Genomic DNA, 115,343 nt, shown 5'->3' with positions numbered 1-115,343 from the left:
AGCGCGGTCACCTGCCGATGCGCTCGCACGGCGTCGCGCAGCGCGGCACGCTCCCGTTCGCGGCCGACGAACGAGGTCAGCGGCACGGGCAGGGCGGCAGCCTGCGCGCCGCCGTCCTCGATGGGCCCGAACTCCGCCGCCCGCCCGGCCAGCGCCCGCCGGTCGGCGACCCCGACCTTGCGCAGCAGCGCGGAGACATGGGTCTCGACGGTGCGCACGGAAATGAACAGCTGTGCGGCGATCTCGGCATTGCTGCGATGTTGCCCCACCAGGGCGAGCACCTCGGCCTCACGATCCGAGATCCCCAGCTTCGACTTCGACACGCCCACATTCTCACGTACGACCGCGGGGGGCGCGCGGGAGCATCTCCGTGGCGCGCTCCGTGGTCACCACGGATGTCCCGGCGCCCCGCCGGACATACCGTTTTCTCATACCGAACAGCACCGAACACGAAGACTCAGGAGCAGCCATGAGCACCACCGCAGCCAAGGGCATCAAGACCGTGCTGCACCCCGTGTCCGACCTGGCCACGGCCACGGCGGTGTACACCGCCCTACTCGGCGTGCCGCCGCAGATCGAGGGCACCTACTACGTGGGTTTCGAGCTCGACGGCCACCACATCGGCCTCGTCCCCGACGGGGGCCCACAGGCCATCACCACCCCGGTCATCTACTGGGAGGTGTCCGATATCGAGGCCAAGCTGGCCGAGCTGACCGCGGCAGGAGCCACGGTGAAGCAGGCCCTGCGCGATGTCGGCGAGGGCCGCCGGGTCGCCGAGGTCCTCGATCCCGACGGCAACGTCGTCGGTCTGCTCCAAGATCGCTGACGCGTTCGCCCATCGAAACCAACCCGCACAAGCACACGAAGGAAACCGCAATGACCACTCGCACCGCCAAGAACACGCCCTCCGTCGGCTTCTCCGCCGAGGAACGCGCGGCCATGAAGGCCCACGCCCAGGAGCTGGGGACCGCGGCTCGCCGCGGCGCCCGCGCCACCAAGGCCGACGGCACCGCGGACGTCCTGGCCAAGATCGCCGAGATGAACGACTCCGACCGCGCGCTGGCCGAGCGCATTCACGCCATCGTCACCGAGCACGCCCCGCACCTGACCCCCAAGACCTGGTACGGCATGCCCGCCTACGCCAAGGACGGCAAGATCGTCTGCTTCTTCAAATCCGCCGAGAAGTTCAAATCCCGGTACGCCACCCTCGGTTTCGAGGACAAGGCCGCCCTCGACGAGGGGACCCTCTGGCCCACCTCCTTCGCCCTCACCGGCCTCACGCCCGCCGACGAGCAGATGATCGGCGCACTGGTCGCGAAGGCGGCGAACTGATCCCCGCCGGTGCGCCGGCCACCCAGAGAGGAGAACAAGCATGAAGTTCCGGACCCTCGTCGAACCCCCCGAGCCCATGCGCGGCCTGGAGGTTCCACCGGAGGTGGTGGCTGCGCTCGGCGAGGGCGCGCGACCGCCGGTGACGATCACCCTCAACGGGCATTCGTGGAAGAGCCGGGTCGCCCTCATGCGCGGCCGTTATCTGCTCGGCCTCAGCAATGCCAACCGGAAGGCCGCGGGTGTCGCGGTCGGCGACACCGTCGAGGTGGAGCTCGAACTCGACACCGAGCCGCGGGTCATCGTCGAGCCGCCGGACTTCGCCCGCGCCCTGGACGATGATCCCGCCGCTCGCGCCGCGTACGACAGGCTCGCCTACAGCCGTAAGCGCGAGCATGTCCACGCCATCGAAAGCGCGAAGAAGCCCGAGACGCGTCAACGGCGCATCGAGAAGGCCATCGCCACGCTCACAGCGTGATGACGATCTTGCCGTGCACGTGGCGGCCGGCCTGCTGGATCACGGCATCCCGGATCTGCTCGATCGGGAAGGTCGCCGCTACCGGCACGGTGATCGCGCCGGCGCCGATCGCGGCGCAGAGGTGGGCCATGGCATCCGGGCTCGCGTCGAATCCGCCCGTCGCGCGCACGCCGCCGGGCGGGTTGGGACCCGCGGCGACGGTGGAGATCCGCTCGGGCGGTACGCCGAGCGCGAGCGCGGCCTCGGCGGTTTCGGTGCCGAACAGATCGGTCGCCGCGGTCACGCCCAGCGTGCGCACCCGGTCCGCCAATCCGGGACCGTAGGCCACGGGCTCGACGCCGAGCTCGCGCAGGAACTCGAAGGTGCTCGCCGATGCCGTCCCGATCACCGTGGCACCGGCCAGTTTCGCGAGCTGTACGGCGAAGACGCCCACCCCGCCCGCGGCGCCGCCGATCAGCACGGTGTCGCCGGGCCGCACCTCGATCGCCGCCAGCGCGGCGGCGGCGGTCATCCCGGCCACCGGAAGCGTGGCCGCCACCTCGTCGCCGATGCCGTCCGGCGTGTGCCACACCATCTCGGTCGCCGACGGCGGTGTTTCGACCAGCAGGAAATCGGCGACGGCCCTACCCATCGCGCCGCCGTGGACCCGGTCCCCCACCGCGAAACCCGTTGCGCCGGTGCCGACCTCGTCGACGATTCCGGCGAAGTCGTACCCGAAGCCGGCGGGAACGGTGACGCCGAACTGGGCCGCCAGCTCAGGTCGCGCGGCGATCCCCCAGTCCATGGGATTCAGACCGGCGGCCATGACCCGGACCCGGATCGCACCGGGCCCGGCATGCGGTTCCGGAACCTCTCGCACCTCCAGGACCTCGGGACCTCCGAACGTCTCGTAGACGACGGCTCGGCTCATGATTACCTCCAGCAGGGTGATGAGACTTTGTCCCATCACCGTACACCTGCGACGAGACCAAGTCCCGTACTGTCCTTTCCCCGGTGATACCTAGCGTCAGCGCTCGCTACGTGGCCCCATGGGATCGGCCGCCGCCGTGGGCATCTCCGCGCGGCTCGCCAGGGTCATGGCCGAGGGCTGGCACTACGCCCCGACCCGGGGTCATCGCCTTCGCCGCGCTAGCCGGATGACCGCCCCGGCTGCGCGGAGTCCGAATAGCCGACCGCATGAAATATCAAGGGGCACAAGCCAAGACACCACGTCAACCGTGTTCGCATGGAAGGCGTCCCGCCGCATGGGCTGGTAATCGCTTGCCGCTACACCGTAATCGCCTGGCTGCCAAGCACTCTCAGCAAGCAGGGCATGGGCACCCGTGCTCACCCGGTTGCACGGGCATGACGCTGCCGCTGGCCGCCCGACGCGCTACGACCAGCGCTGCGCCGATCGTCGCCGCGATCCCACTCTCGCTTCCCGGCTTCGCCAGCGTGGCGCGCACGCTGCCCCGGGTCGGGCGCGTGCCTGTCGCGTGCTCGCGCTGACCTTCCGGAACCAACGCGCCACCGGTCCCAGCGAAACCACCACCCTGGCCGGCCTGGCCCAGTCCATCCGGATACCTCGTGACGGCACCCGGGCCGCCCCTGCTCGACATCCTGCATGACGCCACCGAAAGTTGGACGGGCGCTCTAGTACTGCCCACCGCATTGAGCGTGCCGATGGCCGCTGCCGAGCATGGCGCCGGACGTGATCGGCACGTCCTTACCGAGCAGTAACGCCGATTCGGCCGCCGGAGCGACTGCGGCCGAGGAGGATTCGGCACTCAGCCAGCTCGGTTCAGTACGGGTAGTTCTGTGCACCCGGACTGGCAAACCTGCGCAGAGCGCCGGGAACGCCACGTTCCGGTGACGGTCGATGTGCGAGACTGACGCTGTGCAGCCTCAGCGCAGGATTCACTTCGTGGGCAGCTTGCCCCCGGAGTTGGACAGTCCGGAAAAGGCAATGGCATTCGCCGTCGACAACGCGGGCGAATTCCTGGACGGCCTGGTACCGGGCGGCGAAGCGGAGCCCTATCGCGCCCAGTGGTACGTCAGACCCATCATCGACCGGCTCGGCACGATTCCGGCGCTGGCGCCCGTGCGCAGCGGTGACTGGTCGACGCTGCGGTCCCGCGACACGTTTCGGCTCCGGCCGGGCCGGTCGCTGGCCGAGGCCGATGTCGATGCCGCGCTCGGCTATGCGGCGGAGGCCGCGCGGACCATGGACGCGCTGGCCGACGTGCGCCGCACCGATCCCGGACTTCGCCTGCAAGTAGGCATTCCGACGCCGTTCGTCATCGGATTCATCGCCTTCGAGGCGCGGATGCTGGTGCGACATCGGCGCTCGACCGGCCACGGCGACCGCGGCTTCCCCTACTACCGCCCGCTACTCGACGCCACGGTCCGGGAGATCGTCCGCATCCATGAAGCGTTGCGGGACAAGGTCGTATTCCAACTCGAACTGCCGGCGGAGACGCTCATCTGCACGGGGACACCCGCCGGCCTGCGGCAGGGTCCGGCCACCGCGGCGGGTCGAGCGATCGCACGCCTCGTCGCGCGCGCACCTCATGATTCCCGCTTCGGTATACACCTGTGTTACGGGAGCCTCGAGGGCAAGCCGGTCGTATCGCCGCGGTCGGCGGCGCCGGTCGTCGCGCTGGCCAACGCGATCGCGCGATACTGGCCCGCGGGAAGGCATCTCGATTTCGTGCACCTCCCCATCGGCGACGGTAAGCAGGCGCCGGTCCGGCCGCGGTACTACGCGCCGTTGGCGCGCCTCGAACTGCCTGCCCCGACGCGGGTCGTCGCCGGGCTCGCCCATCCGGCGCAGCCGCTCGCGCAAGCACGGCGGGCGCTGGCGGCGGCGGAGTCGGCCTACGGCGGCCGGTTGGATGTCGCGTCCCCCTGCGGCCTCGGCCGCTATGCGACCGTCGACCGGGCGCGCTCCGCGGTAGCACACGCAGTCGCCCTGGCGGAAACAGAGGCGTAAAACATTGTGTCGGAACATCGTTCGGCGAAGGTCCGAACCGAGGGGCCGGTTCGGACCAGCAGAGCAGCGCGTCAGTCGGGCAATCGACCACATCCGAGCAGCAGATCCGCGAAGGAGTACCCACCCACGGTAGCGATCGGCTACGGTTACACCTGTGGTCGAAGGAACCGAAGGGGCGGTGTCGGCAAACGACCGAACACCGAAACCGTTCAAAGCCGATCAGGCTAATTCTGCCCGGGTGTACGACTACCTGTTAGGCGGAAAGGACAATCGCGACACCGACCGGGACATTGCCGACCAAATGCTCTCCGAGGCACCCGAAGTCAAGACCGTGGCCTGGTTCGCCCGGAGCTTCGCGCTCAAAGCGGTCCAGATGGCCGCGGACGCGGGCATCCGTCAGTTCATCGATCTCGGCTCGGGCATCCCGAACTCGCCCAACGTGCACGAGGCGGCCTGGGAGATCGCCCCGACCGCGCGGGTGGTGTACGTGGACTACGACCCGGTGGTGCACGTCCATTGCGAGGCGCTGCTGGCCGACCCCCGTGGTGTCACAGCACTACTCGGCGACATCCGTCATCCGCACGACATCATCGATCAGCTGAAGACCAAATCCCTGATCGACTTCAGCGAGCCCGTGGCGATCCTGCTCATCGGCGTGCTGCATTACGTCATGGACGTCGAGGATCCCGCCGCGATCCTCGCCACCTTCCGCGATCAGATGGCACCGGGCAGCTACCTGGCAATCACCCACGGCTCCCTCGACTCCTCCCCGGAGATACTCCAGGTACTGGAGGGCACCAAGAACACTTCGGCCCAAGTCGAATTCCGATCCGCGAAACAAACAGAGGCATTCCTCGCCGGGTTCGAGTTGTTCGAACCCGGCGTGGTGCCGGTACAGCAGTGGCTCCGTCCCGACCTGCCGCGGACTCGAATGGTGATGGACGGCGCAATCGGCCGCAAACCCTGAGAAAACGGCCGAAACAGGAGTAATCTCGTACACGCGAATATTCTTGGCCGCCTGAACATTCGATGATGCGTCAGGCATTTTCTCAGTCAAATCAGAGGATGAAAGATGAAGACCCTCAAAATTGTCGCCGGTATCGTGCCGGCGATCGTAGCGGTCGCCGTCACCGGCACTTCGGTTGCCAATGCCCCTGACGCCGCCGCAGCTCCCGGCGAGTTCCTCATCACCAAAGAGGTGCCCACCCTGGACGATCTCGATGCCCAGGTCGCGTTCCTGATCGAACAGCCCGCCTCCGACGAGGCCAAGGCCGCCAACATGGAAGGCGGCATGCGGGCGGTCGTGGTGGCACGCACCCTCTACAACTCCGGCCTGTTCCGCGCCCCGATCGGGTCGAACGACATCACCGGTCCCGAAACCCACAACGGCGACGTGCACACCGCGATGCTGCGCAGCAAATCGGCGGGACGACCGGATCTGGTCGCGCGCGTGGTCTGGAAGCGGATCGACGGTGTCTGGAAGCTGTCCAACAGCTCCGTGTGCGAGGGCATCAAGGCCGTCGGACTGGCGATCGCCTGCGACTTCTGACCGGCTGCGGGCGCCGTGATCGAGATCCGTGACCTCACGCTGAGCTATCCGGGCGTGACGGTGCTCGAGGTCCCCGAACTGACCGTCGCGGACGGGGCACTCACCTACCTGATCGGTCTCAACGGCACCGGCAAGACCACCCTGCTGCGGTGCATCTGCGGCATCATCGCGCCCGCCCTCGGCACCGTCCGGGTCGACGGCACCCTCGTCCGGGCCCACCACACCACACCGGCGACGCTCGGCATGCACCTCAACTACCGTGCCTTCGACCCACGCCATACCGCGCGCAGGCACCTCCGCTGGATCGCCCGCGCCCGTGGGGTTCCCAGCGGCCGGGTCGGCGACGTCCTCGACATCGTCGACCTCGCCTCGGTCGCCGATCGCCGGCTCGGGCACTATTCGCTCGGCATGCTCCAGCGGGTCGGCATCGCCGCCGCGTTGCTCTCCGAGCCGCGAACCCTGCTGCTCGACGAACCGCTCAACGGCCTCGACATCGCGGGTATCCGCTGGATCCGCGAGTTGCTGCGCGACCTCGCCGATGCCGGAACCTGTGTCCTGGTCGCCTCCCACCTGCTCGACGAGGTCGAACGCAACGCCGACCAGATCGTGATCCTCGGCAACCAGCGCATTCTGACCGACCAGCCGTTCACCGACCTCATGAACACGCTCGGTCCCGGCGAGACCAGCCTCGAAGACGCCTACCTGCGCATCGCCGGCCTGCCCACCCAGCGCGCGTTCGGCATGGCCCCGTGAACGGCCCCGGCCCGGCCACCCTGATCCGCCGCGGCATCGCCGCCGAATGGACCCGCACCACTGGACGCAGCTTCCTGTGGACCGCTGCGGTACCCCTGACCTTCCTGCTCCCGCTGATCGTCACCTTCGGCATCGCCGCCGTCGCGGAACGACTCGCCAGTGTCCCCGGACAGAGTTACGTGGCCGCGGTCTCCACCACGAATTCCGTGTACTGGGTGATCACCCTGTCCGTGTCGGTCATGATGGTCACCGCCGCCTACGCCCACGCGACCCAATGGCGCGGTCAGACAAGCGATCTCAATGGCTTCCTGTTTCCCCGATCCTGGACGGCCGCGCTGGCCCGCTGGATCTACTACGGCGCCATCGCGGCGATCTCGACCGCTGTTCTGCTGGTCGTCGTCATGGTCACGCTGCCACTCCAGTTTCCCCAGATCTACGGGGACGTGGACATCACCGACTCCGCCGGTATCCGGTTCCTCTGGACCGTCCCGATCTACGCGTTCGCCGCGTGTGGGGCGGGCGTCGCGGTCGGGTCATTGATCCGCACCCCGTCCGCCGCGGTCGCCGTCCTGCTGTTCTGGGTCTACGTGGCGGAGAACTCCCTCAATCTGCTCCCCCACGGGTTCACCCTGCAGGCCTACGCGCCGTTCCTCAACGCCGTCGCCGCAACCGGCCAGCAAGTCGCCTTCCTGCCTCGCTTCGGCCGCAACGGATCGCTGCTCTACTTCATCGCGGTCGCCGCGGCGCTCTTCGTCGCCACGGCCGTCGTGCCCATCCTCGTTCGCCGGATGTCCGGGCGGCGCGGAACGACGCTCACCAAATCCTGAGCCGAGTTTCGCCGGGCGTGGCTAGTGGTTATTCGGCGACCGCACGAACCTCGAGCGGAAGTCGCCTCGGCCCGGGAATGGGTCCCATGGCCTGCTGGATCTTCTCGGTCGTGACCGGATGGAACTCCCACTTGGACACCAGACTGTGCACGGTCGTCTGCAGCAGCACCCACGCCACATTGTTGCCGATACACATCTGGCTGCCCATGCTGAACGGAACGAAGTTCCTGCATTTCGCCCCGGAGTCCGCGGTCGGCCACCGATCGGGGTCGAAGGTGTCCGGGTCGGCGAAGATATTCGGATTGCGATGAATAGCGGCAATGCTGTAGCCGATATCGATCCCCGCGGGGAAGGTGAAACCGCCGAGCTCGACCGTGGTGACCGTGCGCCGGGTCTGCAGTATCGGCGAATGCAGGCGGGTGACCTCGTTCAGGAACCGGTTCAGGTAGTCGAGTTTGTCGAGGCTCCGCGGACTGAAATCGTCGACGGTGGACAGCTCTTTCCGCAGTTGCGCGGCCACCTCCGGGCGCTGCGCCAGCTCGTACAGAACCCAGGTCAGCATGGCGGTCGAGGCGTCGATCCCGCCGAACAGGATGGTCACGGCCTGCTCTGCCAGGAACTTGTCACTACGGGGTTCGTCACCGAACGAATTCAGCAGGAGATCGATCAGGTCGTTCCTGCGCTCACCGCCGGCTCGGCGCGCGACGAGCAGCTGCTGGCAGTATTCCCGCAGTCGCGTGCCTGCCGGCACGAAGTTGCGGTTCACCGCCAACGGCAGTTTCGCCGCTCGCTTCGGCAGCACACTGCCCACGATGGCACCGGCCGCGATGTCCTCGATCAGGCTGGAGATGAGCTGCACTTCGTCGTCGCCGGGCTCGTGGGAGAACATGGATCCGAGCAGGTTGGCGATCACGAACCCCAGCAGTTCGGATCGGACCTCGACAATGCGGCCCGGCTGCCATGAACTCGCCAGCACATCCGCATTACGCTTTATCGTGTGCGCGTAGTTCTCCAGCATTGTCCGATGGAATGCCGGTTGCAGCAGACGACGAAGATCCCGGTGTTGCTGACCATCCGCGACGATGAACGAATCACCGAATATGAGGCGAATGCGTTCGAAGAGAAGTCCCCGCTCGTAGCCGTCGGAGTCCTCCAGTAATACTTTGTGGAGCAGTTCGAAGTCGGTGATGACATAGACAACGCGGCTGCCGATATCAACACGTACTATTTTCCCGACATCGACCAGATCGACCATGAACTGGACCGGATCCTGCCGCAATCGCCAACCGTGTCCGAGAATCGGCAAACGTCCGGGCGCGCGCGGTACGTCACGGAGATCCACTGCCGGTTGCCTTTCGGTCGGCCGATTCGAGGCCGGAGACTTTTGCGCAGACCGTATTTCAGACAAGGGCGATCCCGTTCCTTCCGTGCTGTCCGTCGGCGAGGTCGCTGAACAACCGGGCCACGCTGTCGGCGGTACGACACCGGATGCCCTGGCTACGCGAAGCGGTCCATACGACTAGATCAGTCATAGCCAACTCCTGGATCAGCGGTCGAACAGCAATCTCCACACAACTTTCGACAAACCCGCCTCGGTCTTCAGACTTCCGCGATCGACCACACAGGGGTTCCTATGTGAAGACGTGTCAACCATGCTGGATCGCTGAGGCCTGTTGCCCATCAACACGTTACATTAGCCGGGATCATGACCCCGAGCCGGTTGTTTGCCGAACCGCCCACGGCCGGAGCGTCATTCATCATTTCCGGTTGGTAATTAGTCGCTGTTGGGTAGCTGGTGAAGGTTTCCGCGCGACTTACATATAGCGTCCAGTTCTCTCGCGACGCAGACTCGATCATCGCCGCCGGACACGACCTAGGCCAGGATGGAATCTTCCGTCCACTTAGCCTCGAGAGCGCCGATGTAGCCGGGGAGTTACCCGATGCGTTCACGGGTGGACGAGGGTTTCGGTGTCGTCACCGTCGGCGTTTTGCGCACGTTCATGCCGACTCGTCCCCTACGGAGCTTCGGTGCCGAACGCGACGGAACAGCGTTGTGCTGCTTCGGTTTCCGCTACCTCGAGCACGCCGGACGTCCTGGGCGTCCCGAGACGGGAGCGCGCATCCGCGCATCGCTACCCGAAATCAACCGACCTTGACTGGTCGCATGGCCAGGTTCTGCCTGCCCGGCAGGTCGACTGGCGATCGGCCGGCAGAGACCCTCTCGGGCAGACTTCCCCGCATGAGCACCGACGGCATAGACGTGGCATCCGTACTCGACAACCTGTGCGTCGAACTGGGCTTCTGCCTACCACCGGACGAACAGAGCAGGTTGTGCGCATCGCCACCCCCGGACGTAGAAGCGTTCACCGATGCCGTCTTCAGCGCCGAGGGGATGAACCCGAATCAGAACAAGCACCTTCGTGAGTCGGTCCGCCAGAGGGTGATTCGCGCGTTCCAGCAAAAGTAAGGCTCATGACGCATCACGCATAGAAGAGGGTTCTCGCCGCCTAAGGCACCCACGATGGCACACTCCATCAGAATTGAGCGACGCCCGAGAAGATCACCACACCGGGCCCGCTTCCGCCAATAGGTCTCAGAACCGGTTGGCACACAACAACTTCGATCCCGCTAACCGGACCGTCCAGCAACCGTCACCCGCATTGACTGCCGACCTGGAACCACATCGCCTACGACTCGCCTCGAGCTAGCCAAGCCAGGGATCCGACACCTCGCCCGAACCCACACGGAGAGGAGGGCCCGAGGACATCTTCATAGACGGCTACCACGGCTGGAATCCCGCAGACCCGGCTCTAAGAAAGCAAACCCCGGGGGGAGTCCAGAGCGCCGCGTCCGGACAGGTGACCATGGACGGGGTCCGGGGGCGAAGCCCGCCGGGTGGGGCTTGGGGGCCGCGCCCCCAAAAAGACACGCGAAACGAGAAAGGCCCATGCTCTCCACGAGCATGAGCCTTCTACGAGTGGAGCTGACGGACCAGCATACGAACCGGGCGATGCTGGTCGACGGGCCGGACATCGTGACCAGGGCGGTCGACGCGCGGCGAACGGTCCGCGGTGATGCCCAATGAACGGCCATGGAGACAACCCGGTCGCGGATGGGGCGGCGTTTGGTGGCGCGGATGGGGCGGCGGATGCTCGGCGTCCTATAGCCGCCACCCCAAACGCCGAACACGCCAAAGGCAAACGGGCCGGTCGGGCGCACATCCGAGGTGCGGGGGCGAAATCCAGAATGAATATCAATACTCATACATATTCACCCGTAGGGCCGCGCAGCGCACGCAGCGTCCACCGGGGCGGACACCCCGATGTCGGTCCATGGTTCCGCCTCCTCGACCGCGACCGACGACTTCTCTCCCTCCTTGCCGAACACAAGGTCCTCACCACCGACCAGATCGCCTCACTCGAATTCGCCTCCGTCCGCCGAGCACAGGACCGCCTGCGCAAACTCCGCGAGATGGGCATGCTCTTCGCCTTCCGCGAATCCCTCTTCGGCGGTGGCACCAGCCAAACCCGCCATGCTCTCGGATATCTCGGCGCACGCCTGATCGCCGCTCAACACGCCGAGAAACCACCAGCCCCTGGCGCGCACGCCCTGATGCTTGAGCGCCTGGCCTTCTCACGGATCCTCGAACATCGTCTGGGCGTAAACGACTTCTTCTGCGCTTTGGCTGCCCACCGCAACCCCACGCGCCAGCACGACACCCCGCCGCCGGAACAAGCCGAGGGATTGACACGGTGGTGGTCGGAGCGGCAGTGCAGTGACTTCTTCCAGCTCGACAAATACTCCGGAGAGCGAGTCCGGCTGTGCCCGGACGGGTACGGCTGCTGGCAACAGCAGGACTGCATCGTGCGGTTCTTCCTCGAATTCGACACCGGCACAGAACCGTTGACCACGATCACCCGCAAACTCCACGCCTACTACAACTTCCCGACCGATGACTTCGGCATTCTGCTGTTCTCCCTGCATTCGTCCCGCCGCGAAGCCGCGGTTCGGGTCGTGCTGTACCGGGCACTGCGCGGCTACGAGCCAGGCCTTGTGATCGCTACCACCGCCCGCGACCACACATCCGGACGGCCCTGCAGGCCCGGTCTGGGCGATACTCACGCCCCTGCTCGGCAGCGCCGTATCCGAGCGATGCCGACTAGCAGACCTGCCTGGACGCGGACCTCGCATCACTCACTAAACTGGCACCGCCCAGCCTTGAAGCGAAGCCGCCTTCGGCCCCCACGACCCTAATATCACCCGGATCCTCACACTGGACCACAACCGGCGAACCGCACGAGCTACAGCCAGCCCTATCGGCTCTGGCAAGGAGTCCGAGGACCCGACGCTCACTGACGATGATGGGATCGAGACCCCGCTAGCTGATAGCGACTGACATCGATCAGCTCGGCTAACCAGCAACCCCTTTCGGTAATACGACCCATCAGGTCCGCCTCACGACCAGCGATCAAAGGGCGGCGCGAAAGTGCTCTGAAAGCTGTCAGACCTATCACTTAGCATCAACGCCCAACATGCTTCGCGGACACCGCAAAGAAGTTGGAGCGCACACTCAAATGGCCCGAAAGACAACGGAAGCTGAGGCCGTGGCTGACATGAGGGCTGTCGGCCTTGAGCCCGTGGAACGGTACCCAGGTCGAACAATCGACTCGTGGCTCTCTTGCTGCTTGACCTGCAAACGGAAGATCACGCGAAGCCTCCATAGCATCCGGCGGAGCAAGGTCGGATGTCCGCCGTGTGCTCGTGCTACCAGGATCGACACTAGCCGGATCCCAAGCGCGGAGGCCGTCGCCAATATGATCAACGCTGGGTTGAAACCGTTGGTGCCGTACCCCGGGGTGAACCAGCCTTGGCCCAGTTTGTGCCTGACCTGTAACAAAGAGGTCAGCCCAACATTGAGCAGGATTCGCAGCAGCAACGGAGGCTGCCGCTACTGCCGTGTTGCTTCACGCACCATGGCCAGGCAGCTTCCTGAAGCGGAAGCCGTCACCAGCATGGTTCAAGCTGGACTCGACCCCCTGGAACCCTATCCCGGTAGAGTCGGCGACTTGTGGCGATGCCGATGTATGAAGTGCGGCAACGTCGTTACGCCACGTCTCAACACCATCCGCAACGGAGGGGGCGGATGCTGGAATTGCGGACAGAAGGCTCGCACTGACGCTCGACGCATACCGGAGGCAGAAGCAATATCCAATATGGTCGCTGCCGGGCTAAGGCCATTGGAGCCTTACCCTGGCAGCATGAATCCTTGGCGGTGCGAGTGCTTCACTTGCGGCGCAGTGGTCACCCCGCTGCTCAACACTATTCGCCAAGGCAGCGGATGCATTCAATGCGGCCACGCAAAAAGTGGCAATTCCCGAAGAACCCCCGAGGCTGACGCTATAGCAGAAATGCTAGCGGCAGGGATCAGACCGCTGGAGTCATACCCCGGCCTGATACACAAGCCATGGAAATGCGAGTGCATATCATGCAATAACGAGATTGTTACAGACTTGAAAAGGGTTCGCAACGGAACCGGGTGCCGACATTGTGGTCGCAAGGCTAGCGCTATAACTCGGAGAATTCCCAACGAAAAAGCGGTGTCGATAATGAGAGCGGCAGGCTTGGAACCGTTAACCCCTTACCCTGGAGGACATATACCTTGGAGGTCTAGATGCCTTTCCTGCAACAAGGAGAGCCTTCCACTTTTTAGCAACGTCCAGAGGGGTACTGGCTGCTCACACTGCGCCGGAAATACTCCACTAGACCCAAATGAGGCCGTCGAAACGATGCGGGTAGCCAACCTGGAGCCACTGACACCTTACCCAGGACTAATGGAGCCGTGGCACTGCCGCTGCAGTACATGCGGTAACGAGGTAAGTCCAAGCCTGAACAACGTCCGACGCCGAGGCGGGGGGTGCGGACACTGCGCTAAGAATATTCCGCTCGATCCAGAACTAGCAGCCCAAGAAATGCGCAAATCGAAATTGGAGCCGATTGAACGGTATCGCGGCTGCGACGAACCATGGAGATGTATATGTACCGCATGCGGCAACGAAGTTAGACCGACCCTGAGCAACGTGCGCCGATGGGGCCGGGGCTGCAAATTCTGTAACGAAGTTGGATTTGACTACACCGCTCCTGCGGTAATATATCTTGTAACTCACGCCAGTTTAGGTGCCCACAAAGTTGGAATTGCCGGAATTGGCATTCAAACCGATCGAATAAATGTGCATCGCCAGTACGGATGGAAACTATTCGATACACTTCGGTTTCAAAAAGGAATCGATGCCCATTGCGTAGAACAGGAAGTTATTCGGCGATTGCGCAAAGAATACAAACTTCCACAGTACTTATCGCGCGAGGACATGCCACAGCGAGGCGAAACGGAGACCGTCGACGCCGATGAGATCTCCTTGCCGAAGCTGTGGAGCATGGTGCGCGCGGAAGCGTCCAAGTTGTGGTCAGGAGGCGGTCGATCTTAAGCCAGACGCTAACAAAGCCAGGGCAGTAAAACGGTGAGACTGGTTGCGACACAAGGTTATCTACCCGAGCGAAGGTAGCGCGTAGCCTGCCACCCACGGCTAAATGACTCGACTTGAATGGGAAGTAGCAAGGAGGATGCGCGCATGACAGAGCAGCAGCACGACCTGATATTCACAGGTCTACTCCACCCGCAGGCCGGAAACTGGCATCTGGATCGCTCTATCCAGATGGCTCAAGGCGATCGTCGGATAGAGGTGTTCTTCGTCAACTCGGCGTTCAACGTGCGGGTGACCTTCCGTGATGATTACCAACTTGGGCACAACGGCGAGGAGGATGCCGCTTGGTTAAACCCGATCTGGTACGAAACCGAGGCAGCGGTTCAGTCGGTAGTTGATTCGCTGGGATTCGTCTTGGCCGCATCTCTCGAACTTGAGATGACAGCAGGACGCGCGGACTCCAGTGCGCTAGTCGGTGGGCTTACCTCGATGCCGGCGTTCGCCCGCGTTGAGGGAGATCGAGTAGAGCCCGAACTGCTCGGCATGTACCTAGCGGTCGCGAGCAAGAGCGCCAACGTGCGCCATGCGCTTGCTGACATGCGAATGGCTCTTCGGCTAACGATCGATACCGCTTTCTACTGCTTTCGTGCGATTGAATGCCTGCGGCACGAATTCGTTCTCGCCGAAGATGGTGGCAAGATATCGCGATCATGGGAACGCATGAATACCGCACTCGGCATCTCTAGGACCGAAATGGAGCCCTTGACGCGACTTGCGACGGCGCGACGACACGGTGAAGCTTTGCCACTTTCTCACGATGATCGGGTGCACTGGCTCCGATGGACACGCGGGGTCGTTGCGCGCTACATCGAGGAATACTACCCACACCAACAATCGCCCTCGTAGTGACATTTCATATTTCCACGTCGGGCGTTGGAAGGCGATTAGGACTATAGATTACCGTGAGTTCGGTGCGATTTCTTCCGCTACTGCCCTTGTGATCTGAAGGCAGTATTAAAGCATTGGTTGACCGGCCCGGCGCAGCGCCTCTTCAAGGTTGGTTCGCGCTACGCGGGTTTCTAGGTGATTGACACCCAAGGTGCGCTCCCTACGCTCCATTACATCATGCAATCTGGCGATGGCTTCAGGGAACCTTCCCTGATGCGCTACCGCCATCGCCAAATTGTGATTCATCCGCAGGGTTTCCGGGTGATCGATACCAAAACTCTTTGGGCATCGCTCGATCGCATCTCGGTACTCGCTCTCGGACTCATCGTATCGCCGGTGAGCGGCCAAAAAGTATGCGAGATTTCCCTGAACATACAAGGAATGTGGGTTATCCGCTCCCATGATGCGGAGGTGGATGGACCTGATATCTCGATACTCAGCTTCGACTACCGCCGTGGCCCCACGGTCGTCAAGCACGCGTGCAAGCGACTTGCGGGTAGTAAGTGTTTCGAGGTCCTCCGGTCCATACTGACGTTCTTGAATCTTTAGGGCCGTGACGAGCTCCTTCTCGGCTTCGCCCAGCAGCCCCAGTAGACGGAGGGTCACGGCAAGGTTGCGCCTCAGAGTCAGGGTGAAGGACTCGTCATTGACATGCTGACTGTTTGCCGCTTCCAGCGCGGTGCGGTACATGGTGGCGGCCTGACCGAGTTCGCCAAACTCCTTCAGCGCGACTCCAAGATTGTTGCGGACAACCAGCACTTCGAGATGTGCAGGGCCATAACGTCGGTCGCATTCCAGAAGGAGACTGTGCAGCCAGTCGATCGACTCAGGCAATCGACCGCGGCCAATGAGACCCATAACTCGATCGAATTTGTCATTGCGGTGACCTTGTTCGAAAATGGCGTTGGGGATGCACCGACTGGTGTCGTCTGGTTCGGTCGACAGTCCTGGTTCGATCAGCATCGAGCTCAACAGATCCCGTGTGGCGGCAGCCTTGCCGTGCACATCGAGGTGTGGCGACCTGCAGTCGTAGGCAGAGTTGATATTTGGATCTTGGCTCGCCTGCCAGCTTTGTTGCCATGCCGGGTAGGTCGAAGTGTGCCGGCGCGATCATGATGGCGTCTTGCACGGCCACTCGTTGGCAGGCGGTTACGAATTGAATTACCGTCGCCAGCGCGGGGAGCCACTCTCCGATCGCTGCGTTCCGCAACGTGTTGGCACTGACCGGACTGGGGAAGTCTCGCACAGCCTTGCACATACGCATATGGCTAGGACCACCAACCAAATCCCGCAATGCAGCGAGATCACGAGCGAACTGCCTGACTTGTTGCCTATCTCTGCCTGTCATGGACATCCTCATGGTTAGCTCTCACAACCCGCTGGCGTGAAGTATTGCGACAGCGGCCGCAGCTAGCGCGACGACGCACACCACCAGTCGGAAGCCATCCCCCAGTCCCCAAGCGCAGTTCGCACAGTCATGCCGATCTCCTGCCACATTCTCTTCCTCCGATCGCGACTGACGGTCGAGAATCAGTAGATCGTGTCGACCTGCGGGAGTCATCGGCTCTGCACATACATGTGGAGATCTGCTCGACACTGATGGGAGTTGATCGGTTTTGCGCGGCCCTCGACATGTTCGTTCAAGACGTCGTCGCTATGGAGGTGCGGCAACCTAGCCACGGGCCTCAGCGGGCCTCCGGCCGGAAACGATACTCGCCAGTGCAGCCACCAAAGCCACTCAGTCTCTAGCCTTCCCATTCGGCGCTGCTTCCGTTGGGTAGATCTAGACGCGAATTCCCACTCGCTAGCTCAGGTCGAGGACATCGGTGCGCATGCCCGTCGGCGGCCTCTTTAACAGGTCGCGAACCGTGTCGCGGGCGAACCCGTTGTAGCGGATCGTCTCGGGCGCAGTCTGTTCCGACTTCACCAGCATCGTGAGGGCCGCGGTGTCCTCGTCGCGTTGCATGTAGGCGCGAGCGACCTCAATGAGGTGACGGCCGCGGCGCGGCACGGACACGATGTGGTCGGCGTCGATGGAGCGGGCCGCACACAAAGCTTCCCCGGGTTGGCGCAGTTCCACGCCGAGAGTTGTTGCGTGTGCGGCCATCACCGGCTGGGAGAAGCTGGTCTGCACGTGCCGATAGGTCGGGCCGAGCTGCTGGGCGATGCGTTCGGCCTGTTCGAGGCCGCGCCAGGCGTCGCCCGAGCGGCCACGTCGGCCATGGACGTAGGCGATCTCGAATTCCAGGGCTCCGGCGATGCCGTGCCAAGCGTCGGGGGTTTTGGCTCGGTCGATGTAAGGGGTGACTTGGTCGATCGCGTTGCGGGCCAGTGCTATTGCTTCCTCCCATCGCCCGGAATCCCGCAAGGCTTGCACCATCGCCCAGGCGCTGCACGCGATAACGTACGGGTCGTCGGCCTCGTAGCCTTCGCTAACCGCCCGGTCGGCGACCATCCACACCAGCTCGGGTGCGGGCTGATACGCCACATAGAAATCGGCCAGCTGATAGACACCGGCCAGCGTCCGGCGCGCAGCGCGACGATCCTCGGCGATACGTGCGGCGGTCTGGGCGTCGCGGATCAGCCCCGGCAGCAGCGCACCCAGCCGCGAGCGATGGTCGGGGCTGGAATGGCGGATCCGCCAGGCTTTGCGCAGCCGCTCAGCGACATGGTCAACACTAACCGGCCGGTTGTTGGGAGTAATGCGGTAGTCGGTCAGTGCGGCTTGCACCTCGGAGAGAGCGGCGTGGCGCTCACCCGCGAATATCGTCACCGGGACCGCGTGATCGTCTCCGCGCTAGTGCTGGTTTTCCTCGCTGCTCACGCGCTGCCGAACGCCGAACGCACGCAGCGGCTGACCGTCGCCGACATTCAAGCGCACCTGGCTGCCGACCACCACGCGCATACATACCGATCAGCAGGGGGTGGTAAGCAATGGCGTTCACCGAGCCCGAGGCGAAAGTCCTTGGCGCACGCTGACCGTGCGGCAACTCTGCCGCGCGACCCTACTGCCGGAGACCTCGGCCCATCGGGCGCTGCTGCGATTGCCGACATCATCACCAATGGCACCCGTACCCAGGCCAAGGCGCTGATCGAGCCCCTCGTCGCTCAGGTCGCCATCACCGGCCCGACCGCTTGGTCCCCACCTTCCGCATCCCCCAACCCGGAAACGACATTGGGGCTGGTACCGCTTCTGCGGTACCAGCCCCAATGGAGTCGGTTCGTGCAATGACACGATTGGTGGAGCTAAGGGGACTCGAACCCCTGACCCCCACTCGGGGGTTCAAGGGCGCGCGGGACATCTCAACAGTTCTCAAAACGTCCTGTCAACTGGGAGAATGGCAATCTGGCACGTCCTGACGTGACCCAATATTTCCCAGCATCTCCCATCCGAACCATGGGGGAAACCCTGGGGTACGTCGAATCTATGTGCCACGCGCAGCAACGTGCGTGTGGGTGATTAGGAATCCGAGCTGGTGGCCGGGCCGGCTCAGATCCGGCGGGCGCCATCTCTCCAGACCGGCGGGGGCGCCCTTGTCCAGGCCTGGCCCTCGGGAGGTTGGGTCGTGATCAGCGACTCGGGCGACCAGCCAGCTCTAAGGCGCTGCGGCCCGAATTCGGCCCGCACGCAGCCTCACGATCGAGTAGCTTCCCAGAATCCGCCCACTCCGGCCCCGAGGATGACAATGATGGACCGTATAAAGGATGTGCAGTCGCGAAAGTTCTCCTCGTATCGGGATATCCCCGAGGACGTCAACCTGGTCAGCGATAACGGCGGTGACACGTGGGGGCGCAACGGCCGGATCGCGGACGTGGATGGCTGGCCGGAAAACAACTACTTCGCACCGTTCACCGAGGCCTCCACCCCGCCGACCAGGTAGACGACCATCGCACGAAGGAGCAGAACACATGATCAGCGGCCGTCAGTCGGATTCGAGGTCGATCGTATTGTGAGGTGGGGTGCATAGTAGCTGTCGTGTCCAGGTTCTCCGAGCTTCCCGACGCCGTCGATGCTGCGGCAAATGACGAGTTGCTGGCGCCCGCGCCACGTCCGTGCGAGTCATGCCCTTATCGGCGCGATGCGCCCAGCGCGGTGTGGGACGCGCAGGAGTATGAGAAGTTGCGTGCCTACGACCGCGACATGGCCGACCAGCCACCCGGTTTGTTCCAGTGTCATCAGACCGACGCCGACAGCGATCTGCGCCGGCTATGTGCAGGATGGGTCGGCTGCCACGGTGACAACCTGCTGGGCTTGCGGTTTGCTCTGGTGCAGCGCCGCATCAGTGGCGCCACGTTCCAAGCAGCGATCGACTATCGGTCACCGGTTCCGCTGTTCGGCTCCGGCGCTGAAGCGGCCGATCACGGGCAGTCCGATATTCACCGGCCGAGCCCGGAGGCGGTTCGCGCGATCGCCAAGATCGGTCGGCACCGATCCGACCTCAGCTGAAGTGGCCCAGCAACAGCCTTCCGCATCGGGTGTTCAGGTCAGCGGAGTCACTCCCCTCCCCGGCGAATGCTTCGGCCAGCCGGTGTAAATCCTCCTTGCTCCATGATCCGTTGCTGTCGTGCGGCCGAGCGCACACCGCGTGATCCATGTCGAACTGATGGCCTCTAGTGGCATGACCATCACGGTTCTAGCTCAGAGTCCAACCACCTTCGGGAGCGAAGGTTACCTACCATAGGAGTGACTGTGATGGCGCATCTGGGTAGGTGAGCGGTAGATCTCTTCGACGTGGGCGCGAAGGTCTATCCGATTTCCAATCAGGTCGGTGGCGTGATGACCGGGATCGTGATAGAAGAGATTGCGCCATTGTCCGAGCTCATCGACGGCAAGCAGCCGTTCCATTGGGTAAATGCCCAGTATGGGCGGGTGTTCGAAACCTTTGCCGGCGTGGTTCAGAGTGGCGAGGAGCTGATGTGTTTCGTTCAGAATTCGCCACTCACCGTAGTTCTCGATTTGCAGTACCAGATCTGGTGTGGAGCTGCGTGTTCCGCAGCTAGATTGCAACTGGTTGACCACGTAGCTTGCTCTGGCCAAAGCGGAGGCAGTTTGCGGAGAGTGTGTCGTAAGCAGTCGACGCCACATCGGATCACCTGACTCGATTAAGATCGCGGACAGCGAATCCACACCGGGAGCGACCTGCTCGGCCACTGCATCACGCATGGGGCCTGCAAGTGCAGCCAGCGGATCGGAGTGCGTAAGCGTGAATTCGACACCGACATCAGATAATACGTGAGTCAGCAATTCTGCATAGAGCTCAACCACTTTGCGAGATCTCCGATCCACTAGGTCGAACCACTCAAGCACCAGGGTCGAGTCGATCATCCCGTCGGTGAATGCGTCGAGCAGAGAGCAGTAGTACTGCACGTGTGGAACATCAATGATGATATCGGCGATGATATCGTTTCCAGCCGCTGCGACGATGTCTGCGACAACCCTGCATAGCCGTTCCGCCGACTCGAGTTCATATACAGATAGATCGTCATCGGCACCGACGAGAACTATCGGATGATGCTGACGGATCTCACGGGTTCCGAGCATCTCTACCCGTTGCCCGGTGTCGTTGATGAACCAGTGGGTTTGATTGCTGAAGAGGCAACTGCCCGTAAGCACGGTTATTCGTCGAGGCTTGACGGTATCGGTCGGTGCGCGAAATCCGCGAACGTGCAGGAAGTGACGCTCTCGATCGAACTGTGCGCATGCGAAGGGAATCGGCTGTTTTGCTCCGGTGTCGATCAGCAGACAGCTCGGAGAAACGATCCGTTCGCCTCCACCGAGCATCCTGTCTACGCTGACAACACGCTGCATGGCGCGCTCGGCTGCCCTTCTAGCGGAGGATGCGAGCGCAGAGGGGCCGGGAGCCCAGATCTCAGTGGCAGCAAGACTCACGACTGGACCGCTTTCCTCCGTAGAGATCGCGCATGAGGCCAGAAGCGGTAGTTGGCCGGGCTCACGCGGTGGATGGACTACGGTAAAAGCGGCCGACGACGAGACGTCGGCAATGGGCGCATCGAACAACACGAATTCCTTCCGGCGCGGGACACGTCTATACCGAATCTCCAGCATTAGATGGCTACCCTGCATCCGGTGGCGCCTAGGCCTATCGCCGACCAGCTACCTAAGGCGTTGCGATAGAGAGACAGTGGACAGGATCCGCCCCGATTACGCCACTATTATCCGCGGCCCTACGCTCCCATCGCGACAATTCGTCCAATGCAAGCCCAGGTCTCCCATGTCCGCCGACAAGACGTTTTGCTCAAACAGCAAACCCGGATGCATGGGACATCTTGATCGAACTCGGAGATTTCGTGTATCCCTTCGATCGCGATAGAGCACTAGGCCGTACGCACGACGAAGTATGACACTCTCGACCCATGTAGATCCCCTGACGGAGGGTAGAGCTATTGCACGCGAGCTTACATCTTCCCGTCATTGGGAGCGAACGACCCAGACACGGCGATTAGGGCATACAGTCGATCTTGTAGTGGCTGCCTCAGACAGTACTCGTGCCATGACATTCGGTCAGATCGAGCTCGAATCGGGTATACGAGCCATCCGAGTCTGGCAGACCGCGCACAGCCCAGCAAAGGAGTTGCCGATTGAGTGGTGGCATCATCCGAACAATGCGAGATGTCGTTTACCGCGCGGTAAGCGCTGTTCGTCGCGTCGAGATTCTACACGACGAGACGCACACCTTTGCAGCAGAGACGAAGAATGCTGTCGGTCGCGCGACGGGTATCGACCATTCGGTGAAAATCGACATCGAACAGGCGTCCGGCGCAACTCATCATAGGTCTGACGAATACCAGCATCTAGGTATTGCCACCGAACCTGGAGCCATCTACCCACCCTATGGAATAGACCTAATCGAAGACTTGGGTGCAAAAGTTGACTACCTCGTGCGTAGTTATTATCATATACTGCGCGGCAGATCGTCGAATTAAGAGAAAACGGTTGGGAGATTCGGTACGGCCCGGAAAGCGGGAAGGACAGTTGGACTCGACATAAAGATGGTGTCATCGAAATCGATGCTAGGCACCGCCGCGATCCACTGATGACCATTAGAGTGCTCGCACACGAAGTCAATCACGCACACCCCTCCGGATACCATCCAAGAGAAGTGCCATTTGACGGTCTGACTAAGAATGAATGGGTTGTAGAAAAGATTTTCGAAAGCTTCCGGTCCGAAGGTGACGCAGATATTGCGGCACGAAACTGCCGCCGCAGAATACTCGCCAAAGGCGGGCCTGATATCGGCATTTCGACTGATGACGCCTCCGTGAATGCCATCTACGAAGACTACATTTCGAAAAAGATCACTCGCGAAGAAGCCCGCTGGGAAATCGGCTATATCTATGGAACCGCGAAGGTAACGAACGGAGTCGATGATAGGACGTTCACTCTCGGCGATATTTACGGCAGAGAATATGCCGCCGAGTGGGATGACTTCTTCGGCAAAGGTTGAGAATCCCGCCCCGGCCCGGAGAGGCTCTCATACTTGCCGGAATTCCCCGGCGGATGAGCAGCATGGAAAGCTGCCGAGCACGTTCATCGCAAAGGCTCCGGTCATCGGCAACTTCTATGGCAGTGCTGGCATGCGGTCTTGCCCGACACCACGACAACGCCTCCCGGCTGGCGGTCGTGCAGCAATACGACCGATCGGATAATCGAATACCTCTGTTCGCGAAATTCTCGACATCGCGAAACCACGACTCAATTACTGTAGTCCCGACAGGGGAGGCGGACGAGTCGGCGAAAATCAGCTCAAGCTCTGTCGATCAATACCCGCTGCCGGATCCGCTCCCGGTAGGCGGCATCCCCGACCATCTACCCCAACCGCCGTATCCCGGAGGGTTCGGATAGCGTGGCCGGTTCCAGTGCGGATGAACATATTGGTCATTGGTCACATCGACTTCGCTTGGTAGTCCTGTGTTTTCGGCGAATGTCGCAGTGACTGGTTCAGCGTGGGCCGCGGCGGTGCAGGCAATTGGCAGCAATGCGATCGCACATACTGCCGCAAATCGGGCGGCAGCGATTACCGACCAAGCAAGACTGGCGCGGACGGGGCTCTTCATCGGGACTTCCTCATTTCGTGAACAGGTGGCCGGTCGGCCACGATCTGCGGCCTCGCCGCAGTGGAATCGTCGCGGTGCACCGCAACTGCTGGATACCACGGCCCACCTTGGGCACTACAAGCCCCAAGGTGGGACGACCACGACACGGCGGCCGATATTGCGACGCCTCGCGTCCTTACAGGACACATCGACCATTGCTGGGGTGCAGAATTCGCGCTGTCGTAAGCGTCTGCGACTCCACCGTGAACGTCCGATCGACCGATATCTGGCAACTGGTGAGGTTGATCGGATCCGTGGAGATCGTGGCAACCCTCCGGGGATCCAACGGCTGCTGCCACGATCTCGATGGCAAGCGTATTGCAGTGTCGCGCAATATGCTTCGATGCTCGTCCCAGTCCTGGGAAGTTCTGAGACCTATCCGACCAGGCGAAGCAGCACCGATCCGCAAGCGCCTCCAATGCCTGGCACCGCCCATATACGGGAATGCATCGATCGCCTCGTAGCGTGTGGGTCTCGCAGCGAGTGGTGCTGAAACCCCTGGTCCCGCAAGTGATCCCCAGATCGGTGACATGGGCATAGGCCGAAAGACCATGGTCAGGCAGCACACAAGCGGTACTGTGCAGACGTTGTCGATCTACCCACATGGCGGGAAACCGCTGTGCGTCACTGAAATAAATACTCCCACTGAGGCAAGAAGCCACAGTGCCAACGCATTTTGCGGAACAACGCGCGCAATCCGTCGACAGATTCCGCGCTAGAAATATTCTATATCATCACGAGTCATCGCTTCAAATCCCGGAATTCATTACCGCCACACACGATCCGAGCACACCCGCTGCTCGAGATAGGGGCGTCACATGGAGATCGACCTCTCGTGTCCGCGCTGTAACCACGATAACTGCGTCCAGAGTGTTCCCGCAGCGCACGCCGAAGGGGTGTCGACCAGCAGCGTAACCAACTTCACGACCGGCATGGGTGCCACGTCGGCCGGTTTCGTGCCGATCGTGGGGACTACAACTGTCGAACGCACACAGGCGACGGCGCTGGCACAGAGTCTGGCTCTCGGCCCCTGCTTACGGCCAGCGGGCCGGCTCATTGCGGTCGGATCGGTGCTTCTGTTGCCGGATATTGTCGCGGTACCTGTGTTGGTACTTGCGATGCAGCAAACCCGATCAGGTCGGATGGCTGGCAAGGCTATTCGGCGCAGCCTTCTTTCTCGGCGGGGCAGCGATACCGTCGGCCATCGCGTTCTGTCTAGCGATCGGCAGGATTCGCTTCAATAGCGGAGTCTCCCGCGGACGCCCGGCAGCCCATGCTGTATGGCGCTCAGCGTTCTATTGCCACCGGTGCGGTGCCGCGTTCTGGCCGGTTTCACCGGCACCGAACATCCCCGCCCGGCGAGCCTACTTGCCAGAGCATTTCCGCTGGTTCGTCTGGAATGCCGGGGGCTACGTCAATGCATGAACGGCTTGTCCACCACCACACGAGCCCTAGGCAAGCCGTACCGTTCGTTAGAATTCTGGTCTAGTGAGCTGCAGACCTTCTGGCGTCGACTAGGTGTCCCTTCCTGATCGCGCAGCTGCCTCGACAGTCCTTCAACTCAGGTCCCGCTCGTCGGATTCAACCTTGTCGCGGCTGTCGGATGGGCCACTCTCGTTGGGCGTAGCACGCCCGGCCGACATCAGTTGCCGTGCTTGCCGTGGTGTGATCTCGAGCAGCTCGGCGACGTCGTCCTCGCTTTGACCTTCCTCGCGAAGGGCAACGGCGGCCGTGGCTTGCTCAGCGCGATATCCGGCAATTTCCTCGTCTGCGCGGGTTTTCAGCTGCTGCATCTGCTGGCGGTACGTCTCGAGGTCGCGGTCGCGTTTGCTCTCGCACTCATCAATAGCGACCCAGGCGGCGACGTATCGCTTCACCGCTGCGGTTATCGCTTTTTCGCGTTGTCGAGCGCGAGCCCGACGCTGTTCCAGCCGGTCGCGGTTTCGCTTCAGGCGTTCGAACACTTCGCCGTCGCGGGGCGGACGCGACGACGGCCTCGATCCTGGATTCGGCATGGCGGGACTCCTCGTCGACCCGTCCACCTGATTCTCTGTTCTCCAGCGTACCGCCCCATCGGCCGCCGCCCTCCCCAATCAGTGGACCGAACGAGATGGAGCTTCACCGTGCTGGTCGGCCGGTGAGAGAACCCATCCAGTCTCGCACGGCTGATTGGTATTCCGGCGCACCTAGGGAGAGGTTGATCATGTCTCCGCCCTCTTCGAGGACGTAGGTGCGCAGTTGGGCGGCAGGGCTGTAGAACGGGGATTCCGCGGCATAGAGAGTGTCTGCGTCGCGGCATATCGCACCACAGCCCAGCCGATCTTGGCTGCGCGCCGCCTGCAGAACAGGCGCGCTGATGTGCGAGCTGGCTCCAGGCAAGGTAGCGATGAGCCCATCAGGCCATTCAGTCAGAGAGAATCGGTCCTTGGTCTACTCGGAGGTCTCGATAACGGCGGGGTCGTCATGCGGGCCGAAATAGTTGCGGGCTGCCTCCGGTGTGCCGAATGCCATTGTCAGCGAACCGGGTTCGGATCCCTGGAACGCGGGATCGTCGGGCGCGTGGGGAAATGTTTTCGCCGAGTCAAGCGCGACGAGCGGATCGATTGCGTGGGAGTAGCCGGTGAGTAGTACGCCGTCGACATCGTGGTAGGTGGCTGCTTCGAGCACGCTGACTCCGGATCCGAGAGCGTTGCCGCCAAGGACGACCCCTTCGAACGGGTCGATGCCAGCCAGCCCGTGGCGAAGTGCTTGCACCGCGGTGTGGACTCCTGCGGCGTCGGTGGAAGCGGTGACCGTCCAGAACGGTGGTGTCGAGGATTGCCCGTTGCCGGGGCGGTCCAATGCAAGCGTCGCATAGCCGGCGGCGTTCATGGCGCGGGCGAACGAGTAGACCTCGGGTTGGTACGGGAAGTCCCAGTAGACGCTGTTGGCCGCAGAGCCCGAGGTGAGCACCATGACCGTCGTGGATTCGCCCGCGGGCAAGCACAGAGATCCGGCGAGGGTGCCGCCGGCCACCGGGAATGACACGGTCCTACAGTCCCGCAGAGGTCCGGCGTTGGCTGTTCCATCGAACGCGGCGAGGCTCGCTGTCGAGGCCAGCAGCAGTGCTGCCGGCAGCAGACTCCACCGACGGCGGCGGGCACTGACCGCGGCGGCAATTCTCCTGCATCGTTGAGGTCGACGCCGATTCGTCTGTCCTCGTTGGCGTTTCGCGTCTGAGCGGTGATCAGCACCGGACTGGCACTGCGTACATGGTGAAGGTTTCGACGTGAGGGTCGGCATGGCGAGGCTCCTGATCGAGCCCGTCTACCTGATTCGCCCGCTCGCCAGCCTACCGCGCTGACGTGAGGTCGCAACGCCCCGTGAGGCGACCCAGCCATGGTCTGCCCCTGGCCTGTTCAGTCGTCATGGCGGCGCCGACGATTCCCTCCACCTCTGCACGATCTCCTCCGCAATTCAGCTGTCGGCCGCTTCCGAGCCCTGCAGTTCGAACGCCCATGATCGCGGGTCTTGTCCAAAAACACCCAAAAGGAAACGCTCCCACGGGTACCGAAAAGCCATCGACGTGCGGAGTTATGCCGCGGCGCTATAGACACCGATCTCGCCCACTAGCTGCCATTCGCCAGTAGCGCTGGTGTCATAGCATGCGCAACTTCGAGCGAGGAAAATCTGACCGAAAGAGATTCCGTAACGGTTCCGGGTACCGGTTCGAAACATGATCGGACGCGACGTACGACACATGGAGGAGTTCTTGAACGAGTTCGATTCGGCCGCAATGGCTTTCGTAGCCGTGTGCTTCGAGAGGCTGCGAGCAGAAGGGGCGATTCCAACATCGACTTCCCATAGGCACCTCCAGGCCGGCCTCGACTTCGAGCTCTTGCCGATCAAGACACTCCCAGAATATGCGCGGCTCGAAGAAGCAATCATTGACGCGACGCCCAACATCAGCCGCGCCGACGGAGCGGGCTCCGCGGCCTTGATATTGCTGACCAGCTTGCTGGAGTGGTGTGTGCGGACATGCTCTTCTGCGGGTTCCTACGACCCAAATGGTCCGGAAGTGTCCGCTGCCGTCGTCCAGTTGGCCCAGGTAGTGTCCGAACAACCCTATGAGATTGTTCTGGCGCGCCACGTCTCCCATCTCGTCTCAACTTCGGCTGCCGAGATCGAGATCGACGGCATCACCCTTGTCCCCGAAGGCCGAGCCTCGGATATTTCGCTCCGGATCTTGAAGGAGATTCCTGACGCCGACCACGCTTGGAAGCGCTACATGAAGAAGCCGTATAGGCCCCCGCACGCGTTGCTGATCGTACGAAAGCAGGTCTGCGGTCTCGAGTACTTCGGTGACAGTGATCTGGCGCAGAGGTTGGACCAGTTCCAACTCGGCGTCTGCCTACTGACCGGCGCCAATGTGCAGGGCTCGTATCAGGTGTTCGGACCGAACAGAAAAATTGCCGCTCAATCTGCTTCTCTCAAGATGCTGGCCAGGGACACCGATATCACCACCACGCGCCGGACAGCGCGACTCGACGGCACCGAGGGGCCAGCGATCGCCGCACTCGTCAGTTTGGTCGAGGAGGCCCGATCGAAGACCGGGGGCGAGGGTATTTGGCTCAGCTCTTTCAGAGAAGCGCTTGATAGGTTCGCTGAATTCGATGACACCACGCCGTACACGGAACAGCTCGTCAGCCTCGCTACCTCATTGGAAGGTGTGATGCTCGGGACAAACGAGGGAGAAGGCCTGACGCTTCGACTGTACACCCGTGTCACCGCCCTGCTGGCGAACGACGACGACCCCGCTGGTGAGCTTTTCGAGGACCTGAAGCAGCTTTATAACCTCAGATCGAACATCGTTCACGGCGGCGAGGTCCTGGAATCCACCCTTAACAAGAATCTCAAAACAATCAAATGTGTACCCGCCATCGAGCAAGAAGAGAACACCCTCATCCGGCTCGGCTACGCAGTGGACCGTCTGCGGGATATCGTGCGGCGCAGCATCCTTGCCCGTACCTGTTTGGCCAGTGGTAAAGAACCGCCGTGGCCGTTCAAAGAGAAGGGCAAGCCCAGCAAGGTCAAGGTCGACGCTGAACTATCCGATGACGCCACGCGAGCGATCTGGCGGACGTACTGGCGCGAGATGCTCGACTCGCTAGGCGTAGGCGAAGCAGCCGCACGGTCGCGCCCTCCGGTCTTCTCCCTTACCTCACAAGACCGCTGAAACCGGACAACCCACTCTCGGCGGGGACTTGCCCGTCTAGCTCGATGACGTCAGAGTTGGCACCCGGTACGGTTTATAGGCGCGTATACGCTGCAGGATATTCCAACCGGTAACGACGGTTTGCCATTTCCCACTGACGGGAACGAGACGTCGGTCGAGTTACGGTCGGCGATGATCGCCTGTGCCGAGTCTCGCTGTCGTGATGCAAGTATCGAGACTCTCGTGTCATGTAAGGACCCCGATGCACCCAACGCCGGATACCCCACAGCTGCATGATTCAGTCCTCGACCTCGCTGGCGCCGCATTGCGACGGACCCAGCAGATCATTGACGCGTTGAGTGCGGCCGACGACAAGTTGCTCGACGCACCCTCGGACCTTCCGGACTGGAGTCGACTCAACATCATCTGTCATCTCCGGTACGGTGCTGTCGCGTTGGCTCGGCTTACGTCCGCAGCGTTGGCCGGGGTTGAGACCGCCTATTATCCTGGCCGCCGTGATCGCCAGCGCGAGGCCACCCTACGGCTCGAGCCGGGCGAAGACGCTATGCAGGCCGTCCTCTCACTCGCGCACGAAAGCGCTCGGCTCCATGAGCTGTGGTCGACCGTCCCTAATGCCGCCTGGCAGCTGGGACTTCCCGAACCCGCCGATAATCAGCACTTCGGCACTCTTCGACTCGGTCACCTGCCAATTTTGCGCTTGACCGAGATCGAGGTGCATAGCGTCGATCTAGGACTAGGGCTTGACGACTGGGGAGAGCTCTTTGTGCGCGCCGCACTGCCGTTTCGACTTCAGTGGATCAATACCCGCCGCTCCAATCACAAGCAATTTGACGACCGCGTGACGGGATCGTGGCTGCTACGTGCCACAGATGGGCCCGCGTACCTCGTCACAGCAAACGGATCGGAGGCGCACGCATTCCCGAGCGAGCGATCTGTTCCCGCCACGGCGACCATTGAGGCATCCAGCCGTGACTTGCTGGCCTTTCTGATCGGGCGCCCTTGCCATCACGGACCGCTGTTCTCAGGCGATGTGGCCTTTGCAAAAGCATTCACCCGCGCTTTTCCCGTCCCGTGATCAGCATGAGGCCTCTCGTTGTCACCACGCCTGCCGTTGTTCTGGGCTAGCTAGTGTGGCGGTGCGGGTGTCCGCGTGACTCAGTGCTGATGCGGGTCGGTCTGTTGATCGGGTGATGCCAATGCGAGTAGGCCTTCGCGCCCCTGATAGCGAGATTGCGCAGGATCGCCGTCACCTGGGCATCCACGGTGCGATGGGAACTCCGGCGGCGGTCGGCCAGCTCACTGTTGGTCCGGCCGCTGCGGCGAGCACCGCCACATCCTGTTCCGAGGCGGACAGCTCAGCCACCGAGAGGGTCGTGTCGCCGGACAAGGTGGTCGACCGGTTGTCTTTCGATCGTCAACGTACCGACCGCCGAACTGGCGACCTCGCCGATCTCGGGTCGCAGTAGTTCTCCTTCGTGCCGCGCGGTCGCGAACGCCTCTCGCCCGGGAACATTATTGCGACACCGCCGCAACCGGTCGCCGAGCCTGACGTGGTGTGAGTGTCGGGGCAGCGCCGCCAACCTGGGCGTCTGGGTAGCGAGCCGGTCGCGATCCCGGTCGAGCCCTTCCCGGTCACCGCGCCGGGGGTGTGGCCCGAGGAGGTCTGCAACCAGGTCCGCGTCTTCGTCGAGGCCCGCGCCTACTTCGCGTCCGTGAAGTCCGCCAAGTGCCGCCAGACACCGCCGCGCGGGCGGCAGCCACTCGTTTTCCGGGATCCGGGATCGAACACATCATCGTCAACGGCGTAACACCGGCGTCGGGATGGAACATGCGGTTTTGATCGCGAAGCTGGGCGGCGTTTGACCGCGAATCTCGACACCACCCGGTGGGGGATGTTCGTAGTCACGAAATTTGACGTCAGTAGCAAAGTTGTGGCGGAGTGTGAGGACCTGCAATGCTGGCCGCCGCTCAGAGTGACTGAGGCAGAATCGTGGCCAGAGGCAGTCCCTGGCCGCGCGGTATCAGAGCCCGGCAGCTGGCAAGGTGGCTTCCTCGGACTGTGGGTCCCAGACAACCAGCCGGTGCTCGGCGGCTAGCTCGAGAATCACTTCGATCGCCGGCGTGCTGCTGGGTGAATAGCTCAAAGACATACTCAAGTGATCGATACCTACGTCGAGCGGCATCGACGTCCACGGGCTGCCCGCGGGATACGGTGGGAAGTCCGGAAACCGGCTCTGCAGCGATTCGTAGAACCGCAGAATCCGTTGATCCGGGTGGCCTTCCAGGTGGTCCCCGAGGGAGCCGCAACGTTTGGCCAACGTCCGTGCGGCCTCCTGGTCAGCCGAATCACCCATTGCAAGTACTAGAAGATCGAAACTCATCAGCTCATCGTTGATGAGCCCAGCGGACTAGCGCCTTACCAGTCGCGGGAACATCTGCTGACATGACATTCGATTACCCTGCCGGGGCTTACCTGATCGTGAATTTCGGCACCGCTTCAGATAGGGAATCCGATGGCGTCGTCGACGCGGGCGGAGTTGTTCGCTGCGATACGGCGTGATGCCCGGGATGGGTTGTCGGGCAGGCAGATCCAGCGCAAGCACGACGTCAGCTACCTTCAGCCGACGGTCATCACGGAGGATTCGTATGGCCCCTGCCTGAACTCAGTCCTTCGTGCCCACCGAGATCGCCCGTCGCGACACGGACCAGCCGTGAGTACCGGCTCGTTCAACTGATCGTACTCGCTCGACTGGGAATTCGCTCGTCAACAACCATTTCCATCGATTATGTCGAAAGGACATCTCCGTCATGGACCAGTTCAAGCTTATGGCTCGCGTACGCCGGCTCTTCCAGCATGAACTCTTGGGATCTGACTGGTCCGCGCCGCGTGCTGAGCACGACGGCACCGTCACCCTCGCTGGACCTGGCCGCCACCTCCTGGTTTTCGAGGTCGAGACCGATCTTCGCCCTGGATACGCCGAGCGCATCAGAATCCGCGGCAGTTTCGGCAGCATGGCCGTGCCTGAGGGCGTGCGAGATGACCCGAGCATCTACGTCGCGACCGGACAATCTGACCGCCAGTGGGCCAAGCACATACGCGTGAGGTTGCTCGGGGGCGGTTCCCGTGGCAAGAACTACACCGCCGCTCTTACCGCGATCACCGCGCTCCACGAAAGGTCGTCCGCGCGGTCCACAGCCACGAAGCCGGAGCCACCTAAAACGAAGACACGGTACCCAGATCCTGCGTCCCAACCCGCGGAATGCATTGTGCGCGTGCAAAAACCCGAGGAACTGATCATCGGGATTCCGGCCATGATCGGATTCGTCCCGCACCGTTCCCTCGTCGTGCTCATCTTGCGCTACGTGCCGGGGCACAAGGACCGCACTCTCGTCGACGCCGTGCTGCGACTGGATCTCGATCAGGACGACGAACGCATCCCCTTGAGAGCGGAAACCGTAGTCTCCTGCATGACACAGATATCGGCGACACCCGACGCCGTCGCCGGGGTGCTGGCCGTCGTCGTCGACGACCGAGCCACCAAACCGGCACCGAAACCCGGCGACGACAGCGACCAGTACCGAACGCAACGATCCACCTCGTTGGTCGACGAGTTGGACCGGCTGCTCACTGATCAGGACATACCGCTGGCGGGCGCTTGGATGGTTCGGGCCATCGAACCCCAGCAGAGCTGGTGGAGCATTCTCGGCACCGAACAGCGTGGGACGCTGCCGGATCCGGCTACCTCGGCGCTGACACTGGCACACGTACTCGACGGCAGGCCCATTCTCGGTTCTCGAGCCGATTGGGTAGCTATGGTGACCGAGGACGTCGAGCTTCAACAGCAAGTGGCCGCCCTTATCGACAGCGCGGTGGCCATCGGCCGCGACCGGCATGTCAACGCCGCGCGATGCGCCGATTTCCACACCTACAGTCGGCAGACCCTGGAATACGTGCTGTCGCAGCTCGGCAACGTCGAAGCAGGCCACCACCTGACGGTCCTGGAACTGGCCGAACTCGCTGTCGCACTGCGTGATCGAACTGTCCGTGATGCCATGCTCGCCGTTGCAGCCGGTGCCCACGCCACGGCCGCGGAAACTCTGTTCAGCAGTCTGGCTCGGGCATGCTCCGGTCGCGAACGCGCCGACGCGGCCGCGTTGCTCGCTTACAGCGCCTATACCCGCGGTAGCGGCCCGCTCACCGGCATCGCGCTCGAGGCGGCGCTGCAAGCCGATGCCGAGCACCCCTTGGCTCAGTTGCTCCAGCATTCCCGGGCCCTCGGTGTGCGCCCGGAAACGATCCGCCGTTTGGCCCGTAGCGGCTACGAGGGCGCCGCAAGACTCGGTATCGACCTGCACGACTCAACTCCGTGCGGTCCAGACAGGACTGCTGACCGTAACGGCAGGATTCACCCAAGGATGTCAGCGAAGCGGTAATTCGTTGCAGCCCAGGAAATTACCTGACTCGAATGGAGCTTCATACAGTACTGGTGTGACACCGAATTCCTCGAGAACGGCAGCACGATAGAGCTGAATCGTCACTGAAGACGGACGTGAGTACTACGCGGTCAACGCCGACGCGTTATGGGTCGGATCGCGGAACACCCAAGGCTGACCTACAACGTCATGCCCCGTCTCGGGATCACCGCACGCCACGCGGTCTCATCCGAACCCAGGCGGAGCGCTTCCTGCGCTCAGAGGGCGCGGGAGTGATATTCCGGATTTGCGGAGTGGAAGCCCGCCTACGACCACTGCATTTCGAAGGCGGTTACGTCGGTCGGATCGAAACCAGCCCTCTCGCTGAGCAACTCAGCATTGCCACCACACTCACCGAGGAAGAGGTCGGCGCTCTCAAAACCGGCTCCAACAGCTCCGTTGCCTTCCCTGAGCAGCGCATCGCGCCCTGAGTATCGTCACCCACCGCCCATCTCTACGCACGAACGAATGACGCGTCGAAACCTTCACGGCAGCAACAACTCCCGAACCTGACGCACACCACCACGGGGCGCAAGACCGCTCTGAACATCCTGCACCCACCCTGTTCGCTTGTAGCCATGCCGCACCCACGGACCCGTCCGCCGCCTGCGAGCCGATCGCTCTCGTCCGTGTCCCCACTCATCAACGCCAGGCCCGCGTATTCGCGCCGGCCTGGAGTTGTTTCATTTCTGGAAGGTGATCCCGCCATGCCTGCTCCCATTCTGTCGCCGCCGTTGTGTGTCTTGTGTGCCTCCGCTGATTTGGACAACGGGCATGTGGTCGAGGCGCAGCCGGTCTGCGCGCGGTGCTTGCCTCGAGTGGCGCGTTGCGATAGCTGTTTGGCGTCTGCCCTGTCTCTTCGCACTACCGCAGAAGGGCATCTGCTGTGCGGGTGCTGCACGAGCGGTTGGAGTGGCTGCTCGTCGTGTCGACTCTTGACCAGTCCGCACTTGCGCACCGACACCGATGAGTCGCTGTGCGGGCGGTGCGCCGGGGTGTTCTTCGATCTGTGCGGGCGGTGCAGCCGGTTCAGCGCCAACAGCCGCTACGTCTCCGGCGGAATGCGCGTGTGCGCCCGCTGCGCGCAGAACTATGCCAGCTGCATCGACTGCGACACTCTCGTGCGCGACGGCGGTCACTGCGATACCTGCGATCGGCCAGTTCATGTGTGGAACTACAGCTACAAACCTGATCCTCGGTTCCATGGCGAGGGTCCGCTGTATCTGGGTATGGAACTCGAAGTCGTTGTCCCCGACTATTGCTACCACCGGTGCGTGCGTCTGGCCTGTGACCAGCTCGGCACGCTGGGCTATCTGAAGCAGGATTCCTCGATCCAGCCCAACGGGTTCGAGATCGTCACCCATCCCATGTCGTATCGGCACGCCCGCGAGGAGTTCCCGTGGCGGTTGCTGGGCGACCTCGACGAGCTCGGGTGTGAGACCGATACCAGCGTCGGGTTGCATGTGCACGTCAGTCGCGACGGCTTCGACTCGCCGGCCCATGTTTATCGGTGGATGAAGTTGCTCTATCGCAACGAGTCCGCGGTCTCGATCCTCGCGCGCCGCCGCTCGCATTTCGCGCCGTTCGACCGGGTCGCAAGGGCCCGGGTCAAAGACACCGCCAAGGGCCACCTCTACGCGCTCGGGCTGGATCGGTATCAGGCGATCAACCCCTACCCCCGCAAAACTCTCGAATTGCGGGTGTTCGCCAGCTCGCTGGACGTCCAGCAGGTCCAGGCGGCGTTGGCGTTCACCGCTGCCTCCGTCGACTACACCCGCGGCCTGGATGTGGCCGCTGTGCGGGCGGGCGCGTGGGAATGGCCGCTCTTCGCCGAGTGGGTGCGCATTCAGCCCGACTATCAGCCGCTGTGGGCGGAGATGGAGGAACTTGCATGTGCCTGCTGACCTATGTCCCCGCCGGCATCGCCCCCGACCCACAGGCCCTGTTGATCGGCGCCGCCACCAACCCGCACGGCCACGGCTTCGCCGTCCTCGCCGAGGGCCACATCATCGTCGGGCACAGCATGAATGCCGAGATAGCCATCGATCAGTTCACCGCAGTCCGGGCCCGGCATCCGGAGCGAGCGGCGCTGTTTCATTCCCGCTTCGCCACCCACGGGGTCCGCAGTCTACAGAACTGCCACCCCTTCACCCTCGGCGGCGATCGGCGAACAGTGTTGGCGCACAACGGTGTCCTGCCCAAACGGGTCCATCCGGGCCCCTACGACCCGCGCTCGGATACCCGCATCGCCGCCGAGGATTATCTGCCGGGGGCGCCGTTCGGGTCGATCGACACCCGCCGCGGCGCACGCGGGCTCGCTTCGTGGTTGGGCACCAGCAAACTCGTCATCCTCACGGTTGATCCGGCCTACCGGCACAGCGCTTATCTCTTCGGTGAACACGCCGGTCGATGGGACAACGGCGTCTGGTACTCCAACACCAGCTACCGCCCGCTTGCCGCGCGGTGGCCGCAACGCCTGCGCCCGCTCATGTGCTGGTACTGCGAAGACCTCAACGCGGATCGCACGAGCCGTTACTGCGACAAATGCGGGTGGTGCTTCGACTGCGAAGGTGTCTTCCCCGACTGTGAATGCCCCGATCGTTCCTCCATCGCGCGTGCTCTGCTCCGTGATGGCCAGCCGGTGTAGCCACATCGCGGCCTCACCTCGGTGACCCATCACCTCTCCCGCTCTCGAGCCAGCACTACCTGAACCCGCTCATTCGTCCACAGAACCCCCTGTGCAGCCGCGCACGGGGTTCTTTCGTTCTGTCGAAAGGCGTTGTGTCATGCCCACATCCACCGTGGTCGACCTGTTGTGCTCGCGCTGTTCGCACCCCGCTACCGGCACCACCGTGACCGCGACGGCCGCCGGCGAGTGGTTGTGCCCGGACTGCGCCTCCACCATCGCGGTCTGCGCTGAGTGCGAGGAGATCACCCGTGAGGTTCATCGCACGACCGACTCCACCGTGCTGTGTGCGCGGTGCGTCCCTGGATGGACCCAGTGCACCGACTGCACGGGCTACACCCGCGATAGCCGCGTCCTTGTCGATGACCGCCACGCACGCCATGACCGCAGCATCTGCGGCGCCTGCGCCGATGCCTATGCCAGCTGCGACGAGTGCGGCCATTCCACCACGGAGACGTTCCGCGTCGAGGGCGGCAACGACGTGTGCCGCATCTGCCTCGATGACAACTATCACGAGTGCGCCGAGTGCTTCACCCTCATCGCCTACGACGAGACCTACTGCGAAGGCTGTTCTCCCGTCGAACATGACGCGGTTCACCGCTATGACTACAAACCCTGTCCTCGATTCCATGGCGAGGGTCCGTTGTTCCTGGGGTTGGAACTGGAAATCAAAACCCCGGAACGTCAATTCGGGGACGCGATCGATACCGCGGTAAACCACCTCGGCGATCTGGCTTATCTCAAAGAAGACGGCTCGATCCGTCCGTGCGGATTCGAGTTGGTGACTCACCCGATGAGCCACGAGTACGCGCGTACCCGGTTCCCGTGGCCGCTGCTGCGCCGGTTGCGGCTCTTGGGTTGCTACACCGACACCGACGTCGGTATCCATGTCCACCTCTCCCGCGACGGATTCAGCTCCCCCGCCCACATCTATCGGTGGTTGAAGTTCATCTACCGCAACGAAATTCCCGTCACGACGTTGGCGCGGCGGTCCTCGACCTGGGCGGTGTTCTCCCCTGACGCGCGCTCGAGTGTGATCCATTACGCCAACGGTGACCGGCACGCCAATCGTTACGAGGCCGTCAATGTGCGACCGCCCGACACCTTCGAGCTGCGGATCTTCGCCAGTTCCCTGCAACCCCAACAGGTCCAAGCCGCGCTGGCCTTCGCCGCGGGGTCGGTCGAATACACCCGCGACCTCACCCCTGCCGACATCGCACGCAACCGCGGCTGGGAATGGACGGCGTTCACCACCTGGCTGCGCGGGCGCCCGGAATTTTCACCGCTTCTCGCCGAACTGGAGGACCTCGCATGTGCATCCTGACCTTCGTCAAACCCGGCGTCGACCCCGACCTCGACGCCCTGCACGGCGGCGCGGTCGCCAACCCGCACGGGCACGGCTACGCCATCATCACCGGCGACACCATCACCGTCGGCCGGGACATGGACCCTGACGCGGTCATCGCCGAATTCGCTGCTGTGCGTGAGCGATTCCCCGACGGCCCGGCACTGTTTCATTCGCGCCTGGCCACCCACGGCGTGGCGGCGGTGGAGAACTGTCACCCCTTCCTCGTCGGCGGGGACGCCCGAACAGTCCTCGCGCACAACGGGATCCTGCCCGCCGAGGTACACCCCGGGCCGGCCGATCCACGCTCGGACACCCGCATCGCCGCCGAAGACTTGCTGCCACGCCGGCCCTTCGGATCCCTGGACTCGTGGGCCGGCCGGGACCACTTGGAACGCTGGCTGCGCACCGACAAAATGGTGCTACTCACCGTCGACCCCTCCTACCGCCACCAGGCCTACATCTTCAACGAACGCCACGGCCACTGGGAGCAGGGGAGCTGGTACTCCAACCACTCCTATCTGCACGCGATGTGGGCCAGCGGTGGCGAGTGGGATTTCTGCGAACACTGCGGCACCGTCAACGAGGACGCCCTCGGCCCGCACTGCCGTTTCTGCGGCTACTGCGCCGACTGCTCGGCCATCTATCCCCACTGCGATTGCCCCGCCCTGCACGGCCAGGAGCGCTACGCCGACCTGTTCGACCTCGAAACCGCCTGACCCCCTCCACCCACCACGAACACCGCATCGCGGTGGCCGGCTCGTCCCGGCCGATGGAAGGCATTGCACGGCAATGACACAGAACCTGAACCTCCCCAGCATCCTGGCCCGGCTTCGCGATATCCATGACCAGCCGGTCATCCTCAGCACCGACGGCCGCCAGATCCGGCTGCTCATCCACGAACATGACAGCGCACACAGTGGCCGGCACTACACCGACCTGGCCCCGGATGCTGCCGATGAACTCGCCGCAGCGTTGACCGGGCGCTCGCGCCCCCGGCCGGCCCGTGGCCGAACCCGCTGGCTTCCCCAGTTGAGGGCACGGCGATGACCGGCTCGTGGGTGCCCCCACATGCCGTGCTCGAATCCGAATCCGAGTTCCTGCGCCGCGTCCTCAAAGGCATCGATCATTGGTTCGTCGGTGGCGCTACCGGTCCGGACCCAGGCGAGCCACGCAAACTGCTCGCCAGCCGCCTGGCCGCCATCGACCAGGCAGACCATCCGGACGACGAGGACGCCGAGACAGATCCGGTGCTCGAACTTCTCGGTGCCGAACTGCACCGGCTCCAGCACTGCCACGCCCGCGCCGCCGTCCTCACCCGCGGTGGGTTCCGCCACGACGGCGTGCGCGTCAAAGCCGTCCACCGCCACCACACCGTCCTGCACTACGGCAACGACGAGTTCGGATTCCTGCTCCCGCTGTCGTTCATCGAATCCGTGCAGCAACTGCCCCGATCCATCTCCGAAAGGGCCTGACTTGCGCACTGCACCACCCATCACACCCGTATCGGAGGAGCCAGCGGTGAACACTGATTGGACCTGCTATTCGGCGAGGTTACGTCTGGATCCCCGCTACGAGCGCGACCTGCTCGAGGACACCCGCGCCGTCGCACACGTCGTGATCGCCGGATATCACGCGGCCTTCGCCGCGGAGCCCCGGCCGGGCACCGTCCTCGCACCGTTCCCCGGGGTCGACCTGGCCAGGCCTACGCCGAGCACGGTGCCGTGATGGCGCTGGTGCGTGTGGAGCACGCGACCCAAGTCGTCATCACCGACGCCGACGGAACTAGGTCATGTCTCCCAATCGGATTTTGTGGTTTGAGCTCCTGTAGGCCGCCAGGTCGGACATCATGTTCGCCGTGGTGACGGCGGTTGGTGATCGGTATCGGGTTCTGACGGATAGGAGTGCCCCGAGTTCGGTTGACTCGCTGACCTGCCCCACGTTTCGTTACCTGCCCGGATGCGAATCTCAGGCGGTGATGGACTGGCGTTCGTAGCGCAACTCGTGCTCGTTCAGCGATAGATAGTCGAGCTGGGAGTGGCGCCGTTGCCGGCTGTAGAAGATCTTGATGTAGTCGAAGATCGCGTTCCCCAGATCGACTCGTGTTCGCCACTTCTTCCAGTTCAGCAGCTCGATCTGCAGGCTCGACCAGAACGATTCCATCATCGCGTTGTCGTAGCCGTCACCTATGGTCCCGAACGACGGCATCAGGCCGGTGGCGCGGATCCTTTTGGCGAACGCCCAAGAGGTGAACTGGACACCATGATCTGCATGAACAATCCCGCCCGGCAACGGTTTTCGGTTCCTAGCGGTGCAGGGCTCTGTCGCCGACGCAGTCGTTGCTAAATACCCCACCCACTCAAGCATATAGCTCAAAGCACTGACTGGCACTGGGACAATGTTGAGAACGAAGGCCGTGGTCAAACTGGACTCGAGCGGCCGACTGCCCTGCGACTCGGTTACTCTTCTATAAGATGTCCATGTCCGGTAACGATCAGTCCAATATTATGCAAGGACCGATTGCCGGAACCGAAATAGACTTTTGCGTCGTGATCGCTCGGGTTCCATCCTCCTCGGTATTCGCTCCGAGTGGAATCGGTACCGAAAACAGTGGCCCCAAAACTGCGAGCCACCGGGCTGACACCGTGAGTGTCCGGCATAAGTTGTACTGAGTCGTGCCGCGCCATGGTAGCGAATACATGATTGCCGATATCTTCGGGCGAAACTCCCGTCAGGCGCAGATCAGCGACGCCCTGCACTCCGGCGCCGGAGCTACCTATAAAGACCAGATTATCGGTGTCGAGAATGTTCCCACCTCCGGCTGAGTGTCCAGCAAGAACGCCGCCGTAAGAGTGGCCGATCGTCGTGTTACGCGACGACTGGCCCTGATGAGTGACCCGCAATCCTTCATGATATTGCCGTACTCTTTCGGCGCCATTCTCAGCCATATGCGGATATATTGCCTCCGGCATCGAGCGCGGCTGATTGTAATTGCCCCACAACACGACCGATGTCTCGTTCTGCGGGTCAACCGAAAGCGCTGCCTGTCTTATCTGCTTCAACGTTAGACCGGCATACCTCACACCATCTCTTACGCGCGCGGCAGGCCAGAGCACAATCGCGATATTGTCAGCTGTATCCGGGTTGCCGAACGCGTACGCGAAACGGAGCTCGTCATCGATATACGACAAGTAATAGGGCGGAAGTCCCTCACCGGAGGAACCGATCATGTCTGCTATTTTGTTATAAATATTCAACCCCTCGAGATCACCGCACATCTCGGCCCGAGTTCGCAGCGCCCGCAGATTTTGTCGATTATACCTGTCGCGATCAATTTGAGGAATTCCGTCACGGTTCCCGATGAACGGGTCAGCGTGAAACAGATCTTTCTTTTCAGGCTCAGACAAGGTCGACCAGAACTCGTGAAGCCGTCTCGGATCTTCGGAGACAACTAGATTTGGGCGCCGATTCGAGCCACAGTCAACGTATTCGGCGAGCCCTGGAAACCTGATCGGCCGCGCGGATTCGATATCAATGCGGTGAGGCTCCGCAACTGCGTGCCGCAGCCCATCCGCGACACCACCGAAATATTGCTCACCAATAGCGGTTCCCACATCGCGCATACTGGACTCTAGTTTCCGCCTCAGATGCGCCAGCATGATTTTTTGGTGAAAGGTATAGGAAAGAAAGCTTTCTACATCTGCTTTCATATCGAACTCATGCAAATAAAATCGCCCCCCGAACGAGTTCGTTCCACGAGAAAGCCTGCAAAGAATACATCGATGACCTTCCATCCAAACCTGCAAACAGGGTTTTGCTGTCGCGACCGCCATCATAAACAATATAAAGCCGAACCAGCTTGTCCAGATGCGATTTTCGCCGAGATTGAGGTCCGCGTCCACTGCGTGGGACCCCAGACGGTGCCGCCAGCATCATCTTGTCGACCGCACCCCACACCGACCCATCTGTTCGCGCCAATACCCCGAACCTGCTTCGCCCCAACATAATCCGAGGTGAGCATGACCGACCCCTTACTCCCTCCGATGGGCGCCGCGCGCCCTCCCATCCCTGTCCGCCTGGCCGACGCACCCCGCTCGGGCGGCCTGGTCGTCCCCTACATCACGCTGACCCACCGCGACCGGACCCGCCCGGTCTGGGGCAAGGTCCACGCCCCGGCCCAGCGGCGGGTCTGGCGTCAGAAGCTATGTCAGATCTGCGGGCAGCCATTGCTCGATTGGGCCGTCGTGTATCTGCGGCCGGCCGACTACACGCGAGGTATCGCCGTAGAACCCGGGATGCACCCCGAATGCGCGCACTATTCCGCTTCGGCTTGCCCCGTCCTGGCCGGCCGTATCAACCGCTACCACCCTGACCCCGACCGCCACCTCAGCCCCTGCGGCGACACACGCTGTGCGTGCCGGATCTGGACGCGCGTCACCGAAGTACCGCCCCATCTCGCGGGCCAGCCTGCCGAAGCCTGGTACGAGGGATGGCTTCCGTTGTCGGACTACACCGTCGTCACCGACCACGGCAACGACACGACTCCACCGATCACCGGAGTCGACCTCCGTGAGGTGCGGTTGCGAAGGCTGCGCCGAATCCGTTCCGGCGGGCCCGGCGGTGAACAGCCCACGGATCCACTCGCCGTGATCATCGCCGTACGAAAGATCTTCGGCTACGGCGAGGACCTCCAGTGACCGCCAGCAGCCACCTCGCCCTAGGTGCACCAGCGTGACTCGCGTGGCGCGGCGCGACATTCACCGCAGCCGGGTATATCGCGCTGAACAGCGGCTGTGGAACCTGCTCGATGACGCCGACCGCACTGGCGAGCGCATCGTCGAGCTATCCGGCGCGCCGATATGCCTGCCGGTGGAAAAGCGTCTGCCCGACATCGAGGCGGTTGCCGCTTATCTCGATGGCGTCCTGGCTTTGCGTGCGGTACGCCGCTGCTACGGCCGAGCAGAACTTCCGCTCACCGTCCGTGCCCGCCGCGGCGCCCGCGCTCACGGCCATTACGAGCCCGCCACCGCGACCATCGCGATATCCATGCACGACCCGCGCGCCGTGCGGGAACTGCTGTTGCTGCACGAGCTGGCGCACCATCTGCAGCCGCCCCGCTCCTCTGGGCACGGACCCGAATTCTGCCGTGTCTACAGCGATCTCATCCATCACGCGATGAGTCCTCAAACCGCGGGCCTGCTGCGCGCTTACCTCGCGGATACGGGCGTGCGCTGCCGCTAGCCGGCGACATCTGACTCATTTAGAGAGGAGAGTGATGACGATACTGCTCGAGACGGCCCATCGGATCGCCGAGGAACTCGGAGCCGGCTGGCGCGCCGAGCGTGGCTACATGGTCCGCGCACATGTGCTGCTGCACGGCCCCGACACCGAGACCCTCACCATCCTCGACGGCGACGACTCGCACCGGCGCACCGAGCACGGCCGATTACACATCAGCGCCGACTACGGCGAACTACGCCCTCACCTCAATTCCGGTGAAGGTCGTGACCGCATCACCGTCGCGTCACACAGATCGGCCGCCGAGATCGCTGCCGAGATCACTCGACGACTGCTGCCCGACTACACGACCACTCTCGGCTTGTGCCGAACCCGCGCGCGAGCCCACGCCCGCCAGCAGGCCCGATATCAAGCGACTCGCAATGTCTTGTGCGAGGCACTGGCACCGGCGCAGCTGGTGCGAGACGACCGGATCTCCTTCGATGACTACGGCGACGACATTCGCGGTGAGGTTCGCGTGCTGTCGTGCGGGACAGCCGAATTCACACTCTCGGTGTCGACCGCGCATGCGCTGGAGCTCGCTCATTCCATTGCCGCCCGTCGTGCCCACGGCAGCGGACCGCAATGACGATCGCTCCCGCGGTATCCGAGCCGGATTTGCTCGAGGCCGCAATCACCAACGCAGAGCGCGGCTTTCACGTCTTTCCGCTCGGCCCGCACACCAAGGTCCCCGTGTTCAAGCAGTGGGAAGACAACGCCACCTGCGACGTGGACCGCATCCGCCGGTGGTGGCGCAGACGACCCACCGACAATATCGCCGTCGCGTGCGGGCCAACGGGCCTGCACGTACTCGATCTGGATACAAGCCACGACCACCGCAACTCACGGTCGCCCTCAGTCGATCCCGACGGCCGTCACGTCCTGGCCCAGCTCGCCGCCCGCAACCACCAACCCCTGCCCGTACCCACCTACACGGTGCAGACCCCGTCGATTATCAACGGGTTGGTCCGGGTTCTCTTAAACGTCATCGAAGACTGGAGCAAACGGGTCTTTGCTTCGTTGATTCATTGTTATCAGCGGGTGTGCAACAACACATCCCGAATGCATCGCGCCGCCGGATTGGAGGATCGATGATCAGGAATTCCGCTCTGCTCCGCGCGGCTTTGGCTGCAGCCGACCGTGGCTGGAGCGTTATCCCGTTGGTCCCGCTCGGGAAAACTCCCGCGGTGCGTGGTTGGGAAGATCGGGCCACCACCGATCCCGATCGCATCCACAGGTACTGGTCTGGCGGTGCGCGCAACAACATCGGCGTCGTGACCGGAAAGTCGGGCCTGGTTGTCATCGACCTCGATGACAGCCACGGCGGCCACGCGCCGAAGAGGTTCACGGGTGCACGCCACGGCCGAGATGTGTTGGCGCTGTTGACTTCTCGCGCTGGCGAAGAATTGCCGACCGACACCTACACTGTGGCCACGCCGACGGGTTTTCACCTGTATTTCCGGGCACCGACCGGGCTTGCGCTACGCAATACGACGGCCAAGCTGGGTTGGCGGATAGACACTCGCGCGCACGGCGGCTACGTGGTCGCGGCCGGTTCGATCGTCCGCAACGGCAACTACCGAGTCGTTCGCACACAGCCTGCCGCTGAGCTGCCCGAGTGGCTTGCCCAGGCGCTGATACCGCCCGCACCGCCCGATCCCGGGCCGCCACTGTGGCTGCCCGTCACCCGGGCCGCTGCCTATCTCAGCGCGATCGTCGACAGCGAAGCACGAGCCGTGACGACAGCCGAAGTCGGCACCCGCCACATCGCCCTACTGAAAGCGGCCCGCACCCTCGGCCGATTAGTGGGCGGCGGGGAGTTGACCGAGTACGACGCCAGGAACGCACTGATCGCGGCTTCGGCACCGCATGTCGGCACCGCCGGCTACACCACCGGTGAGGTGGTCCGCACGATCGATGACGCCATCGCCTATGGCAAGCGGCTTCCGCGAAGCATCAGCGACGCCGCGCGGCGCTGAACGCGACTCGCCGCCCGCTCGGGGGCTGACGTGGACGCTGATCGTGATCGTTAATGTTTCGCATCAGTTTGACCGATCCTGACCAGCAATTTTCGATGAGACGGGGAATCGCGCGTGGCGCATGCGTTGGCGGTGCTGCCCTCGTCCGGGCGGCGCACCTGGATAGTGATCGACTCTTCGCACCACACGGTCGGGCCGGTCGAGCAATGGCTGGAGGCGCACCGGCACCTGTGGTCGCCGAACACCGTCCGCGGCTATTGCACGGCACTGTCGCCAACTCTTGAATACTGGATCTGGCACACGTTTCGTGATTGACCCAGGTCGAGATCTGCTGGGGCACTGGGTGGTTGAAGAAGGGGTGGTGCTCTCATCTCGAAGTGCTGACGATCTTGTTTCCGCATCTCGACGGGCTGGAGATCGGTGCGGTTCGTGCCGCCGGTTCCACGGTCCGGATCGACGCGGCCACCGCCGACGAACACGCACCGTGCCCCGGTTGTACGGCACCGTCGCGGCGGGTCCACTCCCGATACCGGCGCAGGTTGTCCGACACTTCGATCACCGGCCGGGAGGTCGTGATCGTGCTGCGGGTCCGTCGGTTCTGCGACAACATCGACTGCGGGAAACGGACTTTCGCTGAGCAGGTGCCGCAGCTGGCCGCCCGCTACGGACGGCGCACACTGCTGCTGCAGCGGGTGTTGTGCGCGGTAGCGCTCGCATTGGGCGGCCGCGCCGGCGCGAGGCTGACCGGGCACCTGGCGGCGAGGGTGAGCCGGATGACCCTGCTGCGGCAGATCCGTGCGTTGCCCGACCCTGAACAGGTCACACCCACCGTGCTCGGGGTGGACGATTTCGCGCTGCGCCGCGGCCACGTCTACGGGACGATCCTGGTCGACATGAACACCAGGCGGCCGGTCGACGTGCTCACCGACCGCACCGCCGACACCCTCACAGCCTGGTTGAAGGCCCATCCTGGTGTCGAGATCGTCTGCCGCGATCGCGCTGGCGCCTACGCTGACGCCGCCGCGAAAGGCGCACCACAGGCGATCCAAGTCGCAGATCGCTGGCACATCTGGCATAACTTCGGCGAAGCCGTCGAACGCACCGTCGCGCGTCATCGCAGCCTTTTGACCGCCACGGCCGACCCGGACCACTCGACCGGGCTGCCCGATATCGCCGACGTCGCGACCAGTTTGCATCGTGGCCCGGTCGAACCAGCACTGCGTCAGGACCGCACCGCGCTCCGCACCCGTCAGCGCTACACCGAAGTCCACGGGTTGCTGGCCGAGGGAGAGACCATCCGCGGCATCGGCATCCGGCTTGGTCTGGCCCGCGGCACGGTTCGCCGGTTCGCCCGAGCCCAGTCCCCGGAGGAATTGCTGGTCAACAACCGCACCGGCTACCGGACCGGTCTGCTCGACGAATTCAAGCCCTACCTGCATCAACGCTGGAACGAAGGCTGCACCAACGCCACCAGACTGTTCGAAGAGATCCGATCACGAGGCTACCGAGGCCAGGCCAGCATGGTCCGCGCTTACCTGCAGCCGTTCCGCGCGACCGCCCACATTCCAGCACCTCCTCCGAAGCCGCCAACGGTCCGCAAGGTCACCGCCTGGCTCATGACCCATCCAGCCAACATCGACCCCGACGACCAGCGTCGGCTCGACGCGATCCTGCAGACCAGCCCCGAACTGAAATCGCTTGCGGGCCATGTCCGCGCGTTCGCGACGATCATGACCGAACGTCGCGGCCGGGAACTCGAACAATGGATGACCGGCGTCGTTGCCGACAACCACCCCGCCTTGCACTCGTTCGTCCGCGGCCTGCGCAGCGATCAGGACGCGGTCACTGCCGGCCTCACTACTCGGTGGAGCAGCGGGACAGTCGAAGGCCACGTCAACCGGATCAAAATGTTGAAGCGGCAGATGTTCGGACGCGCGAACCCAGACCTGCTTCGGAAGCGAATCCTGCTGAGCAACTGACGAATACGATCCGGGCTTCACGGAAATTGGGCCAGATCCAGGATTCAGGAGTTGTTGACAGGCACTCGCTCAGTGGTGGACCTTCCTCGAACAGCGTGGTGAGACCAACCGGTGGACCGAGGCCGGTGTGGCGACCGTGACGGGGTTTTTGTCGTGGCTACGCAACGGTCGCACCGTCGAGCACAGTCTCATCGCCCCTGATTGGAGTCCGTCGCCGCAGACTCTGGAGGCGAGGCTCGCGGCGTTGATCTCGTTCTACCGGTGGCAGGAAGCAGTTTTCGGGGTGCCCGTTGCCGGGCGACTGCTCCGTGGAGCTCCGCGCCGGAGCCCGGCACGCGGGCTGCTGGCCCATCTTGCTGCGCGCTCCGCGCCTCAACCGTCGTCGCTGGTGCGGGTCCGCTACCACCGTCACCACGATCGGCCACCGCTGCTGCTACCTGACCAGATCCAGCGGATCCTCGACGGCTGCGCGGTCGCCGACCCTGTCACCGAGCAGTGGGTAGGCAACCTTCGCGACCGGTTCTTGTTCGCATTGCTGGCCGAAACCGGATGCCGCCTCGGTGAGGTATTAGGTCTGCGGATCAGCGACTTCGTGATGGGCCGCGGCGGCACCGCCTACATCGAGATCGTCCCCCGTGAGGACAACGCCAACGACGCCCGAGTCAAGATGATGCGCCCACGGCGAGTCTATGTCGGCGCGGACCTCGAACGATTATTTGCCGATTACGTCACCCACTTGGCTTGCCGGGCCACGGATTTGGGATTCACCGTCACCTCGGACTCGGCATTGCTGGTCAACCTGGACCGCCCTCCGTTCCTCGCGCCGATGCGAGAGGGCACCGTCCGGGACAAGACGACGGCGTTACGGCGCAAGGGCATCGGCGCCGACGGGTGGACGCCGCGCTGGTTTCGGCACAGCCACGCCACCGCGCTGCTGCTGGCGGGCACCCCCGAGTGGGTGGTGTCACGCAGATTAGGCCACGCGCACGTGCAGACCACACTCGATCTCTACGGATGGGTCCGCGAAGACGAAGCACTCCGGGCCGCCGCGAACTGGCGCGCCTACACCGCCGCCTGGCAGGTGAACGATGGCCGATGACCACCCCACCGGCCTTCGACTGGCCACCCAACTCGACCGGTTGCGCGCGGACCTGCCACCCGCCTGGCGCGGCCCGGTCATCGGACCCGCGATCCCCGGCTGGCTCGACGCTCCCGGCGCACACATCGACAACCTCCATCTCACCGACCTGCCCGAGCCGTTGCACACCGAGTTGGCGTGGATCGCTCACTGGCAGGAAATCATCGACGGCACACCAACATCGGTGCAGACCATCAACCAGTTCGGCCTCGCCTACCGCCTAGGGACCGCCCGGGGCCGTGACCTGCCCACCTCGATCCTCGACATCGACTGGCAAGCCGCGGAAGCACTGCTCGGCTGATATTACGCCACCCGCTGGAAACGGCCATGCCCGCAGCCTGTCGCGGCAGGCTACGTGGGTTGTTCAGGATCCCGCACCTGGCCTTGATCGTGGCCTGCCACGACGGACCCTGGTGGGAACTCGACACGTGGCTTCCACGCTGCGACCCCCGTATCCCGATCGGTGACCGCGAACCTCACGCCGGGCGGATCACGCCCGCAAACCTCACCCAGCCCTGGCTGCGCGCCGCCGTAAATGGCACTTGGGTACCCAACTCGAAGCTGGGGTGCTGCGCTGGGGGACCATCTGCCAAGCCCGTCAACTGACCCGCTTCGATCGATGGATCACCACCGCCTTCGACGATCCACGCGACGTGCTCACCGACCCCGCCGCGGCCTCGGCTCACGCCGCGGCGTTCCGCCGATGGGCCGCCGACCCGCTCAACCGTATGAACCGGCCCAGCGACATGCACCGATCCGGCAAGCCCGTTCATCCCCGCCAGGTCAACGACGATCTGCGGGCGATCGCCGAACTCTTCGATTTCGTCGCCGCCAATCCCGTCGAAGCCCGCACCGTCCTGGGCCCTTCACCCTGGCCAGCGATCACCGCGACCCATGGCGACGCCTGGCGACGCCAGCTCATCCGCACCCGCCACACCACCGAACTCAATGACGACCACTACGTCGATGATCACGCACTCGCCCAGATCATCGCGGCACTGCCGCTGCTCGGGCTGCCCCGAGGCGAGCACATGCTCATAACCCGCGGGGACGGCACCACGAAAACCGCGCAGGGATACGGTGATCCGCAGGTCATGCGAATGATCCTGCTGCAGATCCTCACCGGCCGCCGCTCGAGTGAGATCCGCCTCTGCGAATTCGACTGTCTCGCACCCGCTTCCGCCGCAGCAACCGACTCCGTCGACGGCGCCGGGCTCAGCCGGCTCCGCTACGCCCAAAGCAAGATCGCTACGGCCCCGGACACCATCCTGGTCGACGATGACGTTGCCGCCGTCATCGAAGACCAGCATCAGTGGGTCCGCGACCGGTTCCCCGGTGTCGTCCTGCCTTACCTGTTCACTCAACGATTTAGCAATCTCGCAGGGATAAAACCGTATGCCGCCGGGACCTACAACCGGACATTGAACAAATTCAGCGATGTCGTCCAGATCAGCGACAGCAAGGGCAGACCCGTCCGCCTCGGTCACACCCACAGATTCCGGCACACCAAACTCACCCGCCTGGCCGAACTCGGGCTCCCCATCAAAGTCCTGCAGCGCTACGCCGGACACGCCACACCGACGATGTCGATGCACTACATCGCCCAACGCGAGGAACACGCCGAACAGGCGTTTCTGGCCACCGCCAAGTTCAAAGCCGACGGCACCCAGGTCAGCTTCTCCCGCGAGGACCACGACGGCATGCGCCTGTTCGACCGCGCCGACCGCATCCTCCCCCACGGGTGGTGCCTACTACCGCCCCTGCAGACCTGCGACAAGGGCAACGCGTGCTTGACCTGCTCGGTCTTCGTCACCGACCACAGCCACCAGACCACGCTGCAGCAGCAACTCACCGATACCAACGCACTCATCGACCGCACTGTTACCGCGTTCCAGGATCGCCACGGCAAGCCCATGCCCGACGACAACGTCTGGCTCGCCCAGCGTCGAGCCGAACAGGCCGCGCTGACACAGTTGCTCGCCAAGCTGCCCGACCAACCCGGACGCGCGCTCGAAGGTGGCGGATGCGCCGCGGCTCCCGCTGCCGCGCACGGCCCGACTCGCATCGAGCTCGACCTCACTCACCACCGCAGGACACGACCGTGACCGACTCCCGCGACCGGCGCATCGCCGTGCTCACCACGGCCGCGAAAAACAAGTCCCACAACAAGACCCGCGCCGCCGAACAAGCCATCCGGACATTGGTCAAACGCCAAGAACCGATCACCTTCCAGGCCGTCGGACGCGAGGCGGGCGTATCGCACGCCTTCCTCTACAACCACCCCGAACTCCGCAGTCGGATCGAAACGCTGCGTGCCCAATCTCAGCCCGCCCGCACGGCCCCGACCCCGACCCCGAATACCGAAGCTCCCTCGTCCTAGCCCTCACCAACCAGATCACACAGCTAAAAAAGCAATATCGCCGTCAACTCGATGAACTACGCGATGCACTCGCACAAGCCCACGGCGAGAACCTCGACCTTCGCCGCCAACTCGCTCTCCGTGGAGGCGACCCCCAACGCCCCTAACTCGGGCCCCTATTGCCGTGCCGTGTTCCTCCGCCTGCCCATAACACTCGCCACAAACCCGGCGGACCTCAAATATCCGGACTCGGCTTCGCCATAAAGTCGCCCATAAAAAGGCCGACGCAAACTCCAAACAACCTACGAAAAACGGCCGCTAAAGAAATTATGAGATGAAGAAATGCGACGCACAGTCCTGAAGAAACGTTCCCTGATATGCCACCAACAGTCAACAATGGCCAGATGCCATCAGCCTGGCCCCGACCCACCCACGCTCCTCCGCACGGATTGTGACCCATGAACGACGGTGGGTGCTCCCGCAGCCAGCCTTTCGACGCTCAAGCTCCGACATCCACGAGCCCGTCGCCGCCCCCGAATCCTCACTCCGACAAAGTAGCCAACCACAATTGCGACAGCTCACACCTCGTTTCCGCAGTTCAGCGGACATTACGAAAGACAAATCGTCCGGTCACCGACAGCCGAGTCCTCATTGCTCGGTGCGACGCAGAGCGCTATTGGCGAGCCGGAACTGACGATCCCCATCCGGGTTGACCAAGATATCGGCTTCTAGCGGCACGATCTCGGGCAACATCTTGCCGACGACCGGCCACCAGCGCGGGACGGACAAGCGCCGCTTGTGAATCTCGGCAGTGATCACCAGAGCACACGACACTCCATCAGGAGCGGAGCCGATCACCGGCTGATCACTGTCGTCGCAGGCTATCTGCACCACCTGGTTCTGCAGTGCCGGGATGATCTCACCAGCGCGGTCCTCGCCACGAGCGATAAGCTGAAGGATTGCGTCGACAGGATCGCTAGGCGTGGAATCGGTCAGCGGCATGTACTGGGGATTGGGGTGAAAAGGGCCGAGCGCATCGTCGGTGTCGAGCATCCAACCACCGACCATCACTTCCGGTGGAGGACTGTCCCCGGCGGTATCAGCATGCCAGTTCGGGTCGACCAGCACGAACCAGTTGTCCTGGCGGATCGCTCCCTGCATGGGCTCCATGACCTTGGCTCCTCACTCAGTGGTGGACTGAATAATCCGACTGCCATGGGCTAGCCGTCACCGGGTCCTGGGAAGACTTCGAAGCCGGGTGCAGTGCCGTCACCGCGAAGCCTCAGCAGCGTGACGTACATATCGGAAACACCCACATCGGAGATATTGTTGTTGACGGACGCGGCGATCAGCCCTTTAGGAGCATAGACGTCGCCTGTCGTGACCCCTGTGCGGTGCAGGTAGTCCGCCGTCGATCGTGCGACCATCGCCTCGTCACCGACTTGACACGACACCAGCACCACAGGGGCGTCGGGGCTTGCCCCGGCCGCCCGCGTGAAGTGTTCATTCGTCGCCAAGATCTTGCCGTATGTCTCACCATCCACAGTGACGGTTGTCCACCGCGGCAGCAACCGAGATCCGAGTTTGGCCTTTACCATGAAAACATCGGTTTCGCCATGCGCTTCGGCATAGACTGGCCGCTTCGGCGTCAGGCCCTGCGCCCATGGGGCTGTCTCCGGTTTTTCGGCGCTGAAGCTGGGGTTGTTGGTGGCTCGTGTCTCCTCAAGGTCGACGAAGGCACGAGTCACTGTGGTGTCGGAATTTCTCGTCGGAGCGCTCGCCCATTTCCCGGATGTGTCGTCACCCGGTCTGCTCGGGAACATCACTCCGATGGTTTCCCCATCGGCGTCCTTGAGCGGAACGTTCTTCACATCCTCGGGCTGGAACGATACCGGCTTTCCCTTGGCCGTCGTACCGGACAACGACAGATCCGAGTGCGTCGCGTCAGCCGATCGCGCACCGCCGTCAGGCATTGACCGAAAGAATTTTCCGCCCTCGGCGTCGGCCGTCGTGGCCTGCCGCACAGCCAGCAGAATTCCGTCCGCGGTCTCACCACTGCGCCTGACATACACCTCCGCAGCTTTATCTGCGGCGATACCGATTCGTTGGGCAGCCCGCACCAGCAGAGCGGAAAGGCTGAACATCAGCAACCGCCGACGCGCATAGAAAGGGCCGATCTTGAGCAGGGATCCCGAATGACGACGACTTCACCCTTACAGCACACGGTTCAAGATGATGTCAACGCTACCGATCACACTGCGGTAACACCTTCTCACCACTGGGAGGGGTTCAGCGGGCGACCACCGACCCGACACCCCCATGTTTGCGCAAATCAGCAGCTCCCACTAAGTGACAGGCGCACACAACGACCTTTCTACCGGGGTGCAGCTCTCCGCTGGGCGGGACTGTTGATCAAGCAGCGAGCTGGTAGTCGCCAGGGTGGACGCGTTGATGTTCATAGGTGAGGTGGTAGTTCCAGTAGGCGGGGAAGTCCCCGATCCCCATCAGGGCTCATAGGCGCAGGACGGCTTCGGCGCCCTCGAGTCCCCATCTACTGCCGGTGATTTCGAGGCGATCGGCGGTGGGGCGGCGGGCAGCTTGGCGATCGGCAGTTTGTCCCACCACGCTCCCAGCGATGGTGCGGACTACGAGCGTCGCCCACCGAGCCACCGAACGTCAAGTTCCCTCCCACCCAGGTAGCAACAACTTCAATTCGAACATATGTGCGATATGTCGGTCAAGGGTGTCGCCACCCGGACCTCTACCGCCCCACATCCAAAAGCCGTTCCAGCGATCGAAACAGCACCACCACCTGGCAAAAGCCCCAGACAGCACGCCCAACCAAGCGATAACGCACGGGGGCCTGCATCTGTATTACCGCGCACCACGAACACCATCGCTGCGCAATACGATCGCCCGGCTCGGACCTCACATCGACAGCCGGGGTAACGGCGGTTACGTCGTCGCCGCCGGATCGGCCCTACTCCACGGCGACTACCAGCTCCTCGACCACCGCCCGCCTATTCCCCTACCAGCGTGGCTCACCGAATTGCTCAACCCACCGCCCCCGCTTCGGCCACACACCGACGCCGCGGTCCATCATCGCGGTGCCTACGTCGAGGCCGCGATATCGAATCAATGCGCCCGTATCCGATACGCCCACACCGGCACCCGCCATCGCGCGGTTCTGCTGGCCGCCAACAGCCTCGGCCGCCTCGTCGGCGCGGGACTGCTCGACTACACCCACGCCCAGTCCGTCCTGTTCCAGGCCGCCGCCGTGCATGTCGGGATCGACGACTTCACCACCGATGAAGCCACACGCACCATCACCGACGGCCTGACCTATGCCGCCCAGCGCACCGTACCTACATTAGGAGGAATTGCATTTGATGCAACATAGTGCCGCTTTGTGGCACGGCTGTTTCCGCTGCTCACAGCGGATTCTAAGGTGGTGTCGAAATCCGCGATCAGATCCGCGCCGGGACAGTAATCGCGGTCTCGGCGGCCAGGTTACCAAGGTTGGCAATTAGATACTGCGCGAAGCGATAACTGCACGTCAACGCAATCGCTCCATGAGCTTGCTCCCTGGCGCATCTGCTCACCCGAACTTCCGAGCGACCCTCGGCTGAATTCGACCTCGATCGCGCGGTAGCCAATCAAGGGTTCAAGCCGATTCACTACCGGTGGGACCGTCGGTCTGCACAGTCACGGTCAGCGCGACCTCCGATACTTTCAAGATCGGCTCCGGTGCGGCAGCCAACTGCTCACCTATCTCGGTCAACCGCGTAGTCACGCGCTCATGCAGAGACGACAGCTCCTGGGTCGCCTGGCTTGCGTTACGCCAGCAAACCGCATCGCGCCACCACGGATTGTCGATCGACCAGGCCCAGATGACCTCGCCCACCAGGAGGCGGTCAGAGGTATGTACTTGGAAATGCTGTTCTGCCGATCCCGCACGATACTCCAGTTCATAGGTACCTTCGGAGTACACGCAGGTCTGAACGTAGTGTTGCGCTTCACGTTCCACGACGAGGAACGGATTATCCGGATCGGCAAAATCAGCGAGCAGCTCCTCGAGTAAGTGCTTGGTCAGATACGGCATGATAGTTCCGTCGCCGACCGTGACGAGGACATCAGCACGCCCTCGTGGATCGTAGAGGCGCCGGACTTGGGGTCCTAAACGGCTAGGCCGCGTGCTTTCGTCAGTTCCAATACCGAACGGAGATTGCGGGTAAAGCTCGGCCACCAAGTCGACACGACGGCACCCCGAGTGTCCGCGGTGGTCTCGACCAACAGAAACCCATCCTCCGCGCCGCCATATCGATGATTGATCTCGGCGACGAAATCGCACACGGCAGGCCATGGTGCCGTCTCGTCCGGAGACGTACACATCGCAACGTAGAGCTCAACAGCTTGTTCGACCGACGCCACCCGAGCGGCCGGTATCACAGCAAAGTCATAACTCACCACACCACTTACGACCGGTTGCATCCTTCGCAGCGCACATCCAGTCAAGCCATCGACCACATCGAGTCACCTGAGCATGCCGCCTTCCCAAAGATGGCTGAGGCGGGGCAAGCCATACACAGCGATGTCAACCTCTCCGGTGGTGTAGAAATTCGCGACCACAACCCTCGCTCCCCGATGGGCGGTGTCCGAATTCACGATCAGATGACGTCCACGTTGGCGATCAGAACCAGCCAGCGATACCGCCATCCTGCTGGTGCCCGCCAAACTCCGGGTGGCACACTATGCACGACACGTTGAGCGATAGGCAGGCGGAGGCAAGGTGACAACGCACGACCCTGATCTGGATGGCGAGATCGAGAACGCCGTCGTCGACTACATTCGAATGATCGCCGACGTCACCACCCAAGCCGGCCCCGGCCGCCCCGAGGAACGTAAGCTAACCGCTCGCCGACTCCACGATCTTGGCATAGAGATGTAAACTCCGCCCTTCTTGCTTTACGCTGGTAAACTCATATGCGAGCCCCCGTTGTAAGATTATCTCGCGCTGATCGGGAAACACGCTTGCCCGGCCGACATACAATCCCTTAGTTCCTTCCGGAACAGTAAGATGCAGATGAGCACCGGCTTTAATTATCGGAGGACCCGTGGGGTTCCTTCCCAGAGATCCGGACGTATATCCTGGTTCACGCCATGTTGTTCCGACCAGCTCGAACGGGCTTGCACCTTTCTGCATAAAATTCGAGTCTGCCAGACTTCGTAAGATCTCCAACCCCTCGGGAATCGGACTATTCAATGCCTCGTCCATAAGATTAATTCGCTCTTCGACCTCCTGCCATGTGGGCCATCGTCCAAATGCGTAGGTGAACTTCCCGCGCATGCCAGAGCGCATCCTGATCGTTGACTGCAGCTCGCGATACGGGTCTGGTGATTCACATATACTTCGCACGAGACTGCGCTGGATCGGATTCAAATCCTTACGCTCCGCCGCCTGCCATATGTCCGACAGCTCGGGAATCGTGCCCTTTACCAGCTTGTATAATTCCCATCCGCTTCCAATATCTCCATAGAATTGCGCAAGCTTCCGCTCTAGCGCAAAACGGTCAATAATTCCATCCGGCCGCAAGATTAGATTGAATGGATGAGAGAGATTCGTATACCTGAGTACCTGATTCCTACATGCCGGCGAAAGATTACGGAATCTGTTCAGCAAAAACCTATCGCCATACTCCTCACCTTCCCGATCGGATGCAAATCTCCGAATTCCATTAGACTTCAGCCCGGGTCGTCGATCCATTCCGCCGCTTGCGCCAGGGAATCTTCTGACGATTCCAATTCTTAAATCATCCAGTTCAGAAAGGTCCATAAAAGGTGTTACAAAGTGTCCATCAAGCCGCTTTGTTTCGCCGACGAACTGTTGAATATCAGAGGAGCACCCATGTATTACGTTCCGATTCGTCCGCGCATACATCTCAATAGTGTCTCCCAATCTCAAAGATATTTGCCTAAATTCTCTGATCCATGAACGATCCATTGAATTTATAGTCCGACACGAGGGTCTTTTATCACTGCCACGTTGCCAGCCAGGGAAAGCGGCTCGAGTATTGCTGCGGTAATCCCGAGCAAGAATTGGCCCGCGACCTCCCGACCGTGACAGACCGCGATTGGGAACGTCGGCCTAGATTCGGCCGCGCCGCCGATACAAGACCTAGACCAGAGATTCGCGAGCGCATTCGTGGCGCGATTCCAGGCATATGAAGAACTGATGGCAGGCAACAACCCCCGGATCTGGCAGCTTGCACAGGTGTGCTCGGGTAGCAGCAAGCCAGCATCACCAACTGGATGTCATACAAGGCACAGCCGTTCGTCGAGGACAGAAATTTTCACACGCAAACGTACGAGCACGATCGGGAGAGCCTTTCTTCAGATTCGTCCTCAATGCTACCGCTACCAAGATCTGGGTTCGCGACGAGTCCGCCAAACGAGCGTGGTCACGACTCGGTCGAAATCTCCTGGCGCGGTATCTCACACACCGCGGTCCGGCCTTTTACGGCCGACGGGTTTCTGCTCGCGACCAACGCGTGCGATGGAAACGATTTGGCGAATGCGACCCGCACGCGGGAGCCGTGGTTGCTGTGCCGGTACCGTGTGCCGACGGCAACGCGCCGATGATCCTCGGTCAGGGCAGCAGTGTCGATTTCACGCTCGCCTACCGGCGGGCGATGGCCTTGTGACCCGCCCGAACTTCGGCGATCTCCGCCGCCACGACCCACGACACCCGACCCTACCCTGGCTCGTGGTGCACCGCGTGTGTGCGGTTGGTATGGCCGGAGGTCGGCGTTTACCTCAATCCTATTCTGGCCCAGGAGGCTTCATGCCCTCGATCGAGAACCCCGACACCTTCATCGCTACGCTCGTCGCCGCGGTTCCCCGGCCGCGCGCACGGTCGGTGGTGTTGGCGGGGATTCACCTGCTCGGGTGTTGGCCCGACACCTACATTCGCTGCGGGATGGCGATCGACCCCGACCTCTACCTGACCGATAGTGACCGGCTGGCCGACGACTACCTCGCGACCACACCGATCCTGGCCCAGGCGCTGCGATTCTGCCAGCACTACCACCCCGACTTGATCGCGGTCGTCATCATCGACGACCCTCGCCTGAACCGGCCGGTGCCGCGCGAATCCCACCGCGAGCTGGTACGCGCGCTCGGTGACCGGTTACGTGAGGTCGGCACCGGACTGCTCGACGCTTGGATCCTCAGCGACATCACCGCTGGGCAGCCGTGGGCCAGCCTGCTCGACGGTGACACCGGAACTCTGCCCGCCGGCACCACCGCCAGCCCTGATCCGCTTGCCACGCAACCCCTCCCGCCCATCAGGGCGCTGCCCGACTGCCTCGAACCCGACCCTGACCTCACCGGCCAGGTCCGAACACAGCTGGCCGATATCCGCGCCGACGGCACCGAAATCCCTGCCGCCGACAGCGAGCAGCGCAGCGACTCGATCGCTCGTCACCGTGAGCAGCTGCGATTCGTTCTCACCCGGATCCATGTCGCCGGCACGGATTCGGCGTTGGCGGCTCAGGATCTGGCTCGCGTAGCGATCATCCTGGGTGAGGAGAGGATTCGCGCCTGCTTGTACGCGCTGGCGACCGGTCCGCGCGGCGCCGCATGCCTGCCGATGTGGACCCAACTGGTCCGGGCACTGCCCGCACCCGAACGCACGCAGGCCGCGATGCTGCTCGCGGTCACCGCCTACACCCACGGCGACACCGCACTGGCCACCACCGCCATCGCCATCGCACGCACCGACGAGCCCACCAATTCCGCCGCGGTCACACTCTCCACCGCCCTCACCTGCTCCGTGCCGCCGGAAAACATCCGCGCCCTGTTCCAGCGTGGATATGACACTGCCACCGAACTCGGTATCGACCTCGACTGACCACGCGCACCGTCGGCCGCAGAGATCCGATTTTCGCAGATCCGCGCCGACACGGTACTTGCCCATGCCGCCTACCGACCGAGGAGCTTCCATGAATACATCTGTACCCCTGCGTCATTCGGTTGCCCTTCACGCCGCGGTGGTGAGGCGGTGATCTCGGATGAGCGGCAACTGATGTGGGCCGCCCTTGCCCGCGCAGCGTTGACCGCCCCGTCCCAGGTCCGGTCGTTGATCAGCCAGGTCGGGCCCGAGCAGGCCGCGCACACGCTCACCACCCGCGGCACCCTCATCGAAATACGCGGAGATCTGCGCGATGCCGCCCGCCGCGACCTCGACCGCAGCGCGGCGAACGACGGCTACCTGATGACCCCGGACGATCCTTGCTGGCCCGTACGTCGCCTTGCCGACCTCGACGCCGAACACCTCGACACCACCGCACCGATAGCGCTGTGGACCCAGGGCACCAACCGGAGGGCACTGTCCACCCACAACACCATCGGCATCGTCGGTGCTCGCGCCGCCACCGACTACGGCCGCCGAGTGAGCGCCGACATCGCCGGCGACCTCGCCGACCGCGGATGGACCGTCATCAGCGGCGGAGCCTTCGGTGTCGACGCCGAGGCCCATCGCGCCGTCCTGGCCCACGGCGGCACCACGATCGCGGTCCTGCCGAGCGGACTCGATCACCTCTATCCGCACGCGCACACGAACTTGTTCGCCGAAATCGCCACCACCGGATTGCTGCTCAGCCAATACCCGCCCGGAACACCGGCCGCACGCAATCAATTCCTCGCCCGCAATCGCCTGGTCGCTGCGCTCTCGCGCGCTGTGGTCATCCCCGAGTCCGGGATACACGGCGGAACACGAAACACCGTGCGATGGGCGATGAAACTCGCCCGCCCCGTGTTCGCCGTACCGGGCCCGCGCCGCTCCCCGGCCTCCGCGGGCTGCCACACGATGATCCGCGACGGCGAAGCCGAACCGGTCACCAGCACCGCCCAGATCCTCGCCAGCCTCACCCCGCCTGCTGACCTCACCGGCGGGTCCTCTACTTGATCGGGCCGTCCGCGGATGCCGAGCCGACCGTGGCCACGACGACATCGGATTCGCGCTTGTGTGCATCATCGATGAAAGGAGTTCTCGGTCATGGGGCAGTACTTCGAGGCGATGTTCCTCGCACCGGACTGCGACGAGATCCTCGGCACGATGTTCAGCGGAGTCCTCAAGATGAGCGAGTCCGGGATGTTCGGCTACCACTACGCCCGGCCGGTCGAAATGGTCGAGCGGTTACTCACCCAACCGGTCCGCGTGGTCTGGGCCGGCGAGACCGCCGACCCGGAACCCGATCACCTCGACCCGACCAACCTGCACTGGCGGGCAATGGATGCTCCCCGTCTGCCCCACCTCGATCAGGGACCGGTCGGCCGCTATCTGCTCAATCATGACCAACGCCGCTACGTCGACAAGAACGCGGCCAGCAACCACGACTGGCACGTCCATCCCCTCGTCGTCCTGACCGCCGAAGGCTGGTACGACAACGCCGACCCTATCGGCGACTGGGCGCGCGAGCACATATCCGTCGCCGACACCGTCCCCGGCGGCTTCGAAGAACTGCTCTTCACCTACACCCACCCACCCTCGTCGTAGCTCGGGCGAATCGCCTCGCACGAACCCGCCGAGAACGACGGCCCACCGGCCCCGGTCGGTGACTCACTCACGATCCGAGCGGCTCGATCGCTGCCCGGACCCCGAGGGCCGCCATGGCGCAGGTTCGGGCGTGCCGCGCAGTCCATCAACACATCCAGGAAAGGAATCCCGAGGTCATGGGCCAGTATTTCAATCCAGTATTTCTCGCCACCGGATCCGACACCATCACCGGATACGTCCACAGCAGGGGTACGAAGATGTGCGAACAGGGATGGATCGGCGTCGCCCTCGTCACCGGCGTCGAGCGTTTGCTCATCGAACCGACCCGCGTCGTGTGGGCCGGTGACTACGCCGACCCGGAGCCGAATTCCAGCGACAACCTCTACTTCTTGGCCTGCCGCAAGGCACCGCAACTCTTCGACCCAGACCACTGCCAGCCGACGACTCCGGTCGGCCGCTACATCCTCAACCACGACCAACGCCGCTATGTCGACAAGGCCACGGTCCCGGGCAACGACCGCGGCGACCGGGTTCATCCCCTCGTCGTGCTGACTGCCGAAGGCTGCGGTCTCGGCATGGGTGACTTCGGTGAGTGCGACGACGTGGTCGGTATATGGGCTCGCGACCACATCAGTGTTGCCGACACCGTCCCCGCAGGCTTCGACGAGCTTGCCTTCACCTGCATCGAGAGTTCATGACCCCCGCCGACCGTAGGAGGACCTAGCCATGTCTGAGATCGCTGCTGTCGAGACCCTCACCCGCGAGCAGTACCTGCAACGGCAGTACCACGCCACCGCCGGGCCGAGCACCGACCTCGAGGACACCGCCGTGCTGGAACGCTGGCGCACACAACGGCCGGACTGGCGTGGCAAGTACTGGACGCTGTCCCCCGACGAGGGCGAGGTGTTGCGGCTGCGCCCGATCAACGTCGCCGCACGACGCGCCACCACCCCAGCGGCCTGACATCAAACCCGGGGCGCGATCCCGGGTCGTATTCGTCACTGCCATTTTCGGCGGGGCAGCCCACCTTCATCGGCGGGCTGCCCCGCCGTCTGTCTTCCAAGGAGTAGCAATGTCTGACACCGAAACCGGCACCGCCACAGCAGTACTCGACCGAGATACCGCCACAGATGTCGGCACCGGGCCCGTCAGTGATCCGGACGAAGCCAATGATCCGCCCGCTGATCTGCCCGTGATCGAGGCGGCGTGGATGGAGCCGGCCGAGCTGGTGATCGATGAGAACGTCCGCGAGAGCTTCCGGATCGAGGACCATCCTCTCCAGGTCGCCTCGATCAAGGAACGCGGGGTGAAGGACCCGATCAACGCGATCCGTGAGGCCGACGGCTCGGTGCACGCCGTGGACGGCCAGGTCCGCCTGCTCATCGCGCTCGCGCTCGAGATGAAGAGGGTTCCGGTGTTCATCGTCGCCGCGCCGGTCGGGCTCAGCGAGAACGAGCGTCGTATCGAGCGGGTTTTCGATCAGATCAACTTCAACGAGCGCCGGATCCCGCTGACCGATGCTGACTATGCCGGCGGCATCGCGCTGGCCCTCGACCTCGGCGCGAGCGTGCCCCGTGTCGCGAAGGCGTTGCAAACCTCCCGCGAGACCGTGAAGGCCAACGCGAAAATCGGGGCGTCTCCGACCGCGAAGGCGTTGCTGGAGACCGATCAGTTCAGCTTCGATCAACTCGCGGTGATCGGTCACTACGAAGCCCTCGGCGATACCGAGGCCGTGGAACGGCTCAACAAGAGCACCCGTTCGAAGTTCGCGCACGAGGTCGAACTCATCCTGGCCGAGCGCGCCGCCGAACGCGCCTATCTGGAAGCCGCTCTGCCCTATGGCGCGTATGGGTTTGGCATCCTCACGACCGAGCCCGACACGAGCAGTCCTGACGCACAGTTCGTTCCGGCCGAACTCCTGGTGACCGCCGACGGCGAACCGGTCACCGCGGAGCTGGTCAACACCGAACCCGCCCGGTGGGTGGTGTATCTGCACCGCGAGGAGAACCGGCAACTGGTCGAGAAGAACACCGGCGCGATCGTGGAGCCCGACGCGGTGGACTGGGACACCCAGGACAACCCCGACGCCGCCGCGGCTCCGGGTCTGCTCCACGCCGATCTGGTCGAGCATCGTGACCGGTGGGTGCCGTTCTGCTACCTGCCCGCCGATCAGCTGCCCGACAGCGGTTTCCGGGTCCTGGCGGTCACCGCCGCCCCAGTCGATCCTTCCGATGACGAGGATGCCGCGCAGGCCCGCGCCGAAGCGAACGCCGAAGCTGCCAGGCAGGCCGCGGCCGCTCGTGCGGAGGCCCGTCAGATGCGGGCGCGCGTCGAACAACTCAACATCCGAGGAGTCGCGGCCGCCGAACGGCGCGACGGCGTGCTGCTCAACTTCCTCAGCCGCCGCACCCCGCACACCGCGGCCTCCCGATATGTTGCCGAGTCGATGGCGAACCGCCTCGGCATGAACGATCTGGGCAAGACCCTGCACCTGCTCGGAGTGGGCGGCACCCGTGACGCGTTGATCAAGGCCATCCGGGCCGCGACGCCGGCACGCGCGTGGGTCATCGTCACCGCGATGATCGTCGCCAAGCACGAGAACGGCCTCGATAAGTCGTTGTGGCGCAACCACACCGCCGACACCGAACGGTATCTGCACTTCCTGGCCGAGGCCGCCGCCGGACTCGACTACACCCTCTCCGATGTCGAGCAGGCCGCCGCGGGCGACATCGACTACCGCGACATCGATCTCGCCGCCTGACCCGCACCGTTCTGCCAACCGCACGCCTCGCTGGTGTCGATCGTCGCTGCCAGCGAGGTGGCGCGCCGACCGCTGCCAGGGGTCGGGCACCTCGAAAGTTCCTTGCAATGGGTCTGTCTTCGACTCTGCGTCGGCACCCGGATCCGAGCGCTCGTTTCCCTCGACGCCCTTCGGGATTTCACGCCTCTCCACGACAACGACGCCGATCACGCCCAGATGGCTGGCGGCCGATTCCGATGGCCCGTCAACACCTACCGAAGGAGAACTAGTCATGGCTGGAGATACACCACTGACCGTGATCGGGAACCTGACCGCGGATCCAGAGCTCCGATTCACCCCCGTTTCCCGTGGGTTCACGAATTCCGAAGTGTCTGTTGTGCGGAACTGAAGTGTGCACTGCCTCCTACAGGGCTATCTGACCCGTCAGTTCAGGAACCCGCGGATGTCGCTGAATCCCTTGCTGCCCTATGAACCGCGAAGGAGAGCCTGCGCATGTGGAGTTCGAAGCTGAACTAAACTTGGGCAGGAACTTTCCTCCTTGGACCTGTCTATGCGGAACGCACGGACTCCTGCAGCTTCGAGATTTGAGGTCAGGACAGTCTTAGTGGCATGGCGCCACACCAACGTCGGCGTATCGCTTGCAGCAGTCCCCGCCCCAGCACATGCCGCAGGTCCCGCCACACCTCGCCTTCCTCGGCTTCTCTGGTTTCTCTGGTGGTGGTGGTGGTTTCTTGTTTCCGCTTTCGAGCGGCTCGTACGGCAAACTGCGCCCGCCCATTGCATCCCATTTGCCCGGAGGGTGCTGAGACTGAGCCAGAGAAGGACCGTATCGAAGCGGAACGGCCCCATCTTGGGCGACTGCACGCTCCACGCCTTCGGTAATGCCGGAAGCACTATGCCGGAACGGCGCAGCCAAGGACGGCGCGGCGTCGCGGACCTGGGCTCCAGCGTTTTTCGCAACACCAAGCATCTGCCGAAGGATCGCGTTCATGCGGGTCCGCCACCTAATGGTCAAGGGCTGTCGGGATCGGTAGCAGGGGTTTACCTCACCGCTGAGGCACTACCGGAGAACGGCCAGAGCTCGTTTGCCACATGAACAGACCTCGACCGATTCGCTCCACGAAAGTGTCTACCGTGGCCGAGCCACGCCTGCCGTCACCGTTGGGAATGACCGTCGGGCCAGTCGTCGAACCCAAAACGATGGGCGCACCTCGGGGCCGACACGTGAGTTCGGGAACCTGCGGGTGTGCCTCAAATCCCTTACTGCCCTGCGCAACCGGGAAGAACACTGTCCACTACAAGCTTGGAGGATCATCATGTCCGGAGACACGGTCATTACTGTCAAAGGCAATCTGACAGCCGCGCCAGAGCTCAGATTCACGCCCGCAGGCGTCGCGGTGGCGAACTTCACCGTCGCTTCGACTCCTCGTGTGTTCGACCGCACTACTAATGAATGGAAAGACGCCGACGCGCTGTTCTTGCGGTGCAACATCTGGCGAGAGGCTGCGGAAAACGCCGCGGAGAGCTTGGAGCGGGGCTCACGTGTGATCGTGACCGGACGCTTGAAGCAGAGGTCTTACGAAACTCGCGAGGGCGAAAAGCGTCAGGTGGTCGAGCTCGATGTCGACGAGGTCGGCCCGTCGCTGAAGTACGCGACCGCGAAAGTCTCGAGGGTCAACCGCAGCAACACAAACAGCAGCGGCTCGACCGGCAACGCAGGTGGCGACGCCCCTTGGGGCGCAATGCAATCCGGTGAGCCTGCTTTCGCGACATCCGGATTCGGAGGGGCGGGTGAACCGCCGTTCTGAGCACCGTCACGCCGAGCCGATACTCTCCCCATCGAGGTCGCGGTGGTGGAGGGTATCGGTATAGCGTTCGGCGCCTTTGACACTGAGCCCGAACAGGTCGCACAGTCGGCGGATATCGCCGCCGGTGGCAATGGCCTCATAGAGGATCCGGTCCTCACGAATGGCTTGACAAGCCATGCCGAGAGTCGTGTTGATCCACGTGCTACTCACCGGTCCTGTTCGCACACCGGACTTCGTATTGATCAGGAGATGGGGGTTCACGGTGTCGGGCCATCGTTGCGCGCGGTAGTCGAGCCACGCCGCCAGGCGCTGCCGCACTGGTGGCGCCAGCAGCACGGTTCGATCCGGCAGATGCAGGCGCCCGTCGCGGACGTCGGTCAGTAATAGTGATCGAAGTTGGGCACTGCGAAGTGCGTGGAATCCGACGAGTCCGGCGATGACCGCGCGAGCCGGGTTCTCGGAGATCAGGGCTTCTTGCAGCCGGGTTACTGGGACCGGTAGTGGCACACGGGTTTCCGGTCGGCCGGTGCGGAAGTGTGTGGTCGGGTTGGAGAACACCAAGCGTCGGGCTTTGAGCACCCGGAACAGCGACCGCAGAGATTGGCCGACCAGCGAACGTGGGGTGCCGCTGGCGGGTAGCGCCTGCTTGATGTGGTCACGGGTTATCTCCCGCAGCGTTTCGTGTCCGGCAGCGGCCCAGCCATGCACTGCCGGCATGGCGTGACGGATCTGGCCGCGCACGGTCCCTTCTGCGCGAGGCTTGGATCGCGGCGGCGTCGTGCTGCCCCGGCGCAGGATCTTGAACCAGGTCGACAGTTCATTGCGCATCTGATCGGGAAGGCCTTCGATCTGGCGGGCGAACCACGCGACAACGCTGGGTTCGCGGTCGTCATCGAGCAAACCCGCTGTCGCGAGGACCTCCCGGATCGGTTGCAGCGCAAGTGAAATCTGGTCGAGTTGAGCGACCTCGCTGGTGGTGATCGTCGCGCCGGGAGTGTCTTGCAATGACAGCAGGATCCGGATTCCCTTGCGGGCGTCGACCAACCTGGTTTTGCTCCACCCGTGCTTGCGGGCATGCTCGCACGCGACCTCGTCGAGGTGCTGAGCAATCCCGGCGTCAGGCGGATCGGTGAACCCGAACTCGCGTACTCGCACCAAGTCTCGTGGCAGATCCACCACGGTGAGTTGCCGGTAAGCGACCGGATAGTCGATATGGCTCGGCCGGTCGCGGGTGATCGGGCGAGCCGGTCGTCGTTTCTCGCGGAACAGATCCACCAGGAACAGCTGCTGGCCGTGACGGTTGGCGTCCAGCACGCTGGGCCCATTGCCGTGGGGGCGTTTGCCCGCCACCTGCCGCCAGCACAATCGGCAGAACCCTTCGGCGTTCACCGCGATCACACGGCGACACGAGTCACACGGCATCGCAACCGGGAATCGTCGCCGCAACCCACGGCAGGCCTCACACGACCAGGTCGTATGCCGGGTGACACCCCAGCCGAGGCAATCTCGGCAGCTGTCGATCACCTGCGGAGCGAACCGATGACAGCGTTGACACAGCCCGCCGGAGTAGTAGTCGTGGGTCGACCCACATTTGCGGCAGGGCAGCGGTCTGAAAGGCCCGCCGGGCATGCACTGATAGCAGTGCTGGTCTTGGGGAGTGGCGACGGGACGATCCGCGCAGCCGATACAGGTTCGGGGCGGTGTCATGCCGGTGGCAGTGTCCGGTTGCGTCCGAGGCGTGGAGTGATCGTCGCTATGCCCGTGCTGTTGTCGGCTGCCTTGCGGGGTCGACGGGCGGCGACCTTGTCTGGTTCGCGGATCAGCAGATCGTTTGCCTCACAGCCCAGCACGTGGCAGATCACATCGAGGTCGTCGAGCCGGATCGTGGTCGGAGTGCCGGTCCACAGCGCCGACATCTTCCCGGCGCTGATCTCCAAGCCGGCCTCGACCAGTCGGCGGCGCATCTCGGTCGATTTCCAGATGCCTTGTTCGGCAGCTTTCATTCGCATGTTCCAGCGCATGCGCTCACTCCGTTCCGGTGATCAGTCGGGCAGCGACACGATCGTTGGCGCTGGCCCAGGCGGTCTCGACGTGGTCGTCATGGACATGGATGTATCGGGTTGTCGTGGACAACCATTCGTGGCCGAGGAGTTCTCCAATGGCCTTCAAATCCATGCCGCGCGAATACAACGACGATGCGCAGAAGTGCCGCAGGCCGTGGGGAGTCAGCCGACCCTCCCACTCGGGCAGCCACAGGCTCACCGCCCCAGCCAGTCCGCTACGCAGTCCGTCGTCACCCACGCGCAGGCAGCGGCCGCTGCTCCGGTCCCGACGCTCGCTGGGCAGCAGCGGCGCATCCGCATCCATCCAGTCATCCCCGAACTGATGTCGAATGTCGGTCAGCCACCACTCCAGCAGATCACCGGAGGAGTTGATCGTCGGCACCAGCCTCGGCTTGGGGCCGCGGCCCATACTGCCCTTGCCGAATCGAACATGCAGCTTGCCGTGCTGCCCCAAATCCTGTCGCCAGTCACGGATATCGAGGCGGACCGTCTCACCGATCCGCAAACCAACTCGACGCCACAACGACGCAGCCAGATAGTCACGAGCAGCGGGCAGGAACTTCCTTGCCTCCGGCAACGCCTCACGCCACCGACGGAACAACGCGTCCACCTCATCCTCGGCCGGCGGCACCCGGATCACGCCGCCGTAATCGGCTTTGGCTGGACGGTTGAACTCATCCACGGGCTGAACCACCACATGACCGGTCAGCGAATGAATCTCACCCTGATAGCGACTGATCAGGAACTCGAAGAACCGCGCCACAGTGCCAGCCTTGCCATGCACCGTGCTGCGGGCACGCTCCCGACGCTGCGGCTCCAGAAACCGATCCACATCCTGCGGCTGAGCCGTCCACACATACCGGCCAAGGAACCTGATGAACGCGAAGATCACTGAACGTTCCTGCGCGATATGGTCATCGGTCACCCCGGCGGCCGCGAACGCCAACGCGTATTGATCCACGAGTTCCTGCTCGAAGTCATCGAGCTCCTGCGGCGACACCAACCGTCGCTCCGCTGCTGACGCACGAACCGCAGCAAGCCTCACCACCCCGGCACCGCGGGTTCACTGGCCAAGATCACCGGTCATAGATACCAGAGAACCTTCAGGAATTCCGACGAACCATCGAACTTCGATCTAGCGCAAACGAACCCGCGCTGGCCTGGACGATCACTTGAACAGGAAGGACGAGACGACAAGGAACCTACGGCAGTTGCGATAGCGAGTGTGGCAGTAGCGAATTTCACCGTCGCCTCGACACCGCGGGTGTTCGACCGCAACGCGAACGAGTGGAAGGACGGCCCAGCACTATTCATGCGCTGCAACATCTGGCGCGCTGCCGCGGAGAACGTCTCCGAGTCGCTGACGCGTGGTTCTCGGGTACTCGTGTCAGGGCGGCTCAAGCCACGCTCCTGGACCGACGCTGAGGGCAACAAGCGCAGCAGCCTCGAACTCGAGGTCGATGAGATCGGTCCCACGCTGCGCTACGCCACGGCCAAAGTCACCCGTGTCTCTTCCTGATCCACGACATCTGCGACGGAACCTGCTGCGGCACCGGATCGTTCCGGCCAACTCGTCGGTGCAGGCGTCGGTGCCCAGACGGGTCAGGATCCGTGGCGCGAAGGCAACGGTTGGGGCGGGGCCTCGCCCACTGACGAGCCAGGGTTCTGAACCCGGCGGTTGTGCGTGTGGTGAGGACTGACCGTCTGGTCGACTGCCCGGCCTGACGAGTGCTACCAGTGCCAGCCCCCGCCACGGCTACGGGCCCGCGCCCGGACGTCACCGAATTTCTCGGCGCGGCGCACCAGCCGAGCACCATTCACCGCGTCCTGCGCAGAAATTCGCTGCCGCCCGTCTCGGCGCGTTCCCTCCGCCGCGTCGGGGTCTGTCACTGGTCGGTCGCACTCAGGCCGGTCAGTCGACCAGCCGCCCAGCCCCGTGCCGGGGGTCGTGCCATGCGCGCGTGCCCGGCACGGGGCAGGCCCATTTCTCGGACAGACAGGAAATCGTGATGACTGCTGCTACATGCGTCGCCGAAATTGCCGATCCGGCTGCCGTGACACCGTTCGCCAGTGCCCTGGCCCAGATCGAGTATCTGCTCGAGGTCGACCCGGATCGAGCGCGTGACGAGTTCGCCGCCGCGCTGACCCTGGCTTCACCGCAGGAGCGTGCCTTCCTCGAGGAGGCCGCGACGATCCTGTCCCGCAAGCCCTTCCGCCAGGCGGCCCACGAGCTGGGCTGGATCGCCAAGAACCGGCCCGAGGTGCGCCACATGGTCATCCACCTCACCGCCGATAGCAATCCCGACCTCTACCGCCCGGCCATGCCGGACCCAAGCGAAGTATCGATCGAGGCCGCCGAATGGGTCAGACGCTCCATGCGCGAGTATCGCCGCTCCGACCGCCTCACCGCGACACCCTCGCGAGACACCGATGACGCGCGTTTCACCCCTGAAGCGATCGCCCACCGCCAGGCCCGCCGACCGATCCATACCGCCGGGCGGCGCGGTCTTCACGATCACCACGTGCACGCGTGGCGACGCCGCCAAGATATTCAGTTCGCCGCTTACGCCGCTGATCGAATGTTCGCGATCGAGACCGACACCGATCTCGCTGCCCCGGTACCGAACCCGCGCAAGCCCGCGCACATGATGTGGGCTCACGTCCAGACCGCGCTCTGGGATCGCAGCTATTTCCTCTACGTCTCCGAGAACTACACCGAACGCGACCGCGATCTGCTCGCACCCCCCTCACCGGTCATCCGCGCAGGCAGCGCACGGCAGGGACGCTACGCCGCTCTCGACGACGCCGCTCACAGCCTGCTGGGCGAGGACACCACTGACCGGGCGCGCGGTGATCGCCGCCGAGGTCCTCGCCGTCGCTGGACCAACTTGCCCAAGCGGATCACTCCCGCCGACCAGAAGGAGTTCGCGCGCAAGCGAACCGGCCTGGCCGTGCCGAGCGACTACGACGAGTTCCTGCCCTACACCGAACTCGACGTCGCCGAGGACACCTGGCAGGGCTCGGGGCTGGATTACGACCTCGCCGCGATGAACCCCTACCACGGTTGGCCGTGTGTCGGCTGCTGGATCGACCGCTGCGACAGCGACCTTCGAGTGGTCCACCTCGTCGACGGTCAGCGGGTCAGCGACGACGGCCTGTGCCGCGACTGCCGCGATGACGGCCAGCCAGGCATCGCGCCGCTGCCGGTTCCCTGGGGATTGCAGGAGTTCGTCCACTCCCGCTGCGCCTACATCACGGCCACCCATCCTCGACAGGCTCGCGCCCTGCTCGACCGTATCCGTGCCGCCGCCGCGAACACCGGGCTCACCTGGCGCATCATCACCCGCTGGATGGCGATGTACCTCGAGCAGCCCATCACCACGCGCTCCGCGCCACGCACACCCGCCCGGCGGCGGCGACAGCCCGCGGCCCTCGGAGCCGGACAACGAATCGGCCGCTGCGACCGATGCACCACACCCGGCGTCGTACACGCCGACAGCCTCTGCACCTCCTGCCGTGCCGAGATCGCCCAGCGCCGAGGCACTACCGCCGCCTGAACAACGCCGATCCCGGTTCGCCGTGGCCGCGTCACGCCACGGCGGACCGGGCACCTCTCGCTGCCCAGCTCCCCGAAGTCCAGCACTCATGGGAGACCACGGAATGAACCACTTCGTGTCCGAAAACTGGGCGTGGATCGTCCTCGTCCTCTGGTTCGCCGTCGTGCCGACCCACTGTCAATCCCATTGCCCGCACTGCTGTCCCCGACCGCGCCCGTTCGATCTGGATCAACGCTCGTAGCAACCCGGTCTCTCGACGTTTCTGATCGCCGAGCGCCGACAAACCAGCCCCGACTGGACTTCGACGTACAACCCCGATCCCGGTCCGCCGTGGTGACAACATCCCGCGGCGGACCGGCCACCAACCCCTCCTCCCCACTCAGAAGCACCGCATGTCCCGGTCCAAACTCACCCGCATCATCGCTCGCATCACGCCCCCGCTCCGAGCAACACACTGCCCACGCATCAGCGTCCACCTCAACCAGGACCGCAGCGCGATCGAACGCGGATACCACCCCGGCGATCCCCTCACCCTCGTGTACCGACACCGCTTACCTGCCCTCGCCCCCGCCACCACCGACCAGGCCATCCTCGACAGCGTCTTCCTCGCCATCAACGACTGCCCCGCCCCCGGCTACGACCATCTCGATCACCACTGGGCCGCCCACGGCCTCCGATCACTCAAGATCGGCGACGTCGTCGTCATCGGACGCCGCGCCTACGCCTGCCAGCACTTCGGCTGGGACCGTATCCGCACCCGCGTATGACCCGATCCGGATCCGACTCCGAGCTGAGCTGAGCTGAGCTGGGACTGACGCTCTACCTCAGTCTCAGCTCTTCCACCCCGCACTACCCTCCTCAGCCCCACCCCACCATCGACCTCTTCCTCACTGCTCAGTCCCCATCTCCATCACCCTCTCCGCTGCTCTCACCTCACCCACCTCTCACCTCTCCCCATTTTCTCAAGCAGACCTCTTGCATCTAGGATAACGATTTGATAACGACCAGGGAGTTTGATGGATTTGACACTATCGAGATGGGTCCGACGCCTGGACTAATTCGAATAGCAGGTGCTTGCTGGAGGTATGACCGCGACAATTCATAAAGTCGTGGCAGGCAATGGGTATCAATATTACGTCCGTAATGTCGCCGCGAACGATGTCTCCTCTCGTGGCCGTTCCAGCCTCGCTGACTACTACTCCGCGCACGGGGAAGCTCCGGGTCGCTGGCACGGCTCCGGTCTGGCGGCGTTAGGGCTCGACACGAGCGACGAAGTCACCGAAGATCAGATGAAATCCCTGTTCGGACTGGGCCTTCATCCGAACGCCGACGCGATCGAGGACCGTGTCTACAGCGAGCAGATCCGCCTCGGTGCCAAGCACAAAGATGCCCTCCGCGCGGCCCGGCAGGCGAGTCGTTTAGGTAGCCCTTTCCGGGTTTATGCCGATGTTTCCGAGTACAGAAAGCAGTGTGCCCGTGCGTTCACCGAGCACAATAAAGCGCACGGATGTCATCCCGATGACGCTATTTCCGAGTCGGATCGCGCGCGGATTCGAACACATATCGCGTTCGAAATGTTCGTCGAGGAGTACGGTCGGCCGCCGGTTGATGCGCGGGAATTGTCGGGGTGGGTGGCGCGGAACTCGCGTCCGAACACCACCGCGGTCGCGGGTTTCGACATCACTTTCTCGCCGGTGAAGTCGGTATCGGCGTTGTGGGCAGTGGCACCGCGGGCGGTATCGGAGAAGATCGAGGCCGCCCACCACGCCGCGGTCGGGGATGCGTTGCGGTGGCTGGAGCGGCACGGGATCTTCACCAGGCTCGGCCGCAACGGTGTCCGGCAGGTCGATGTCGAAGGCGTGGTGGCCGCGGTTTTCACGCATCGGGATAGTCGCGCGGGGGATCCGGACCTGCACACTCACGCGGTGATCGCCAATCGGGTGCGCACGCTCGAGGGCAAGTGGCGCACCCTCGACGGCGCCACGATCTACGCGGTACTGGTGACGGTTTCGGAGATCTACAACACTCGCCTCGAGCATCATCTCGAGCAAATGGTCGGAGTGGAGTTCGCCGAACGTGCCGGCCAGGACCCTGCCAAGCGCCCGATCCGAGAGATCGTCGGTATCCCCGCGGAGTTGATCAGCGCGTGGTCGCGACGCGATACCGCGATCACCACCCGGCTCGGGCAGCTGGCCGCGCGGTTCCAAACCCGTCACGGGCGGGAGCCGACGCCGACGGAAATGTTCGACCTGGCCGAGACCGCCACGCTGCAAACCCGCCCGGCCAAGCACCTGTTTCGCTCGCTCGCCGAGCAACGCCGCACCTGGCGGACCGAAGCTGGCCAGCTGCTCGGTGGCCGGGACGCGTTGGCGCGCATGGTGAGCGCGGCGTTGAATCCGATCCGGATTCCCCGTCCGAGGATCACCGACCAGTGGATCACCCACACCGCCCAACGGGTGGTCGAGGTGGTGTCCGAGCATCGCGCGACCTGGCAGGTGGCGAATCTGCGGGCGGAGATCGAACGCCAACTCCGCGGGCAGGTAGCCGGCGAGGAGTGGGAACGCGTCGCCGAGGCGGTCTTGGCCGAGACCATTTCTCCGGCGCTTGCCGTCGCTTTGGACGATCCGGACCTGACCGATCACCCCGAACTCCGTACGGTCCCGACAGTGTTGCGGCGTCGCGATGGCGCCAGTGTCTACTGCTCGGCGTTGTCGCAGCGCTACACCTGCGCGGACACGTTGAGGGTCGAGGCGCGGCTGATCGAGATGGCGACTCAGCCCGGCGCACGCCAGCTTCGGCCCGACATCGTCGAGGCTGCGGTGCGCGACTACAACACGGCCAACCCTGAGCGCGCGCTCAATACCGGGCAGATCAGCGTGATCGAGGGGTTCGCCCGATCACCGTTGCGGGTCCGCACGACCAACGCGCCCGCCGGATCAGGCAAAACCACCGCGATGGCGGTGCTGGCCGATGCCTGGCAGCGCGACGGCGGGCAGGTCATCGGACTTGCCCCGACCGCCGCGGCGGCAGCGGTGCTCGGTGAGTCGATCCACGTGCGCGTGGAGACCGTCGACAAGGTCCTCGACGTCCTGGCCAACCACACACCCGGGCTCGACAACGCCGCGCTCGATCGCGAATTTCCGCCGCCGTTGCCGCAATGGATCCTCGATATCGGCGCCGAGACGTTGGTGATCGTGGACGAGCACGTCAAAATCGGCAACCGCAAACGTCTTCGCCTGCTCGAGTTTCTGGCCGGTCGCGGCGCCACGATCCGCTGCCTCGGCGACCCACGCCAGCTCTCGGCGATCGAAGCCGGCGGTGTCGACGCCGACATGGACGCCGCCGCACCCGACCCCGCGCTCACCCTGACCCACGTCGTCCGTTTCCATTTGACCGCCGAAGCCACGGCGAGTTTGCAGCTGCGCGAGGGTGATCCGACCGCGCTGGGCTGGTATCTGGACAACGGCCGCGTCCACGCCGGCCACCACGGCGCCACCCATGACGACGCGTTCACCGCCTGGAGCGCCGATCATCTCACCGGCCGCGACACCATTATGCTCGCCGCCAACCACACTGTGGTCAGCGAACTCAACGCACGAGCGCGCGCAGAGCGCCTCGCCCGCGGCGGCACCGAGCCCGGTGCGTGCGTCCTTCTGATCGATGACAACCTGGCCTCGGTCGGGGACACGATCCGCACGCGCCGCAACAATCCACGCCTGCGTCTAGGGGCACGCGATTGGGTGCGCAACGGCTATGCCTGGACCGTCACCGCCGTGCACGAGGACGGAAGTCTCACCGCCGTCCATCAACGATCCGGTGCCGAAATCGGCGAGAGTGTGTGGCTTCCGGCGGACTATGTCGGCGAACATGTGCGCCTCGGCTACGCGACAACGATCGATTCCGCACAGGGAATCACCGCCGACACCTGTCATGTCGCGCTCACCGGCGCCGAGTCGCTTCCACAGCTCTACGTCGCGCTCACCCGCGGAATCTATGCCAATCACGTGTATGTGCCGACCGCGTTGGACGGGTCGGAAGGCTCGTTCTGGTCCGAACCGGCGGTCTATCCGCGCACCGCGGTGGAGATCCTGTGCCGCGTCCTCGGCCGCGACGGCGTCCAGAAATCGGCGCACACCATGCTGCGCGACGCACTGGATCCGTATCAACGCCTCGCGCGCGCACTCGATATCTACCTCGACGCGATCGGCCTCTCCGCCGAAAACACCCTCGGCCCCGACGCTCTCGAACGTCTCGACGCCGCCGCCGACACCGTCGTCGCCCACCTCACCGACTGCCCCGCCTACCCGGTCCTGCGCCAGCACCTGGCCACCATCGCGCTGTCGGGCCGCGACCCGATCACCGCACTGCGTGACGCCGCCAACGCCCGCGAACTCGACACCGCCGATGACGTTGCCGCCGTGCTGGACTGGCGCCTGGATGCCACCGGCAAGCACTCCGCCGGCCCCGGACCGTTGCCATGGGCTGCCGGGATACCCGACGGACTTCGGCGCGACCACGACAGCACCCAGCTCGTCGCTCGCGCGCAGATCGTCACCGACCTCGCCCACCAGATCCGCACCGACGCCCGCACCTGGACACCCGCGACCGCACAGCGGTGGGCGCGACCGCTCATCGCTGTGGCTCCCTCGTTGGTCGAAGAACTCGCGATCTGGCGCGCCTCGCTCAACGTCGATGACCGCGACATGCGCCCGACCGGGCGCCCCCGCTACAGCGTCCTCGAACGCGAACACCAGAGACTGCTCGACACCCGCGTGACCACAGCACTCGGCGACCAGCACAACCCAGCCAACAGATGGGCACCGGCCGCCGAACGCATCGAGGCGCGCATCGTGGCCGACCCGTGGTGGCCGATCATCGCCGACAAAATCGAAGTCGCCTCCCGCGCAGGCATCGACATCGCCACCCGCCTCGCCACCGCCGCACCCACCCGGCCGCTACCCGACGAGATGCCCGCCGCCGCGCTCTGGTCACGCCTGGACCTCGAACCCTCCGCCCTCGACACCCCCACCGGTCACACCCTGCGCCCGGACTGGATCCCCGACCTGCACACCGTCCTCGGCCAACCCACCGCCGAACAGGTCATCGCCGACCCAGCCTGGCCGCGCCTCGTCGCCGCGATCGACCGCACCCTCTGCCACGACTGGACACCCCAGGACCTGCTCAGCACCGCCTACGAACTCATCCTCAGCGCCCAACCCGAGGACGCACCCGCACTACGCCCCGACCAACTCGCCCTCGCCCTGGCCTGGCGTATCGACGCCCTCCGCCACGACCACCCCGACCCCCAACCCACCAACATCGCGGACTCGACCATGAACCCACACGACAACCCACCCGACCCAACACCAACCCCGGCGCACCCCGACCACACCACCGAACACCCACCCGGCGGGCCACCGATGCCTTCGCCAGCCGCCGATACGCCAGCGGCGATGTCAGACCAGATCGCCGGCGTCGCGGCGCTGCTCGGATCCGGCAACACGCGAGCGGCCCGCCACGCCTTCGCCGCGTTCACCCGCGAGCTGACCGACGAACAACGCGACATCATCGAACGCATCGCCACCATCCTGCACCGGTATCCGTTCACCAACGCCGTAGCCCGCTTGCAGTGGGCGGCAAGCCGATACCCCGAACACCGCGACCTCATCAACGCCTGCACCCCCGCCCACGACCCCCACACGTACCGGCCAACGGTCCTGCACCCCACACACCGGGCACCGCGCGACCACCGCGACGTCCCCGCCCACGACCATGACGGCCACACCGACCCGACCCGGACCCGGCCGCTCGCCTCCGACGCCGAAGTCGTTGCCGCCCACCAACACCAGGACTACCTCAACACCCGCGGCGACGTCGACGACGACCCCGGCCACGGTAAAGACCAGCAACAATGGCCGATACCCCGCGGCGTCGTCCATCACTACTACGTCGCCAAGGAACATCGAGATCTTCTCCCCCACCAACCCCACTATCCCGAAGGCGACCCGGACTACGACCGGTTCGCCCTCCGCGCCACCCGAGCACTGCCGTGCGTGACCTGCGGGATCGAGCGCGCCGTCAACGACACCCTCCCCAAACCTCCCCGCCGAAGCGACGACGGCCTCTGCGGAGAATGCCGCGACAACAACGCGGCACCGATCCCCGACCACCACCCCAAAGGCCACATCCACGCACGCTGCCACCACCTCGCCGCCACCCACCCACCCGAAAAGCTGCGAGGTCTATTACGCCGCGATTGGCACGCCGCCCGCACCCTCGCCGAACGCCTCGCCATCAGCTCCTGGGCCGAAAACCACCTCCCACCCGAGCCCACACAACCCGACACCTCCCCCGACCCGGTAGAGCAGAACCCGCTTGCCTTGCTCGACGACACCCAGATTCAGCGTCAGATCGCCGACCTCGAATTCCGTATATCTCTCGTCGATGACGACGCCGCGCTTTACGGCCCTGCCCCAGAATCGCACGACGTCGACACCGAGTCCGCGGACATGCTTCACCGCCACCACACCGCGCAGGAAGCGATCCGCACCGCCCGCACAGCCGAGAAAGCACTCGAACAAGCTGTGCGCGACCTGCACGCCCTCAACACCGAAATCGACAATGCCCGGGCACGTTTGGACGCCGTCCCTGGATACCGCCGCAGCGCACGCCGCGACCTACAAGCCCACGTCGAGGCCCTGCTGACCCAGCAGGCTAACGCCATCCGAACGCGAGAAACGGCGCGCACCACCGCCCGCACCGCACAACGAGAGGCCACCCTCTACGCCGGCACACCCGACCACTGGGACCGAGTGCTGGCCAGCCCACCCCCAGAACGCACTGAGCAACGCCCCGTCCCGGCTCCCGACTCGAACGCCGACCGACAGGACCAGGTCGATGACTACCGGGACCAGATCGCGCGACTCCGCACCGAACAACAGCGCCGCACCGACCGGCGACCCGACGAACAACCACAGCAAGCCACCACTCAAGAAGACAATGCGCTCGATACCGCCGGGGCACCGTTTACGCACCAGCCTGAGGATGGCATGGGTCTTTAGCATGCTCAGCTGATCTGGGGTTGTCTAACGCGCAACGATTTGCTCGACAGCCCGCGACCGGTTATGTAGACCGAAAACGCCTTACCTCGATAGCGACAACACCCTCATAGAGGTTCAGACATAGCTGAGGCCCGATCCGAAAATCGGGCCTCAGCATCTCCGCCTACGCCCGTCGAACAGTCGAGCTAACTCTTCTCGCCGGTTCATACCCGCGTACGCGGCACTCCTGGCGGTCTGGTCGTAGACACCGGCACCGCCGTTGCGAAAGCCTCGTTGTCACCCTTGACCACATGGTTTTGATCGCCAATCTGGGCAGCAGCTGATCGCGAATCTTGACACCACCGGTTGGTGGCGGATGTTTGTGGTTGCGAATTTTGACACCGCTTGCAGGATTGTGGTCCTGGCTGTGTTGTGCTGTGTGGACGGAGTCCTGAGGCGTGGTATTGATGGTTGGGCAGACGGCAACTGGACGTGTTGCTGCCCTTACCAGCAGTGAGAATTGTCGGCTGTGTTTGGCTGGCGTCACCTGGTTCGATACAGCTGTGTCGAACCCCACGACAACGCCGTCGATCTTGAGACCAAGGTCAGTTCCGCACTGCGCCGCCTACAGAGACTTCCCGCCCTGGTCGCCGACTTCTTCCGTGCTCCCGACCTCGCCTACTTCCAACCAGGAACCGCCGCAACCAGTTCCGGAGACCTAGCACAATGGCGGCTATGCGCCTGCCCTACGGCGTCACCGGTTTCTGGATGGCCGGACAAGCCGTCCTGCCGGAAATCGATCAACGCGAGTTCCGCAGCGTCTGCCACACGGCCGCCCGGCTGACCAGCGGGTGGGTCACCTGCACCGTACCCGCCGGCTGGACCCGCAGCTTCGTCGCGGTGTCGATCGCGTACCGGGATCACGGACGGGCTGTCCTGTGCAACCTGTCTTTGCCGTTGGTGGCGGTGGCCGAACCGATCGGACCCGATGAGGTCGTCCCGGTCTTCGTCTGCGACCCTCAGCTCACCGAGGTGATCAGCTGCATCTCCCAGTTCCGCGTGCTGACGCCCACCGAGTTGGCAACGCCGCTGGCCGAGTGCGACCTCTCGGAACTGGGCGAAGCGGAACTCGCACAGATCCGCTACTGGAAACCCGAAACCGTCGGCGAAACAGTATTCAACTGGTGGGATTGAACAACCCGCAGTCAAGCATGAACCGCCACAACAGAACTAAGCAACGCTCGGCTTAGCAACTGGGGACGTGACCGGTTGAAGCAGTGTGACCGGATGTTGTGTGCGGTAGATGAACCGTCACGGGTTGGGGGCCGCTTTGCGCCGGTCGCGTTGTCTTTCTATATTCGTGCGGTGACGCGCTGTGGGGAAGATCTGGCTGACTTCGACAGGTTCATGGCCGACTTCACCGCGCCGACCGGGAGTCAGGACCTGATGTTGTTCAGCGTGGAGTATCTGCGGAGAAACAGCAGTCACACCAGTACGACCGCTGAACCGTCCGTCCGCGGGGACCGGGAACCCCACGGACGGCTTCATCCACGCCACGCGTACATAGCCAGTCGTGGGTACCGCGCACGACACGCCGGCCGTAAGGGTAAAATCTGGGACCACGTATCGGTGGATCTGGAGGTCGCTCAGTAGTGATCCGGGGCAGCCGTATCGGTGAACTTTGAGATCGCCCTGGTGGGCATGTCAGGTCACCGGTCGTGTCAGAAGCGAGCTGTAGTGGTGGGCGAATTCAGATCGACCGCAGGGGTCGTCGCGCCATGTGCTGGCCGGGCCAGTGTGACTCGCTGTGGAAAGGTGGCGGTCTTTCCGCGATGCCAATGGGCGCGGGAGGTGCTGCGGGCCTCCGTAAGGCAGGAGATGACTCCGGCGGCACCGGGATGTCCGGGCACAGCAACCGGCGGTAACACTCGGCGGTCCGGTTACCTACCGAAGCGTTGCCTGCTGCGGCGATCTATGCGTGCTGGCGCGATTCAGAGGTGTCGATGCCCCCACTGCGCGAGCTTCTCGACAGGGATGTTCCATGCCCGCACCGCAGAGTTGGGGACGAACGTCGTGATTTCTGGAACTCCCCCGAGCTCCGGAACGGCGGCCAGGAAGTGGAGGTATCTGCCATCTTCGAGCCGAATCGAGAAGGGTTGCTCCTGATAGTCGAGTCCACACAACGACAGCTTGGGTTCATCGGAGAGCCACGGTTGCAGTCGATCCTCGACTTGGGCGAAAGAGACTCCGGTGAGCCAGTCCCGCTGCGGCTGATCCATGGCATAACCGTCGATCACGGAGAAGCAGAGAATCGGCCAGTCTTCGATATTGCTTGCTCGGCACTGCTCGGCCAGTCCAGAGATATCGAAATCGTGCACCTCAGGATTCGGATCGCCCGCAGCCAAACTCACGTAGCCGGCGTCGATAGTCTGGCCGTCGGCGCCGAACGCACCCAAAGCAGCGTCCACCGCTGCGACGAACCTGTTGTACTCCTCGAGCGTGAAGTATTCACTCCAGCCAGGGACGGCATCGCGCGGGGCGGGTGGGTCCATGCACGCGGCTTCCTGGAAGAGAGCGAGGGTTTCCAGCAGCTGGGCGGCGGATTTACGTAGGGTGCCCCGTTCTCGCTCTCGGACCAGTTGATGCAGAAAGAATTCTGGGCTCACACCGTTCTCGAAGTCCGCCGGAGTGTTAGGGCGGATGACCGGGGCGCGGTAGGGGTTGCGGTCGTCATGCGCGCGATCCTGATAGCCCCAGCGGGCCGGCGCGACACGCAACAGGACTTCACCGATGTATCGCAGCGTAGCGGTGGTGAACTCCACGTTGTCCGCCATGCCAACGGCCGCCTGGTCCGGGTAACGCGCGAGCACGACCGGTTCCAGTGCGTCCAGGGAGTCGAGGGTGAAGTCGAAAGAAAAGTTTGCGGGCAGGTAGGAACAGCGCCACTGCCGCAGCGCACTTCCCATGCTGGCTAGCCAGCTGTCCAGAAAGACGCCCGCGGACTCGGTCATGTCCTTGCGGTCCTCGGCCATATACGCCTCGGTTTGGTCGTCCTCATGCACGATGCCCATCTTCGCGTCCTGCTGACGGGCTCCCATCTGCGGGAAGCGTGCTCGACCCCTGACCACGAACATCGGTTGATACACCGACCGTGCCTGGCGGTCCTCTGGTATCGGTTCAGCGATAAAGTGGATGAATCTCGTGAGCAAACGCCGGAGTCACCTGCTCGCTGTCTACCAGGCCCGGCCGACGGCGATCGACACCACTGAAACCGGCCAGCAGCAGTAGCGGTCATCGGTGATCGTCATCCGTTCGCCGAATGTGCCGACGGTTCCAGCGGAGTTTCCTTTCCGCCGTGGCGGAAGCCGCGCACGGCAGCGTGGGCTCGGTGGGGCAGCTCGGACAGGCGAACACGCAGCCGTGCCGGTGGTGCGATGACGAGTACCGCCGAAAGCATCACCGTGATCTGCACGGCCGCGGCTTCCCGGAGACCGGTATCGAGCTTGAACTGCTGGGCGGTGAGGATCATCGCCAGCATCGTCACCGCAGTGAAAGCCATCGTCGAGGGCCAGGTCCACCGCGGCGCGACGGCCGGGCCGGGCCTGGGTGGTGCGGATACTGCTCCACCACCTGGGGAGGCGGGGCCGGCGCTTGTGCCGGCAGGGGGCGGAGGTCGGTCGTCTGTGTCATCGCGGTGCCCTTGCGGGTCGGGGCGGGCCATCCTGGTGTGGCCCGCCGGAATCGATGCGACAGTCCCACGGGCCTTCTCCGAATGTTTCAGTCGAAAGATCGCCTGGTCATGAGCCGGATTGTCTGTGGCCCTCCGGACATTTGGCGCACTTCATCGCCCACCGGGTCGCCGCAACCGTGAACTACTGTGTGGGCCCGAAAAAGTAGTTGGACGATTCCGTTCAAGTTCTTGCGCGTTTTGACATTTCACTCCCGCGAGCTAGGCCGACGGAGGACGGGGTACTGGAATCTGACATGGCTTGGCTTCGATCGCGAATCTGGGCAACGGATGATCCGAATCTCGACACCGCTCGTTGCGGGCGGGTGTTTATGGTCGCGAAGTTTGACACCGCTGTTGGGGTTGCGGTGATGGGTGAGAGGCGGCGATCATGTGGTCGCTCGGTCCCCTGCAACAGGTGTTTGTTCCCCATTCCTGCATGCATCCATTCTTGGGAAGGGCGTGACTGAGCGAGGAGATAGCGTGGCCAGCCGTGACACACGACTGGTCAGATGTGAGAGATCGGATTGCTCGCATGGCCGTAGCTTCGGGTGCGAATGAGGTCTTTGGCGCCGCAGGATTCGGACATCGATTCTTCCTCGAAGAACCGCTGAGCTCTGCTGAGCTGGGTGAGCTGGAAGGCCAGGTGGGGGTAGTGCCGCCTGAGGAGTATCGGTCGTTTCTGTTGACCGTCGGTCGAGGCGGGGCAGGACCGGCTTGGGGTCTGTTTCCTGTCCGTCATGAGGACGGCCGATGGCAGTGGGAAGGTGACGGAGCGGAAATCACCGCGCTGGACACGTTAGCCCAACCCTTTCCGCACATCACGGCGTTCAACCCCGCAGACGGGCTCCCCGAGCCTCCTGAGGACGAGGACTTCGAGTCGGCGGAAGCATACGAGGAGGCGGAGGAAGCGTACTGGGACAACTACTATCAGGTCATCGATGCACCTGAGCATTCGGTCGGACTGATCTATCTGTGCCATTTGGGCTGCGCGTATCGCGAGGCGCTTGTCGTCAGTGGCCCGGCAAGGGGGCAGATGTGGGGCGACAACAGAGCTGATGGTGGTGGCTTTTCGCCGCTAGTTGACGGTTGTGGAGTCACCCAGGGTTTTGCTGTCTGGTACCGGCGATGGCTCGATGACACCGAAGCCCAGCTCATGATCCAGGCGCCTGACGCGCCGGCCTAGTGTCGTTCCGATGGCTCGGTACTAGATTCCAGTCTCAAAGCACAACGGCCTCTTCGATTTGCGGGTCCCAGACGACCAGACCGAACTCGGTGGCGAGTTCGAGTATCGCTTCGATCGCTTGTGTGCTTCGCGGTGAGTAGCTCAGGCACATGCTCACGTGGTCTATGCCGACGTCGAGCGGCATCGACATCCAGGGGCTGTCCTCGGGATAAGGCGGGTAGTCCGGGAACTGGGTCTGCAGCGATTGATAGAACTGGACTATCCGATCGTCTGGGGAACCCTCGACGTGATCTTTACCGGAGCTGCATCGTTCGGCCATTGCCTGTGCGGCATCCTCATCGGCGGAGTCGCTCATGGCTAGAACTAGAAGGTCGAAACTCATCAGCTCATCTTTGATCAATCGTGCTAGCAAGCCTCTTGCCGCCAGTAGGAACACTGGCTGGTGGGAGTTCATCAGTCTTTGCCCCGGCTTGTGTCGCTTCCGGTCCAATACTGGTTCCGGCACACATTTCGTGAACGGGAGTGGTGTTGTTCAGTTGCTCAAAGGATTCGATCTCGGAGAAGGTCTCACCTGGTGGGTTCTGCATCGGGATGTTCAGCAGGTCACTTCGGGTTTCCACTGAACCGCCCCGAGTTTCCGGCCGGCTTCATGGTTGAGTATCACCGGCTGGGATAGGCCGAAGTTTCCACCCGGCCGCAGCGGACCGGCCGGTGCTGCTCAGAATGGCGGCCACGTATTTGGACAACCCCCCGCGTCCCCGCGAACATCAGCAGGCTGAATGGCGTAGTCTTCCGGCCGACTACCGACGCTTCGAGGGAGCTGCCCGATGCCCGACCGCCATCTGATCGACGTCCACATCCTGCTCGTCGATGGCGATCGGCTGCTGTTGACGCAGCGGGGTGGGAGCGATGCCTTTTCGGGGCGCTGGCATCTTCCTTCGGGCAAGCTTGACGCGGCTGAGCCGGTCACCGCGGCGGCGGCACGCGAAGCCTACGAAGAGGTCGGGGTGGTGATCGATCCGGCCGACCTGCGTGTGGTCCACGTGGCCCATGTCGCGGGGTCCGGGCCTGAGCCTCGGCTCGGGTTGTTTCTGCACGCGCGACGGTGGCAGGGGCAGGCCTACAACCGGGAGCCCGACAAGTGCAGCGGCCTTCGTTGGGTGGGGCTCGATGAGATAGGCGAGCTGGATGTGATCGAGTACCCAGCCGTCGGCATCCGCGCCTATCTGGAGGGAGATGTGGTGGCGTTCAGCGAACACGGCTGGGTACCGGTGGCGGTTTAGGCCCGAAGGCGGGCGTACTGGGTGCGGGACAGGTAGCTCAGCTTGTCGCGGACGTAGCTAATCGGTGCGTCTGAAAGCTGCAGTCCGACGGAGAAGTTGAACTCGTCGCGGCCGTACATGCTTTCATCGACGCCCCCGGCGGTCAGATCCACCGGCGCGTAGTCCAGCAGCTGCTCGGGTCGGTATCGCCCGGTGGCTATGAGCCGTGCCCACTCTGGGGTGCCAGGGTAGGGCCGGAACTCGAACACGCTGGCGCGGAATCGGCCTGGCCGGTGGTTGGTCGCCTCCCACAGGCGCTCTACCAAGGCCTCAGTGTCGTCCATCTGCTCCTTGGTTTCGCCGGGGAATCCCAGGATGAAATAGCCCTTCACACTGATGCCGCGGTCGAGTAGCCGTTCGACCACCCGCACCGCCATGTCCGGGCTGATCCGCTTGTCGATGTAGGCCAACATCGCCTCGTTGCCCGACTCGACACCGAGGGCTACCTCCCGTAATCCGTTGGCAGCAAGGGTGTTCAGCGTGGCGTCGCTGGCACGATCGAGGACGTTGATGCGGCCGGTGGCGTCCCAGCGCGCCCACTCGCCCACTCGCTCTGCGGTGAATCCGCCCATCATCGTGTCGATCACGCGCCGTGCGCCGAGAAACAGATCGTCGACGAAGCGGAACGCCGTCACGCCTTGACGGTCTCGCAGCTCGCACATCTCGGCGATGATGTTGTCGGACTTGCGGGTTCGGATTGTGACGTCAGGGTTCGCTGACACCGCGGCACCGCAGAACGAGCAGTTGTAGGGGCAACCCCGAGCGCCGACCATGTTCGCCTCCCAGCGGGCGGACTCGAAATGCGGGTCCTGGCACAGGTACCGGCGGTCGACGAAGGGCAGCTCGTTAACCGGTGGGGCCAGATGGTGGTTCATGCCCGGCATGCCGCCGGTCACCGGTGTTTTCAGCACCGGGTCCAGCCACATCACGGCGGGAAGCTGGGCGCGGGCGCGGTGGCCGGCGAGCAGCTCGCCCGCGCGCGTTTCGGCCTCGCCGAGTACCAGGGCGGCGCAACGGCTCATCCGTGGGTCGGTGAGGATCTGCGTCGGCATCGCCTTGGCCTGATGCCCGCCGAGCATGAGCCGAATATCGGGGGCGAGGCCAGCCGCGATCGTCGCCGAGATCTCGTAGGTCGGTGCCAGCAGATTCATGCCCGCCCAGCGTGGCCGTGCGGCGTTGACGATGTCGATCGCCTGCTGAATTCCGAGGCCGAGGGCTTCGGCGTCGAGAACCCCGATGTTGTAGCCTTGCGCTGCGGCGTAGGTAGCGATATACGCCATGCCCAGCACTGGCAGGGTGAAGTCGTTCACGCGCGGCCTGAGCGAATAGTCGCGCAGTGGCGCGTTGATCATCACCATGTCGAGAGTGTGGTGCGGGTCGGCCCCCACGATCAGGTCATGACGTGGAGCGAGCGGATTTTCCATGGCTGATCCCCCATGCGAGTGTCAGAAGTGTCCACGCGGACACATGGTCACCGGCCACCTGTTCCCACGCGGCCCCGAACGCGGAAGCTGTCTCGGGCCAGTCTCGGGCCGGGTTCAGCGCCCGCGCCCAGGTTTGGACTGCGTGGTCGGTGTACGGGTAGAGCGCGAAATCGTTGGTGTAGTCGGCCATGGCGGCCTTGGCGGTCCACGGTCCGATCCGTGGCACGCGTTGCAAAAGGGACACCAGATCGACTGCGGCCACCTCGTGCCATTCGTCGCCGTGGTCGAGGTATGCGCGGGCGGCCTCGCGTAACACCGGCATTGGGAACGCTGCCCCGACGTGCCGGAAATCGCTGTCGGACAGTCTGAGAATTCGATCGGGGTCGGGAAACAGCCACGCTGTAACCTCATGTTCAGCGCTGGGTACCGGCTCGCCGTAGGCGGTACAGAACCGCGTGTACCGGTCGCGAGCGTGACCGGCCTGAATAACCTGCCGCATGATCGCGGTCGCGAGCGCATCCCACAGTGACGGATTGGCGACGCGAACCACCGTGCCAGCCGCCTTCAAAGGTGCCAGCAGATCCTCCGGGCCCTCCAGCGAGAAGGACGGAACGACAGTGTCGGTGCGAATCCGGCCCCGACCGCCGCCCGGATGGAACATGCCGTCGCCGTCAGCGGTAAAGGTGAACGTGATCAACGCGGCGGTGTCGCCGCTGGCGACAGCGCGGTAAGCGATCCTGTCTTCGGTCCACTGCCAGCCAAGATGGTCAGTCATGATCATGCATGTCTCCCTTCGGTTTCCGGGTCAGCAGGCACGTTGCCGAGCAGCGGAAGGATCAACTCGGCGACAGCAACGGCAGTCTCGTGCGGCGAGAGCCGCGTGCAGTCGATCACATGGACCGGCCAGCCCCTCATGCGCAGATCCTCGGCGACGCAATCGAACAACTCCAGCTCACGGGCGGCGAAGTCGCCGGCCTGCTCGAACCGGTTGTGCGCGCCGCGGACACATACCCGCTCGGTGATCACTGGCGGATCGGCGCGCAGCACCACCGCGATTTCGGGCACCCGCACACCGGCGTTCAACGCCCACACCGTCGCTGACGGCACGCCATCGAGCACCTGGAGCGTCAACGATGACGGCAGGTACCGGTCGCATAGCACCACGCGACCCGCAACCAATTCCGGCTCGATCTCGGCGGCCTGCTGATGATGCCGGTCGCCGGCGACCAAGCACGCTAACGCCATTCCCCGATCGGTGTCGGTCGCGGAGCGGATGTGTGAACCCAACTCGCTCGGACTCGGCTGACGCGTGCTGTGCACGGCCACCCCGATCCCACGCAGGTACGCGGCTGTCTCGGCGACTGTGCTCGACTTGCCGGTGCCCCCTGCCCCGTCGATGGTGACCAAGACGCCGGAGCTTGCGGAACGTGGTGGAGCGCTACTTCCGCCTACGCTCGGGACGCCAGGCCAGTCGTCGAACCACCGCAGCTGCCACAATCCGGCCATGGCACCCAGCAGTACGCCGGTGTGCCACAACCCGAAAGGCAGCGCGCTCAACGACGTCACTACCGTGTCCCAACGCTGACGCAGGTTGCCGCTACCAGTCATGTCCGCTCCTGCCAGCCGGTGCCGCACGCTTGTAGTCGAGCGGGGCCAGGTGCTCGATGTCGTTGTGGCGCACCCGTTCCCACCGCCACGCCTTTGCCCCGAGTGGGCGTCGCAGCCATTCGGTGATGGAGCAATTGGCGGCCGGCGCGGTCACGTTCGCCAGCGAGTAGGGCGCCCGGTACAGGTACTGCTCGATCCCGAGAATCGACTCACGGTGACACACCAGCACGATGGTTTGCCCGCCGTGGTGGCGCTGACTGAGCCGCTCGAAGTTCGCACCCACCCGAGCAACCCATGTCGACCACGGCTCGGCGTCGGGGGCGATCGGCCGGTCAGGGGTGAGCGCAATCGGCGGATCATGGCTGGTCAAAATCTTTATCCACGACTGGCCCTCTGCGGTGCCGTAATACGGAGCGGGCAGCTTGCGCGGCACCGTGAGCCCGTGCTCGCGCGCGATCCGCTCCGCAGTCTGCCCCGCTCGTTGCAGATGAGTGCTGTAGACCGCGGCGATCGCCCCGGCCTCTTCCACGGCGAGGTACTCGGCCACGGCCTCAGCCTGGGCATGGCCCCATGGACTCAGACCGCGACACGTGCGTTGGCCTGCCACCACGTCTTCGACGTTGGCTATCGACTCGCCGTGGCGGACTACCAGCACCCGCAATCCCCGTCTACCCCGCTGCTCGGCGGGCTGCTCGTTCACGTCGGTCATTGCTTGCTCCAATGCAGAGAGGGCGTATAAGGCTGGTGGCTGTTTCGATCTCGGTCGGCGTTCGACACGCTCGGGACACACAGCCTGTCCACCTGCACGCGCAAGCGTTTGACTTCGCTGGCCAGCACCATCACCGCTGCAAGCAGCATCGCGCGCAGGACTCTGTCAGTCATCAGCTCGTCCCTTTGTCGTATGCGGCCTAGATAGTCGGACATGTCGTTCCCGCCTCCTTTGTTCGACGAAGAATCCGGTTGTGCCTGTCCCCCACAGTGTTTCGATGCTCACGGTCAGGGAGGCTTGAGGACGGCCGCGACGCTCGGTACCCGGCGTTTACCCTCGGCAAGATCGTCGATCAGGTCCTGGTAGCCCTTGCTCAGCTCCCCCAGCCGCATCTGTGCGTCGTAGAACACCGGGCTTGGGGCATGCGCCAGCGCGACGAAGGCCTCCATGGTCAGCTGAGCGAGCTGGTCGACGACCGCCCCGACTGTCTGTGTATGGATGCGCGCGGCCGGATCCGGTATCGGTGTCGACACCTCGACCCACAGATCGATCTGGTACCGCAGCCGAGCGCGCTGGTCCTCGATCGTCTGCGACCACGGAGTGCACTCCCGAATCCGATGCAACTCGGCCAACTCACCGGCTGCCTCCAACAGCGGGTTCTCGATGATGGTGGTCAATCCCCGGCAGGCCGCCAAAACCAGCTCCGCCTCAGGCAGAGGGGGTGTCATGGCAGCTCCCTGGTGTCCGGCGGTAGGGGCACACGGCCCCGAAGGTGATGTCGGCCCATTGGGTTGCCAGCACAGCGAGGGAGGTCCAGGCAGCATGGACCGCCTCCTCGTTGGGTGGGCAGGTCCGCAGCGTGCTCTCGGCCGTCGCCGCCGCGGCGGCCATCCGGTCGATGCAGGCACCGAAGGACTCATCGATCGATGCTGAACGGTGGACGTGCGCATCAGCCCACGTGTCGATGGCGTTTATCAACGCGGCGCGGCGTCGGGCGGACAGTTCCCGCCGATAGCCGACATACCGTTTGCGATGAAGTCGGGCCAACGCGCACGCACATTGCGCGACCGGATGTCCACTCGAACACGCGGCATCCCACCCGCGGAACGCCGCCAGCAGCTCATGCCAAGTCGGCAGGCCATCACCCCCCGCGCTGGACGCGGGCGCGGTCATCGCTACGCCGGATAGCGTCATCGCTGCATCTGGGAACTGCGCCCCACCAGCGATACGCAGGACAGAACTGCTTCGATGATCTCCGTGGCGCGTGGGCGGAATCCGTCGGTGGGCTTGTCCACCCACTCGCGGTATCCCACACCAGGATCGGCCGACAGCGCGGGCAGCGCTATATAGGCGCCGATCGGAACGATAGATACGTTGTGGCGGAACAACTCTGGCCACAGCCCAGTCTCGCTAGGCAGGTCTGGGCAGACGAGGAATGTCCACCTCTTCGAGCGTGGATGGGAGATGATCGGCGCAACGCTGTTGTTGGGCGGTACTTCCAACCGAGCCTTGACCCGGGCGCCAATCTTTCCAGGCATCGTGACCGCCCCGATATCCCCGGCCCGAAACTCTATTCGTGCCAGGTCGGTCAGCACGCGGGCGGGCAACCCGCATGTGGTCGCATAAAACCGGCACAGCGACTCCAGAGCGGCAGTATGGCTGGGGTGGATCGCACGGTTATCCATGCCGGGCTACTTCCGTCCTGAATGTTGACCGTCGCTCGTCGGGAAGCGGATCGACGAAGGGCCAGGCCGCGTCGTAGCGGACGGCGAACACGAATCCGATGGTCGCCGCCACAGCGACCGCGGAGATCTGATGAGCGGGCATTGGGTATACCCCCAGACGTGTGATGTGTGTTGGAGTGCACTCAACGTCGTGGACAGCCTGGACGGGAGAGCCCAACCGGGACGATTAGAAATCGGGACCTGCGACGATGGGTGCGAGTCTCAGATTCGCACCGTTGACAGCTCTGGAGTCCCACTGAGGTCCCACCATGTACTACTGGAGTCCTAATGGCATTGACTCCCAGGTGGCGTTACGCTTAACGGCGCGAGGGGCCACTTCCGACCGAGGGATCGCGTATGGCAGCGGTGGGCATTGGCGAGCGCATCGCCATCGAACGCCACAAATCAGGCAAGACGCAACGGCAATTAGCCAAAGCGATGGAGTACAGCCTCAAAATGGTGCAAGCCGTTGAGCAGGGTACGAAGACGCCATCGCCGGGGTTCATTGGAGCTGCCGCGAAGGCACTCGGCATCGATCAGGACGTTCTGCGGGGTACGCCGTACCGAGACACTCTCGACGAGGACGGCACGCTGGAAGGGATCACCGAACTACGTGCGATCCTCTGCGAAGGCGAATATGTACAAGGTGTGCAAGCTCCGCCGCTCGGCGAACTCAACGCGACCATGCAGGCCGTCAACGACGAGGATCGCAAGGGGAATAGCCGAAAGGCGCTTGCTCGATTGCCGCTGCTGATCCGGCAAATGTACGGAGCACTGCACGACAACCCTGATGATCCAGCAGTGTACGAGTTGCTGTGCGCCGCCTACAATGCCGCAGATCGGATGTGCCGGCGATTCGGGTTCATGTCGCTGACCATCCCCGCGGTCGACCGATACGACTGGGCCGCAGCACGTTCCGGGGATCACCTCGCATCAGCCGTGGGGAAGGTCATGCGCACCCGCTTGCTTGTCTATCAGCACAGCATCGACCTAGCGCTGATTTTGGTCGATAAGGCGCTGATCGAGGCGCAGGGCGACAGCGAGGATGCCCTCTCCGTTCTAGGCGCTGCTCACCTGGCGGGCGCGGTCGCCGCAGCTCGTGGGCTACGACTCGATGTTGCGCGCGATCATATTTCCGAGGCCCGAGCGATCGGTGCACGGCTCGGCTTTGAGACCCGCGCCTACGAAACCTTGTTCGGCCCAGGGAATACCGAGATTCATTCAGTGGGCGTCGAGCTAGAGGCAGGAGATCCGGGAAAGGCGGCCCGGGAAGGCTCGGCGCTGATCCTTCCAGCGTCTATTGCTAAGACTCGGGCCGGGCACCTGTGGCAGGACATCGCGCGAGGCTTCGTGATGACTGGTCAGCCGGACAAGGCGATCAAGGCACTAAATGTCGCACGGAAGATCGCTCCACAACAAACAAGGCTCCATCCGAGCGTGCGCGAAACTGCGGATGCGATTGCCGCCGCTGAGAAGCGAAGCACCGGCAGCACTGCCGAGTTCGTGCGCTGGCTCGGCGTCACTGTGTAGAAAAACCTCAGTGCTGGTCGTCGATATCGCCAGAGGGCAGCTGGTAAGTGGCAACGATGAGCGACGGGACCAGGGCAGACTGGAACCGGCTTTTCTCCTAACCGCAGGAGGCGGTGTCGCGGATTCCGGCGGTCATCTCCGCCTGCTGAGCTCCGTGGTACGACTTCCGCTCACCTTGAGGTCTTGAGGTCGACTATCGCCCCGGCGATCGTGGCGTCCTGGTCGAACGACTCCCCGTCGTCGCGCCCATCTGGTTGAACGTCGCTAACAGTTGCAGCGCGCCCTTCTTTGCCGCTCACCACGTCGGCTCGGCTTCCCATCGGTCTGTGTCCGTGGTGCGGGCGACGCGGCCGAGTTGGACGTCGCCGAAATGGATTCCGAAGCCGAGGGTGTCTTCGTGGCTGAGTTCGTCGATGAGGTGGTGTGCGGTGGTGATTGATCTGTCGGGGTCGTCGTCGGCGGCGGTGGTCAGGTGTGGGTGGGTGATTTGGATGGGGCAGGTCATGGCGTCGCCGAAGGCGATGAGCCGGCGCCGCTGCGAGGTGATCTGGTAGGCCGTGTGTCCGAGGGTGTGTCCAGGAGTTGCGAGTGCCTCGACTCCCGGGAAGATTTCCTCGCCGTCGTTGATGGGATGTACCTGGGGTGCAAAGATTTCCAGCATTTCGGCAGCGATACCGTCGGTGGCGGCGAGTTCACGGTGAGTCCATTCCGTTGCGCTGATGAGGATCTCGGTGTGCGCGAACGGTGTCTTCGATCGGCGTGGTGCGCGTTGCCATAGCCAGCCGAGATGATCCAGATGCAGGTGTGTCAGTGCGATCAGATCGATGTCTCGTGGGATTTTGCCCACGGCTTCAAGGCTTTTCAGCAGCATTCCGCCGCGGAGGTGACCGAACGCCGACGGTAGCGCCAGGGGACCGAGTCCGGCGTCGATGAGGATGGCGTGCTGGCCGAATTCGACCAGGAGCGCGCCGACGCTGGCCACGAGGTAGCCGTAGGGATTGAGCAGGTGGTTGTGCTCGGTCCAGAGGTGGTCCTCGGAGCCGGGAAACCAGGCGCGGGGTTCGAGCAGGGCGACGCCGTCTGGTAGGTAGGTGATGCGATACTCGCCGAGTTGGTGGCTGCGAATCGGGGCAGCGCAGGCGTGCCGGTTGAGGCCGAGGGTCATGGGGCCATCTCCTGATCTGAGGAAGGGTCTGTGCGTGGTGGTCTTGCCCAGCGGGCGGCCGCTGTACCTGGCCGTATTGGGGCGGCAGGGGTCTCGACGGTTTCCTGGGCCGGCCATCACGCGAAGGACGGCCGCGGTTGCTCCAGCATTGCGGGTGCATGGCCGTGTCTCCCGGAATCTGCGGGTTCGGGCACTGGTGCTCGTGGGGAGTGCCGCCGGTCCGCGCTCACAGCCGACTCGCTGGTGTCTGACCGTGGACTGCGTCGACTCCGGCGGGCGCTGTTCGCGAACGGTGGGCAGCCAGTGGTCGGAAAACGCGGCGGTGGCGGCGATGGTGGCGGCGGCTTGTTCGGCGCCAGCGGGGGTGCATCGTCCGAAGCCGCAGGCGGTGGTGACGGCGTGGGCGGGCCGGTTGGCGGCTCGTTCGAACAGGCGCAGGCTGATCATGGAGTCGAGCAGGCTTTTGGGTGCCACTACGCCTGCGCTCAACGTCCATTCCGGGTCCAGGTGTCGCAGTGGTGTGTAGAACTGGGAGTCCAGCGGCGCGGGTTCTGCCCCGTAGGCGCAGGGGATGTGGGCCATCGGCAGGGGTGTGCCGTCGTGGCGCAGGTGCCGGGCCAGGGGGTTGAGCAGGGCGACCGCGGGGCCGAGGCTGCGGGGCTCGAGCATGGCGGTGTGGCGGTAGTCGCCGTAACACAGGTGCAGGCTGCTGTGCGCGCCGAGCCGGTGCAGGCGGGTGAACACTCCGGCGAGCTGGCGGGCGATCATGCCGGCGACCATCCTCACGGCATTCAGTTCGGTGGCTTTCACCACCGCCAGGAGCGCGACCGGCGATTCGACTTGCCAGGTGACGATCGGGCCGTGGCTTCTGGTCAAGGTCGCGATCTCGTCGAGGATCGCTTCGGTGAACACCGGCACATGGCGCAGCGCGGTGGTGAGCGCGCCGAGGTTGCTCAATGCTTTCAGGATCGGCAGCCCATCGGCGGTGGCCGCGCCGGCCAGTGCGAACAGACTCAGGTCGAGCGAATTAGGTTGGCTGAGTTGAAGTTTGACGTCGCCGATCTCGGTTCGCTCACGGCGAAGGGCGGTGTAGTCCGCGATGATGTGCTCGATTTTGTCGAGGCGGCCCATTGTGAGGTGTTCTGGAGCAAGGGTGACACCGGGACGGATTCGCCCGGGGGGCATGTGGTTGTAGTCGGCGTAATCGTCTGCGCTGCTGTCGAATTCGAGGACATCGGTGCGGGTCTGCAAGTCGCGCAGGTAGGCGATGATCCAGTTGGGGTCCAAGTCGCAGGGCAGTGCGGTGAGTGGTTGCCCTCCGGTGTGGTCGAGGATCCATTCCATCCCCTGACGGGGGCTGCTCATGAGGGTTTCGGGCAGGCTGCCGACGAAATGCACGTGGCGCTTCATGGTCGTTCCTTCCAAGAGGGTGAGATGCGAAGAGGGGCAACGGGTTCGGGTGCGGCATCGTTGCGCCGTCGGGCGGTCAGGGATCGTGCCCGTGGTCGGGTACGGCGGTGATCGCAGTCGAGCCGGGATCGGTATCCGCAGCTGTGTCCACGACGTCGGCGCCGTCGGCGAGCGTTGCGGCGGTGATCGCGGCGTCGATGTCGGCTCCGGTGTCTGATTGCTCGCCCAGTACGGCGGTCAGGGCTTGGCGGGCCTGTTGGATCAAAGACGCGGGGTCTGGCGGTTGCCGAGCCGCCGGATCGGGCGCTGTGACGTCCTTGTCCGAGTTGGCCCGGCGCAGGTTCTTGAGGGAGCGTCGTACGCTGGCGGCGATCGAGCCCGCTGCGTGGCGTCGCCACATCATGTCGAGATCACCGGGGCTGTAGCCGAGGAAATCGCTGACGCGGTCACGCAGTTCGTCGTCGCTGACAACGAAGATCTCGTCGCGGTCACTGGCCGAGAGGGCGACCGAGTCAGCGGTGCGGGCCGCGCGCGTCCACAGCGCCTCGAGGTTTCTGCTGAACTGATGCGCCTCCGCCGGATTCGGAGTAAGGGCACCTGATATCTCGGCCAGCAGGTGTTCGCGCACGGCCAGGACCGCGGCCATTTCCGTGATTTGGCGGGTGTCGGTGATAACCCGGCTGGCGGTGCGGCGCCGCGGTGGCGTGCTCGCGGCGGGCAGGCGCTGCTCGGGGGTCCATTCGTGACCGTTGTGGCCCAGCTGGCGTGCGTGGTCGACCCAGCTGGGCGGAATACCGTCCCCGTACGCGCGCGCCTCGGTCAGTTTCCGTTCACGCTCGACCACCGACAGCCGCTTCAACTCGTCGTTCTCGTAATGCGCACCGCGGTAGCCGGTCGAGGCGCCTGCGCGCAGATACCTTGCCTCACTGGCTAATTCATGGATCCGGCCCAGGATCGCAGCCTGATGGGCGGGTAGATCGCGAACCCGAAGCTCCCGTTGCGGTCGGGTCATCGCCCGAGCCATTCGGCCTCGGAGAACTGCGGCTGCGGAACCTTCCGGTCGGGATCAGCGTCATAGCTCCAGGTATCCGGCTCGGGATTGTCGCTGAATAGTGAGGAACCCGTCCAGGTTTCGACGACCTCAATAGCTGGCGACTCGGATTCGGCAGCCGCGACGGCAGAGGCGATCTCCGCTCCGCCGGTTGCATCCTTGAACGGTCGCACCACGCGTGGCAGTAGGCTGTCGATCGCCGTAACCAGACTTTCGACCGACGCCACGGCGTCAGCGGTACCGACAGCGATGCCGGCGACACCGAGCGCGACGGCTTGCAGTGCGTAGTCGCGGGTATCGATGTCGGCGGCGTTGTTCCACGGGTTGGGCGGCCTGTCGACAGACAGTCCCATCACCCATTTCGCCCCGGGGTATGCCCAGTCCGCGGGGGTACCCCACAGCTGTTCGCCGAGTTCGGCGTCAAGTCCGAGCAGGTTCGCAATTCCGTTGGTCCGAGCCCGCAGTGCCCGCAGATTTCGCTTGAGAAAACCGGGCACGGATTGCTCCGGTATCGGGCTGCGCATCCGCTGGGCAATGTCGAAGACAGTCCATTCCTGGAGGAGCTGCACGTCCGCGACCAGATCGCCCAGGACTCGGTCTAGATCGAGGGGTTCGGCAGGCGGCAGGGAAAGATTGGCACGCCAGCCGATGCCGTTGCTTCCGCGTTCACGGACCTGATCAATCCACGCCTTCGGCACTCCGCCGGCATAAGCTGCCTTTTCCAGTGCTTCTCGCTGCGTCGCACGACTGTGGTAATCCTCGTACCAGAGCCGTGGCAGCCGTTCGCCGGTTTCGGCTGTGCGTTGATTTGCCGTGTCGGTCATGGCGGCGAGCTCGACGGCCTGATTCTGGAGCGCTTTGAGTACCTTCCGTTGTGCCGGTGTCGGTTTACTCATGAGGATGTCCTGGGGTGGGTGCGTCGGCGAGGGCGCGGAAGTCCGGTCCGAAGCCCAGTCGTTCGGTGGGTGTTTTCGCCCCTGGTGGGCCGAACCAGGCGGTGGGGATCGATGCGCTCGGCAGGCCGGGGCATTCGGTGTGCTGGTCGGGGGTGCAGCGATACAGCGGGCCCCTGGCTGCGTCGAGGACCTCGCGCAGGTGCATGTCGATATGGCGCAAGAACAATGTGCTCATCGCGGCGGGGTCATCGGCGCGGACCGCGGCCTCGAAGGCGCGATGAATCGCGGCGAAGCGCAGCACGACGTTGCGGTGCCGCCACCACTGCCGGCACCAGCTGTACTGGCCTTCCCGGTTGTTCGACGCGATCCGTACCGAGGTCACCGGCAGCAGCCACTCGTGCACGAAGTCGGAGTAGTGGGCGAACAGCCTCGGCGGGGGTGGCTTCTCCCCGGGTGGCGTCGGTGCCGGTGTGGGGGTCGGCCCGAACCAGCCCGCCGGCACCGGGTCGAACGGCAGCGACGGGGTGCTCACATGGGTCAGGCGGGTGCAGCGGTAGAGCGGGCCGTTGGCGGCATCCATGATCGTGCGCAGGTGACTGTCTACCGAGAGCAGCCATGTGCTCAAGCTGGTGCCCGCACCGGAGCGGCGTTGGCCTTCGAACGCGGTGTGCAGGTGCGCGATGCGGACCGCGACGGCCCGATGCGCCCACCATTGCGGGCACCAGATGTAAGTGTTTTCCCGGTTCGCCTCGGCCAGGCGCACGGTGACGTAGGGCCACAACCAGTCCTCGGCGAAAGCGCCGAAGTGGCTGTAGCACGGTGCTTTCGCCGACGATCCGGTGCTGGTGCTGCTGCTCATAGGTCTTCCCCGTCGTCGAGTTCTGTGGGAGTGGGCGGTAGGGCGATGGGCGCGGCGGCGGCTTTCTCGAATCGGGCCAGCGAGGCGTGGATCAGCGGCGCGTATTCGCTGTCCTGCCACCAGTTCTTGCGGACCACGACCGGCCCGTAGCCCGGCAGCCGCACCAGGGCGCGGTCTTTGGGCAGCGCCGCGAGCAAGGAGGTGTCGAGGATGGGCTCGCCTCGCCAGGTCAGTGTCCGGTTCGTGCCGCCGGCGCCGTGGCTGCGGGAGCGGTCGGCCACATCGTGTGGTCCGGCCATCGCCGCCCAGTGTTCGAGGTAGTCCACCGCGGCGATGCCGCCGCCGTAGACCTCGATACTCTGCGCACGCATGGTCTTCAAACCGTTTGCGCCCCAGAGGTCTTCGCCTTGCTCGAGCACTTGCAGGATGGTGATCACGACGATGCCGCACCCGCCGGCGTAGGTGTAGTAGGAGGGCAGCTCGCCGATGCGCGCACAATTCGCCGCCTCGTCGAGCACCGCGAGCAACGGCACCCGCAACCGGCCATCGGGTCGGGCACGGGCACTGATGAGGGCGGCCTCGAAGATCTGCCCGAGCAACGCCGCGGTCAACGGTGTGGCGCTGTCGGGTCCGGCCATCGACAGCGCGTACAGCGTGTCGGTCGAGGTGACGAACTCGCGAGGCCGGAATTCCGGCAGGTCGTGGGTGGGCTTCTGTTCGGTCCGGTCGATCACCACGGTCGTGCCGCTGCCGGTTTTGGATGGGGCTTCGCGCACGCGCAGCTGGTAACGCTGCGGTGGTGTGACCATGCGTGCATAGCCCTCATCGCTGAGTGATCCGAGGAACCGCCGGGCCATGTCATAGAGGCCGTCTCGTTGACGTGCGTAGAGGGCTTGGGATTCGGCGATCCGCTCGGCGGCGCGCTGGTGGCCGTAGTGGCGCAGGATCAACGCCGGGGTGAGGTCTTGGTCGCGGCCCAGCCATTCGGCGACATGGAGCAGGTCGCCTTGCACGCAGGCCGCAGCGTAGATATACAGCGCCAGCAGCTCTTGTGCGCCGCCGTCGAAATAGCTGTCCACCTTCGCATTCGCCGCTTGTGCGGCAGATCCTGCGGCGGCGGAGACGAAGAAGCTCGCCAGCTTCCGCGCGGCCGGCAGGTTCTCGACTTGGGCGAGCAGGTCGACCCAGAACCCGCATTCGACGCGACCGGTGACCGCTTGCAGGTCACACAGCCACACCCTGCCAGCCTTTTCGCGCCCGAGCACGGTGTGCCGGTAGAGATCTGGCTTGTTCGATGTCGCCAGGCACGGACCCCACGCAGACAGCACCGCCGGGATCGCCCACGCCATCGTCTTGCCCGTGCGGGTACCCGCGGTGATGGTCACGCCGAGTTCGGCGGGCACATACAGCCCCACTCCTCCGATCACGGTCGTGCCCAGCGGCGGACCTTTGAGTGCCCGGATCTCCGGAGCGGCGTCGCGCAGCAGCCGCTGGTTGGCGATCGCGTTATCGCGCACCCGCCCCAGCCGGATCTCTCGCGGTCGCTGCATGGTGCGCGCCGCCGCGTCGATCTCGCTGCCCGCGTGCAGCATCCGCCAGCACCCCCACCCTGCACCGGCGCCGACACCGAGGAACAGGACCGCTATCACGGTGGCTTGCCACGGCCAGGCTTGCCGCCCCGACACCACTCCCAGCAGCGCGGACGCCGGATGGCGAACAACCGGCACCCCGGCCCACCAACACCCCACACACAGCGCCGCCCACACCCCCAATACGGCGATGACCAGCACTGCGAACACCAGCAGCAGCGCGGTCTCCTCGCCGATCCCGCGTTTGGTCCGGCGCCGGGTCTCCCGGGTCGCGATCATGATCAATTACTCCTTTGTGGATGAACGACGTTGACTGGCATGGGTTTTCACAGACCCACGTCTTTGGTGGCCTCAGGCGGTGGGGAGGGCCGACTCGGCTCGGGGCTCTCGGGGATGTGCCAGTCGCTGTTTTCGGTGGCAGGTGCCGCCGCGTCGACGGCCTGGCCGATCGCGACACCGCCGTTCGAGGTGTTCAGAGCGAATGCTGGCGGGTCTGGTGCGCCGGGCATGTCGTGGTGGTCTGGCGGGTGGTCGACATGTGTCCCGGTCGTGATAGCCGCCAGGCGGGGATCGCCGGGCCCGTCATGCCAGTAGGTGCCGTTCTGTCCGGCCTGGACGACTTTGTTGATCACCTCGGTCGGAGCACCCCAGCGGATCGCGGCCGCTTTCGCCGGCCGGAATTGCGCTCTGATCGCTTCCAGTGCTTCGACTTTGGCGTTGATGCTCGTCATTCGATCGCCCAGGTCGCTGAAGCTCTCGGCGGTGCGGGTGTGCTCGGCATGCAGGTTCTGGAGCACCTTTAGCGCCTGGCGCTGTCGCGGAGGGGGTGTGGAGTGCTCGGCTGCCGGCGCCTCGCGCCCATGAGCTGTTGTCGCGGTGGCCGCCTGGGCGTCGGAGGTGCCACGTACTTCGGCGGTCTCGGGAGCGCGGTCGATGCCGGCGATGATCGCGCCGACCTCGTCGACGTTCAGTAGCCGCTGTGGGACTCCCAACGCGCGGTCGAGCGCGTTTCGTGGCGATGGTGTCGGGTCCGCGACGTTCCCGGCCGCCAGGCCGGCGCCGCGGTCCGTGCTCGCGTCGACGGTGGTGCCGGAGCCCGGGGTGACCGGTTGCCAGCTAGCGCTGTCTTGTTCGGAACCGGTGATGCCTGGTTCCAAGCGCCCGGTCTGTTCACCGGCTTGGCGCAGGCACCGCAGTCCGAACTCATCGACGCCTTCCCCGCCAGCGGCGTGGGCACGCTCGAGTTCGCGCAGGTCTCGGGCAGCTTTGTCGGGGTGATCACGCCACAGCACGAACGCGTCGCGCTGTCGGATCCACTGGTGCTGGCGGACCAACGAGTGGTGGCGGCTCCATTTGGCGGCTAACTGGCCGGCCTGAGTTCTGAATTCGGTGCCGTGCTGGGACGTGTCGGCATCGTCTGCGATCTCAAGCAGGTAGTGCCACTGTGCCGCGTCAGCATGCAGTTGGGCTTCGTCAGGGTCGGCGGCATCGGGGTAGTACTCAGGGCTGCTGGGGCCGCTGCGCCGCTCGAGCCAGCTCATGACGCTGGCCGCACGTCAGCCACGCCACCACGGAAGTCACAACAAGCAGGGAGCGGTGATGGATTGAGCGTGAAAGGGATTGGGCTGGTGTGGGTGGACATCGTCGACCTCCTGCGGAGGGTGCGTGCCACGAGTCGTCAACACGAGGTGGCAGCGGTGTTTCGGATGTCCCCGGCGATCAGGTTCGGCGTGCTGGTCGGTACCCCGTGACCAGCCGCCGACGAAAAGCAGGCGAGGCAGGTTTTGTTCGGTCAGGTAGTGGAGGCTCCGTTCGTCGGCGATCAGGTATCCGGACCCAGGTCTGGGTAGGAGATCTCTCGGTGGCATTGGGGGTCGTCGCGTTCGCTGCCCCAACTGGGCGTGGTATCGGGCAGCGCATCGTTGACCGCTGCCGTCAGGGCCGTCGGGCCAGCGTCGATGGGAGGGTCCACGGTGGCGTCGACGAATTTCTCACGCAACGCCGTCGCGGCCACGTCGAACATCTGCTGCGGGCTCGGTGGACTCACGCCCGCCTCGGCCAGCACTGCGGCGACATCGAGGTCCTCGGAGACATACGGTGGGCGTGGGAGTTTGGGACTTGCCATCGCGTAATTGCTCCATTCGGCGACCACGCTCATCTCGTCGAAGTGTTCGACGGTGACTGCGCGCAGGCGACGAAGACTCTCCGCGGTGCCGCCCCACAGTGTGGCGGCCTCGGTCGCGGTGATCCGCGCCCCCGCCGCCAACGCGGCGACCCGCTGGTATTGGATGTGGGTGTTCTCGGCGAATTTCCAGACCGCGAGGGGGTTTTGCCCGAAACTCCAGCGCCCGGCCGCGATGAGCTCACGACGCAGGACTTCCAGGCCCATCATGCGCTCGAGGTCCCACCGTTCGATCTCGATCATGTCCAGGCAGAACTTCTCGAAGTAGTCCCGCGACGCCGGCCCAGTCGATGAGTCCAGACCTGGCACCGGGCGAGCACCGCCGAATCCGACCCTGCGGACATCGTCGATCACTGCGGGCGGGACATCAGCCTCCAGAGCTTGCCGCTCGATATGCTCACGCTGGTGTTGCAGATCCGCCAGCGTGCCGGTCAACTCGGCCCGGCGCTGTTCGTCCAGGCGTGGGTCACCGCTCCTCTGGTAGTTAGTTAACAGGTGTCTGACGTGGGTTTCCTCTGCGGCCAGGCGCTGAATGCCGCGCAGCTGGTCGAGCATTCTGTCCCAGGCTGAGGGGATCGGGTCGGTCATGGTCTTCACCGCTCACAGCTCGGGCTCGACCGGGTGACCGGGATCGCGGGGCACCGGGCCGTCATGGCCGTCGGGCTCGTTGATCCAGCCCGCCTGCACTGTGCCCGCCAAGGCCGCCTCGACCGGGTCTTCGGCGCGGGGACCATCCGCTCGCGCGGACAGGGCTTCACGCGCACGGTCGATGAGGACTTCCGGCAGCGGTGGCCGGGGGCCGTCGGTGCCGGCCGAGACGCCGAGGTTGTCGGTGGTGCGGCGGACGGTGTGTTCGCGCCCGCCCCAGGCCAGGGTGCGCCAGCGCTCGTAGAGGTCGACGTCGCTGTAGGTGTGCACGGTCACCGCGCTCAGGTGGCGCCAGCCGTGCGCGTCGCGCCCCCAGATCTCCTGTGCTTCAGCACCGGTCAGCTCGATGACCGCCGCGCTGGTAGCCGCCCGTTCCCACAACGCGGCCATGTTCCGGTCGAATTGTGCCGTCGCCTCGGGATCGTGGGGGAATCGACGAGTGTGGTTGCGCAGCTCGTGTTCGACTCCGATCACCGCCATGTGCTCGATCTCCCAGACATCGTTGGCGATCCCGTCGACCATGAACGAGCGCACAGGTTCGCTATGGCGCGTCAGCGGGGGTGAGTGCACGCTCTCGCCCCACCGCAAGCCCCACTCCCCTGCCTCGCGGACCGCTTCGATCGCGGCCTCCGGCACCCCCATCGCGCGCGCGTGCCGCTCGAGTTCGTGCAGATCGGAGGCGAGTACCAGCAGATGAGTGCGCCAGGTCTGAATCCTGAGATCCCCCGTGCCGTCGCCTCGTTCAAATTTCGGGAAGCCATGCTCGGATGCTTTGGCACGCTCGGCGGCCGTGTTCTGGATCCTCTCGAGCAACCGCAGCTTCCAGCTGGGCAGATCGTGTGCCCCGGGTAGTGATTGAGTCATCGGTGACGCTCCGATCGGGAAATGATGGTGACAATGACGTGAGTGGGGAACCGTTCGCGGCCGGTCATGGCTCGCTCCCGTAGTCCTGAACCTGTGGCGCAGCCAGTCCTGGACCGCCCCAGGCGGATTCGTCGGGTATGTGCTCGGTGCCGGAGTCCTGGTTCAGCGTGGTGGCGGCGACCGCGTCGTGGACGGCGAGCCCTTGGGGGTCGCGCGGCATGGCATCGAGGGCGACGCCGACCAGCTCGACCATCCGATCCGGGGAGTCCGGCATCTGTTTGGTGATGTCGTCCAGGGCTATTCCGGACCGCAGGCACACGATCAGCGGCGCCGCTACCAGCGAGATGTTCGCATCAGCGACGGTGTGGAAGCGTGCGCTCACCTGCTCGTCGTTGTGATTTGTCATCTCCTGGGCGACGACATTGGCCCAGTGCCGGCCGCCGTGGCGCGACCACACCTGGCCGCGTTCGCGATCGGTCACATGCAGTTCGTGTGACACCGCCCCCAGGCGCTGCCACACCATCCCCAGCACGGTTTGGAAATTCGCACGCTCACCACGGTCGAGACCAGGGTTTCGCCGCGTGTGTGCGGCCAGAATGCCTGCGCTGTCCTGCAACTGGCGTATTTGCCCAGACAAGGCCGCGATCAGCACCCCACGCGGGACCTCGTCCGGGCTGTAGAACAGTCGTCGCGCGTCCGATGCTTGTCCCCGTTCGCCGGCCCGGCGCGCGAAATTCAGCCAGGAATGCGGGCAGCCCACCAGCGATCCCAGGTCCTCGAGCTGGGTTAGGGTGCGACGAGTCATCGTGATCTGTTCGACGGTCTCCGGCGGAGGCGTGTCATAACCTGCCGCGACGGACTTCTCGACCCTGGCCCAGTTGTCGTAGGACAGGTTTTGAATGCCGTTGAGCAGCAGCATTTGTAGTGGGGTCGGGGTCTGCATGTCAGCGCCCCCCGCCGTCACGCGCCGCCGGTATCGGTGGGTGGTTCATGGCCCCAACTCCGGATCCGGCGCGGCGAGCTGTGCCAGTGGCGGGCCGAAATCGATGCCCGGTCCCGGATCTCGTTCCACTGTGGAGTCGGTGTGAAGTAAACCTGCGTCGGCGACGGCGGCCTCGAATCTGATCCCATCAGCGAGCGGCGCGGCGGAAGTGCCTCCGGCGCTGGCGAAGTCGTGGTCGAGGTAGCTGAGCACCGTCAGCGTTTCGGCCAGCCCGGTGACGTCGACGACGAACACCCTCGAGGCCGCGCCAGGCTGCTCTGCCCCGGCAGCCGGATCGAAGTCCTCGACGATCTCGGCGTCGATCACATCCTCGACCGGGACCTCCGAATCGGGCACGACTGCGGCGTCGATGAAATCATCGGGGTCGACACCGGTGTCCTCGGCAAAACGCCGGTCGAACGCTTGCCCGGCTTCGGCGTTCTCCTCGGACAGTCCTGCGCTGGCCTGCGCTGCGGCGTAGGCCGCCGACGACGCTCCGGCGACCCCGTCCTTGCCGCTATGGCCGGTGAGCGTGTCGGTCAATCCTGCTGCGCGGCGGCGGATTTGGATCAGCAGGTTTTTGTATTCTTTGTCGAGGTTGTGGAGCTCGTTCTTGTGACTGCGGGCGAGCTTGTCCGCCTTCTCACGGCGCTTGAGATCTTTGTCGGCGCGGTCGATCTTCGCTGTCGTTGCCCGCAGTTCCTCTTTGTGCCCTTCGATGCGTTGCTCGACTTCGTCGATCTTGGCTTGAGCGAGAGCGACTTCGAGCGGATTGATCGCCAAGTTCTTCTGCACCCGCAACCAGTGCTCGAACGCGGAGCGCTGCTCCCTGCTCTCTCCGACGCGCATTCGCTGGAGGAACTCCGTCTGCGACCGTGCTTCCCCGGCCCGCCGCCCGAACAACCCCGACACCATCGCCGCGGTCTGCATCGCTTGCATGAAGCTCTGCTGCATCGCTCGACCGCCCTGCTCGACCGGGTCCTCGCTCATGCGATCACCTCCAATCCCGTGAGCTGCCATGCCGCCGAGGTCGTGGTGCGGCCGGCGCGGGCGTAGACGGTGAAACCGATCGGTGGCTGGTCGGCGGGTCGGAGCTCGACCGCCAGGACCCGGGCTGTCGAGGTGGGGGTGTCGGGTGGGTGGTCGTCGCGGGTGAGGCGCACCAGGGTGGCGATGTCGATGCCGTCGCGGCGCCAGCGCTGCCATTGCTCGGCGCTGATCGGGGCCCACACCAACGCCGACGGTTCTGCCTGTTCGGCGAAGCCCGGTGCGATCAGGTCGCCGGCCGCGCGGAACGCGGCACGCTGATCGGGTTGGTTGCTGGGCCGGTAGCCGAAAATCGTCTCCACCGCGGCGAGCAGGACCGACTCCGCCGAGCACACGTCGGTCCGGCCGGTCGCGGGTTCCAGGCCCTCGGTGCCGCACTGGGCGACAGTGCGCGCCCCGACATCCGGAGCCTGGGCGCATCCGCTCAGCAGCGCGGTGACCGCGACGCCGGCGATGACTGCGGTGATCGGCTTGTTCATGCCGAGTCCCGGGCTTTGTCGAACAAATAGCGCAGGTCGAGTTCGGACCAGCCGACGATGTCGCGGCGGGCTCGCTGTTCGGCGGCGGGGTTGTGTCGGCCACTGATCGACAGCTCCAGCAGCAGTCCCGCGGTCTCGGCCGCGTGCTGGAGTCTGCGCGTGGTGATGTCGTAGCTGTGGGCCATGACCAGTCGCAGCGTCGCTGCGGGCGCTTTGGCGTGGATGCGGGCCCGCCAGGCAAGCCAGATCGCTTGCCGTGCCGCTGCTTCGGCAGCACTGGCCGGGGTGCCGATGGCGGCCGGTCGCCGGAAGTGGTCGTGCCAGAGCAGGTGACCGTCGCTGCGGCAGACGGTGAAGCTGATCATGGTGGCTGCGGAGAACAGCCGCAGTCGTGGCCCTCTGGCGGCCAGCACCGCCAGCGTGCCCCCGGCCCGTTCGGCGGCCCATCGGGCTTCGGCCTGGCGCAGCGCGTCGTAGTCGATGCCTATATCGAGCAACGCGAACACGTAGCGGTCGAAACTGGCCGCGTCGTGGAATCGGTGCTGGGCCGCGATACGGTCGAATTGGCTGGTGCGGGTGTAGGTGTGAAGTTCCCCGGCCCGCAGACGGACGACCATTTCTGGACTGACCATGGTATCCGCGGCCGGGGACCGACGTGATTTCATCTCGACCTCCAGGTGTCGACGGGAATCGGTGTCGGCGTTCGCCCGGTTAGCCGCACACCGTGTGAAGGTGAATCTCGTTGTGGAACAAGCTTTTTGATGTATGGCGCTCATGGTTCGATCTCCGTGTTCAGCGGGGAGATCTCCGGTGCCGCGGTCACCGCCGGGTCGTCGGTGTCGGCCAAACCCGCCTCGCGCTGTTGCGGAGCAGCCGCATCGACCGCTTCGGCGATCCGTGCGCCACGCTCCCAATCGGCAGTGGTCGTCGATCCAACGCTGCCCGTCGTGAGGTCCGAGCTGGTTGTGCGCCGCCATGCTTTTCGGCGGCGGAGGCGAGTTCGTGCGGATGTGGCGGGGCGGGTGCGCGGGCAGGGTCGAGTCCTGCCGTCAGCAGCGCCTGATACCGCGTGCGGGCGTGGGCTACCGCGACCGCGCTCGTGTAGGACTTCCACCGTTTCGACAGCTCCGGCGCTGAGGCCGCGCGGGCTTTCTCCAGCAACGCCGTCCATCGCCGGGCATCGCTGGACCAGCGCGTGCCGACCTCGGCGCCGGTGACGTTGAGTGCTCGCGCGACCAGCCTGACCCGCAGCCATTGCAACCGCTGGAACTCATCGAAACGCTCCGCGAGCGGCGGTTCGATCCAACCGCGGTTGTCGCGGTAGATCGTCTGGACAGCCGCCATCTCGAACAGTTGGTCTACTTGAGCGTGCAGACGCGCCAGCTGCTGTTCACGCGCTTCGGTCCGGCCCGCCGGCAGCTGCTGCCGCGCGCTCCAGCGAACACCCGCAGCGCCTCGCGTACGCACGTGCGCGATCCATCGCTCGGGGATGCCGATCTCGCGGGCCTGCTCTTCGAGCAGCCGCGCACAGGCGTGCAGATCGCGCAAAGTCCGCCGGTCCTGGCCTGTGGCCTCGGACATGCGATAGATGTCGGCGGTCACGTTCTGGAGTTGTTTGAGCATCCGCTGCTGTATTTCGGTGGGGACTGCGCTCGCGCCTCGCTCTGACCCGAACCTCGCCATGTCCTCATCCCCGATTCCGCAGGCGGCAGGCGGGGTTCGAGGTCCACGCGTGTGATCGCGCGTACCGGCGCCGGGCGGGCTGGGTGTCCCGGTGAGGACGCGCAGGAGATAGGTCGGCGTCTTCGGCGCTGCGGGGATCAGTCATCACGCACCGCGCGAGGGCTCGATAGCGATCGGATCGGCAGTTCCCATCCGGCGAAGCCGATCCACCGCGAGGTGGTGTCCGCGGCGATCGGTGCGGGAAACTCCTCGGGCAGGGCGAACGCGCGCGCCAGGATCGGCAGGCGCAGTTCCACGGTCGCGCTCCGGGCGGCCAGGGTGCGGTCCAGACCCGCAGCGCGGCCCCGGCCCAGCAACCCGTGCGCGTTGTACCAGTTCGCGTGCTCGCGGACGTACCGCATTCCGTACAAAGCCGCGAGGTCGTACAGGATGTGTTGCGCGGCAGGTTCATTCGCATCCGCGGCGGCGGTCCACATGCAGTCCACAGCCGTGCGCACGGCGACGGCGGTGGCGAGTTCTATTGCCGCGCCATCGGATCGGCGCGCCGCGTCGGCGTCCTCGGCCAGGATTCGCTCGCGTGCGACCAGCAGCCGGTACCACCATTGGTGGGGGTGTTCATCGATACCGGTCAGGTGCGGGATGCCCGTTCGGTGCAGGGCCCGTCCGGCCGCCCCGAGCATCGCCCAGGTCTCCCCTTCGGCGGTCAAGATCCCTTCGCAGAGTGCGACGTAGTCGGGGAGGTAGTTCGCGCGCAGCATGCCCTGTGCCGCCAGCCGCTGCCGGCACATCTCGATCACCTGCCAGGACGTGTAGGAGGCGACCGGTTTGGTGAGCATCGCCCACAGCGCCACCTCGCCACCGTCGGTGCCCTCGCGTCCGCAGTGGGCGCGAACGGCGTTCACCAGGCAGGTCATCGCCCACATGTCCGACATGGCGTGCGCGAGCTGCCCGGCCACATGGTCGTGGGAGATCATCGCCGCCCCCTCGGGACCGACGCGACGGTGGCGGGCGTAGCCGACAGCCAGCGCTAGCCCGGCGCGCGCTGCGGCGACCGCCGCCCCGGCGGTGCACAATCGTGCCGAGTGCAGCGGGCTGGTCGTGCGCGCGAAGCGCTGCCGTTCGGTCAGCGCGCAGTGAAACCGGCCTTGGGCGTCGAAGCCGGCGACGTCCCCGCCGAGCAGGGCCGACTCCGGCAGGCCCGCGCCCTGGAATCGGGTCATGGCGTTGTCCATCCACAGCCCGTATCCGTTGTCCGGCAAGGCCTTGACCTCGACGCCATCGACCGGCCCCTCGGCGGTGCGCAGCCGCATCAGAAACGGCCAGACGCCCTCGTCGGCGCCGTCGGCGATCAGGCGGGCGTACACGACCACGCAGCGCGGCACCGCGGCAGCGGTATTGGGCATGAACTTCACCGCCCCGGCTGTCGGAGTATCGAGGCGAAAGGCCCGCTGCCCGGGTAGCCAGGTGGCCGTGGTTTCGAGGTGGATCGCGTCGCTGCCGTGGTCGAGTTCGGTCACGAGTCCGACTCCGGTGGCCGCGGCGGTGTCCAGATCGCGCAGGCACCGCTGCTGGAATGGGGAACGGCCGTCACCGAGATTTTCGATCGCGGCGATGGCGAGTTTGAGATGGCCTGGCAGCAGCACCATCAGCCGTGGAGCCAGCGCCGCGGCCCAGTCGAACACCGCATAAGAGGTGCCCTCGTCGGCGGCGATCGTGCGTGCCGATCCGCCCAGCTCGCCGATGACGCGTTCGAGCAGCAGATAGCAATAGCGCGCTTCCTCGGCTTGGGTTTCCCCGTTGCCCGGCATATCTCCCAGGGCGGCGATCACGTCGCGGATCCGCGCCTGATTCCGGTAGTCGCCGTCGCCGAACACCGTCGCTGTCAGCGACGCGAGGAGTTCAGCAGTACGAGGCGTGGGCAACGCTGCGGCCGCGTGGTCTTCCGGCCAGGTTGTGGTGTCGATCGTCGTCATGGGAGGGGTCCTTTTCGGGGTGTCCGGCAGCACAAAGCTGGCCGTATGCGGTGCTTATGGGTCGAGTCCTTGGATCGGCGCAGTGGCCGGTGAGGGGCAGCCCTGGGCCGTCGCCCCGGCCACAGCGGCTGTTCAGCGATCGCTACGCCGGTCGGGTCGCTCACCGCCCCCACCTACCTGGGCAGGGATCCATCCGCCGGGCGCAGATGCCCACCGCCGTGCCCAATCCGAAGGCCGCGCCCGCGAGATGGGCAGGCCGCAAGGGCCCACGATCGTGGAGGTGAGATCGGTCCGGCGCGTTCAGGATCGACTGGCCGGTGGCTGGTAGCGGCGTATGTCCAGGTGTTCGCCGTCCCAGGCCGATAACGGTGTGATCGTGACTGTTTGGCCGGTTTGAGGAGCGTGTAGCAGCAGGTCGCGGCCTTGCTGGTCGCGCCCGTAGTAGATCCCCACGTGGTGAGAGTCGGAATCCCCTGGCGCGGTGAAGAAGATCAGGTCGCCGGGCTGCTGGCTGCCGAGCGGCACCGGCCGCGCGGTCGGGTGGTCTTGCTGGGCTTGGGTGTAATGCGGTAGCCGGATCTGACCACCGGATGCCTGATAGATGGCATACAGGGTGAGCCCGCTGCAATCGAACCCGCCGCCGGTCGGGCCGGTGGTATCCCCGCCACCCCACACATACGGTGTGCCTTTCCAGCGCTCGGCGTACTCGATCACCGCGCGCCCGAACGCGCTGGCTTCCGCCGGCACCGCGGTCCCCGAGCCGCTCGCACCACACCCACGCGGTGCGGCCCCAGCGTCGGTGAGCGGGATCGACGTGGTGTCGAGGCCAGCGAACATCCCATAGAGTCGCCGGGCCAGATCTAGCTGCGCCGCATACGCATTCGGAGCAGATACCTCGATGGCTTGCGCGACCTCCGCTGGTGACATCTGCTGGGCGGCGGCACCGAGTTTGACCGCGCGGTCGTAGAACCAATTGATCTGATACACCGGGTCCATCAGCCGTTCGATACCGACCGCACCCCAGACGCTGGCGCGCATCTGGTGCGGTCCCACCGAATCGTGGTCGTAGCCGAGGCCGTCGTTGTTGTATCGCAGCGACTCCGGCACGACCGGGTTGGCCAGATTCCGGAAGGTCGACTCGGTGGCCTGGGCAGCCAGTTCGGCGATGATCACCGATTCGCCCATCCTGCGCTGCAGACCGATCGCGACCCCATTGCGCGCCAGTTGCAGCTGGCGTTCGGTCAGACCGGCCACACTCTGCCCCGTCGGCCCGCTCACACCGGCGGCGTTGCTTGCCGGCAGTGCGGTCCCGCACGACATCGCGGGGTCGACGCCGAGGATCACCAGCAGCAGCAACAGCAGCGCGATCGGCACCGATAACGCCGTCGCGGCAACAACTTTCGACGAGGAATCCATCGACGGTCACCGCCGGCTCGTGCCATCGCGGGCGGCACCGCGCATCAGATGACTGCCGAAACATGGCGTGGGTCAGCACGTTCACGAGCGTCGCCCGCTTCCTCGCCGCTATGTCGCGGGTCAGCATCTTGTGAACGGCTGCCAAGGCTCGATCGCCACGGTGCCGCTGGACACAACCTCGGCTCGGTCCGGACGGTGGCGCCGCCGGGACAGCATCGGATCGGCAGAGGATGGGGATGGTCATCGCGGGCCGGCCTCATCACGCGAGATCGGCCGAGGTGCCGAATTCCGTTGGCCGTGACAGCGATTCGCCGGCGGGCTCACTGCCCCAACTCTCCGTCCCGGCGCTCTCGGGCGAGCGTCCGAGTACCGGGTCCAGGTGGTCGAGTACGTCCTCGCCATAGAAGAACGCATCGGCTCGCGCCTCATCGATGTCGACGTGCAGAGCGCGCGTCGCTTCGCTGATGAGCGCATCCGGGGCTGGGGCCCGCCTGCTCGGCTCGGTGAGCTCATCTGCGCCGACGAACTCCGCGCTCACGCGCGTGGCCTCCCATTCGATGCCTGGCCAGGCATACGCGCGCCAGCGCACCGCGAGTCGGGAATCGGTGTAGCCATAGACCGTGCGTGACACCAGCCGGATCCAGTTGCCGTGATCGCGGTGCAACATCTCGGTATGCTCGGCCTCGGTGAGCACCGCCGCCGCGGCCAGGGTGTTGACCCGGGTCCAGAGCGCGGTCATGTTGCGCTCGTACTGCTGCTGCGACGCCGGTTCGGGAGCAAGATCGCGACCGGCTAGTTGCCGTGCGGCCTCCACCGCGGCCATGTGCTCAAGCGTCCAGATGGTCTCGGCGATCGTATCGAGTAGCGGCGCGCGGGCGGGATCGTCGTGTCCCACCGTAGGAGGTCGCCCGGCCAGGTCGTTCCAGCGCTCCCCCTGCTCCCCGCCCAGTCGGGCCAGCTCGATCAACTCGATATCCACCCCGGTCAGCTCGGCGCGGATCTCGAGGTCGGTGCGGCCGTCCTCCAGATCACGCAACCGCCCACGCCAGCCCTCGATCGCCGCGGCACCGCGCCCGTCGCCCTCGCGATAGCCCGGGTACTCCGTGTGCAGGACGAACGCGTAGCGGGCAGCCAGATCCTCGATTCGGTCCAGCAGCCGCGCCCTCCACCCCGCGAGCTCGAAGGGGTTGGCGTCTGTCTGATTGTCGGTCATGAGGTCTCTCTCATTCTGAAAGTGCTGTGACACTGGCTATTTGGTCGCTCGGCAGGGGATAGGGTTGGCCGGCTGGCGCTCTGCCTACCCCTCGGATCTACTTCGCGCCTGCTGGCGCGAGCACGGTTTGGTCCCCAAACTGGTTGTGCGGAAGCACTATTCATGCGTTTCATGCCCAGGGGTCCGGCCCAGGATCGTTGGTGTTCGGGTACGAGATGTCTGGTTGCGGATCCCACTGCTCGGGGTCCTCTACGGTGGCGTGGTGTGTCCTCCGGGGATCGGTGGGACTGGGATCGAGAGCGTGTTCGAGTGCACGATGAGCACCTGCCAACCACATCAACGGGTCCGGGGGCGGAACTGCGCAACCGGTCTTGTCCGGGGAACCAGTCGGTGAGGCGAGCGCGGCATACATCGGCAGGTTCTGGAGAAAGCTGTCGACATCAGCGGCGATGTAGGGGTCGGTATATACCGACCAGGACCGGTCGAACGCCTCTCGATCGCTACTGAGCTGCTGTTCGAGGACTGTGTGCCACCGCTGCGGACTCACCTGCCACAACCGCTCGCACTCGTCGTTGCTGGCGCCGATCGCGTCGGCGGTCGAAGCTGCCCTTGTCCAGATCGCTGTCAGGTTCTTCCCCAACTGATCGGGGACTAAAAACTCATCGAGCCCACCAACCGCACTGCTGCGATGGGAATGGACAAGGCACGCGGAGGCCATGATCGTCAGCCGCTCGATGTCGGCACTGATACTGCGCACCAGCCGTGCCCGGTGATCGCTCCACGGTGTCGGCAACAGCGAATCGCGCGCCAGCAGTTTGCCGTGCTCACCGAGACGTCGTGCGTGTTTGGTCCAGACCGGCGGAACCTTCATCGCCGCGGCGTCACGTTCTATCCGAAGCGCGCACCAGTCGAGGTCTTCAATCAGATGCTTATCAGCGTCGGTGCGAGAACCCGACTGGTCGCGAAGGTGCGCCGCCATGCCGGCTAGGTAGTTGATCGCTCCTAGGGCTGACATCCATTCACGTTCGACTGCATCGACTCGTACCGTGGCATAGGTCGGGTCCTGTGCACGGAATTGGCCCCGTCGCAGGAACAGTTGCGTTGCTAGGCGATCGTGTTCAGCGGCCATGGTCGTCCTCGCGCGGTGTTTCACCTGGCTGTGGATTCCGGCCATAGTTGTCGTCCTTGCTGATCGCTAAGTGCGTGAACCATGCGTTTCCCATAGGTATGTCGCCGCCTTATTCCCACCGGTTTGTCGTTTTCTTGGATTCGCGGCGATCCGAGGACAATCCGGGCGGAGCGGTACGAGGCCGTCGACTCTGTGCGTCGTTCAAGTGCGCAGCGGTCCGGAGCTCGTAGGTGCGATCGGCTACTGTCGTTCTGCATCCGCAAGTCCAAACGCCCGCAGCCAGAGGAGTAGGCGGCCTGACGATGGAGACAGTCCGGTTTGACTCACTCCTGGAAATCGAGACCGCGTTCCAGGCGATGGTGAAGTTCAAGTTCAGCGGCGACCCGGATGCGGAGACCTTCATGGGGAGCCCCGTTATGGCGAGTGCCCTGGAGGCGATGCTCGCGGCTATTGTCGATGGCTGCAACGCCGCAGGATATGCCGGAAAAGCTACGAGCTGGCGTAGCTGGTATGCCTTGTCGCGCGCGGCGGGGCTCGACGACCAGATCTCGAAGTATCTTGTGACACATCCCAAGTGGCATTCGATGTCCAGAACAGACAGACTGGACTGGCTTAGGGTTGTCGCCGCGCCGTATCGGCTTGACGACGACGGCGTTGCGCGTTTCGATGCATTGGTTGGGGAACCACGACCGTCGGCATAGCCGGCAACCACCGTGTGGCCATCGAACGCGGTAACCCACACATCGTCACTACCGATCGATAACACCACAGTCGCGCCACTCGAACTGCGCGTCAGATCTGTCGACAACAGCGATCGCCGCAGTAAATGCAAGACCGCAGACTGGACCGAACTCGGCGGCGCTGATCGTGCCAAGCTCCGCTCCAGCACCGCTACCTCAACCGGGCCGCTTGCGCCCTCTGTTAGCACTCCAACCAATTCCAGCGCAGTCGTGAGCGGGCGCCGGCAACCTGGGAGGAATCGTGTGTTGCTCCGCAGCGCCTCTTCCCACCGCTGGGTGGGGCGACGGGATGGACGAGCTAGTGCCAAACGTGGGAGAGGATCTGCCGACGCGGCGGTTAGTGTGACGGTATGCCGAGGGAGAACTGGTTGGCCGAGAGGTCGCGGGAGTTTGCGTCGTTGCGCGGCATGAGTGTCGAGTCGTGGGTCGGTGTGGAGATGGCATTGCGGGAAGACGTGGGGGGTAGCGGTCCCCAGTTCGAGGACCCAGAGGTGCCTTGTCTGCAGTTGTGGGGATTGCGGGCATCTTTTCGCAATGGCAGCGTGTTGAGTGTGCGCACGTATCAAGACGACGCGCGTTTCGGTTTGTGGGCCAACCAGGAGTACGTCCGAGACGAAGAGCTTTGGGAGGGGATCTACCGACGGCGATCGTTGACCGAGCTGCCAACCGGTCATGTCGATCAAGTGACAGTCTTTGTTGACGAGGTCGACGCTGTCTTGGCTGAGGTCCACCTCCAGATCGGCCAACGGCCGCTCCTGCTGATTGCAGGCGAGATCGACGAGACGAGTAGAGGTGGGCTGGTATTTCATCGGCTGGACGAATCTGTCCTGGCATTTACTGATCCCGCCGCGGTCGAGGATGTCCTCTGGAGCTCGCCTTGACATGGACTCGTCCAGTGTTGATGTTGTTGGCTGCGCGACTGGCACGCCACTGACAAGGGCCGATCGGGGGTGCCGCTGCCGGGCCTTGTCGACAACGACGCTCAGGCGAACCTGATTCCCACCGATCTGTCGGAAACGACAGATCACCGACAAATAGTTGGGACAACCGTCACAAATCATGGGAACCTACACCTGGTGCGATGTCGTGCGCTGTTCCGGGGAGGTTGTCGAAGCGGCGGTTGGTGTTGTGCACGTCGCTGGCGCGTTCGGTGGGGGTGAATACCATGCGGAACGGGATGCCGGGTTCGTTGGATTCGCCGGTCTTGAGCAGGAAGCATCCTGTGCCGGGCGGTGTTTCACGCCGGGTGGGGTCGAGGTCGTCGTCGCTGGGTGGGCGTGGTGCTGCCCAGGAGGTGACCAGGAGTTTCTCGGTTTCGGTGATACCGATCGCGCCGCGGATGCGGTTGATCTCTTCGGGGCCGACCGGGCCGATCAGTTTCGCGCGGGCGCGTTCGAAGAAGCCGAGCGCTTTCGCCTGTGCGGCAGGAGAATCGAACGCGGAGAGGTCTTTGACCGTGTGGGAGCACATGGTCAGCGCGACCGCTTCCTTCCGGTGTAGGCGGGTCAGCGCGTCGACTCTGTCGACCATGAATTCCCCGACGCCGAGGACGCGCCAGATCTCGTCCATGACGATCTCGAAGGCACGCGGCGGTGCTTGGCCGGCGTCGGCGAGGGCGTGGGCGGCGGCGACGGCGCCGAATCCGTCGCTCCAGCACACCATCAGCACCGCGGCCAGGAGTTTGGTGTCGCCTTCGGGGATCCGCGAGACATCCATGCAGATCGCCGGGCTGTCCAGATCGAGGCGAGTGGTGGTCTGGCCGTTGAATATCGCGCCGAACGGCCCTTCCACCAGTGCCCGCAGGGAACGGCGCAGTGTTTTCGTGGCGGCCCGGTAACTGATTTCGTCGTCTTCCTCGACGAACTCGCGCAGCCGGTCCCCGCCCTCGGAGATGACTGTGAGCAGGTCAGACAGGACCGGAGGCTGTGCGCGGCTGAGTGTGGTTGTGTCGCTGTAGAGTTCACGCAACCCGGCCGCGAGCAGGACTTCCTCGTAGTCGGCCACGCGCGCGCCGCGGACGAGTTCGATCAGACCCGCGACGATGTTGACCTGTCCGGCTTCCACGCGCGCGGCGATCCGACGACGCTGGTCGGGGTCGCTGAGCTGGGTGAGGACGGCACCGAGGGCACCGACATCGAGGGGGTTGAGGATGCCGTGGCCGTAACCGACGTCGATGACCTGCCCGCCGAGCTCGAGCACCAGGTCGCGGTAGTCGGGTTTGGTATCACCCAGGCACAACGTTGTCCGTCCTGCGGCGACTGCACCGGTGACCATGCGCCGGATCAGACTGGATTTACCGAAACCGTTGAGCGCCAGGACAAAGCAGATCGGTGCTGTCAGGAACCCCTTGAGAAACCACGACATGGGGTCGAAATGCACTGGGCCGCCGGTGATGTAGTGGATCCCGACCGGTGTACCGACGGTGGGCGCGCTCGCGCCGACCGCCCACGGCCACAAGCCGGCGACTTGGACGGTGGTGCCGCGCCATTCCGGAGTCGCGGTGACGACCGAGGCGCGGCCGCCGCCGATCCCGCTGTATCCGCGATCGGACAACTCGGCCAGCGATCGGTCGAAGCCATCGCCGCCCGAGCTGTCCACGCGACGCGCTGCGGTGGACCGGCGGTGATCATCGGTCGATATCGCCATCCGTGCCCGCCATCCGCGGAGACCGGGACTGGCGGCAGCCGCCTCGGTTGCGGTGCGCGCCCCGGGACTGAGCACCCGCACACCGGCAACCAGCTCGGTACGAGCAGATCGGGAATTGGTGGACTGCTTGACTTTTCTCATGCCGACACCCGTTTGGAGACGCTGGTGTGTTCGGGCAGGATCAGCCCGATGCCGAGGCTGGCGGCGAAGGCGCTGTCCTGGCTGCCGTAGCAGCGGCGCACCCCTAGACGTGCCGCGGAGGCCATTGATTTCATGGAGGCTTCGATGCCGGGCAGGTCACCGTCGAGGTGGTCGGTGACGGTGACCAGCGCACCGAATCGGGTGAGGCCGGCACCGCGGGCTTGTTCTTCCCGGGCGGCTTTGGTGTTGCCGACGCGGATACCGGCCGAGGCCGAGGCGATGCCGCGTTCGGTCTGCTGGGCGGCAACCGCGTCGCGGAAATCGGAGTCCACCAGCGTGGATGCTTCGGCGGCCGAGTGCAACCGGTAGACCACGGCCACACGTTTGCGGGGAACGTCGGCGCGCGGGCGCAGCAGTTCCTCGAGCACGGTCTCCATCACCGCCCCGCGTGGTGCGGCGTCCATCTCCCAGGTGATCGAGCGGGCGCCGTCGTGGACGTAGTGATCCCACCGGTTGTGGTGAGCGATCGGCCCGGCGCTCGCCCAGGATTGGGTGCTGGTGATGTCGGGGCCCGCGGCCTCGCAATCGCGTTGGGAGGCCAGATCGTATCGGGTGCGCACCAGCGCAAGGACTTCCCACGCTTGCAATGGAGTCGCCGGTAGTCCGGCCCGCGCGAGCTGGGACAGCACCCCTTGCAGGCGCTGGCCGATTTCGCGGGCCTGCTCGGCCTCATCGCGGCGGATACGTCCCTTGCCGATCGCGCGGTAGGTGATCGCGACCCGGGCTTCGATGCGTACGCCGACCCCGCCGGTGTCGGCGGCGGCCTCGCGCATCACCGCTTTCGCGAAGCGCGGGGCGTTCGGCCGGATGAGCCGGGTGACCTCGCGTGCCTGGCGCAGGCGGGTTTCGACGACGTTGTCCAGGACCGAGGTCACGGCCACGACTTCTCCGCCGCGTCCTTGCGCGGCGAGGAACTGCCCGTATCCCTCTATCCAGGAGTCGATTTGGGACTGATCCACCAGCTCCTTACCGCGCGGCACCACACGCAGCACGACGGTGTAGTGGTCGGTGCGGCGGATATGGATCATGGCGAACCGCTTCCCGCCCGCGGTCTCGTATTCCGACAGGCGCGAATCCGCCATCACCCCCGGCAGTTTGGCGACGCCAGGAATGCGGGAGAACCGTCCCGCACGGTAGATGTGCTCGCCGCGGGCGCGTGCGGTGGCGAATTGCACTCGGAGCAGCACGATTTCCCATCCCGTCCGCCCATTGCGCACGACGGCCAGCGGCGTGAATACCAGCGCGGCGATCACGA

The 115,343-nt window shown here is 64.3% G+C and carries 103 protein-coding genes and 3 pseudogenes (2 of these 106 cut by a window edge); 58 read left to right on the top strand and 48 right to left on the bottom strand.

Features of this window, described 5'->3' with window-relative positions; all coding sequences use genetic code 11:
• On the bottom strand, nt 1–323 hold the beginning of the coding sequence (locus tag ACFQ9K_RS03390; protein ID WP_378982750.1) for an ATP-binding protein. Its footprint begins 2,383 nt before the window's first position; the window shows 323 of its 2,706 coding nt (coding positions 1–323); its start codon is at nt 321–323; its stop codon lies off the left edge, out of view.
• A gap of 146 nt (nt 324–469) precedes the next feature.
• Here ACFQ9K_RS03390 and ACFQ9K_RS03385 point away from each other — a divergent pair, with 146 nt between their 5' ends.
• Genes ACFQ9K_RS03385 through ACFQ9K_RS03375 form a run of 3 tightly spaced genes read left to right on the top strand, consistent with a single transcriptional unit; the run spans nt 470 to nt 1,807 of the window.
• Nucleotides 470–826, top strand: coding sequence for a VOC family protein (locus ACFQ9K_RS03385; RefSeq protein WP_378718511.1), 357 nt, complete (start codon nt 470–472; stop codon nt 824–826).
• Nucleotides 827–876: 50 nt separating this feature from the next.
• Nucleotides 877–1,332 (top strand): iron chaperone, encoded by a 456-nt coding sequence (locus tag ACFQ9K_RS03380; RefSeq protein ID WP_378982747.1) that lies wholly within the window; start codon nt 877–879, stop codon nt 1,330–1,332.
• A gap of 40 nt (nt 1,333–1,372) precedes the next feature.
• Nucleotides 1,373–1,807 (top strand): YdeI/OmpD-associated family protein, encoded by a 435-nt coding sequence (locus ACFQ9K_RS03375; protein ID WP_378717571.1) that lies wholly within the window; start codon nt 1,373–1,375, stop codon nt 1,805–1,807.
• Here the strand turns inward: ACFQ9K_RS03375 and ACFQ9K_RS03370 are convergent.
• Nucleotides 1,797–2,717: an NADP-dependent oxidoreductase gene (locus ACFQ9K_RS03370; RefSeq protein ID WP_378717575.1), complete on the bottom strand. Its 921-nt coding sequence runs from the start codon at nt 2,715–2,717 to the stop codon at nt 1,797–1,799. The two genes, ACFQ9K_RS03375 and ACFQ9K_RS03370, sit on opposite strands and share 11 nt — an antisense overlap.
• A gap of 993 nt (nt 2,718–3,710) precedes the next feature.
• Here ACFQ9K_RS03370 and ACFQ9K_RS03365 point away from each other — a divergent pair.
• From ACFQ9K_RS03365 to ACFQ9K_RS03345, 5 genes are all read left to right on the top strand, one after another.
• Entirely contained in the window at nt 3,711–4,778 is a 1,068-nt protein-coding gene (locus ACFQ9K_RS03365) for a hypothetical protein (protein WP_378717570.1), read from the top strand.
• A gap of 154 nt (nt 4,779–4,932) precedes the next feature.
• Nucleotides 4,933–5,745, top strand: coding sequence for an SAM-dependent methyltransferase (locus ACFQ9K_RS03360; RefSeq protein WP_378717568.1), 813 nt, complete (start codon nt 4,933–4,935; stop codon nt 5,743–5,745).
• Between the two features lie 105 nt (nt 5,746–5,850).
• On the top strand, nt 5,851–6,327 hold the full coding sequence (locus tag ACFQ9K_RS03355) for a hypothetical protein (RefSeq protein ID WP_378717566.1): 477 nt from the start codon (nt 5,851–5,853) through the stop codon (nt 6,325–6,327).
• A 15-nt stretch (nt 6,328–6,342) separates the two neighbouring features.
• A complete protein-coding gene (locus ACFQ9K_RS03350; protein ID WP_378717564.1) occupies nt 6,343–7,080 on the top strand; it encodes an ABC transporter ATP-binding protein in 738 nt (245 codons plus the stop codon).
• Nucleotides 7,077–7,907, top strand: coding sequence for an ABC transporter permease (locus ACFQ9K_RS03345; protein WP_378717562.1), 831 nt, complete (start codon nt 7,077–7,079; stop codon nt 7,905–7,907). Before ACFQ9K_RS03350 ends, ACFQ9K_RS03345 begins: the two co-directional genes overlap by 4 nt.
• 28 nt (nt 7,908–7,935) lie before the next feature.
• Here the strand turns inward: ACFQ9K_RS03345 and ACFQ9K_RS03340 are convergent, their stop codons facing one another.
• Entirely contained in the window at nt 7,936–9,249 is a 1,314-nt protein-coding gene (locus ACFQ9K_RS03340; protein ID WP_378717561.1) for a cytochrome P450, read from the bottom strand.
• Between the two features lie 58 nt (nt 9,250–9,307).
• Nucleotides 9,308–9,439, bottom strand: coding sequence for a hypothetical protein (locus tag ACFQ9K_RS03335; RefSeq protein WP_378717560.1), 132 nt, complete (start codon nt 9,437–9,439; stop codon nt 9,308–9,310).
• Between the two features lie 707 nt (nt 9,440–10,146).
• Here ACFQ9K_RS03335 and ACFQ9K_RS03330 point away from each other — a divergent pair.
• The 4 genes from ACFQ9K_RS03330 (at nt 10,147) to ACFQ9K_RS03315 (ending at nt 15,292) form a co-directional block, all read left to right on the top strand.
• Complete coding sequence (locus ACFQ9K_RS03330; RefSeq protein ID WP_378717558.1) at nt 10,147–10,374, top strand: hypothetical protein; 228 nt, start codon at nt 10,147–10,149, stop codon at nt 10,372–10,374.
• Between the two features lie 495 nt (nt 10,375–10,869).
• A complete protein-coding gene (locus ACFQ9K_RS03325) occupies nt 10,870–10,992 on the top strand; it encodes a hypothetical protein (RefSeq protein WP_378717556.1) in 123 nt (40 codons plus the stop codon).
• A 161-nt stretch (nt 10,993–11,153) separates the two neighbouring features.
• Entirely contained in the window at nt 11,154–12,161 is a 1,008-nt protein-coding gene (locus ACFQ9K_RS03320; RefSeq protein ID WP_378717554.1) for a replication-relaxation family protein, read from the top strand.
• A gap of 2,372 nt (nt 12,162–14,533) precedes the next feature.
• Entirely contained in the window at nt 14,534–15,292 is a 759-nt protein-coding gene (locus ACFQ9K_RS03315) for a hypothetical protein (protein ID WP_378717553.1), read from the top strand.
• A 108-nt stretch (nt 15,293–15,400) separates the two neighbouring features.
• Here ACFQ9K_RS03315 and ACFQ9K_RS03310 read toward each other — a convergent pair whose 3' ends face one another.
• Together ACFQ9K_RS03310 and ACFQ9K_RS03305 are read right to left on the bottom strand one after the other, a co-directional pair.
• On the bottom strand, nt 15,401–16,297 hold the full coding sequence (locus ACFQ9K_RS03310) for a tetratricopeptide repeat protein (RefSeq protein ID WP_378717552.1): 897 nt from the start codon (nt 16,295–16,297) through the stop codon (nt 15,401–15,403).
• Nucleotides 16,298–17,138: 841 nt separating this feature from the next.
• On the bottom strand, nt 17,139–18,107 hold the full coding sequence (locus ACFQ9K_RS03305) for an XRE family transcriptional regulator (protein WP_378717550.1): 969 nt from the start codon (nt 18,105–18,107) through the stop codon (nt 17,139–17,141).
• Between ACFQ9K_RS03305 and ACFQ9K_RS03300 the strand changes: the two genes are divergently transcribed.
• The 3 genes from ACFQ9K_RS03300 to ACFQ9K_RS03290 all read left to right on the top strand — a co-directional run bounded on the left by ACFQ9K_RS03300 (nt 18,081) and on the right by ACFQ9K_RS03290 (nt 19,781).
• Nucleotides 18,081–18,566: a hypothetical protein gene (locus ACFQ9K_RS03300; protein ID WP_378717548.1), complete on the top strand. Its 486-nt coding sequence runs from the start codon at nt 18,081–18,083 to the stop codon at nt 18,564–18,566. The two genes, ACFQ9K_RS03305 and ACFQ9K_RS03300, sit on opposite strands and share 27 nt — an antisense overlap.
• A gap of 457 nt (nt 18,567–19,023) precedes the next feature.
• A complete protein-coding gene (locus ACFQ9K_RS03295) occupies nt 19,024–19,215 on the top strand; it encodes a hypothetical protein (RefSeq protein ID WP_378982743.1) in 192 nt (63 codons plus the stop codon).
• Nucleotides 19,216–19,310: 95 nt separating this feature from the next.
• Nucleotides 19,311–19,781 (top strand): DUF6283 family protein, encoded by a 471-nt coding sequence (locus tag ACFQ9K_RS03290; RefSeq protein WP_378717545.1) that lies wholly within the window; start codon nt 19,311–19,313, stop codon nt 19,779–19,781.
• Between the two features lie 222 nt (nt 19,782–20,003).
• Here the strand turns inward: ACFQ9K_RS03290 and ACFQ9K_RS03285 are convergent, their stop codons facing one another.
• Entirely contained in the window at nt 20,004–21,143 is a 1,140-nt protein-coding gene (locus ACFQ9K_RS03285; protein WP_378717544.1) for a hypothetical protein, read from the bottom strand.
• Between the two features lie 791 nt (nt 21,144–21,934).
• On the opposite strand from ACFQ9K_RS03285, the gene ACFQ9K_RS03280 reads away from it, so the two are divergent.
• A complete protein-coding gene (locus ACFQ9K_RS03280) occupies nt 21,935–22,279 on the top strand; it encodes a hypothetical protein (protein WP_378717543.1) in 345 nt (114 codons plus the stop codon).
• 176 nt (nt 22,280–22,455) lie between these two features.
• The gene (locus tag ACFQ9K_RS03275; protein WP_378982740.1) at nt 22,456–22,800 is read left to right on the top strand and encodes a hypothetical protein; all 345 of its coding nucleotides are present in this window, start codon (nt 22,456–22,458) and stop codon (nt 22,798–22,800) included.
• Nucleotides 22,801–25,005: 2,205 nt separating this feature from the next.
• Here the strand turns inward: ACFQ9K_RS03275 and ACFQ9K_RS03270 are convergent.
• Both ACFQ9K_RS03270 and ACFQ9K_RS03265 read right to left on the bottom strand, forming a co-directional pair.
• Nucleotides 25,006–25,464, bottom strand: coding sequence for a hypothetical protein (locus ACFQ9K_RS03270; RefSeq protein ID WP_378717541.1), 459 nt, complete (start codon nt 25,462–25,464; stop codon nt 25,006–25,008).
• Nucleotides 25,465–25,879: 415 nt separating this feature from the next.
• Entirely contained in the window at nt 25,880–26,476 is a 597-nt protein-coding gene (locus tag ACFQ9K_RS03265) for an alpha/beta hydrolase (protein ID WP_378717540.1), read from the bottom strand.
• Nucleotides 26,477–27,200: 724 nt separating this feature from the next.
• On the opposite strand from ACFQ9K_RS03265, the gene ACFQ9K_RS03260 reads away from it, so the two are divergent.
• Both ACFQ9K_RS03260 and ACFQ9K_RS03255 read left to right on the top strand, forming a co-directional pair.
• Entirely contained in the window at nt 27,201–28,664 is a 1,464-nt protein-coding gene (locus ACFQ9K_RS03260; RefSeq protein ID WP_378717539.1) for a hypothetical protein, read from the top strand.
• A gap of 241 nt (nt 28,665–28,905) precedes the next feature.
• Nucleotides 28,906–29,739, top strand: a complete 834-nt coding sequence (locus tag ACFQ9K_RS03255; protein ID WP_378717538.1) for a maleylpyruvate isomerase N-terminal domain-containing protein — start codon at nt 28,906–28,908, stop codon at nt 29,737–29,739.
• Nucleotides 29,740–30,685: 946 nt separating this feature from the next.
• Here the strand turns inward: ACFQ9K_RS03255 and ACFQ9K_RS03250 are convergent.
• The gene (locus tag ACFQ9K_RS03250; protein ID WP_378717537.1) at nt 30,686–31,045 is read right to left on the bottom strand and encodes a hypothetical protein; all 360 of its coding nucleotides are present in this window, start codon (nt 31,043–31,045) and stop codon (nt 30,686–30,688) included.
• Nucleotides 31,046–31,472: 427 nt separating this feature from the next.
• On the opposite strand from ACFQ9K_RS03250, the gene ACFQ9K_RS03245 reads away from it, so the two are divergent.
• From ACFQ9K_RS03245 to ACFQ9K_RS03210, 8 genes are all read left to right on the top strand, one after another.
• Nucleotides 31,473–33,098 (top strand): DUF4192 domain-containing protein, encoded by a 1,626-nt coding sequence (locus ACFQ9K_RS03245; protein ID WP_378717535.1) that lies wholly within the window; start codon nt 31,473–31,475, stop codon nt 33,096–33,098.
• Nucleotides 33,099–34,072: 974 nt separating this feature from the next.
• Entirely contained in the window at nt 34,073–35,041 is a 969-nt protein-coding gene (locus ACFQ9K_RS03240; RefSeq protein ID WP_378717534.1) for a hypothetical protein, read from the top strand.
• Nucleotides 35,029–35,784, top strand: a complete 756-nt coding sequence (locus ACFQ9K_RS03235) for a class II glutamine amidotransferase (RefSeq protein WP_378717532.1) — start codon at nt 35,029–35,031, stop codon at nt 35,782–35,784. Before ACFQ9K_RS03240 ends, ACFQ9K_RS03235 begins: the two co-directional genes overlap by 13 nt.
• A gap of 205 nt (nt 35,785–35,989) precedes the next feature.
• A complete protein-coding gene (locus tag ACFQ9K_RS03230) occupies nt 35,990–37,147 on the top strand; it encodes a hypothetical protein (RefSeq protein ID WP_378717531.1) in 1,158 nt (385 codons plus the stop codon).
• A complete protein-coding gene (locus ACFQ9K_RS03225; RefSeq protein ID WP_378717530.1) occupies nt 37,135–37,887 on the top strand; it encodes a hypothetical protein in 753 nt (250 codons plus the stop codon). Before ACFQ9K_RS03230 ends, ACFQ9K_RS03225 begins: the two co-directional genes overlap by 13 nt.
• A 73-nt stretch (nt 37,888–37,960) precedes the next feature.
• A complete protein-coding gene (locus ACFQ9K_RS03220) occupies nt 37,961–38,218 on the top strand; it encodes a hypothetical protein (protein WP_378717529.1) in 258 nt (85 codons plus the stop codon).
• Entirely contained in the window at nt 38,215–38,643 is a 429-nt protein-coding gene (locus tag ACFQ9K_RS03215) for a hypothetical protein (protein ID WP_378717527.1), read from the top strand. Before ACFQ9K_RS03220 ends, ACFQ9K_RS03215 begins: the two co-directional genes overlap by 4 nt.
• 46 nt (nt 38,644–38,689) lie before the next feature.
• On the top strand, nt 38,690–38,896 hold the full coding sequence (locus ACFQ9K_RS03210) for a hypothetical protein (protein ID WP_378717525.1): 207 nt from the start codon (nt 38,690–38,692) through the stop codon (nt 38,894–38,896).
• 240 nt (nt 38,897–39,136) lie between these two features.
• Here the strand turns inward: ACFQ9K_RS03210 and ACFQ9K_RS03205 are convergent.
• Nucleotides 39,137–39,475: pseudogene (locus ACFQ9K_RS03205) on the bottom strand (IS3 family transposase); the annotation flags it as partial.
• Nucleotides 39,476–39,627: 152 nt separating this feature from the next.
• Nucleotides 39,628–41,070, bottom strand: a complete 1,443-nt coding sequence (locus tag ACFQ9K_RS03200; RefSeq protein ID WP_378717523.1) for an alpha/beta hydrolase — start codon at nt 41,068–41,070, stop codon at nt 39,628–39,630.
• Nucleotides 41,071–41,181: 111 nt separating this feature from the next.
• Here ACFQ9K_RS03200 and ACFQ9K_RS03195 point away from each other — a divergent pair, with 111 nt between their 5' ends.
• From ACFQ9K_RS03195 to ACFQ9K_RS03145, 11 genes are all read left to right on the top strand, one after another.
• Nucleotides 41,182–41,865 carry a hypothetical protein gene (locus tag ACFQ9K_RS03195; protein ID WP_378717522.1) on the top strand — a complete coding sequence of 228 codons (684 nt, stop codon included), beginning with the start codon at nt 41,182–41,184 and terminating at the stop codon, nt 41,863–41,865.
• A 34-nt stretch (nt 41,866–41,899) separates the two neighbouring features.
• Nucleotides 41,900–42,409 carry a TIGR04338 family metallohydrolase gene (locus ACFQ9K_RS03190; RefSeq protein WP_378717521.1) on the top strand — a complete coding sequence of 170 codons (510 nt, stop codon included), beginning with the start codon at nt 41,900–41,902 and terminating at the stop codon, nt 42,407–42,409.
• Nucleotides 42,410–42,443: 34 nt separating this feature from the next.
• Complete coding sequence (locus ACFQ9K_RS03185; RefSeq protein WP_378717520.1) at nt 42,444–43,034, top strand: hypothetical protein; 591 nt, start codon at nt 42,444–42,446, stop codon at nt 43,032–43,034.
• Nucleotides 43,031–43,540 carry a bifunctional DNA primase/polymerase gene (locus ACFQ9K_RS03180; RefSeq protein ID WP_378717518.1) on the top strand — a complete coding sequence of 170 codons (510 nt, stop codon included), beginning with the start codon at nt 43,031–43,033 and terminating at the stop codon, nt 43,538–43,540. Before ACFQ9K_RS03185 ends, ACFQ9K_RS03180 begins: the two co-directional genes overlap by 4 nt.
• Nucleotides 43,537–44,424, top strand: a complete 888-nt coding sequence (locus ACFQ9K_RS03175) for a bifunctional DNA primase/polymerase (RefSeq protein WP_378717517.1) — start codon at nt 43,537–43,539, stop codon at nt 44,422–44,424. The genes ACFQ9K_RS03180 and ACFQ9K_RS03175 overlap by 4 nt, the downstream gene beginning before the upstream one ends.
• Nucleotides 44,425–44,538: 114 nt before the next feature.
• Entirely contained in the window at nt 44,539–44,739 is a 201-nt protein-coding gene (locus tag ACFQ9K_RS03170) for a hypothetical protein (protein WP_378717516.1), read from the top strand.
• A 62-nt stretch (nt 44,740–44,801) separates the two neighbouring features.
• Nucleotides 44,802–46,403, top strand: a complete 1,602-nt coding sequence (locus tag ACFQ9K_RS03165; protein WP_378717514.1) for an ISL3 family transposase — start codon at nt 44,802–44,804, stop codon at nt 46,401–46,403.
• A 136-nt stretch (nt 46,404–46,539) separates the two neighbouring features.
• A complete protein-coding gene (locus ACFQ9K_RS03160; RefSeq protein ID WP_378717512.1) occupies nt 46,540–47,502 on the top strand; it encodes a tyrosine-type recombinase/integrase in 963 nt (320 codons plus the stop codon).
• Nucleotides 47,492–47,842, top strand: a complete 351-nt coding sequence (locus ACFQ9K_RS03155; RefSeq protein WP_378717511.1) for a hypothetical protein — start codon at nt 47,492–47,494, stop codon at nt 47,840–47,842. The genes ACFQ9K_RS03160 and ACFQ9K_RS03155 overlap by 11 nt, the downstream gene beginning before the upstream one ends.
• Nucleotides 47,843–48,083: 241 nt before the next feature.
• A complete protein-coding gene (locus tag ACFQ9K_RS03150) occupies nt 48,084–49,646 on the top strand; it encodes a tyrosine-type recombinase/integrase (protein ID WP_378717510.1) in 1,563 nt (520 codons plus the stop codon).
• Nucleotides 49,643–49,921 (top strand): DUF6262 family protein, encoded by a 279-nt coding sequence (locus ACFQ9K_RS03145; RefSeq protein ID WP_378717509.1) that lies wholly within the window; start codon nt 49,643–49,645, stop codon nt 49,919–49,921. The genes ACFQ9K_RS03150 and ACFQ9K_RS03145 overlap by 4 nt, the downstream gene beginning before the upstream one ends.
• Nucleotides 49,922–50,548: 627 nt before the next feature.
• Here ACFQ9K_RS03145 and ACFQ9K_RS03140 read toward each other — a convergent pair.
• Together ACFQ9K_RS03140 and ACFQ9K_RS03135 are read right to left on the bottom strand one after the other, a co-directional pair.
• Nucleotides 50,549–51,070, bottom strand: a complete 522-nt coding sequence (locus ACFQ9K_RS03140; protein ID WP_378717508.1) for a type VII secretion system-associated protein — start codon at nt 51,068–51,070, stop codon at nt 50,549–50,551.
• Nucleotides 51,071–51,120: 50 nt separating this feature from the next.
• The gene (locus tag ACFQ9K_RS03135; protein ID WP_378717507.1) at nt 51,121–52,044 is read right to left on the bottom strand and encodes a hypothetical protein; all 924 of its coding nucleotides are present in this window, start codon (nt 52,042–52,044) and stop codon (nt 51,121–51,123) included.
• 599 nt (nt 52,045–52,643) lie between these two features.
• On the opposite strand from ACFQ9K_RS03135, the gene ACFQ9K_RS03130 reads away from it, so the two are divergent.
• Nucleotides 52,644–53,300 carry a bifunctional DNA primase/polymerase gene (locus ACFQ9K_RS03130; RefSeq protein WP_378717506.1) on the top strand — a complete coding sequence of 219 codons (657 nt, stop codon included), beginning with the start codon at nt 52,644–52,646 and terminating at the stop codon, nt 53,298–53,300.
• Between the two features lie 264 nt (nt 53,301–53,564).
• Here the strand turns inward: ACFQ9K_RS03130 and ACFQ9K_RS03125 are convergent, their stop codons facing one another.
• Entirely contained in the window at nt 53,565–54,002 is a 438-nt protein-coding gene (locus tag ACFQ9K_RS03125) for a hypothetical protein (RefSeq protein ID WP_378717504.1), read from the bottom strand.
• Between the two features lie 687 nt (nt 54,003–54,689).
• Between ACFQ9K_RS03125 and ACFQ9K_RS03120 the strand changes: the two genes are divergently transcribed.
• Nucleotides 54,690–54,848 carry a hypothetical protein gene (locus ACFQ9K_RS03120; RefSeq protein ID WP_378717577.1) on the top strand — a complete coding sequence of 53 codons (159 nt, stop codon included), beginning with the start codon at nt 54,690–54,692 and terminating at the stop codon, nt 54,846–54,848.
• Here the strand turns inward: ACFQ9K_RS03120 and ACFQ9K_RS03115 are convergent.
• Nucleotides 54,807–55,247 carry an ADP-ribosyltransferase gene (locus ACFQ9K_RS03115; protein ID WP_378717574.1) on the bottom strand — a complete coding sequence of 147 codons (441 nt, stop codon included), beginning with the start codon at nt 55,245–55,247 and terminating at the stop codon, nt 54,807–54,809. The genes ACFQ9K_RS03120 and ACFQ9K_RS03115 overlap by 42 nt on opposite strands.
• 1,494 nt (nt 55,248–56,741) lie before the next feature.
• Between ACFQ9K_RS03115 and ACFQ9K_RS03110 the strand changes: the two genes are divergently transcribed.
• From ACFQ9K_RS03110 to ACFQ9K_RS03075, 8 genes and pseudogenes are all read left to right on the top strand, one after another.
• Nucleotides 56,742–57,809 carry a DUF4192 domain-containing protein gene (locus tag ACFQ9K_RS03110; protein ID WP_378717503.1) on the top strand — a complete coding sequence of 356 codons (1,068 nt, stop codon included), beginning with the start codon at nt 56,742–56,744 and terminating at the stop codon, nt 57,807–57,809.
• 150 nt (nt 57,810–57,959) lie between these two features.
• The gene (gene dprA / locus ACFQ9K_RS03105) at nt 57,960–58,865 is read left to right on the top strand and encodes a DNA-processing protein DprA (RefSeq protein ID WP_378717501.1); all 906 of its coding nucleotides are present in this window, start codon (nt 57,960–57,962) and stop codon (nt 58,863–58,865) included.
• Between the two features lie 90 nt (nt 58,866–58,955).
• Nucleotides 58,956–59,456: a hypothetical protein gene (locus tag ACFQ9K_RS03100; protein ID WP_378717500.1), complete on the top strand. Its 501-nt coding sequence runs from the start codon at nt 58,956–58,958 to the stop codon at nt 59,454–59,456.
• A 176-nt stretch (nt 59,457–59,632) separates the two neighbouring features.
• Nucleotides 59,633–60,154: a hypothetical protein gene (locus tag ACFQ9K_RS03095; RefSeq protein ID WP_378717498.1), complete on the top strand. Its 522-nt coding sequence runs from the start codon at nt 59,633–59,635 to the stop codon at nt 60,152–60,154.
• 28 nt (nt 60,155–60,182) lie between these two features.
• On the top strand, nt 60,183–60,419 hold the full coding sequence (locus tag ACFQ9K_RS03090; RefSeq protein ID WP_378717497.1) for a hypothetical protein: 237 nt from the start codon (nt 60,183–60,185) through the stop codon (nt 60,417–60,419).
• A gap of 109 nt (nt 60,420–60,528) precedes the next feature.
• Nucleotides 60,529–62,217, top strand: a complete 1,689-nt coding sequence (locus ACFQ9K_RS03085) for a ParB N-terminal domain-containing protein (protein ID WP_378713603.1) — start codon at nt 60,529–60,531, stop codon at nt 62,215–62,217.
• A gap of 271 nt (nt 62,218–62,488) precedes the next feature.
• Nucleotides 62,489–62,590: pseudogene (locus tag ACFQ9K_RS03080) on the top strand (single-stranded DNA-binding protein); the annotation flags it as partial.
• Nucleotides 62,591–63,533: 943 nt separating this feature from the next.
• Complete coding sequence (locus tag ACFQ9K_RS03075) at nt 63,534–64,025, top strand: single-stranded DNA-binding protein (protein ID WP_378713601.1); 492 nt, start codon at nt 63,534–63,536, stop codon at nt 64,023–64,025.
• A 6-nt stretch (nt 64,026–64,031) separates the two neighbouring features.
• On the opposite strand, the gene ACFQ9K_RS03070 is transcribed toward ACFQ9K_RS03075, so the two are convergent.
• The 3 genes from ACFQ9K_RS03070 to ACFQ9K_RS03060 form a co-directional block, all read right to left on the bottom strand.
• On the bottom strand, nt 64,032–65,423 hold the full coding sequence (locus ACFQ9K_RS03070; protein WP_378713599.1) for a hypothetical protein: 1,392 nt from the start codon (nt 65,421–65,423) through the stop codon (nt 64,032–64,034).
• Between the two features lie 305 nt (nt 65,424–65,728).
• Nucleotides 65,729–66,046 carry a helix-turn-helix domain-containing protein gene (locus ACFQ9K_RS03065; protein ID WP_378713598.1) on the bottom strand — a complete coding sequence of 106 codons (318 nt, stop codon included), beginning with the start codon at nt 66,044–66,046 and terminating at the stop codon, nt 65,729–65,731.
• A gap of 4 nt (nt 66,047–66,050) precedes the next feature.
• Entirely contained in the window at nt 66,051–67,088 is a 1,038-nt protein-coding gene (locus ACFQ9K_RS03060) for a tyrosine-type recombinase/integrase (RefSeq protein WP_378713596.1), read from the bottom strand.
• A gap of 219 nt (nt 67,089–67,307) precedes the next feature.
• On the opposite strand from ACFQ9K_RS03060, the pseudogene ssb reads away from it, so the two are divergent.
• From ssb to ACFQ9K_RS03035, 5 genes and pseudogenes are all read left to right on the top strand, one after another.
• A pseudogene (gene ssb / locus ACFQ9K_RS03055) lies at nt 67,308–67,757 on the top strand (single-stranded DNA-binding protein); the annotation flags it as partial.
• Between the two features lie 292 nt (nt 67,758–68,049).
• Nucleotides 68,050–69,645, top strand: a complete 1,596-nt coding sequence (locus ACFQ9K_RS03050) for a hypothetical protein (RefSeq protein WP_378982734.1) — start codon at nt 68,050–68,052, stop codon at nt 69,643–69,645.
• 392 nt (nt 69,646–70,037) lie between these two features.
• On the top strand, nt 70,038–70,412 hold the full coding sequence (locus ACFQ9K_RS03045) for a hypothetical protein (RefSeq protein ID WP_378713593.1): 375 nt from the start codon (nt 70,038–70,040) through the stop codon (nt 70,410–70,412).
• A gap of 318 nt (nt 70,413–70,730) precedes the next feature.
• A complete protein-coding gene (gene mobF, locus ACFQ9K_RS03040; RefSeq protein WP_378713592.1) occupies nt 70,731–76,706 on the top strand; it encodes a MobF family relaxase in 5,976 nt (1,991 codons plus the stop codon).
• Between the two features lie 714 nt (nt 76,707–77,420).
• Complete coding sequence (locus ACFQ9K_RS03035) at nt 77,421–77,879, top strand: hypothetical protein (protein WP_378713591.1); 459 nt, start codon at nt 77,421–77,423, stop codon at nt 77,877–77,879.
• 797 nt (nt 77,880–78,676) lie between these two features.
• Here the strand turns inward: ACFQ9K_RS03035 and ACFQ9K_RS03030 are convergent.
• The gene (locus tag ACFQ9K_RS03030; protein ID WP_378713589.1) at nt 78,677–79,756 is read right to left on the bottom strand and encodes a hypothetical protein; all 1,080 of its coding nucleotides are present in this window, start codon (nt 79,754–79,756) and stop codon (nt 78,677–78,679) included.
• Nucleotides 79,757–79,989: 233 nt separating this feature from the next.
• Nucleotides 79,990–80,244: a hypothetical protein gene (locus ACFQ9K_RS03025; RefSeq protein ID WP_378713587.1), complete on the bottom strand. Its 255-nt coding sequence runs from the start codon at nt 80,242–80,244 to the stop codon at nt 79,990–79,992.
• Between the two features lie 703 nt (nt 80,245–80,947).
• Here ACFQ9K_RS03025 and ACFQ9K_RS03020 point away from each other — a divergent pair.
• Nucleotides 80,948–81,598, top strand: coding sequence for an SMI1/KNR4 family protein (locus ACFQ9K_RS03020; RefSeq protein WP_378713585.1), 651 nt, complete (start codon nt 80,948–80,950; stop codon nt 81,596–81,598).
• A 34-nt stretch (nt 81,599–81,632) separates the two neighbouring features.
• Here the strand turns inward: ACFQ9K_RS03020 and ACFQ9K_RS03015 are convergent, their stop codons facing one another.
• A complete protein-coding gene (locus tag ACFQ9K_RS03015; RefSeq protein ID WP_378713582.1) occupies nt 81,633–81,953 on the bottom strand; it encodes a hypothetical protein in 321 nt (106 codons plus the stop codon).
• Nucleotides 81,954–82,425: 472 nt separating this feature from the next.
• Here ACFQ9K_RS03015 and ACFQ9K_RS03010 point away from each other — a divergent pair, with 472 nt between their 5' ends.
• Nucleotides 82,426–82,881 (top strand): NUDIX domain-containing protein, encoded by a 456-nt coding sequence (locus tag ACFQ9K_RS03010; protein WP_378713580.1) that lies wholly within the window; start codon nt 82,426–82,428, stop codon nt 82,879–82,881.
• Here ACFQ9K_RS03010 and ACFQ9K_RS03005 read toward each other — a convergent pair.
• The 7 genes from ACFQ9K_RS03005 to ACFQ9K_RS02975 form a co-directional block, all read right to left on the bottom strand.
• Nucleotides 82,878–84,344: a B12-binding domain-containing radical SAM protein gene (locus tag ACFQ9K_RS03005; protein ID WP_378713579.1), complete on the bottom strand. Its 1,467-nt coding sequence runs from the start codon at nt 84,342–84,344 to the stop codon at nt 82,878–82,880. The genes ACFQ9K_RS03010 and ACFQ9K_RS03005 overlap by 4 nt on opposite strands.
• On the bottom strand, nt 84,316–85,125 hold the full coding sequence (locus tag ACFQ9K_RS03000) for a hypothetical protein (protein WP_378713577.1): 810 nt from the start codon (nt 85,123–85,125) through the stop codon (nt 84,316–84,318). Before ACFQ9K_RS03000 ends, ACFQ9K_RS03005 begins: the two co-directional genes overlap by 29 nt.
• A complete protein-coding gene (locus ACFQ9K_RS02995) occupies nt 85,122–85,979 on the bottom strand; it encodes a dTMP kinase (RefSeq protein ID WP_378713576.1) in 858 nt (285 codons plus the stop codon). The genes ACFQ9K_RS03000 and ACFQ9K_RS02995 overlap by 4 nt, the downstream gene beginning before the upstream one ends.
• Complete coding sequence (locus ACFQ9K_RS02990; protein ID WP_378713574.1) at nt 85,942–86,661, bottom strand: histidine phosphatase family protein; 720 nt, start codon at nt 86,659–86,661, stop codon at nt 85,942–85,944. The genes ACFQ9K_RS02995 and ACFQ9K_RS02990 overlap by 38 nt, the downstream gene beginning before the upstream one ends.
• Entirely contained in the window at nt 86,658–86,876 is a 219-nt protein-coding gene (locus ACFQ9K_RS02985; protein ID WP_378713572.1) for a hypothetical protein, read from the bottom strand. The genes ACFQ9K_RS02990 and ACFQ9K_RS02985 overlap by 4 nt, the downstream gene beginning before the upstream one ends.
• Nucleotides 86,877–86,948: 72 nt before the next feature.
• On the bottom strand, nt 86,949–87,389 hold the full coding sequence (locus ACFQ9K_RS02980) for a hypothetical protein (RefSeq protein ID WP_378713570.1): 441 nt from the start codon (nt 87,387–87,389) through the stop codon (nt 86,949–86,951).
• Between the two features lie 462 nt (nt 87,390–87,851).
• Nucleotides 87,852–88,346 carry a DNA-directed RNA polymerase subunit beta gene (locus tag ACFQ9K_RS02975; protein ID WP_378713568.1) on the bottom strand — a complete coding sequence of 165 codons (495 nt, stop codon included), beginning with the start codon at nt 88,344–88,346 and terminating at the stop codon, nt 87,852–87,854.
• A gap of 396 nt (nt 88,347–88,742) precedes the next feature.
• Here ACFQ9K_RS02975 and ACFQ9K_RS02970 point away from each other — a divergent pair, with 396 nt between their 5' ends.
• A complete protein-coding gene (locus ACFQ9K_RS02970) occupies nt 88,743–89,915 on the top strand; it encodes a helix-turn-helix domain-containing protein (protein ID WP_378713566.1) in 1,173 nt (390 codons plus the stop codon).
• 295 nt (nt 89,916–90,210) lie between these two features.
• On the opposite strand, the gene ACFQ9K_RS02965 is transcribed toward ACFQ9K_RS02970, so the two are convergent.
• The 17 genes from ACFQ9K_RS02965 to ACFQ9K_RS02885 form a co-directional block, all read right to left on the bottom strand.
• Complete coding sequence (locus ACFQ9K_RS02965; RefSeq protein WP_378713564.1) at nt 90,211–92,490, bottom strand: MBL fold metallo-hydrolase; 2,280 nt, start codon at nt 92,488–92,490, stop codon at nt 90,211–90,213.
• A gap of 76 nt (nt 92,491–92,566) precedes the next feature.
• Nucleotides 92,567–93,502 (bottom strand): hypothetical protein, encoded by a 936-nt coding sequence (locus ACFQ9K_RS02960; RefSeq protein WP_378713563.1) that lies wholly within the window; start codon nt 93,500–93,502, stop codon nt 92,567–92,569.
• Entirely contained in the window at nt 93,499–94,437 is a 939-nt protein-coding gene (locus ACFQ9K_RS02955) for a hypothetical protein (RefSeq protein ID WP_378713561.1), read from the bottom strand. The genes ACFQ9K_RS02960 and ACFQ9K_RS02955 overlap by 4 nt, the downstream gene beginning before the upstream one ends.
• Nucleotides 94,430–95,296, bottom strand: coding sequence for a DUF4913 domain-containing protein (locus ACFQ9K_RS02950; protein ID WP_378713558.1), 867 nt, complete (start codon nt 95,294–95,296; stop codon nt 94,430–94,432). The genes ACFQ9K_RS02955 and ACFQ9K_RS02950 overlap by 8 nt, the downstream gene beginning before the upstream one ends.
• A complete protein-coding gene (locus ACFQ9K_RS02945; RefSeq protein ID WP_378713556.1) occupies nt 95,293–97,164 on the bottom strand; it encodes a type IV secretory system conjugative DNA transfer family protein in 1,872 nt (623 codons plus the stop codon). The genes ACFQ9K_RS02950 and ACFQ9K_RS02945 overlap by 4 nt, the downstream gene beginning before the upstream one ends.
• 47 nt (nt 97,165–97,211) lie before the next feature.
• Nucleotides 97,212–98,426: a hypothetical protein gene (locus tag ACFQ9K_RS02940; RefSeq protein ID WP_378713554.1), complete on the bottom strand. Its 1,215-nt coding sequence runs from the start codon at nt 98,424–98,426 to the stop codon at nt 97,212–97,214.
• A gap of 281 nt (nt 98,427–98,707) precedes the next feature.
• Nucleotides 98,708–99,655, bottom strand: coding sequence for a hypothetical protein (locus ACFQ9K_RS02935; RefSeq protein ID WP_378713553.1), 948 nt, complete (start codon nt 99,653–99,655; stop codon nt 98,708–98,710).
• Nucleotides 99,656–99,667: 12 nt separating this feature from the next.
• Nucleotides 99,668–100,579: a hypothetical protein gene (locus ACFQ9K_RS02930; RefSeq protein ID WP_378713551.1), complete on the bottom strand. Its 912-nt coding sequence runs from the start codon at nt 100,577–100,579 to the stop codon at nt 99,668–99,670.
• A gap of 64 nt (nt 100,580–100,643) precedes the next feature.
• Nucleotides 100,644–101,498, bottom strand: coding sequence for a hypothetical protein (locus ACFQ9K_RS02925; protein WP_378982731.1), 855 nt, complete (start codon nt 101,496–101,498; stop codon nt 100,644–100,646).
• A 69-nt stretch (nt 101,499–101,567) separates the two neighbouring features.
• Nucleotides 101,568–102,551 carry a hypothetical protein gene (locus ACFQ9K_RS02920; RefSeq protein ID WP_378713548.1) on the bottom strand — a complete coding sequence of 328 codons (984 nt, stop codon included), beginning with the start codon at nt 102,549–102,551 and terminating at the stop codon, nt 101,568–101,570.
• On the bottom strand, nt 102,548–103,087 hold the full coding sequence (locus tag ACFQ9K_RS02915; RefSeq protein WP_378713546.1) for a hypothetical protein: 540 nt from the start codon (nt 103,085–103,087) through the stop codon (nt 102,548–102,550). The genes ACFQ9K_RS02920 and ACFQ9K_RS02915 overlap by 4 nt, the downstream gene beginning before the upstream one ends.
• Nucleotides 103,084–103,752: a hypothetical protein gene (locus tag ACFQ9K_RS02910; RefSeq protein ID WP_378982728.1), complete on the bottom strand. Its 669-nt coding sequence runs from the start codon at nt 103,750–103,752 to the stop codon at nt 103,084–103,086. Before ACFQ9K_RS02910 ends, ACFQ9K_RS02915 begins: the two co-directional genes overlap by 4 nt.
• 154 nt (nt 103,753–103,906) lie before the next feature.
• A complete protein-coding gene (locus tag ACFQ9K_RS02905) occupies nt 103,907–104,770 on the bottom strand; it encodes a hypothetical protein (RefSeq protein ID WP_378713543.1) in 864 nt (287 codons plus the stop codon).
• A 137-nt stretch (nt 104,771–104,907) separates the two neighbouring features.
• Nucleotides 104,908–106,743 (bottom strand): acyl-CoA dehydrogenase family protein, encoded by a 1,836-nt coding sequence (locus ACFQ9K_RS02900; RefSeq protein WP_378713542.1) that lies wholly within the window; start codon nt 106,741–106,743, stop codon nt 104,908–104,910.
• Nucleotides 106,744–107,043: 300 nt separating this feature from the next.
• The gene (locus ACFQ9K_RS02895) at nt 107,044–108,159 is read right to left on the bottom strand and encodes a C40 family peptidase (protein WP_378713540.1); all 1,116 of its coding nucleotides are present in this window, start codon (nt 108,157–108,159) and stop codon (nt 107,044–107,046) included.
• Nucleotides 108,160–108,418: 259 nt separating this feature from the next.
• Nucleotides 108,419–109,372 (bottom strand): hypothetical protein, encoded by a 954-nt coding sequence (locus ACFQ9K_RS02890; protein WP_378713539.1) that lies wholly within the window; start codon nt 109,370–109,372, stop codon nt 108,419–108,421.
• A gap of 169 nt (nt 109,373–109,541) precedes the next feature.
• Entirely contained in the window at nt 109,542–110,546 is a 1,005-nt protein-coding gene (locus ACFQ9K_RS02885; protein ID WP_378713538.1) for a hypothetical protein, read from the bottom strand.
• Between the two features lie 257 nt (nt 110,547–110,803).
• Between ACFQ9K_RS02885 and ACFQ9K_RS02880 the strand changes: the two genes are divergently transcribed.
• Entirely contained in the window at nt 110,804–111,202 is a 399-nt protein-coding gene (locus tag ACFQ9K_RS02880) for a hypothetical protein (protein ID WP_378713536.1), read from the top strand.
• Nucleotides 111,203–111,591: 389 nt separating this feature from the next.
• Nucleotides 111,592–112,122, top strand: a complete 531-nt coding sequence (locus ACFQ9K_RS02875) for a hypothetical protein (protein WP_378713535.1) — start codon at nt 111,592–111,594, stop codon at nt 112,120–112,122.
• A 169-nt stretch (nt 112,123–112,291) separates the two neighbouring features.
• Here the strand turns inward: ACFQ9K_RS02875 and ACFQ9K_RS02870 are convergent, their stop codons facing one another.
• Entirely contained in the window at nt 112,292–113,887 is a 1,596-nt protein-coding gene (locus tag ACFQ9K_RS02870; protein ID WP_378713534.1) for a hypothetical protein, read from the bottom strand.
• Nucleotides 113,888–114,024: 137 nt separating this feature from the next.
• A protein-coding gene (locus ACFQ9K_RS02865; protein ID WP_378713533.1) for an SCO6880 family protein crosses the window boundary here: on the bottom strand, nt 114,025–115,343 show its 3' portion. The gene runs 154 nt beyond the window's last position; the window shows 1,319 of its 1,473 coding nt (coding positions 155–1,473); its start codon lies beyond the right edge, outside the window; its stop codon occupies nt 114,025–114,027.

This window comes from Nocardia sp. NPDC056564 (assembly GCF_042793755.1).
Classification (GTDB): Bacteria; Actinomycetota; Actinomycetes; order Mycobacteriales; family Mycobacteriaceae; genus Nocardia.
Note: the sequence above shows the minus strand (reverse complement) of the source record. Positions and strands in the feature narration are given on the sequence as shown.

Excerpts from the sequence above, each read along its gene's own strand:
- ACFQ9K_RS03095 (WP_378717498.1), top strand. The coding sequence starts at position 59,633 with ATGGGCCAGTATTTCAATCCAGTATTTCTCGCCACCGGATCCGACACC.
- ACFQ9K_RS03245 (WP_378717535.1), top strand. The coding sequence starts at position 31,473 with ATGGACCAGTTCAAGCTTATGGCTCGCGTACGCCGGCTCTTCCAGCAT.
- ACFQ9K_RS02955 (WP_378713561.1), bottom strand. The coding sequence starts at position 94,437 with ATGAGTAAACCGACACCGGCACAACGGAAGGTACTCAAAGCGCTCCAG.
- ACFQ9K_RS03020 (WP_378713585.1), top strand. The coding sequence starts at position 80,948 with ATGGCCGTAGCTTCGGGTGCGAATGAGGTCTTTGGCGCCGCAGGATTC.
- ACFQ9K_RS03385 (WP_378718511.1), top strand. The coding sequence starts at position 470 with ATGAGCACCACCGCAGCCAAGGGCATCAAGACCGTGCTGCACCCCGTG.
- ACFQ9K_RS03185 (WP_378717520.1), top strand. The coding sequence starts at position 42,444 with ATGACGATACTGCTCGAGACGGCCCATCGGATCGCCGAGGAACTCGGA.
- ACFQ9K_RS03315 (WP_378717553.1), top strand. The coding sequence starts at position 14,534 with ATGACAGAGCAGCAGCACGACCTGATATTCACAGGTCTACTCCACCCG.
- ACFQ9K_RS02885 (WP_378713538.1), bottom strand. The coding sequence starts at position 110,546 with ATGGCCGGAATCCACAGCCAGGTGAAACACCGCGCGAGGACGACCATG.
- ACFQ9K_RS03065 (WP_378713598.1), bottom strand. The coding sequence starts at position 66,046 with ATGCGCTGGAACATGCGAATGAAAGCTGCCGAACAAGGCATCTGGAAA.
- ACFQ9K_RS02965 (WP_378713564.1), bottom strand. The coding sequence starts at position 92,490 with ATGAAGCGCCACGTGCATTTCGTCGGCAGCCTGCCCGAAACCCTCATG.
- ACFQ9K_RS03225 (WP_378717530.1), top strand. The coding sequence starts at position 37,135 with ATGTGCATCCTGACCTTCGTCAAACCCGGCGTCGACCCCGACCTCGAC.
- ACFQ9K_RS02930 (WP_378713551.1), bottom strand. The coding sequence starts at position 100,579 with ATGACTCAATCACTACCCGGGGCACACGATCTGCCCAGCTGGAAGCTG.
- ACFQ9K_RS02900 (WP_378713542.1), bottom strand. The coding sequence starts at position 106,743 with ATGACGACGATCGACACCACAACCTGGCCGGAAGACCACGCGGCCGCA.
- ACFQ9K_RS03330 (WP_378717558.1), top strand. The coding sequence starts at position 10,147 with ATGAGCACCGACGGCATAGACGTGGCATCCGTACTCGACAACCTGTGC.
- ACFQ9K_RS03000 (WP_378713577.1), bottom strand. The coding sequence starts at position 85,125 with ATGATCATGACTGACCATCTTGGCTGGCAGTGGACCGAAGACAGGATC.
- ACFQ9K_RS02920 (WP_378713548.1), bottom strand. The coding sequence starts at position 102,551 with ATGAGCGAGGACCCGGTCGAGCAGGGCGGTCGAGCGATGCAGCAGAGC.
- ACFQ9K_RS03005 (WP_378713579.1), bottom strand. The coding sequence starts at position 84,344 with ATGGAAAATCCGCTCGCTCCACGTCATGACCTGATCGTGGGGGCCGAC.
- ACFQ9K_RS03235 (WP_378717532.1), top strand. The coding sequence starts at position 35,029 with ATGTGCCTGCTGACCTATGTCCCCGCCGGCATCGCCCCCGACCCACAG.
- ACFQ9K_RS02905 (WP_378713543.1), bottom strand. The coding sequence starts at position 104,770 with ATGGCGAGGTTCGGGTCAGAGCGAGGCGCGAGCGCAGTCCCCACCGAA.
- ACFQ9K_RS02980 (WP_378713570.1), bottom strand. The coding sequence starts at position 87,389 with ATGACACCCCCTCTGCCTGAGGCGGAGCTGGTTTTGGCGGCCTGCCGG.
- ACFQ9K_RS03295 (WP_378982743.1), top strand. The coding sequence starts at position 19,024 with ATGGACCGTATAAAGGATGTGCAGTCGCGAAAGTTCTCCTCGTATCGG.
- ACFQ9K_RS02890 (WP_378713539.1), bottom strand. The coding sequence starts at position 109,372 with ATGACCGACAATCAGACAGACGCCAACCCCTTCGAGCTCGCGGGGTGG.
- ACFQ9K_RS03030 (WP_378713589.1), bottom strand. The coding sequence starts at position 79,756 with ATGGGCATCGTGCATGAGGACGACCAAACCGAGGCGTATATGGCCGAG.
- ACFQ9K_RS03325 (WP_378717556.1), top strand. The coding sequence starts at position 10,870 with ATGAGCCTTCTACGAGTGGAGCTGACGGACCAGCATACGAACCGGGCG.
- ACFQ9K_RS03175 (WP_378717517.1), top strand. The coding sequence starts at position 43,537 with ATGATCAGGAATTCCGCTCTGCTCCGCGCGGCTTTGGCTGCAGCCGAC.
- ACFQ9K_RS02895 (WP_378713540.1), bottom strand. The coding sequence starts at position 108,159 with ATGGATTCCTCGTCGAAAGTTGTTGCCGCGACGGCGTTATCGGTGCCG.
- ACFQ9K_RS03355 (WP_378717566.1), top strand. The coding sequence starts at position 5,851 with ATGAAGACCCTCAAAATTGTCGCCGGTATCGTGCCGGCGATCGTAGCG.
- ACFQ9K_RS02880 (WP_378713536.1), top strand. The coding sequence starts at position 110,804 with ATGGAGACAGTCCGGTTTGACTCACTCCTGGAAATCGAGACCGCGTTC.
- ACFQ9K_RS03310 (WP_378717552.1), bottom strand. The coding sequence starts at position 16,297 with ATGCTGATCGAACCAGGACTGTCGACCGAACCAGACGACACCAGTCGG.
- ACFQ9K_RS03025 (WP_378713587.1), bottom strand. The coding sequence starts at position 80,244 with ATGGCTTTCACTGCGGTGACGATGCTGGCGATGATCCTCACCGCCCAG.
- ACFQ9K_RS03370 (WP_378717575.1), bottom strand. The coding sequence starts at position 2,717 with ATGAGCCGAGCCGTCGTCTACGAGACGTTCGGAGGTCCCGAGGTCCTG.
- ACFQ9K_RS03220 (WP_378717529.1), top strand. The coding sequence starts at position 37,961 with ATGACACAGAACCTGAACCTCCCCAGCATCCTGGCCCGGCTTCGCGAT.
- ACFQ9K_RS02990 (WP_378713574.1), bottom strand. The coding sequence starts at position 86,661 with ATGACCGACGTGAACGAGCAGCCCGCCGAGCAGCGGGGTAGACGGGGA.
- ACFQ9K_RS02915 (WP_378713546.1), bottom strand. The coding sequence starts at position 103,087 with ATGAACAAGCCGATCACCGCAGTCATCGCCGGCGTCGCGGTCACCGCG.
- ACFQ9K_RS02940 (WP_378713554.1), bottom strand. The coding sequence starts at position 98,426 with ATGAGCTGGCTCGAGCGGCGCAGCGGCCCCAGCAGCCCTGAGTACTAC.
- ACFQ9K_RS02945 (WP_378713556.1), bottom strand. The coding sequence starts at position 97,164 with ATGATCGCGACCCGGGAGACCCGGCGCCGGACCAAACGCGGGATCGGC.
- ACFQ9K_RS02935 (WP_378713553.1), bottom strand. The coding sequence starts at position 99,655 with ATGACCGACCCGATCCCCTCAGCCTGGGACAGAATGCTCGACCAGCTG.
- ACFQ9K_RS03255 (WP_378717538.1), top strand. The coding sequence starts at position 28,906 with ATGCACCCAACGCCGGATACCCCACAGCTGCATGATTCAGTCCTCGAC.
- ACFQ9K_RS03140 (WP_378717508.1), bottom strand. The coding sequence starts at position 51,070 with ATGGAGCCCATGCAGGGAGCGATCCGCCAGGACAACTGGTTCGTGCTG.
- ACFQ9K_RS03045 (WP_378713593.1), top strand. The coding sequence starts at position 70,038 with ATGTCCCGGTCCAAACTCACCCGCATCATCGCTCGCATCACGCCCCCG.
- ACFQ9K_RS03135 (WP_378717507.1), bottom strand. The coding sequence starts at position 52,044 with ATGTTCAGCCTTTCCGCTCTGCTGGTGCGGGCTGCCCAACGAATCGGT.
- ACFQ9K_RS03010 (WP_378713580.1), top strand. The coding sequence starts at position 82,426 with ATGCCCGACCGCCATCTGATCGACGTCCACATCCTGCTCGTCGATGGC.
- ACFQ9K_RS02960 (WP_378713563.1), bottom strand. The coding sequence starts at position 93,502 with ATGACCCGACCGCAACGGGAGCTTCGGGTTCGCGATCTACCCGCCCAT.
- ACFQ9K_RS03335 (WP_378717560.1), bottom strand. The coding sequence starts at position 9,439 with ATGACTGATCTAGTCGTATGGACCGCTTCGCGTAGCCAGGGCATCCGG.
- ACFQ9K_RS03075 (WP_378713601.1), top strand. The coding sequence starts at position 63,534 with ATGTCCGGAGACACGGTCATTACTGTCAAAGGCAATCTGACAGCCGCG.
- ACFQ9K_RS02970 (WP_378713566.1), top strand. The coding sequence starts at position 88,743 with ATGGCAGCGGTGGGCATTGGCGAGCGCATCGCCATCGAACGCCACAAA.
- ACFQ9K_RS02950 (WP_378713558.1), bottom strand. The coding sequence starts at position 95,296 with ATGAGCAGCAGCACCAGCACCGGATCGTCGGCGAAAGCACCGTGCTAC.
- ACFQ9K_RS03100 (WP_378717500.1), top strand. The coding sequence starts at position 58,956 with ATGGGGCAGTACTTCGAGGCGATGTTCCTCGCACCGGACTGCGACGAG.
- ACFQ9K_RS03155 (WP_378717511.1), top strand. The coding sequence starts at position 47,492 with ATGGCCGATGACCACCCCACCGGCCTTCGACTGGCCACCCAACTCGAC.
- ACFQ9K_RS03125 (WP_378717504.1), bottom strand. The coding sequence starts at position 54,002 with ATGCCGTATCTGACCAAGCACTTACTCGAGGAGCTGCTCGCTGATTTT.
- ACFQ9K_RS02975 (WP_378713568.1), bottom strand. The coding sequence starts at position 88,346 with ATGGATAACCGTGCGATCCACCCCAGCCATACTGCCGCTCTGGAGTCG.
- ACFQ9K_RS03035 (WP_378713591.1), top strand. The coding sequence starts at position 77,421 with ATGCGCCTGCCCTACGGCGTCACCGGTTTCTGGATGGCCGGACAAGCC.
- ACFQ9K_RS03090 (WP_378717497.1), top strand. The coding sequence starts at position 60,183 with ATGTCTGAGATCGCTGCTGTCGAGACCCTCACCCGCGAGCAGTACCTG.
- ACFQ9K_RS02875 (WP_378713535.1), top strand. The coding sequence starts at position 111,592 with ATGCCGAGGGAGAACTGGTTGGCCGAGAGGTCGCGGGAGTTTGCGTCG.
- ACFQ9K_RS03115 (WP_378717574.1), bottom strand. The coding sequence starts at position 55,247 with ATGCGCGGGAAGTTCACCTACGCATTTGGACGATGGCCCACATGGCAG.
- ACFQ9K_RS03110 (WP_378717503.1), top strand. The coding sequence starts at position 56,742 with ATGCCCTCGATCGAGAACCCCGACACCTTCATCGCTACGCTCGTCGCC.
- ACFQ9K_RS02910 (WP_378982728.1), bottom strand. The coding sequence starts at position 103,752 with ATGAAATCACGTCGGTCCCCGGCCGCGGATACCATGGTCAGTCCAGAA.
- ACFQ9K_RS03015 (WP_378713582.1), bottom strand. The coding sequence starts at position 81,953 with ATGAGCGACTCCGCCGATGAGGATGCCGCACAGGCAATGGCCGAACGA.
- ACFQ9K_RS03250 (WP_378717537.1), bottom strand. The coding sequence starts at position 31,045 with ATGAGTTTCGATCTTCTAGTACTTGCAATGGGTGATTCGGCTGACCAG.
- ACFQ9K_RS03320 (WP_378717554.1), top strand. The coding sequence starts at position 11,154 with ATGAATATCAATACTCATACATATTCACCCGTAGGGCCGCGCAGCGCA.
- mobF (WP_378713592.1), top strand. The coding sequence starts at position 70,731 with ATGACCGCGACAATTCATAAAGTCGTGGCAGGCAATGGGTATCAATAT.
- ACFQ9K_RS03180 (WP_378717518.1), top strand. The coding sequence starts at position 43,031 with ATGACGATCGCTCCCGCGGTATCCGAGCCGGATTTGCTCGAGGCCGCA.
- ACFQ9K_RS02985 (WP_378713572.1), bottom strand. The coding sequence starts at position 86,876 with ATGTCCGACTATCTAGGCCGCATACGACAAAGGGACGAGCTGATGACT.
- ACFQ9K_RS03375 (WP_378717571.1), top strand. The coding sequence starts at position 1,373 with ATGAAGTTCCGGACCCTCGTCGAACCCCCCGAGCCCATGCGCGGCCTG.
- ACFQ9K_RS02870 (WP_378713534.1), bottom strand. The coding sequence starts at position 113,887 with ATGGCGATATCGACCGATGATCACCGCCGGTCCACCGCAGCGCGTCGC.
- ACFQ9K_RS03085 (WP_378713603.1), top strand. The coding sequence starts at position 60,529 with ATGTCTGACACCGAAACCGGCACCGCCACAGCAGTACTCGACCGAGAT.
- ACFQ9K_RS02925 (WP_378982731.1), bottom strand. The coding sequence starts at position 101,498 with ATGCTGCTGCTCAACGGCATTCAAAACCTGTCCTACGACAACTGGGCC.
- ACFQ9K_RS03215 (WP_378717527.1), top strand. The coding sequence starts at position 38,215 with ATGACCGGCTCGTGGGTGCCCCCACATGCCGTGCTCGAATCCGAATCC.
- ACFQ9K_RS03380 (WP_378982747.1), top strand. The coding sequence starts at position 877 with ATGACCACTCGCACCGCCAAGAACACGCCCTCCGTCGGCTTCTCCGCC.
- ACFQ9K_RS03270 (WP_378717541.1), bottom strand. The coding sequence starts at position 25,464 with ATGCCGAATCCAGGATCGAGGCCGTCGTCGCGTCCGCCCCGCGACGGC.
- ACFQ9K_RS03285 (WP_378717544.1), bottom strand. The coding sequence starts at position 21,143 with ATGCAGCGTGTTGTCAGCGTAGACAGGATGCTCGGTGGAGGCGAACGG.